The following is a 112,525-nucleotide window of genomic DNA, read 5'->3' as shown; positions in this document are numbered from 1 at the left end:
AACCTGCTCCGAACCATCCAGGACTGGCGGCTCGGGCGAGAAGACGCGCAACACGAACAGGGTGACAAACCCGCTCAGAAATCCCGCCAACAGGTTCGGCACCAATTTAGCCGCGGGAAAAAGATAGATTTCCGCGCGCGCCCCCAGAAGGAGTACCAGGACGAGTTCCGTACTGGTCCTGGCAACGGCGGCGACAAGCCCGAGCAGGCAGTAGCCAAGCGCCCAGACAGGCAACCGGCGCACTAGCGGATATGCAAGGTCGATCACGAGGCCCGGCGCGATGTGTTTCAGGACCTCGAGCACGCCAAACCTCCCGTCTCCCTGCAGAAAGCCGATCACGCCCATAATGGCGCCTGCGGCGGTGGCCCCCCAGCGCGAATGGGTGAGGCGCGCCGCAAGTACGTACAGGGGGAACAGGAGAAGAGCCTTGTGCCCCGAAGCAAAGGGTAGACCCGGGAGGATTTTGAGCATCTTGAAGGATGCCATGCAGAGCGCAATGCCGCTCACGACGGCGACGTCATGAGCGAGTCTGGCCTCGAGCTTGGACCCGACTCCTTCGTCGGATTGCCCGGCCGCAAGCTCCATATTCGCCTTTATCGATTGCACGAAGCTGCCAACATCGCCGCGCAACAAGCGCTTGAGCGCCGTGAAGGTCCCCGGCCGCGCGCCAGCTTCACGTTGGCGGCGCCCGCTTCGCCCATCAGCGCCGCTCAGCAGCGAGAGCGTCCGGTCGAGCGAGTGGACGAACAACCCCGGCAGGCGCAACTGTTGCAGCCCGTGCACCAGATCGTCTCCCCTCCCCGTCAGCCGAACCATAGTCGAGGCGAGCAAGACGGTCAGAATCTGCAGGCACATGACCGCGGCGCGATCGAGACCGGTCACGTTGAAGGGAACCAACCATCCGAAGCGTGGAACTTGCCAGTGCAGCGCGAGGTCCTCTGCGGGATGCTCCGGCGGAAGCAGCGTGTAACAGCCGATCAGGAACAGGAACAACCATTTGAGCCTCCACGCCGGGCGCACGATCTCACTAATGGAGATGCGACAAATGAGCAGCGTGAGTACCTGAAGGGCGAGCAAGGCCGGGACAATAGCCCAGCGGAGAGGATGCGTTGCGGACAGCGCCGGCAGCACGAACGTGACCACAGTCACGACGAGCAGATAAATGACCTTCAGCACTGCCGCCCTGCTGCTTTGGTCGTTCCGCGAGGAAGCCACGTCGCTGCTCCAACGCTAGTTCGTTCCGCCTATCGGCCGCCCGTTCCGGTGTACTTAGTTTCGGCCGCCGCGCTCTGCCACACCATGGCACATGTTCAGCACCGGCTGACTGCCGAAGGATCATCGATCGCGCCCTCCGAGACGATGCCCTTCGGCGTCGAACACAAGAGGCGCAGGCCAAAGCCGATGGTGCAAGCCGTCCAGCAGAAGATAGATCACCGGGGTCGTGTACAGCGTGAGAACCTGTGACACGAGCAAGCCGCCGATAATGGTGATGCCGAGGGGCCGACGCAGTTCCGCGCCGGGGCCGGTCGCGAGCGCAAGCGGCACGGCGCCGAGCATCGCCGCCATCGTGGTCATGAGGATCGGCCGGAACCGTTCGAGGCAAGCCTCGAAGATGGCGCGCTCCGGGGGAAGCCCGCGCCGGCGCTCTGCTTCAAGAGCGAAATCCACCATCATGATGCCGTTCTTCTTCACGATCCCAATGAGCAGGATAATACCGATAAAGGCAATGACGGTCAGCTCGGCACCGAAGATTCGCAATGCCAGCAATGCTCCGAGCCCTGCAGAAGGCAGCGTCGAGATGATCGTGATCGGATGAGCAAGACTTTCGTACAGGACGCCGAGCACAATGTAGACGGCGATCAGAGCCGCCACGAGCAGGACCGGCTGAGCGCCGACCGTTCGTGCGAAAGCCTTGACGTCACCCGCCACCTCCGAATGGATCGTACCAGGCAAATGCAAGTCTGCGACCGCGCGCTGGATGCGCGCATTGGCCTCCTCCAGTCCTATGTTCGAAGCGAGATTGTAGCTGATGGTGACGGACGGGAATTGTCCCTGGTGATTGACGACAAGCGGTGCGAGGGTTTTCTCGAAACGCGCGACCGCCGAGAGCGGCACCTCGTTCGACGAAATACCGGAGATGACGCCTGTCGCTGCATTGGTCGCCTGCGCTATTGCGATTGCGCCGGCGCACCCACTGTCGCCGGAAGCGCTGCCGCTCGCCTTGACAAAGACCTGGCTCAGGCTGGAGGGATCGCGCTGAAACCGCGGGTCGATCTCCAGGATCACCCGATACTGGTTACGCGCGCCGTAAATGGTTGAGACCTGCGCCTGAGCAAACGCGTCACCGAGCGCGTTATCGATATCTTGCACATTGACGCAAAGCCGAGCGGCTGCTTGCCGGTCAATGACAAGATTGGCCTGCAACCCGCCTTGCTCACGATCGCTCGCCACGTCAATCAATCCGGGAATCTTCCGAACTTGCTCGAGTATCTTTGGAGTCCAGCGAGTCAGCTCCTCGATATCCGAGCTCCACAGCGTGAACTGATATTGAGATTTGCTTAAACGAGCACCAACCCGCAAATCCTGGGTCGGCACCAGGAACACCCGCAACCCGGTGACGCGGGCCAGTTCTCCGCGCAAGCGGTCCGCGATGCGAGCGATGCTGAGCTTGCGCTCCGAGAGCGGTTTGAGGCTGATGAAGAGTCGTCCCTGGTTGATTGACGGATTGAATGTCGAGGTGCCGATCGAAGACCCCACGCTCGCAACCGCGGGATCCGCCTTGACGATCGCGGCGGCGCGCTGCTGGAGACCCGACATAGCCTTGAACGAGATATCGGATGAGGCCTGCGTCGCTCCGATCAGGAGCCCGGTATCGTCTTGCGGGAAATAACCTTTCGGCCCTTTGATATAGAGCGAGACGGTCAACGTTACCGTAAGCAGCATAACGAGCAACGTGAGCGCCCGGTGGCGCAACACCGCGCTAAGAGTCCGGCCATAGGCGCGGATGAGCGCGTCGAGGACAGAATCCGCCACACGATCAAGACGAGTCGAATCGGCACTCGGAGGCGCACGGATGAAATGCGCACAGACCATGGGAGTGACCGAGAGAGATACGGCCATTGATACCACGATGGCGAAAGCGAGCGTTACCGAGAATTCACGAAACAGCCGCCCAACGATTCCTCCCATGAATAGCAGCGGGATAAACGCTGCAATAAGCGACACGCTGATCGATACTACTGTAAAGCCGATCTGTCGGGCGCCTTCGAGCGTCGCGCGCAGCGGCGAGCGTCCTGCTTCGAGGTTGCGAAACACGTTCTCGATCATCACGATCGCGTCGTCCACCACGAATCCGACGGAGACCGCCAACGCCATTAGCGACAAATTGTCTATGGAATATCCCGCGACCCACATCAGTGCGCAGGTGCCTGCGAGCGAAAGCGGCACGGTTATGCCGGCTGCAACGGTAGGGGCGCCCCGGCGCAGGAACAGGAAAACGACCAGCACAACCAGCATGATCGTCGCGACCAGCGTCAGCTGCATGTCGTGCACGCTCGCACGAATTGTCTTGGTGCGATCCGACAAGACCGAGATTTGCAGATCGGCAGGGATCCAGCCTTTGAGCTCGCCGAGAACCTGATGAATGTGGTCGATGGTCTCGATGACATTGGCTCCCGCTTGCTTCGTGATGATCAGGAGCACTGAAGGCTGACCATTGAACCAGGCCGCGGAAAGCGTGTTGCGCACCCCGGACTCGATCGATGCTATGGCCGAGAGCCGAACCACCGATCCGCTCGCGGTACGTACGATGACCGGATCATAGTCGGCGGGCTTAAACAGCTGATCGTTGGTGGCGATAGTCTGCAGCTGCTGCCGACCATCGAACATGCCAATCGGGCCCGCCGCATTGGATTTGACAATTGCAGCACGCACATCGTCCATCCCGAGCCCCATCGAGGCGATCGCGGCGGGATCGACCCGCACCCGAACGGCGGGCTGCTCGGCGCCATTTACAGTGACCTCCGCGACCCCCTGGACCTGCGCGATGCGCTGCGCGATGACCGAGTCGGCGATATCGTAAATTGCGCTTGGGGCAATGGTATTCGATGTGAGCGCAAGTATCAGGATTGGCGCCGCCGCGGGATTGCTCTTCTTGAAATAGGGCACGGTGGGCAAATCGGTCGGCAGATCGCTCGCTGCGGCATTGATGGCGGCCTGCACATCACGAGCCGCACCGTCGATGCTACGATTGAGGTCGAACTGCACCGTGATACTGGTCGAGCCGAGCGAGCTGATTGAGGTGATTTCCGTTACACCCGCGATCTCAGCCAGCCGCCGCTCGAGCGGTGCGGCCACACTTGCAGCCATGGTGTTGGGATCGGCGCCCGGACGGTTGGCGCCAACGCGGATGGTCGGGAACTCGATGTTCGGCAAGCTCGCGACCGGCAAGAATCTGTAAGCGACCGCGCCGACCAGAAACAACCCTATCGCGAGCAACGCCGTCCCGATTGGCCTGCGAATAAATGGATAGGAAAAGTTCATCGTCTTCGTCGTCTCAATGGGTGTGCCATTTTACGCCCCGACGTTCCGTCACTCCGTGGCGCGCTGGATGATCTCCGGCTTGGAATCTTTCGACACCCGACTCGGCGCGAGCATTCGCACGACCTGCGCGCGTATCCGCTCCATATAAAGGTAGATCACCGGTGTGGTGTAGAGCGTGAGCAACTGGCTCAGCAGCAAGCCGCCGATGATGGTGACGCCGAGCGGGACGCGTAGCTCGGAGCCGGTACCGTTCTCGAGCGCCAGCGGCAGCGCGCCGAACAACGCGGCAAGCGTCGTCATCATGATCGGCCGGAAGCGCAGCATCGAAGCCTTGACGATGGCATCCCGCGGGGAGAGCCTGTCCTTGCGTTGCGCCTCCAGCGCAAAATCGATCATGATGATCGCGTTCTTCTTCACGATGCCCATCAGCAGAATGATGCCGATCAGCGCCACGACCGAGAGGTCCTGGCGGGTGAGCATGAGCGCAAGCAAAGCTCCGACGCCGGCGGATGGCAGGGTCGAGAGAATTGTGAGGGGATGGATGAAGCTCTCGTAGAGAACACCAAGCACGATGTAGATCGTCACCGCGGCCGCGAGAATCAGCCAAGGCTCGCCGGCGAGGGAGTGGCTGAACTCGGCAGCAGCGCCCGAATAGGCGCCGATGATCGTGCCCGGCATGCGGAGGTCGCGTTCGGCGCGGGCGATCGCAGAGACCGCGCCACTGAGCGAGGCATCAGGCGCCAGATCGAAGCTGATCGTGACCGCCGGGAATTGCGCCTGATGGCTGATGGTGAGCGGCGCGACGGTACGCTGTATACCTGTGAAGGCAGTGATCGGAACCTGCGCTCCGTTTGCGGAGGGCACGAACAGCTTCGAGAGCGAACTCGGATCCTGCTGGTACTGTGGCATCGCTTCCAGGATCACCCGGTACTGGTTGGATTGCCCATAGATTGTCGAGATCTGCCGCTGCGCGAAGGCGTCACTAAGTGTGTCGTTGATCACCTGCATCGAGATACCGAGCCGCCCAGCCTGTTCCCGATCCACGTCGATGAAAGTGCGCAAGCCGCCTTCCTGCGCCTCGGAGGCGACCCCGCGCAGCGCCGGCTCTGCGCGCAGCCGGTCGGCAAGCTTGACAGACCAGTCCGACACCGCCTGCGCGTCGGTGCCGGAGAGCGTGTATTGATATTGGGCTCTGCTCGTGCGCGTACTGATCTGGATGTCCTGGACCGGCCGGAAATACACGACCATGCCGGGAATCGACGCGACCGCACTCTTCAGACGCTCGACGATATCCGCGACCGCGGTAGCACGGCGCTCGTCACGGGTTTTGAGTGTGATGGCGAGGTGGCCAGCGTTCGGCGTCGGATTGAGCGTGCTGACACCAATTACCGACACAACGCCCGTCACGTCGGGATCCCGGCGGATCGCGGCGACGACGTCCCCCTGCAACCGCCGCATCTCGGCAAACGATACGTCGGAGCCAGCCTCCGTGACAGCCGTGATCAGGCCGGTGTCCTGCAGCGGCAAAAATCCCTTCGGCACGATGACATAAAGAAAGATCGTCACCGCCAGCGTAAATAGCGTCGTCACCAGCGTCAGCCCCTGATGGCGCAGCACCCATTCGAGCGTAGTCCGATACACTTCAACGCTCCACGCGATCGCGCGGTTAAAGCCTCGCGTGAGTGGCCGCTCCGGCCCGTCCTGCGCACGTTGCAGCAGGCGGCTGCACATCATCGGGGTCAGCGTCAGGGAGATGATGGCAGAGATGACCACCGCAATGGTCAAGGTCAGGGCAAATTCGCGGAACATGCGGCCGACGAGCCCGGTCATGAACAGCAGCGGAATGAACACCGCAACCAGCGACAACGTCAGCGAAATCACGGTGAAGCCAATCTCGCGCGCGCCGTTCAGGGCAGCGTGGAGCGGCGTCTCGCCCTTCTCCATATGGCGCACCAGGTTCTCGATCATGACGATGGCATCGTCGATGACAAAGCCCGTGCCGATCGTGAGTGCCATCAGCGAAAGATTGTCCAGGCTGAAGCCGCAGAACCACATGACGCCGAACGTGGCGATCAGCGACAGCGGCAGAGCAACCCCCGCGACGAAGGTTGCGCGGATCGTGCGCAAAAAGATGAGCACCACGAGCACGACGAGCGCCACGGCGATCACGAGGGTGAACTGCACGTCGCGTATCGAGGCGCGGATCGTGGTGGTGCGGTCGCTCACCACCTTGAGAACGGCGCCGGCCGGCATCGCGCGCTGCAGCTTCGGCAACTCGGCCTGCACGCGCTGGACGGTCTCGATCACGTTGGCGCCGGGCTGGCGCTGCACGTCGACGATGACCGCCGGCGTGCCGTCGTACCAGCCGCCCACCTTGGTGTCCTCCAGGCCGTCGAGCACGTTTGCGACATCGGTCAGCAGTACTGGCGCGCCGTTGCGATAGGTCACCACAACGGAGCGGTAGGCGTCGGCGACGGCAATCTGATCGTTCGCTGCAATGGTATAGGACTGGTGGGCGCCGTCGAAGGAGCCCTTCGGCCCCGCGACGTTGGCGTTGCTGATTGCAAACCGCAGGTCCTCGAGGCCGATACCGTAAGCGGCAAGCCGCGCCAGATCCGCCTGGATGCGCACCGCAGGCCGAATGCCGCCTTCGACCGAAACACGGCCGACCCCGGTGACTTCGCTCAACCGCTGCGCCAGGAGCGTGTCGGCGATGTCACTCAATTGCCGCAGGGAGATCGTATCCGAGGTCAGCGCGAGGGTGATGATCGGAACGTCGGCCGGATTCACCTTGGAGTAGGTCGGCGGATAGGGCAGGTTGCGCGGCAGCGTCGATCCCGCGGCATTGATCGCGGATTGTACGTCCTGAGCGGCGGCATCGATGTCGCGGCTGAGCTCGAACTGCAAGGTGATCTGACTGAGGCCATAGGAACTCGACGAGGTCATCCCGGTGAGCGCGGGGATCTGTCCGAGCTGCCGTTCCAGCGGCGCGGTTACCAATGACGCCGTGGTATCAGGATTGGCGCCGGGAAGCTTCGTTGTGACCTGAATAGTGGGAAAGTCGACCTGCGGCAGCGCGGAGACAGGTAGCTGCCAATAGCCGAGCACGCCGCCGAGCAACACTGCGGCGCCGAGGAGCAAGGTCGCGATCGGGCGGCGGATGAAGGGTTCCGAGACACTTAGGATACTCATTGGGCTCTGCCCTGCGTCGCTTCAGACTTCCCATCGCCCCGACGTCTGTGCTCGCCTCGTCCGCCGCCCTGACCCTGCCCCCCTTGGGATGAGGCTGTCCCCGACGGCTCGCGGCCTTCGCCTTGGACCGAGACCCGACGGCCTTCCGCAAGCTGCGCGAAGCCGGTTGTCACCACGCGGTCGGACAGCTCAAGCCCGCTGGCGATTACAGCCTGATTCTCGTCCTGCTGCTTGACCACGACCGGACGCACCGTGACTGTGTGGTCCGGCTTGAGCTGATAAACGAAGGTGCCGTTCGGACCATGCTGCACCGCGGGTGTCGGGACCACCAGGGCCTGCCGCAAGGTGTCGATCAGCAGCCGAACATTCACGAATTGGCCCGGCCATAACTGAAGGTCCGCGTTGGGGAACTCGGCTTTCAGCTGCACGGTTCCGGTCGTCTGATCGACCTGATTGTTGATGACCCGCAGCTTGCCGCGATCGAGCGCCTTTTTTTTGTCGGATTCGGTAGCCTCGACTGACAAAGGCCCTGCAGCAAACGCCTTGTTGATCTGCGGCAACAGCTGCTGTGGCAGGATGAACAGAACGGCGATCGGCTGGATCTGCGTGAGGACGACGATGCCGGCCGGATCCGACGCGTGCACAATATTGCCCTGGTCGACCAGCCTTATTCCGACCCGCCCGTCGATCGGCGCGGTGATGGTGCAATAATCAAGGAGGGCGCGCGCATTGTCGATCGCGCCTTGATCAAGGCGCACCTGGGCTTCGAACTGCGCGACCAGGGCACGCTGGGTATCGACTTGCTGGTGCGTCACCGCGTTCGTTTTGACCAGATTGGTGTAGCGCTCGAGATCGAGCCTGGCATTTGTGAGCTGCGCCTCGTCGACCGCCTTCTTGGCAACTACCTGATCAAGCTGCGCCTGGTAGGTGGTGGGATCGATGCGGGCCAGGACGTCGCCACGCTTAACGTCGTCGCCCTCGCGGAAATTGACGCTGATCAGCTTGCCATCGACCTGGCTGCGCACGGTCACCAGGTTGAGTGCGCGCGTGGTGCCAACCCCATCGAGGTAGACCGGGACGTCGGCGATGGCGGGCTCCGCGACCAGAACGGGTACCGCGCCCTGAGGAGCAACAAGTCGACGCCCCCTGCCTCCCACGCCACCCCCGCCCCCGCCACCTCCCCCGCCCCCGCCGCCACCTCCCCCACCGCCGCCCGTCTGCTGCGGCTGTTCGGGCGCAATGATCACGACAGCTACGCCGACGACGAGCGCGCCAACGATCACCATCGCGAGAAGGCGGCCAAGGAAGGTTCGCAACTGTCATTCACTCCGAGCCCCCCCGCAGCGTGTATTAACTCATAAACCAGCGCCTCGTTGCGAGGACGCCGGAACCACTGGCTGAGGTCCTTCCGAGCCATCGCCCAGCCCTCTTGAATGGCGCCTTGTGCTGCGCGAGCAAGTGCTCTTGGACGCGCAACCCTGACTTATGTGTCAGAAACCGACCCATTAGTGGTTCGAGTAATTCGTCATCTCCTCGGTCTATTGGAACGTGTCGTCATACCATTCGTTCGCCTGTCGGAGGGGTGTGCGGAAAAGGAGACGCTCTATGTGGAAAAATTTGCTCGCCGTGACCGCCGCCGCAGGATTGTGCGTCGCGGTCGCCGGCCATGCCGACGCGCAGCACTTTGGCATGATGGGTGCTGGACACGGTGCGCACACTGGCTTCACCGCTCCTAGCCGAACGCATCCGGCAGCCATGCGCGGACCCATGATGGCGAGAGCACACATGCGCGGTCCTGCGTTCAGGCCGTCCGGCTGGAGCCATGGTCGAAAGGTCGGTTGGCGCTGCCGTGTCGGGACTCGAGGATGTAGCCCGCCCGGTTTGCGCTGATACAGTAACCGTGCTGTAGCCGCTTACGTTATCAAATGAGTTGAAGGGCTCCGACCAATCGGAGCCGAAGAGTACCATTTTGCTGTGCATGCTTATCCGAATTTGCGGATACACAGGCGCTCCGAACACAACAGTAGGGTGATTCGTAGAGACCGAGGCGCCTCGATCGATCCAGCCGGTGCTAGTGTGAACCTCAGCACTGCTTGGCCGAAACACAGCTTCGGTTCGGCATCATCGACGCATTCGGAGAGACGATGCGTGATCGGCCGATCAAGCTCAGGGATCGCTTCACCGCAATAGACCAGCGCAGGGTCTGGTCAATTGCAAGCAAAGTCAACTGAAATATTCTCCTTGCAACAGAGCTGTGAGCGGGTGGCCATCGCCGCCGACTCGATCAACTGCGCCTCCTTCCCTCCCTATGGTAATAAATGTAGACAGTCCGGTAGGGCACGTCGCGAAGCCAAAGGCGATCAGACTATCGATCCTGCACATCGATCGGCGGCCTAACCGCCCGATGTGCGAGTTGCTCGCGTCGGGCCGTATTGCAAAAACGGAACGCTTCTTTCTCGAATATCCTTGATGCATTCATCGTAGTCGGAGAACGAGATGCGGATCATCGGCACAAACGGCAGTATCCAGTCCGCTTTCCGGCTGAGAAGGCAACCGACGCCGAGGGTTCGTAGAGCTGTTCGCGCGATGCGCGGATGCGGCAGGCTTCGCAGGGCCTCCACGCTGCTTGCACTCGCGCTTACCCCCGGTTTGTCGGGCTGCATTCTGGGATCGGAACGGCCCGATTTGAATCTCGATATGTCCGCAACCTATCGCGCAGCACCCAAGGGCGACGCCGACGCCGCCGTCCCGGCTGTCGACTGGTGGCGCGGCTTTGGATCCGGCGAACTCACCTCGCTGATGGAGGCAGCCCAGCTCAATAACCTCGATATAGCGGTGGCGGTCGCTCAGATCGTGCAGGCCGATGCCCAGGTGGGAATGGCGGGCGCGCCGTTGCTGCCGTCGCTGAGTGGGGCGGCAAGCGCCGAGCGCGCGCATTTCGGCCCGATAAGCAGCGTCGCCCGCAGCCTCGGCGGCGGCATCAGTGCCACTGGCGACCCAGCTAGCGGTGTTCAAAGCGCTGGCAGCGCAGGTAGCGGCCTGACTTTCTCGCTGTTCAGCACAAGTCTCACCGCGAGCTACATGCTCGACTTCTGGGGCAAGAACCGCGCTGCGCTCTATGCTGCGGAGGAAAATGCGACCGCCTCAAGGTACAACCGCGAAGTCGTCACGCTGACGGCGATCGTCACCGTCGCCAATACGTATTTCCAGGTCTTGACCGCCCAGGACCAGCTTCGCGTGACGCGCCAAAATTTGGCTGCGGCCGAACGAATTCTTTCCGTGATCAAGGACCGATTCGCTAGCGGAACGGCATCCCAGCTTGATCTTTCGCAACAGGAGGCGCTGGTTGCCACCCAGCGCGCCGCAATCCCCCCACTTGAGGTCACTCTAGGACAGAACAAGGCCGCGCTCGCGGTTCTGGTTGGACGCGCGCCAGCAAATCTTTCGGTGCATGGCGGCTCGACTAGCCGCATTAAAGTGCCGCGAGTTACACCGGGGTTGCCATCCGAATTGCTCTATCAGAGGCCGGACATCCGCCAGGCCGAGGCGCGGCTTGCCGCGTCCAACTTCAGCGTCGAGGAAGCGCGTGCGGCGTTCTTTCCGCAGATCCAGTTAACAGGCACGACCGGATTCCGGAGCACCGCGCTGGCGTCGCTGTTCACACCCGGTGCTTGGTTCTACACCCTGACGGCCAACCTTACTCAGCCAATCTTTGACGGGTTCTTGCTAGAGAGCCAGTTGAAGCAAGCGAAGGGCGTGCAGCTGGAGAATCTCCAAGCCTATCGCAAAGCCGTACTGTCGGCCTTTTCCGATGTCGAGAAGGCCCTCATCGCGTTGCAGAAGTTCACGCTTCAGGAGCGACTGCAGGGACAAGTTGTCGCGAGTTCGCGGAAGGCATTCGAAGTCGCCGAGTCGCAGCTGCGTGGAGGAACGGCCAACCTCATTACCGTGCTACAGGCCGAGCAGACGCTTTTTAGCGCCGAAAACACATTGGTGCAGGTTCGGCTCTCGAAGCTGTCGGCCGCGAGCAGCCTCTTCCAGGCGCTCGGCGGTGGATGGACGCCAAGCGGAACGCTGGCGTCGCTGCAATGAGTCGGAATCGTCTGGCAGCGCTGGCTTCGATAGCCTTGATGCGAGTGGCCCACAGGAGGTTTCATGAGAAAGCGCACGTTGCACGTGATGGCATTGCTGGCCTTCGCGCCCACAGCGGTTCCTGCAACGGCACAGCAGCCAGAAATTGCAGTGCCGAACATGATTTCGCTTCGACTTGGGATGAACGCTGACGAAACTGCGGAAGCGCTCGGCGTGCGCTCGACGCAAACACCATCGGCCTGGCCGGAAGACGTGAGGGTGCAATTTTGCTGCGCTGTGGGTTGCCCCCATCAGGCGACTCGATCCGTCACCCAAAGCTCCTCATAGTTGCGGAACTTCGCAAGCGTCCCGTCGTATCGGGTTGGCTCGATCACCGGCAAAACGTGCCTCAACAGCGCGTTGATCGGTTCGGACGTGTGCCGAACATATAGGTCGATCGGATCGAGTAAGTGCCTGAGGTGCAGTTTTGGATCATAGTTCAGCCCGCCGCTCCGAAAGCATTTGTACCCGTTGGCAATCGCCCAGATGACCAAGTCGCGAAACACATAGTGATAGAGGTGTAGATCGAGCGCGACATCGTAGTCGAGCCCTATGTACTCCACATAGATCGCGTCACCATGCACTATGCACGTTGCAAATGCGACGATCCGCTCGCTCTGGCGCCAGAGGAAGAATCGGACCTTGTCCCCCATCCGCCGCCCAAGGTCGCAGAAATATTGCTCCGTGAGCCTTTCGAAGTGCAGCTTCGAACGCGCATATACCTGGAGATACAGTGGATAAATCTGCGCGATCACGGGAGTCACGTCGTTGACGACGCTCATTTCGAGCGGGGCGGCCCGCGCCGCCGCCGCAAACTTCTTGCGCAGCTTCTTGCGCGTCGCGCTGTTGAGCGCGCTCCTCATATAATCGTCGAAGCTTGCGTAATCGATGCAAAGCCTGGTCATAGGCATGCTGGGGATGCGGGTGAATCCGTGGTCAACCAGACATTCGAGAACCGATCGATACCGCGCCGGAAACTCCTTGAACACGACCAGACCTGCTCCGAGGCTACGCGCATGTCCTGTGATCGTTGAAGCCAGGAGCTCCGCGCGGGTGCGATGGCGAGCCTCGTCGCCATCAAGATGGCCTTCACCAGCTACGCACCCCACCATCAGCGTGCGCGCTCGCATCAGGCGCGGCCATAGGTCGCGGATAGCGTCGATTAGCAGGCCAAAGCGCGGGCTCGCTCCGACCAGCAAATCCAGGTCCAGCAGGAAAAAGGGCTGTACGGCACAAACGCGGCCAACCTCGTCCTTTATAGCGAAATACCGGTAGTCGAACTCAGGATGAAGCGTATCCTCGACCAGTTCGTAATATCGATGATCCTTTCGCTCGTTCGCGAACGCGACCTGCCAGCGCGTACAATGCTGCAAATCGTTGCGTGCGATGACTTCGAGACACCATGCAAATTGCTTCGGCTCGTGTCCCGATACGTCGACGACTCGGCTTGTCGAGTGCGCTGTCCTTGCTTCCGACACGGTCTTACGTTCGCCATGATCTGCGCCCGCAAGGCCGCAGCTTATCACGATGCTGCAAACCCCAAAGCTGACTTATCCGTTAGAAACTAACTCATTCGTAATTTGCGATTTAATGTTGGAGCGGCAGTGCTGGAGTGTCTTGGCGCCAGTGATCCGGGCTTGCCTTACGCATACCTTGTGGCGCGCGGGAGCACCCCGCGATCCATCATGAGCGCTGGTCAGCGTGCCATTTCAAGGAGTGGACACTTGGCAGCAGTAATTGGAGTGACGGGACTCGCGTTTGAGGCGAGGCTTGCTACGGACTTCCATACGCACGCCATTTGTAGCGGCGATGGCAGCACCCTCGCAAGCTCTCTCGCGTCTGCAATATCCGGGGATTGCTGCGGGCTGATTAGCTTTGGCGTCGCAGGCGGCCTTTCGCCCAGCCTCGCCGCAGGAACATGCATTGTAGCATCCAGGATTATCGCAGAGACCGTCGAACTCACAACTGACCGAAACTGGTCGCAAGCCTTGCTTCGACTTATCCCCGAAGCAGTTCACGGCCCTATTGCTGGCGTTACAACTATCGCGGCGCATCCGGAGGCAAAGCGATCGCTGCATATCAGTACAGGCGCGCTGGCTGTCGATAATGAATCTCATGTGGTGGCGAGCATCGCTGCAGCGCGCTATCTCCCGATGGCCGCCGTCCGCGTCATCATGGATCCGGCCACCCGCCGGATCCCTACTGCCGCCTTGGCTACGGTGCGTGCAAACGGGACGATTGATCTCGCCGCACTGATCCGCGCGATCATGAGACAGCCTGGTGAATTACCGATGCTGCTTCGGACCGCCCTGGACGCATTGGCCGGATTCGATGCGTTGCTTCGCTGCCGTCAATTGCTTGGCCCTGGCTTCGGGCTCCCCTCTTTGCAAGCATGTGGGCCAGAGCCAAGCTCGAGCATCGAGTTCCCCATTCATGGCTTGGATGAGCGCTATCTGGAGCGTTCATGATGGACAACGTCGCAAAGCCTGTTTGCCACAGCGGGTGCGTGATCGCCGCTCGTTGACGTTTGCCACCTCGACGAGCAGATGGTTAGGGCGCTCAGTGTCATTGAAGATGATGTCGGGCTCTGTCGTGGCCTGGGCCAAAATCCTTGCGATCGCGAATTCAATTGTTATCGGCCAAGAGTGCAAAGTCCATGTGGAAGGTCGTATGATCGCCTTCTGGTCGCCTGTTCGGATGGAGAGGGTAAGCCGTTCTCTACAGGCCTTGACCGTAGACAACATCGATCCAGCAGCCGAACGCGATGACTGGACGCCTTACAGACAAAGCGACCGCTGGCTTGGCAATCCCGCGATCGGCGAGGACGGCTTGGCCGACAGCACGCGAGACACGCGCACCGGACTGATCGAGTCGCTGATCGAAGACAATGGCGAGTGACCATTTGCGGCGCTGACCCGCAAGGTGCGCGAGGAACTGAGGGCGCGGACGCCGGTTCAGGCCGGCAACCTGTTGTCGGCGCTGCGCCACACGATCCGCTGGATGATCGAGGAGGAGCGCCTCGACCCGGAGGACGATCCGACCATCGGGCTCAAGAGCGGTAAGGCGAAAGCCTCGCACGAGAGCGGCGGTTGGGTGCCATGGAGCGAGGAGCACATGGCGAAGTACCGCGCACGCTGGCCGCTCGGCACCGAGGCGCGGCTGATGTTTGACATCCTGCACTACACCTTCCTGCGCCTAGGCGATGCGGACCGCTTCGGGCCGTCGCATCTGAAACGAATCCTGAAGCAGATGGCGATCGAGATCGCGACCGAGAAGAGCAAGGGCTCGACGAAGGTTTCGATTCCGATCCACCCTGATTTTGCCAAGTCGCTCGCCGCAGCCCGCGATGCCGGCATCTTGGGGACTCGCGAGGTGTTCACCGGCAGGTCAAGGGCGAGGTGCTGCCGATGGCCAAGAAGGCCTGGGCGGCGAAATTCAAGAAGTACGCTCGCCTTGCCGGGATCAACGAGCCCGAGATGAACTGCCATGGCGTGCGGAAGGCGCGCCGAGGACGTGGCCTATGCGGGCGCAACGATCCCGCACATGATGGCGATGTTCAGTTGGAAGGACGAGAAGATGCCATTGATCTCCATCGCGAAGGCCGACAGCGAGCGGCTTGGATTCGACGGCATGAACAAGCTGATCGCCTACGATCAAATGCAGAACATCGTCGATCTGACGATGCCGGAAGACGAGGACAGAATAGTAACTTTTGAGAGTAACCGGCGGAAAAAATCCTGAGATTTCAACGCCAAATGTGGAGGTGGTGCGCTCGGAGGGACTCGAACCCCCACGGTGTTACCCACTGCCACCTCAAGGCAGCGCGTCTACCAATTCCGCCACGAGCGCTTTGGGATGCCGGATGGAACCCCTAGGGCGCCGCCGGATCGACGGCGCCATGTAACAAATCACGGATGCAGGGACAAGGCAGTTCGTGAATGAATTAACTACCGAACATCGGGTGATTTCGGCAGCATCTGCTTGACCTCGACCGCAATCCGGTTGCGGTCGACCAGAACGACGCCGCTGGCGACCGGAAGGTTGTTGGCGAGGATCTTGACCTCGTCGGCCTCGGTGGCGTCCAGTTCGATGATGGCGCCGCGGGATAGCCGCATCACCTGGTGGATGGGCATGGTCGTCGTGCCAAGGACCACCATGAGGTCTACGCTGACTTTATCAAGGGTGGCCACTTCTGAACCGCCGAACTGGAACTAAATTGTGGGTTCACCTGACCACGTTAGGGTTAGCCAATGGTTAACGACCGCCAAGGCCTTGATTTGACGACCTTTGCCCTGCCCTCGGGCAACGGCGCGGTCGAATGGCGGATTTCGGACGCCCCGGTGCCCTACCCCGATTCCCTCAGCGCCATGGACGCCCGGGTGGCCGCCATAGCCGGGCGGACCGCATCGGAGTTGGTGTGGCTGTTGGAGCACCCGCCACTCTATACCTCCGGGACCAGCGGCAAGGCTGGCGACCTGCTCGACCCGCGGTTTCCAACCTTCCAGAGCGGCCGCGGCGGCCAGGTGACCTATCACGGCCCTGGCCAGCGGGTCGCCTACGTGATGCTCGACCTGAAGCGGCGCCGGCCCGACGTGCGCGCCTATGTCGCCTCGCTGGAGGAATGGATCATCCGCACGCTCGCCGCCTTCAACGTCCGCGGAGAGCGCCGTGAGGACCGCGTCGGCGTCTGGGTCCGCCGCCCGGACAAGGGGCCGGGACACGAGGACAAGATCGCCGCGATCGGCGTCCGGTTGCGCCGCTGGGTCTCCTTCCACGGCATCGCGATCAACGTCGAGCCCGATCTCTCCCACTTCCGGGCGATCGTGCCGTGCGGCGTGGTCGATCCGCGCTACGGCGTCACCTCGCTGGTCGACCTCGGGCTGCCTGTGACCCTGGCCGATGTCGACGTCGCGCTCCGGCAGGCCTTCGCCGAGGTGTTCGGCGACACCGAGGCGCGCCTGCCGGACGCGACGGCCTAGAAACTAGGCCACCTTCTGCGGCGCGACCTCGAGCTTGCCGGCGATGTAGCGCCGCTCCTGGGTCAGGCCGCCGAAGCCGTAGGCGTCGCCCTTCACCTCGTCGACATGGGCGTAGCTCTCGGTGTGGAGCGGGCCAAGCAATTCGCCCATCCGCTTGAACAGAGCTGCGAGATAGGCCGCCTTCTCGTCCTTGGTGTTGGTGCCTTCGGTGACGTGGATGTCGAGCCAGTAGCTCGCGAGCCCCTGCTCGGCGAGCGACCTGCCGCCGGCGAACCAGTCGGCGGCATCGGCCGATTTGACGATGATCGCGGTGACCTTGGGATCCTTGTGCAGAATCTTGGCGGTGAGCTCCGACACGGCTGCGGCAATGTCGGACTTCAGGGTCGGCGTTGCGCGGGAGGTGGCATAGGTGACGGTGATGAGAGGCATAGGTCGGTCTCCTTGAATTCCGTTGGCGCGCGTAAATCGCGCGTGCTTGAGCTAGACCTTCCCGCATCATCTTGGTATCTTATCTGTACCAGTATCAGTGATAACGATTATTGATGGTTACCCTCGACATCGACACCGTGCGAGCCTTCCTCCTCGTCGCCGAGCTGCAAGGCTTCACCCGCGCCGCCGAGGCGCTCGGCACCACGCAGGCCGCGATCAGCATGAAATTGCAGCGGCTCGAAGCCGTGCTCGGCAAGCGGCTGGTCGAGCGCTCGCCGCGCGCGGTGCGGCTGACCGCCGACGGCTCGGCCTTCCTGCCTCACGCCCGCGCGCTGATCGAAGCGCATGACCGCGCGCTGTCGGGCGAGAGGCCGGCGCGGCAGCAGCTCACGCTCGGAATCAGCGATCACGCCGCCGGCCCCGAGTTGGTGCCGCTGCTGGAACGGCTGCATGCCATGGCCTCGCAACTCGCCCTTGCCGTGACCATCGGCTTCTCGCGCACCATGCTCGACGCCTACGACGCCGGCGAGTTCGACGCGGTGATCGTGCGCCAGGAAGGCAGCCGGCGCGGGGGCGAAAAGCTGGCCGACGACGAGTTCGGCTGGTTCGCGACCAAGCGCTTCGTATGGCCGCTTGGCGATGCCCTGCCGCTCGCGACATTGGCACCGCCCTGCGGCGTCCGTGCCCTCGCCGTTCGCGCGCTCGACAAGGCTGGCATCGACTGGACCGAACGCTTCGTCGGCGGCGGCGTCACCGCAGTCACGGCCGCCGCCCTCGCGGGCCTTGCTGTGGCACCGCTCGCCCGGCGTATCGCGCCGGCGAGCCTGATCGATGTCGGGCCCGCACACAAATTGCCGCGGCTCGGCGCGTCAAAAGTGATGCTGCATTCCAAAGTCAGCGATCCCGCCAAGCTGGCGGCGCTGCGGACGTTGGCGGCGACATTCCGGAGCGTTGCCGCCGCGGCGTGACGTGACACTCACAGGATCGCCTCGAACGCGCTGCGCACGGGCAAGCACGCGCGATGCGGCAGGTCCCTGACACAGGCGATGCACTCGGGAGTGCTGTTGTCGCAGGTAGCAAGTTTTCCTTTGTGGCCGCCGGCGGTCCTCGTCCAAGCTGATCCGGTTGGGCAAATTATTTTAGGCCGCGCGCCGGGCTATCGGTCTGAGCCCGGTCCACGGTCGCAAAGGAGATTGCGCCATGCCCGGTGCCTTACAATGTCGGCAGCACCGAAAACCGCTCCCCTGCCCGGCGCAGGTTCAGAAGGTCGGAATTACCGGTCTCGGCCTGCACGGCACCGACCCGTGCCGAGACCGGCCCGCGGCTGCATACCGCAATCATGTCGGCAACGATATTCTCGGGCCCGGAAAATACCGCCTCGACGCTGCCGTCGCGGCGATTGCGAACCCAGCCTTCGAGGCCGCGCGAGACCGCATGCTCCTCGACCCACGCGCGGTAGCCGACGCCCTGCACGCGGCCGCTGATGGTGACGTGGCGGATTACGCCGCTCACGTCTTCAGACCCAGGAATTCGGCGCTGCGCGCCTTGGTCTCCGCCTCGCGCATCGCACGGCCGGTGAGTCCGGACGAGGCGATGCCCTTGAGATTTTTCGGCGAAGTACCTTCGCGCAACGCCTTCAGCGTCTCGTAGACGGCCTGGGTCGCGGCCGCGAACGGCGCGTGGCTCTGCAGCGCAATCCTGACGCGCTGGCCTGCCAGATAATCCAGCGCCGTCATCTCCTCCGGCGCGCCGCCGAGCACGATCGGCAGCTTTGTTGCAGCCGAGAGCGCCTCCAGCTCACCACGCGACTTGATGCCGGTGAAGAACAGCCCATCGACGCCGGCCGCCTCATAAGCTTTCGCGCGCGCGATTGCGTCGTCGAGATGGGTGATCGAGACGGCGCCGGTACGGCCCAGAATGACCAGCGACGGGTCGCCGCGGCCATCGAGCGCGGCCTTCATCTTGCCGACGCCCTCCTCCAGCGAGATCAACTGCGTCTTGGCCTGGCCGAACGCCTGCGGCAGCAGCGTATCCTCGATGGTGAGACCCGCGGCGCCGGCCGCCTCGAGCTCCTGCACGGTGCGGCGGACGTTGAGCGCATTGCCATAGCCATGGTCGGCATCGACGAGAAACGGCAGAGTTGAGGCGCGCGACATCCGCCGCACCTGCTCGGCAAGCTCGGTCAGCGTGATCAGCGCGATGTCGGGGTCGCCAAGCACGGCAAGCGAGGCCACCGAGCCGCCGAACATGCCGAGCTCGAAGCCAAGGTCCTCCGCGATCCGGATCGAAGTCGCGTCGTAGACCGACCCGGGTCGGATGCAGGTTGATCCGGACAGGATTGACCGCAGTGCTTCGCGGCGTTTGCGGAAGGCCATGTGTTCCTCTCCATCCTCGTCATTGCGAGCGGCTCGCGACAAAATTGCAAAGCAAATTTGCGCTGAAGCGACGAAGCAATCCATTCTTGCTTACGGGGAGAGATGGATTGCTTCGCTGCGCTTGCAATGACGATGCGGTTGCTCTCGCTATGCAAACTCCAGGATCAACGCGTCGACCGCCAACGTGGCCCCAGCGGCGGCGTGGATTTTCTTCACCGTGCCGTCGCGCTCGGCGCGCAGCACGTTCTGCATCTTCATGGCTTCGACCACGGCCAGCGTCTCGCCGACCTTGACCTCCTGCCCCTCGGCCACCGCGATCGACACTACGAGACCGGGCATCGGGCACAGCAGCTTCTTGCCGGTGTCGGCCGCCGAGGTCACCGGCATCAGCCGCGCGGACGTCGCCTCGGTTTCGGTGAAGACATAGACCGGCACCTCGTAGCCCTGATGTGCCAGGCGGAAGCCGTTGCTGATCGCACGCACCTGCATGGCGACGAAGTTGCCGTCGATCGTGCCCTGCCAGACCGGCTCGCCCGGGACCCAGCTCGAGACGAGGTTGTGCGGATTGCCGGGGAGCCCGTCGGCGCCGATGAAGCGCACCGCAATTCCATCGGCCTCGCGCGCGACATCGAGCGCGATCTCGGCGCGATCGAGCCAAACCGCGCGGCGGCGCTCCCGCTGCACCACGCGGCCGCCCATCTGGCCGGAAATCTGCCGCTTGCGTTCGCCTAGCACATGGTCGATCGCGGCGCCGACCGCGGCCAGCCGCCGTGCGATCTCGCCCTCCGGGGGATGGGCGGAAAATCCCTTCGGGAATTCTTCCGAAATAAAGCCGGTCGAGAGCCGCCCCTCGCGCCAGCGCGGGTGATTCATCAAGGCCGACAGGAACGGAATATTGTGCCTGATGCCGTCGATATAGAACGCATCGAGCGCGGTCGCCTGTGCCTCGATCGCGGCCGCGCGCGACGGCGCGTGAGTGACGAGCTTGGCGATCATCGGATCGTAGTGGATCGAGATCTCGCCGCCCTCCTGCACGCCGGTGTCGTTGCGGATCGTGACGTCGTCATGGCTTGCTTCGGCGGGCGGACGGTATTTCACCAGGCGCCCGATCGACGGCAGGAAGTTGCGGAACGGATCCTCGGCATAGACGCGCGATTCCACCGCCCAGCCGGTCAAGGTGACGTCCTTCTGCGCGATCGCCAGCTTCTCGCCCGCGGCAACGCGGATCATCTGCTCGACGAGGTCGATGCCGGTGACCAGTTCAGTCACGGGATGCTCGACCTGCAGGCGGGTGTTCATCTCGAGGAAGTAGAAGCTCTTGTCCTGGCCGGCGACGAATTCCACGGTGCCCGCGGAATCGTAGTGCACGGCCTTGGCCAGCGCGACCGCCTGCTCGCCCATCTTGCGGCGGGTCGTTTCATCCAGCAGCGGCGACGGCGCCTCCTCGATGACCTTCTGGTTGCGGCGCTGGATCGAGCATTCGCGCTCGCCGAGATAGATCACGTTGCCATGCTTGTCGCCGAGCACCTGGATTTCGATGTGGCGCGGATCGACGATGAATTTCTCGATGAAGACGCGGTCGTCGCCGAACGACGATTTGGCTTCCGCTTTCGCAAGGTTGAAGCCCTCGGCGACTTCCTTCTTCGAATGCGCGATGCGCATGCCCTTGCCGCCGCCGCCGGCGGAGGCCTTTATCATAACGGGGTAGCCGATCTCTTCGGCGATCTGCACCGCGTGCTTGTCGTCCTCGATGACGCCGAGATGGCCCGGCACGGTGGAGACCTTGGCCTTGGCGGCGGCCTTCTTCGATTCGATCTTGTCGCCCATCGCGGCGATGGCGCAGGGGTTCGGACCGATGAAGACGATGCCCGCCGCCTCCAGCGCGCGCGGAAACGCCTCGCGCTCGGACAGGAAGCCGTAGCCGGGATGCACGGCCTCGGCGCCGGTCTTGCGGCAGGCATCGACGATCTTGTCGATCAAAAGGTAACTCTCGGCCGCGGGCGGCGGGCCAATCAGCACGGCCTCGTCAGCCATCTCGACATGCAGCGCGTCGCGGTCCGCCTCGGAATAGACGGCGACCGTCTCAATCCCCATACGGCGCGCAGTCTTGATGACCCGGCAGGCGATCTCGCCGCGGTTGGCGATCAGAATTCGTTTGAACATGCTCTTCTTGGGCTTCGACTTGGATTGTTCGATTTGGATTGTTCGACTTGGCAGGATCCTCCCCGCGCAATCTGGCACGGGCGATTGAGCGTCACCAGTCCGTGGTACAGCAAAACGCCCGGGAGGCAACGGTCTAATCGCGGCCCTGCCTTGCCTCCGGCGGTAGCCGGAGGGGTATTTCAGCCCGAATAAGTCTTGAAGCGGCCGCGCGAATAGGCTTGCGCGACCGCTTTCATCAGCTCGCAGACCTCGCTCTCCAGGAATTCATTGGCGACGATCAGCGCGCGGATGGTCGAACGCATGTCCCCGCCGCAAGCCGCAATGGCCTGATCGACAGCCGCCTCCAGCCCGTCATCGTCGTCGGATTGGGGCTTTGCGGAAATCATGGGAGCTGTCCGGATCAGTTGATGAAGCAATGTTCCTATTTTGTTCCAAGCAAGTCAATCCATCGATTGGGCGAGCACGCCGCTAGCCGGAATATTTTTCCGCAGAATGGTCATCAGAATCAGGGTGGCGGCGAGCTCGAAAGGTGCCCCAAGGATCAGATCGGCCGTGAGCCCCCGCATGTTCACCCTCAACGCGCTTGGTTGGATCACGCCAGCCTGTGCTAGAAGTCGGCCGCCCCGCCCAACACCCGAAGTGAAGAAAATGCGGTTTCGAGTCCCCTTTGTCGCGACGTTGCTCCTGACATCTTTGCCCATCGATCCCAGCCTCGCCGTCACCGCAATCGTCAAGGACGCCGGCGCGGTCCAGCTCGGCAATACGGTCTACCGGCTCGACGGCATCGATGCGCCGGCGATCGACCAGCTCTGCACCGATGAGCATGCCGACGTCTGGACCTGCGGAATCGAGGCGCGCGACCAGCTCGCCAAGCTGATCGGGGACAAGCCAATTCACTGCGACGATATCGGTGTTGACCCCACCGCCAAAAAGCGGCGCCTCGGCGTCTGCAAGGTCGAGGGCGACCCGACCAGCCTGAGCCAGTTGCTGGTCGAGCGAGGGTATGCCCTGAACGTCGAGGCGTCGGCCAGCGGTCGCTTCCAGCCCGATGAAGGCGCGGCCAAGGACAGTCGTGTCGGGCTTTGGCGAGGCTGCTTCGTCGCGCCGCACGATTTTCGCCGCGGCAGGAAGGACGGCCCGCTGCTCGGCGCCGCCTGCCCGGCCGACCGCGAGCAGCAGATCCGCGACGCACTCTTCCCCAGCGATCCCCCAATGCCGGCAAGCTGCAATATCAAGGGCAAATACGCAGTGCGCGCCCGCGTCACCGGCGACATCGGCATCTACCATTTGCAGGCCTGCCGCAGTTACCCCGGCTTAACCAATCCGGATCGCTGGTTCTGCTCCGAAGAGGATGCGCAGGCAGCCGGCTTCCGCCGGGCCTATAATTGCCGTCCCCCCAGCAAGGGGAAGTGACATCTCGCCAAATCACGCTGGCAAAGCCGCCTCGTCCTGTGTGAGACTGCGCGAAGAGGTTGCCGGCGCGAATGACCCCTTCCGATCCCTTCGATGTGTTCCCCGAGGCCGCGGCCGCGGAACGGCTGCGGCAGCATCTCGAGGAGATCGCGCGCGAACGCGACCGCGCCCATCGCGAGCTGCAGGAACGCGAGGCCGAGCTCGCCAGGATCCAGCGCATCGCGCGGGTCGGCGGGCTCGAGATCGATTTCCGCGACGGCGTCCGGAACCGCCGCTCACCCGAATATCTGCTGGTTCACGGGCTGTCGGCCGACGAGGCCCATGAGACCTACGAGAACTGGGTCGCGCGCATTCACCCCGAGGACCGCGAGCGCACGATCAAGCACCTCTTCAGTGTGCTCAAGGACGGCGGCGCAGACTATACGGCCGAATACCGGATCATCCGCCCCAATGACGGCGAGAGCCGCTGGATCCGCGTCGTTGCCAAGATCGAACGCGACCGCCACGGCCGCGCGCTGCGTCTGGTCGGCGCCGATCTCGACGTCACCGATCAGATGCTGGCGCAGGAGACCCTGCGCGAGAGCGAGGAGCGCTTTCGCCTGATCGCGGACAGCGCCCCGGTCCCGATCTGGGTGACCAAGCTCGACCGCACACGCTCCTTCGCCAACCAGGCCTATCTCGATTTCCTCGGTCTGCCTTTCGAGGAGGCGATCGTCTTCGACTGGCGGAAGGCGCTGCATCCGGACGACCTGCCCCGCATCCTGCAGGAGCAGATCACCGGCGAGCTCTCGCTCAAGCCGTTCGTGCTCGAGGCACGCTACCGCAACGCCGCGGGCGACTGGCGCTGGCTGCGCTCGGAGTCGCAACCGCGCTGGGACCCGAACGGCAAGCATATCGGCTTCATCGGCGTCGCCCACGACATCACCGCCGCCAAGCAGGCCGAGATCGAGCTGCGCAAGCTTAACGAGTCGCTGGAGCGGCGGATTTCCGAACGCACTGCGCAGCTCGAGTCCAACGAGGCGCAGATGCGCGCGATCTTCGAGACCAGCCATCAATACCAGGCGCTGCTCAATCAGAACGGCGAGCTTCTCTATGCGAACAAGACCGCATTGGCCGGCATCCGCGCCGAGGCCGCCGATGTCGTCGGCAAGCCGTTCTGGGATACGCCGTGGTTCAGCACGACCGAGGGCGCGTCCGAGGCGATCAAGAGCATCTTCGCCACGGTGATGCGCGGCGAGGACGTCAAGTCCGAAATGCTGCTGCGGCTGCCGATCGGCGACCGCTATTTCGATTTCGAGGTGCGGCCGCTGCACGACCGGCACGGCACCGTCGTCGGCGCGGTGCCGGAGGCGGTCGACATCACCGAGCGCCGCCGTGGCGAGGAGGCCCTGCGGCAGTCGCAGAAGATGGAAGCCGTCGGCCAGCTCACCGGCGGCGTCGCGCACGACTTCAACAACCTCCTGACCATCATCCGCTCCGCCACCGACTTCCTGCGCCGCCGCGAGCTTCCGGAGGAGCGCCGCCGCCGCTACATCGATGCGATCTCCGAGACGGTGGAGCGGGCCTCCAAGCTGACCGCCCAATTGCTGGCCTTTGCACGCCGGCAGCCGCTCAATCCGGAAGTGTTCAATGTCGGCGCGCAGGTCGACAGCGTGACGCAGTTGATCCGCCCGCTGGTCGGTGCGCGGATCCACATCGAGGTCAGGATCGACGATGCCGATTGCTACGCTATCGCCGATATCGGCCAGTTCGAGACCGCGCTGATCAACCTGGCGGTCAACGGCCGCGATGCGATGAATGGCGAGGGCCAATTGACGATCGCGGTCAGGAAGGTTCAGACCATCCCTGCCCTGCGCGCCCAGGCCTCGCGCAGCGGCGACTTCGTCGCGGTCTCGATCCACGATACCGGCACCGGCATCTCGCCGGAAAATCTCGACGCGATCTTCGAACCGTTCTTCACGACCAAGGAAGTCGGCAAGGGAACGGGCCTCGGCTTGAGCCAGGCCTTCGGCTTCGTCAAGCAATCCGACGGCGACATCGAGGTCACGAGCACGCTCGGACAGGGCGCGACCTTCACCATCTATTTGCCGCAGGCCATGCGGCCCGCCGACGCCAAGATCGCGGCGGCCGCCGGCAGTGAACAGGCCTCGATCGGCCGCGGCTATCGCGTCCTCCTCGTGGAAGACAATGACGATGTCGGCCGCTTCTCTACCGAGCTGCTCGAGGATCTCGGCTATTCGGTCAAGCGCGCCGCCAACGCCAACGCGGCGCTGGCGATCCTGTCGGAGAACGAGTTCTCGGCCGACCTCGTGTTCTCCGACGTGATCATGCCGGGCATGAATGGTGTCGAACTCGCCGGCACCATCCGCGAACGTTTTCCCGGCCTGCCCGTGGTGCTGACCAGCGGCTACAGCAACGTGCTCGCCGAGAATGCCCACAGCGGCTTCGAGCTGATCCAGAAGCCCTATTCGGTCGAAGCGCTGTCGCGCACGCTCAGGAAGGCGATCGCCGAGCAACGGGCGACCGTCTCCAAGCCGTGAGTGCCAAGACCGGAGTGCTCTGCGCGTCGACCGCAGCTACTCGATCACCACATGCGCGACGCCGAGCTGCAGGATGCCGAGCGCTTTCGCCGCCGTGGTCGAGACATCGATGATCCGGCCGCGCACGAATGGACCGCGATCATTGACGCGGCATCGGATCGTTCGCCCTCGATAGGATACCGTGATCATGCTGCCGAATGGCCTGCTGCGATGCGCGCAGGTCATCTCGCCACGCCTGCCGATGCCGCCATAGTAAGACGCAAGGCCACTCTCTGCGTTCGCCATGCAGTTGGCAAACAGCAGCATGGCCGCGGACGTTGCTGCGGTTTTCATTGGTTGCCTGCCCTTCGAGACCCGCGAGAGAACGCGGTGCCGGCAGAACGGCACCCTACAAATATGGCTGTTACACGGCGGTTACGCCGCATTCTCGACACCGTCGGCCGCCAGCAGCGTCCGGACATCCAGCGCAGGAATCGGCCTGCTGAACAGATAACCCTGCATCTGGGTGCAGCCGAGCATCTGCACTGTGTCGCGCTGCTGATCGGTCTCGACGCCCTCGGCCGTCGTGATGATGTTGCGGTCGGCAGCGATCGAGACCACCGCGCGGATGATCGAGGCCGAGCCGGTGTTGCGCGTCACTTCCTTGACGAAGCTGCGGTCGATCTTGATCTTGTCGAACGGGAAGCGCTGCAGATATTGCAGCGACGAGTAGCCGGTCCCGAAATCGTCGAGCGCGATGTGGACGCCGAGCGCCCGCAGCTCGCCGAGCGTGACAAGCGCCGCATCGTCGTCGGCGATCAGCACCGCCTCGGTGATCTCGAGCTCGAGCCGCCGCGGATCAAGCCCGCTCTCGGCGAGCGCACTGGCAACTTTCAGCGCCAACGTCTCCGACCGGAACTGAACCGGCGAAACGTTGACGGCGACGCGCACATGCGCCGGCCAGCCGGCGGCCTCGATGCAGGCGGTGCGCAGCACCCACTGCCCGATCTCCTCGATCAGCCCGGTCTCCTCGGCAACCGGCACGAACTCGGCCGGCGAGATCATGCCGCGCACCGGGTGCCGCCAGCGCAACAGCGCCTCGCAGCCGGTCACCTCGTCGCTGCGCAGGTCGACCAGCGGCTGGTAGTGAAGCTCGAAGCCGCCATCGCCCAACGCCGTTCGCAGGTCGGCCTCGAGCTCGCGGCGCAGATTGGCCTGCCGCTCCATCGCCGGATCGAAGAAACGGAAAGTCCTGCGGCCGGCCGCCTTGGCGGCGTACATTGCGAGATCGGCGCATTTGAGCAGCCCGAACAGGTCGGTGCCGTGGCGCGGCGCGATCGCAATCCCGATGCTGGCATCGCTCGACAGCCGATGGCCATGACAGATGAACGGCGTGCGCAACGCTTGATAGATCCGCGCAACCAGACGGCTGACATCGTCGTCCGAGGCAATGTCGTGCTGGACCACGGCGAACTCGTCGCCGCCGAGACGCGCGATGAAGTCGTTGGGCCCGACCGACTGGCCCAGCTTATCCGCAACGCCCCTCAAGAATTCGTCGCCGATCAGGTGCCCCAGCGTGTCGTTGATGCGCTTGAATTCGTCGATATCGATATAGTGGATCGCGAATTCACCCGCGTCGGGCTTAAGCAGCAACTCTTCCGCATGGCGCTGGAACAGCGTCCGGTTCGGCAGATTGGTCAGGGCGTCGTAATGCGCGAGATACTCGATCTGCGCCTGCGCGCGCCGCCCCTCGGTGACGTCCTCGAGCGTGGCGCACCAGCCGCCGTCAGGCGAACGCTTGTAGATCAGGCGGATGTTGCGGCCGTCCGGCGTCGCGATCACCATGTCCTGGACGCTGTCGTTCTCCGGATTGGTGAAGCGAGCGCAATATTCGTCGACATCGCCGACGAACGAACCGGTCGCCTGCCGGTGCAGGATCAGGTCGCGCAGCGGGCATCCCGGCTTGGCGACATCGGGCGACACGCCGAACATGTCGATGTACTGCTGATTGCAGATCACCAGCCGTGCCGATGCGTCGAACAGCAAGAGGCCCTGCGTCATGGTGTTGATGGCGGTGTCGAGATGCTGGCTCTGCTCGGACAGCCTGCGCTGCGCCGCATCGTGCTGGCGCTGCAGCTGTCGCACGATCAGGAAGATCGTGACGACGACGATGACCACCGCAAGCACTGCGGCGAAGAACTGCAGCTTGGTCTGCGCGCGCCAGTTTTCCAACGCGCTGGACACCTTGGACGTGGCGACGATCAGGATCGGAAAATGCGACAGTGATCGGACGGCGCCGACCTTCTCTTCGCCCATCGAGCCGACGAAACGGCCCGAGGTGTTGCCGTGCAGCCGCAGAACCCTGCGGAACAACCGCTGGCTCATGAGGTTCTGACCGACGACGCTGGCGTCCTGGGGATAGCGCGCGATGATCGTGCCGTCCCAGTCAATCATCGAGATCACGGTGTCGCCGTTCAGGGCCAACGACGCGACGAAATCCTCGAAATGACTGGGTTCGATGCCACGGCTGGCAAAGCCGATGATCTCGCCGTTGCGTCCCGTGATCTTGCGCGCGAAGATCGTGGTCCAGTTTCCCGTCACCTTGCTCATCACGGGTTCAACGATAACATCGGGCGTTGGCTTGCCCGAGGTGAACTCCTGGAAGTAGCGCCGGTCCGAAATATTGATATCAGGCACCGGCCACGTCTCGGACGAGTTGATCAGCCATCCCTTTGCGTTGAAGAGATTGAGGCCGCCGACATGCGGCAACGTCGCCAGTCGCGTGCGCAGCATTTCGTGCACGCTCAACTGCGACATGGTCTTTTCGAACTGATCGGCGGTGTCGATCCGGCCGGCCTGCAAGTAGTTCACGATGTCATCGTGGACGTGCTGGAGATCGTTGAGCTGCTGGTCGAAATGCCGCGACAGCAGGAGCGCGGTGTTGTTGAGCTCCCGTTCGGAAACCTCGAGTGCGCGTTCGCGGAATTGCAGCGCGAGATAGCCGGTGCCAAGCGTGATCGCGAGCACCAGCAGCGCGGCGCTCAGCACGAGCCACTGAATGGCGCCAAGCCTCGCGGCGCGCCGCATCCCTTCTATCGACAGCCACCGGTGTTCCGGCGTCGCGTCGTTCGCTGAACGAATTGGCATTTTCCTGTCCCTGCGCGCGCCCTTCTACGGGAACACAACCCAAGGGGCGGTTAGGAAAATCAGTTATCGGACGGTTAAGTTGCTGACGCATCCATGGGCGGGTCCAGCCGTCCGACACGACTGTCAGGAAGCTTCCTAGTCAGCTGTCGCATCGGCCTCCTTCAGGCTGCACTCGATCAGCGCTCCCTCGATGGTGAATTTCGAGAACGGCGAAAGCGGCGTCGCGACCTTGAGCGCCGCGAAGAACTGCGAATCGCCCGGGCTTTTCAGCAAGAACCTGATATGGCTGGCCGACAGCGCATCGCGCGACAGCCAGACGACGCCGGAGAATAGCGTCACAAGCATCTGCGCGTAATCGCTGACATCGGCAACGCCGAGATCGTAGATCGGAGAGACGTTGACGAAGCGCACGCTCAAGGCCGGCGTCGGATATTTGCTCATCAGCAAACGCCTGACCTGGCAGAGCGCGTGGACGCGTTGGCTGTCGGCGAGATAATACAAACCCTGGCAGTCGGCTTCCTTGGCCGTCAGGGCGTCGAACATGGTGATGCCGCCGAAGCTCGCAAAATCCTCGCCGACGCCTTCAGCGTCCTTCTTCCATTGTGCCCTGATATGACGCCAGGACCGCTCGGGATCCTTGATTGGCAGAAGCCGCATGGTAAACCGGCGGTTAGCGCGGAGGCCGTGATCGCAGCGATATTATGTCGCAGCTCTTAAGCCTTTCCTTACGGTGGCCGCCGCGAAGCCCGCTCGATACTCGCTCGGCGAGTCCCGGCAGCGCCCCTCTCTCGCCTCACATGTCCTGCGACGTGGCGACTGCCAGTCGGTGCCAGTCACCACAGACGATGGGCTTCACCGTGGCGCGGAACGTCCGCATCCCAGCGAGATGGCTATTTCATCCCGGGCATGTTCAGATATCGACATGATCATGACCGGGACTTTTGCTGTTCAATGGATGCACTGACGCTCTTCGGATTGTTCGCCGTCACCATGATGCTCGTCTGTTATGCGGCCGAAGATCGCAGCCCCTGGTTCATCCTGGCTTTCGCGGTTTCTTGCGCGCTCGGTTCGGCTTACGGATTTCTGCAGGGTGCATGGCCGTTTGGTCTCGTCGAAGCCGTCTGGGCCGTCGTCGCCGCGCGGCGATGGTTCACGCGTCGCAGTTCGGGCATCGCGTAACGTTATAGTATTCGCCGCAACTCCAGCGTCAGCTTGAACTTGAATGCCTGCAGTCGCGGCGCTAACTAGGGCACATGAGCGCTTCGCCCGCCACGATTCAGTCTTCCTCTCGCGCAGCAAGATCGCGCCGTTGGCGCAGCGTGCTTGCAGGACTGATTTCGCTGGCGCTGGTGTTGTCCTTCTTCCATGGCTGGACGTCCGATGGCGACGATGATGCAGGGTCTGGTATCTCCATCGCGCAGTCCATCAACGACAACGGCGGCAAGGCGCCGTCGCATCCGGCGGCGCTCCATGGCGATCACTGCCTGACACACGTTGCCTCCATGGCTCCGCAGGAGACCGTGTTCCCCATCGAGTATGCGCCGCATACCTATGGCGACGTCAGCTTGCAGCTGCCGGCCTCGGCCGATCGTCTCTCTCCGTTCAAACCACCCCGCGCCTGATCCGGTCGGCATGACCGCCCGCATCTCGCTGCCGTCAAGCAGCGGGTATGCGTCCGCACACATCGATGTTGCGACAGCGCACAGCCCTCGGGATGCGCTGCGGAGAGGCGTAGATGAAACGGATCGTACTATTTTTCGCCGGTGTCGCCGCCGGCATCGGCCTGGTTATCATGGCGGCCGAGTGGATCGGCTGGCCGATCTCGCTCCCCGCCGCGAGGCAGGAGACCGCGGGCGCGAACTCGCCGAAGGCCGAGGCCAAGCATCAGCCCCCGGGACACATTGAGCTGAGCGAAGACCAGCTTCGCGAAGCCGGGATCACGCTCGCGCGGGCGGACGGCGGCGTGCTGAAACGCCATTTCCTCGCGCCGGGATCGCTGATCCCCGGCGCCGACCATATCGGCCGCGTTTCGGTGCGCGTGCTGGCGACGGTTACGGAACTGCGCAAGCGCATCGGCGACAGCGTCGAAAAGGGCGAGATTGTCGCGGCGATCGAGAGCCGCGAGGTCGCCGACGCCAAGAGCGAATACCTTGCGGCAAGGCTGACCAACGATCTGCAGCAGACCCTCTATGCCCGGCAGAGGACGCTGGTCGAGAGCCGTACCGTGTCGGAGAACGAATTCCTACGCACGCGGCTGACCGCGAACGACGCCCAGATCAAGCTCGACGGCGCGCGGCAGAAATTGTTCGCGCTGGGCCTGTCGGACAGCGAAATCGCTGACCTGCCCAACCAGCCCCAGGAAAGCCTGCGAACGCAGTTCCTGCGCGCACCGATCAGCGGCCGGGTGTCCGAGCGACGCGTCGATCTCGGCGGATTGATCGGGCGCGAGGGCCAGGAGAGCGAGCTCTTCGTCATCGTCAACCTCGACGACGTCTGGGTCGACCTCGCGGTGTCCCCCGAAGACATCGGCGCCGTCCGCGAGGGTGTTACGGTCAAGATCCGCGCCATCGGCACCGAGGACGAAGCCAACGCGGACGTCATCTTCGTCAGCCCCCTGCTCGACCGCGAGACCCGCAACGCGCGCGTGATCGCGACCATGCCCAACAGGGATCATCGCTGGAAGCCCGGCACCTTCGTCACCGCGGAAGTGCCAATCGCCGGAGCGCCGTCGACCGTGATCGTCTCCAAGAAGTCGATCCAGACCATCAAGGGGACGCCGACCGTCTTCGTGCGCGAGGCCGACGGTTTCGAGGCCAGGTCCGTGCGCACCGGCCGCGAGGATGACGACGATATCGAGATCGTGGCCGGTCTCGCCGCCGGCGAGATCATCGCGATGGAGAACACCTTTACGCTCAAGGCCGAGCTCGAGAAGGACGACGCGGAGCACGATCATGATTGAGCGCATCATCGCCCTTGCGATCCAGCGCCGCTGGGTCGTCGTAACGCTCGCCGCCATCCTGACGCTGCTCGGCGGCGTCGCATTGACGAAGCTGCCGATCGACGCAGTGCCTGACATCACCAACAAGCAGGTGCAGATCAACACCACAGCGCCCGCTCTGTCGCCGGCGGAAATCGAGAAGCAGATCACATTCCCGATCGAGACCGCGCTTGCGGGTGCGCCGGGACTGGAGAGCACGCGGTCGCTGTCGCGCAACGGCTTCTCGCAAATCACCGCTGTATTCAGCGAGGCGACCGACATCTACTTCGCCCGCCAGCAGGTCGGCGAGCGCCTCACCGAGGTCCGTGCGCGCCTGCCGCAGGGCATCGAGCCGCGGATCGGTCCGACCTCGACCGGCCTCGGCGAAATCTACATGTGGACCGTCCACTTCTCCGGGCAGCCGGTGCAGACCGACGGGACGCCGGGCCTGCAAAGCGATGGCCGCTACCTCACCAGCGATGGCCAGTATCTGCGAAGCGAGGTCGAGAAGGACGCCTATCTGCGTACGGTGCAGGATTGGATCATCAAGCCGCAGATCAAGATGGTGCCGGGGGTCGCCGGCGTCGATTCGATCGGCGGGTATCTCAAGCAGTACCAGGTCCATCCCGACGCGGCGAAGCTGATCGCGCTCGGCCTCACCTTTGCCGACGTCGCCAAGGCGATCGAAGGCAACAATGTCAGCCGCGGCGCCCGCTATATCGAGCGCAACGGCGAAGGTTTTGTGGTGCGCTCCGGCGGACGCCTCGAGAACATCGAGGAGCTCAGTGCGGTCGTCGTCACCACCCGCGGCGGCGTCCCGGTTCGGATTCGCGACATCGCGAGCCTGTCGATCGGCGGCGAGACCCGCACCGGCAGCGCCAGCGAGAACGGCCGCGAGGTCGTGATCGGCACGGCGCTGATGCTGATCGGGGCCAACAGCCGCACGGTGTCGGCTGCGGTCGACGCGCGGCTGCGTGCCATCGCGCCGTCCCTGCCCGCGGGCATCGAGGTCAAACCGGTGCTCGATCGCACCCAGCTTGTCGATGCGACCATCGGCACCGTGGCCCGCAACCTCACCGAAGGCGCGTTGCTGGTGATCGCGGTGCTGTTCGTGCTGCTCGGCAATTTCCGCGCTGCGCTGATCACCGCCCTGGTGATCCCGATCGCCATGCTGATGACCGCCATAGGCATGTGGCAGGGCCGCATCAGCGCCAACCTGATGAGCCTCGGTGCGCTCGATTTCGGCCTGATCGTCGATGGGGCCGTCATCATCACCGAGAACAGCCTGCGACACCTCGCCGAGAAGCAGCAGGCGCTCGGCCGCGTGCTGACGCGCGATGAGCGCCTGGCGACAGTGAGCGCCTCCGCCGTGGAGATGGTGCAGCCGAGCCTCTACGGCCAGGCCATCATCCTGCTGGTCTATGTGCCTCTGCTCACCTTCACCGGCGTCGAAGGCAAGATGTTCGAGCCGATGGCGCTCACCGTGATCCTCGCGCTTGCCGCGGCTTTCGTGCTGTCGCTCACGCTCGTTCCCGCGTTGATCGCGATCGCCATCACCGGCCGCGTGCAGGAGAAGGAAAACCGTCTCGTCGCGGCGTTGAAGAGCTGGTACAGCCCGCTGCTGCGGCGCGCGGTCGCTGCGCCCGCGCCGGTCATTGCGGTTGCAGTCGTGCTGTTCGCGGCCGCCCTGCTCGGGTTCTCGCGCCTCGGCCAGGAGTTCATCCCCTCGCTCGACGAGAAGAACATCGCCATGCACGCGCTGCGGATTCCGAGCACGGCGCTGTCGCAGTCGCAGGCAATGCAACTATCCGTCGAGAAGACCGTCAGCCGCTTTCCGCAAGTGGCATACGTCTTCTCCAAGACCGGCACGGCGGAAGTGGCGAGCGACCCGATGCCGCCGAACGCGTCCGACACCTTCATCATCCTGAAGCCGCGCCAGCGGTGGCCTGATCCCTCGATGACGAAGGAGCGGCTGATCGAGGAGATCTCCGCAGCCGTCGGCCGGTTACCGGGCAATGTCTATGAATTCACCCAGCCGATCCAGATGCGCTTCAACGAACTGCTCGCCGGCGTTCGCGGCGACATCGCAGTGAAGGTGTTCGGCGACGAGTTCGGGCCGATGCAGAAGGCGGCCAACGAGGTTGCCGCGGCACTGCGCACCGTGCGAGGTGCGACCGATGTCAAGGTCGAACAGGCGGGCGGCCTTCCGGTGCTCGAGATCAAGGTCGACAAGGCGGCGATCGCCCGGCGTGGGCTGAGCGCATCCGCCGTGCAGGACGTGATCGGCGCCGCGGTTGGCGGCCAGGATGCCGGCGTCGTCTACGAGGGAGACCGCAGCTTCGATATCGTGGTTCGGCTGCCGGAAAGCGTGCGCTCCGATCTCGAAGCGCTAGGCAACCTGCCGGTCGCGTTGCCGCAGGCGACGCCGAATACACCGGTGCAGAGCCTGCCGCTCAACCGCGTCGCGCGCTTCTCCTTCACTGAGGGCCCGAACCAGATCAGCCGCGAGAACGGCAAGCGCCGCATCGTGGTGACGGCCAATGTCCGCGGTCGCGACCTCGGCTCGGTGGTCGAGGAGACGCAGGCCAAGGTGACGCAATCGGTGAAGCTGCTGCCCGGCTATTGGATGACCTGGGGCGGCCAGTCGGAAAATCTGGCCGCGGCGCGCCAGCGCCTCGCCATCGTTGTGCCGGCCTGCTTTGCGATGATCTTCCTGTTGCTGCTGGCGGCCATGGGGTCGGCGCGCGATGCGCTCTTGGTGTTCAGCGCTGTGCCGCTCGCGCTGACCGGCGGCATCGCCGCGCTGTGGCTCCGCGGCATGCCGTTCTCGATCTCGGCCGCGGTCGGCTTCATCGCGCTGTCCGGCGTTGCGGTGCTGAACGGGCTCGTGATGCTGAGCTTCGTCAGGCAATCGCGCGAGCGCGGCGTGCCAATGGGGACAGCGATCGAGCAAGGCGCCCTCACCCGTTTCCGCCCCGTCGTGATGACGGCGCTGGTCGCGTCGCTCGGTTTCGTCCCGATGGCCTTTGCCACCGGCACCGGCGCGGAGGTGCAGAAACCGCTCGCCACCATCGTGATCGGCGGCCTGGTCAGCGCGACCCTGCTGACGCTCGCCGTGCTGCCCGCGCTCTATGCGCGGTACGGTCATGCCGGCAACGTTGCGCGCAAAGAGAGGACGGCCGCCCAGTCTGCGGAATGACGGCTTGTTGACCGCCGTTTCGCGGGCCAGACTTGCACTGTTGTCCTGCTGCGAACGGCCTGTAACAATTCTGTCATATCGCAAAATTAAACGGGGGCAGCGGCGATCTGCCGCTGCCTGCTCTTCATGGGGGAACGAAAAAAATGCGCCGCGCCATCACACTGTTGTCCGCCAGCATGATCGCCTTGTCAGCGGGCGCCGCCTCGGCGCAGAACGCGAAGCCCCACAACCTCATCCTGTTCGTTCCGGACGGCCTGCGCGGCGGCATCGTGACACGGCAGACCGCGCCGGCAATGGCCGACATCCGCGACAAGGGCGTCAGCTTCAAGAATTCGCATTCACTGTTCCCGACCTTCACCATGGCGAACAGCTCGGCGCTCTCGACCGGCCACTATCTCGGCGACACCGGCACCTTCTCCAACACGATCTTTACCGGCTACAGCTCGGCGCCGGCCGGCGATACCGTGGTCCCCTTCATCGAGAACGATGCGGTGCTCGCCGACATCGACGATCACTTCAACGGCGACTATCTCAACGAAGAGACGCTGCTGAAGCTGGCCCGCGGCCATGGCTTCAGCACTGCGGCGATCGGCAAGGTCGGCCCCACCCTGCTGTTCGACCACACCGACCGCGGCAAGAACACCATCGTGGTTGACGACTCCACCGGCGGCAAGACCGGCGTGCCGCTCTCCGACGAGATGAAGGAGGCGCTGACCAAGGCTGGCCTCCCGCTCACCACACCCGGCCGCGGCGACAACGCCAAGGCCGGCGACGCCAAGACGCCGGGCACCACGGTCGCCAATGTGGCGCAGCAGGCCTACATGGCCGACGTCGCGACCAAGGTTGTGCTGCCGATGTTCAAGGCGCGCAACAAGCCGTTCGTGCTGGTGTTCTGGTCGCGCGACCCGGACGGCAGCCAGCACAACACCGGCGACAGCCTCAACACCATCACCCCCGGCATCAACGGCCCGACCTCGATGGCCGGCATCAAGAATGCCGACAACAACCTGGCGCAGCTCCGCAAGGCGCTCGACGAGCTCGGCCTTGCCGCCACCACCAACATCATCGTCTCCTCCGACCACGGCTTCTCGACGATCTCGAAGGAGAGCAAGACCAGCCCGTCGGCCAAGATATCCTATGGCGACACGCCGAAGGATTTCCTGCCCATGGGCTTCCTGGCGATCGATCTCGCCAAGGCGCTGGACCTGCCGCTCTACGACCCCAACAACAAGAACGCCCAAGTCGCCGACACCGCCCATCCGAAGGCCGGCAACGGCGTGCTCGGCAAGGACCCGACCAAGCCCGACGTCGTGATCGCGACCAATGGCGGTTCGGACCTGATCTATCTGCCGAACCGCGACAAGAAGCTCGCCGGCCGCGTCGTCAAGGCGCTGCTCGAGCAGGACTATGTCAGCGGCCTCTTCGTCGATGACAAGCTCGGCCGCTTTCCCGGCACGCTGCCGATGTCGGCGCTCAACCTGAAGGGCAAGGCGACGACGCCGAACCCGTCGATCGTGGTCAACTTCCGCTCCTGGTCGAGCGGCTGCGAGATCACGACCAACTGCTCGGTGCAGATCGCCGACACCGTGCTGCGCCAGGGCCAGGGCATGCACGGCAGCTTCAGCCGCGGCGATACCTTCAACTTCACCGCGGCAATCGGCCCCGACTTCAAGTCGGGCTACGTCGACCCGCTTCCGGTCAGCAACGCCGACGTCGGCATGACCGCAGCCAAGCTGCTCGATCTGCGCACCCCGAACAATGGCGGGCTGATCGGCCGTGTCATGTCGGAGGCGCTGCCGAACGGCATTGTGCCGAAGATGGCCGGTGGCACCGTCACCTCGAAGCCCGCCGCCAATGGCCTGCGCACCGTGCTGAAATTCCAGCGCGTGCTCTCGACCCGCTATTTCGACGTCGCGGGATTCCCGGGGCGGACGCTCGGGCTCGAGGCCGAGGACGGCAAACAGAAAACGGCGGGGAAGTAGTCCCCCGCCGCTCTCACGACAATCCGTCGTTCGGGATGATGGCTTACATCATCCCGATATCGAACACGTTGGGCAGCTGCGCCGCGAGCGGCAGGGCAGCCGCGCCGACCAGCGTCGCAACCATGGCAGCCAGCGCGCGACCGGCGCGGCGCTTGCCGCGCATCTGGGTCGCGATCCACTCCAGCACCTTGGTGTCGATCTTGGTCGCCTGCGCCGGCGCCCAGCCCTCGATCCTGGTATCGGGCGACAGCGCCACCGTGCGCGGCGGAACCGGCAGGCCGGACTCCGAGGCGGCATGATGGGCAATCGCCTTGGCGAGCAGGTCGTCGAAGCGGCCGTTATCGCTGCGCTCGGCGGCGGCCTCGTTGATCTCGAGCAGCGCCTCGATCTCGGCCCGGCTGACGGGCTGGTGCTTGACGGCAGCCGCCGTCAGGATGCGCGCGCACCAGGCAGCGTCATCGGCATCGAGCGACCGGGAGAAATGGATACGGCCCTTGGTGGTGGGGCCCTCGCCGGTGATCACGCCGTCGCGCACGATGGTCAGCGCGTGGGCGGCGGTCTTACGGCACGACGGTTGCAACGCACCGCTGAGAGGCTCAGCGGTCTTGGTACTAGGGGCAGACATTGTGGGGGCTTTCAATTCCTATCTCAGGTCAGCATTTTCATGCGGGCGTAAACGAGTGGTTAATGATTCGGAACTTGCGTTCCGAGATTTTTAGATGGTTGCTATTTGGTCGCTGTGAAGCCTGTCGTGGTTCGGTCGCATAACAACCGGGGCCCGGCGTGATGGCGGCGATAAGCGGCATTATCTGGGCGCTCCCAAGCTTTCACTGTCGCAGTTGATATTTCGCCGCAGGCGCAGGGATCAAAAGAACGTGCTAGGAGTTCCGGCCTGAAAAGAAGAATCTCACCTTTTTCATTAACCGGTTCACTTAAGTCCTGGCGACTCCTATACTCACCAGGACACTCCGAACACGAATTCAACAGCAACTTCAAAGACATGAGGTAAAATCATGGCACTTCAGATCGGCGCTGTCGCCCCCGACTTCGAAGCTCAGACCACCGAAGGCAAGATCAAGTTCCACGACTGGATCGGAAACAGCTGGGCGCTGCTGTTCTCCCACCCGAAGGACTTCACTCCCGTCTGCACCACCGAGCTCGGCGCGCTCGCCAAGCTGAAGCCGGAGTTCGACAAGCGCGGCGTCAAGCTGATGGGCCTGTCGGTCGACCCGGTCGACCGTCACGCCAAATGGGCCGAGGATATCAAGGAAACCCAGGGCGCCGCACCGAACTATCCGATGATCGGCGACACCGATTTCAACGTGTCGAAGCTCTACGACATGCTGCCGGCCTCGACCTCCGGCGATCCCCTCACCCGCACGCCGGCCGACAACCAGACCGTGCGCAACGTGTTCGTGATCGGGCCGGACAAGAAGATCAAGCTGGTGATGGTCTATCCGATGACCACGGGCCGGAATTTCCAGGAGATCCTGCGCTCGATCGACTCGCTGCAGCTGACCGCCAAGCACCGCATCTCTACCCCCTCCGATTGGAAGCAGGGCGAGGACGTGATCATCTCGGGCTCGGTCAGCGACGACGAGGCCAAGACGATCTATCCGCAGGGCTGGAAGGCGCCGAAGCCGTATATCCGGATCGTGCCGCAGCCGAAGTAACCGCCTGCGAGGACGTGCCTCGCGCGTTGTCGCAAGGGTCATTCGGGTCTGGTGCGCGGGCACCAGGCCGCCGCAGACACGCAACGCGCATCCGGCAATCTCGAGATTCTCGGATGCGCAAGTGCGCGCCGTCGTTCGATGCTCCGCATCGCCCCGGAATGACAAGGAATTGGTCTCGGCACCAGCCGGACCGCAATTGTTCGTGACAAGGGCTGCGCCTACGGGCGGCGGTTGACCAGCAACACCGCCGCGGCGCAGGCGGCCATGCCTGATATCGCGACAGGATCGAGCCGCTCGCCGAACAGCACATAGGCCATCAACGCGGTCACCGCCGGCACCAGATAGAACAGGCTCGCGACCGAGGTCGCGGCATGGTGGCGGATCAGCCAGTACAACAGCCCGATCGAGCCGATCGACAGCGCGAACACCAGCCAGGCCAGCGCCAGCACGAATTCGGCGGTCCAGTGCACGACATTGGACTCGAACAGCAAGGCGCCGATGCCGAAGAAGATCGTCACCGCGATGTACTGCACGAGATTGCCGGCCCGCCAGTCGATCCGGTTGCAGTAGCGCCGCTGATAGAGCGTGCCGAGCGTAATGCTGATCAGCGAGACGATCGAGGCGAGCCAGCCCCACCCCGCCTCGCCTGTCATCGGCCGGTCGTGCAGGATCAGGGCGACGCCGGCAAGGCCGAGCACGAGCCCGCCCCATTGCAGCGGCATGACGCGCTCCCCTAACCAACGGTTGGCGATCGTCGAGGTCAGGATCGGCTGCAGGCCCGGGATCAGCGCGGAGAGGCCGGCCGGAATCGAATGCGCGATCGCAATCGCCGTGCCGCCGAGATAGAAGCCGTGCACCAGGATGCCGGCGACCGCGCTGTGAAACATGCCGGCCCGGTCCGGCCATCTCGGCCGCACGATCGCGGCGATGACAGTCATCACCACCACCACGAACGCCATCCGGATCGCAAGATAGGTCAGCGGCTCCGCATTGTTGATGACGTATTTGGTGCCGATGAATCCGGTGCTCCACAGCACGACAAAGATCGCCGGCGCCAGACGAGCGGCAGTTTCCTCGTAGCTCTTGTTCATTGCCGGCTGTCATTGCCTGAAGATGAGGCAATCGGCAATCGCGAAATTTGCGACCATGCTGCGCGGACCGGCGGCCGAGCTCAAATAGTGCGTTAGGAATGGTCTGCGGCCAATCTCATCACCGTCATTACGAGGAGCGATAGCGACGAAGCAATCCATCGCTCCGCTAGTAGTCAGATGGATTGCTTCGCTTCGCTCGCAATGACGGTGTCTGGCATTTGGTCGCAACTTGGCGATCTCGCGGCACGATCCGCCCGAGGTTTTCACTTCGTTCCGCCCTTTCTCGATCAGAGGGCGCAGGGAAAGCCGGGTGCCGATCGCACCCATGGGTCCCGAGCAAATGGAAAGCTCGGGAGGTAGGACCACAGGTGAAACCGGAAAACACTCCGGCTTTCCCTGCGCGATGGTTTACGGCTTATACGTGCTCGCCCCGGCGAGACTGGGCTTTGTTGTCACCGTCTTCGCAAAGATGCGTTCCGCATCTTGCGAGGAGACACCTGCCACTAGGGCGTCAGGCCTGCACGACTTCGCCGTCCGCCTCATGCGTGCTCGTCAGTCGCGCAGTCGGCGTCCACCGCATCCCAACCCAACACTCGTGACGATCGCGAAGCGCCCCTCAGGCGGGTGAGACGGGCGCATCATAGACTGAACTTCATTTCTGTAAAACAGAAATATTTCTCACCCAAGGGCTGGACATTTGCCGGGATGCGTGAAGCGAAAATTGAGAAATTGAGTTGCCCGTCGGGTCCAACACGGCCAGCCCTTCCGCTCTGCGCCCAGCCGGCACCGATCATCGGCATAACCGGCCCGCTAAACGGCCCTGGTTCGAATTTCCAACCTGCACTTGGCAATGAGCGTGGGACTGATAGCTGGGACTCCTGTCCGCCGTTCGTCGCGACCGTTTTGGAATTCGCGCCAACCCGCCGATGATTCCGAGCTCAGCGATGTCCGCTCTGCCCCGACGAGCCGACGTGCCGATGATTGAAGGGACCTTCAGCTATGGGCCAAGAGCCGACGTTCTAGTGAAATAACTGCGCGGCATCGGTAGGTGTCGGCCATGGATCAGAGCGGGACTACTGGCTCATTCTGGTAGCCCGGCAAGGCGCAGTGGCGTAACCAGTGCGTCGAGATCTTTCTGGTGGCGATAGGGTAATCCCTGCGCCCAGCGACTGGCGGTCAGATTGGGGTGATTGTCCAGTATCTTCCTTATCATGACGCGCGCCTCGTCCTCGCTGCCAAGATTCCAGAGCGCCGCCACAAGAATCGTTTGCGCGGTCAGCCAGCGTGGCTTCTTGACCAAGACACGGGAGGCAATGTCTCGTGCGGCGACAAGATCACCGAGGTGAAACCGCGCCCGCGCCTCGTCGATCCTCGATTCATTGCGGCTAAGTGGGCTGAGCCGCTGCGCCTGCTCTTCATACTGGGCGGCTCTTCGGAAATCGCCAGCATAGCCGTGAAACATAGCTGCCATATGAAAGGCGCCCGCGCTGTTGGGGCAGAGGGCAATCGCCTTCTCCCCGGCAGCCGCGGCTTCGTCGTGGCGGCGTTGAAACAGGCGGGCATAACCTATGGTCATATAGGCCTGAGAGCTGTTTGGGTCGGCGGCCAGATCCTTGGCCGCGCATTCCAGTGCCGCTTCGTAGGTTGTCGTCTCGTCCTTTTCCCAGCCAAAGCGAGCCTGGTCGGTCAGTGTCATGCCCAACAGACTAAGCGCCGGCGCAAAGACAGGGTTGATCGCCAAGGCCCGTTCGAACTCGCTGCGCGCTTGTGCGTGAGTGTGCTTGGCAAAGTTGACATAGAGGAGTCGCCCTTTGTTGAAGTGCTCATATACCAGCGGGCTGCCGGAGCGTTTGCGCCACACCCGCACGTCCTCGCCAAGCGTCAACCGAACTTCGAGCGCGGCGACAATGTCCTGCGTAATCCTGTCCTGAAGCTCGAACACGTCGTTGAGGTCGCCTTCGAAACGGTCGGCCCACACGTGGCTGCCATTCAGGCTGTCGATCAATTGTGCGGACAATCTCACGCGATTGCCGGCCTTGCGCACGCTCCCCTCCAGCACATACCGAACGCCGAGCAGCCGCCCGATTTCGCGAATGTCCCGCGCCTGTCCCTTGAACACGAAACTCGAATTCCGTGCGATGACCAGCAATTCCTGGATTTTCGACAATGTGGTCAGCACATCCTCGGCGATGCCGTCGGCAAAATACTCCTGCTCGGGGTCGCCGCTCATGTTCTCGAACGGCAGTACGGCGATGGAAGGCTTGTCCGGGAGTGGAGGAGCTGCACTTAGCTTATCATTGAGCGCGCTATGCGCTCCCGCGCGTACAGCAAAAGCGCGGACCGGCTTGGAGATGTTCTTGAGCTGCTGTTCGCCCCGGTCTTCAAAGTCAACGTCCAGCTTACCTTCGACCTCGGTGTACACTTTCTCGGAAATCAGGATGCCGCCTGGATCGGCGCCCCCCTCTAGCCGGACCGCAATGTTGATCCCGTCGCCAAAAAGGTCACCGTCAGTCCCGACTATAATCTCCCCGAGATTGAGCCCAATGCGTAGCTTAAGGGAGCTTCGGCCTGACGCGATGCTTTCCTGTATCTCCACCGCGCATCGCACCGCAGCCGACGGACTTACGAACTCGGCCAACGCGCCGTCACCCGTGGTCTTGATCAGTCGCCCGTCGTGGCGGGAGAGGCTGGGCTCAATTACTTCGCGCTTGAGCCGCTCGAACTCGGCGTATGTCGCTTCCTCAGCGCGTTGCATCAACGCAGAGTAACCGACCACGTCGGCAGCCAAGATCGCCGCTAGTCGCCTTTGAACCCGCTGCTCGGTCACAGCCCCTCCGAACGACTAGACAAACCACGCCGCTGGGACGAGGAGGAGCCTAGCACTTTGTTGCGGACATGTGAGCGGCAATCGCGGGAGGGCCCCGTTTGCCCCAAGCGGCATTTGCCGGGCCTATGGCAGGGCTTGCGTTCGGGGCCGCGAACAACATCGTGCATCAGCCGGGGCGCTGAGGGTTCAAACGACGTTAATGACCGCTTTGGGTCAAAAGCGTTGCCCTCTTCAATGGACGGCTGCTGGTCAATTTCCGCTATGCCTCGTTAGCGACCGAGATTGCGCGGCGCCGCAATATGTCGCGAAGGGCCACAAACGGACTCATGCACCGCAGCAAAAAGTCTAGCTATTCGATCACCTCGTCGGCTCAGCAATTCCAGCCGTTTTCCCGCCAATTCGGGAGACATGAAGCGGACTTCGCATTAGGGCCAGAAGCGGGCATTGCGCTACCTAAATTTGATTAGACGGTCGCCGTGCGGGAGAGGCAGCAACTACGGAATGGACCAGAGAGGCCCAAGGGCGACTGCCGCCGCGTCCAAATCGGGGCTCACGTTGCGCGCTTGAAAATGGTCGTTGCTGCCCCACCGGCCGACGCGTGCTGTTCTCTAAAGACCAACTCATCGCCAATAGTGACAAAGGAGCGCTTATTGTGCTTGCCCTCCCAGTTTGGAAATGTCGAGCGGTCGATCTGAAGTGTGAGGCTCTTGTCCGCCTCGTCGACGACGTAGCTGCCGAAATGAGCGATGCTTCCTGCTACAACCGCCTTGTTTTCATCCGCCGTACCGTTGGACCGGCTACCCGACGCAAAGTGGGGTAGGCCGGCTGCAATTAAGATCATCGAATAGCGCCCGTTCGCATCGAGCACCAATAAACCTTTTGCATTTGGGCCATAGGAGTCGAACTTTTTGCCGTCCCGTTCAGCTACGACCGAAACAAGCGTCCAGGTGCCCACCAGGTCCTTCGCATCATGGCTAAAAGGGGCAAGCTCGGGCTTAACCATGACTTATCCTCCTCTTCTGCTTACCCAAAACTGATAGCAGGGTTCGCAGCCCGACCATTCAAGTCCCGGGGGCTCGCTATAATAGTGTGAGAGATTTACTTCGGCGGCTTCTTGAAACGAACGATCATAGTCGCGCATCACTCAAACCCCAAGTCCGATAAGGGTCACCAGCGATAATGCTCTGATTGAGCGTAAGATTTCCGCTTGGTCGTCAGAAACTGACATCCACGCCTCATGAGTGCACGTCCTGCTGCTTGCTGATGCCAACGCTCGGGGTTGATTTCGATTTCTCGGGGGTCGCGCGCCGGGCCATGGACCTCGGCGCGACCGCAGATCAAATCCCCTACATCATGGCGACCACGCTCAACATGGCCGCCGAGAATACCCGGTCGTATCTGATCGAGACGACGTGGCCGTCGTCAGTGACCGTCCGCAATCGTTCGTTCATGAATGCCGCGCTGACGACCAAGGGATCGCGCGCGACGAAGGGCGATCTGACGGTCGAGATTTACGACAAGCTCGGTCGTGCGAACCTGTCCCTGCATGCCAAGGGCGGCACCCGGTGCGCCAAGGGCGGCAGCCTCGCGATCCCGTCGTCGGTCAACGTGCAGCGGACGAGCGGCGGCGCGGTGCGGAAGCCGCAGCAGCCAAAGAACCTGCGGAACAGTTTCAAGCGCGGGCGCTTCATCTTCCAGCGCCAGGGCAAGTCGACCCGCAAGACAAAGGGCCGCATCAAGCTGATGTATTCGCTGCGGCCATCGGTGCCGATCCGGCCCGACGTGCCGTTCTACAAGGACTTTGCCGAGGTGATGCGGCAGGAGATGTCGCTCAACCTCGCGCTCGTGGTCATCCGCGCCATGTCCACGCGGCGCCGCTAACAGGGAGAGAGCCATGGCCGGGAAGCACGAGGATGACGACAGGCGCAGTCGCGACAAGGCGCCGGCGGACAAGTCCGAACAGCAGCAGCCCCAGCCGGAAGATCCCCCGCCGGGCGTGCCGCCTTACAAGGACTGATCCGTGCTGATCCAGCGCGTTGCGCGAGACAGGTCGGTCAACCGGCTCGATCCCGCATACCTCGCGCAATGGCGCGCCTACTATCGCAACATCGTCGAGCGTTATGTCGCTGGCACGCTGTCGTGGACGGATGCCCACAATGCGCTGATGTCCCTCGGCTTCCGCGACCATGCCCTCAAGGTCGAACTGCTCGAACTCGACAAGGCTCGCGCCCGGCGCCCATGATCGTGATCGACGCACCCCACTTCTATGCAGCCGTGGTCTTCGATCGGACCCGGCTAGTGATACGGACGGCGCCCATCCTTCGCTACATGATCGGCTGGGACCGGGTGCGCGTGCTGGCCTATGCGAGAGCGCGCGGATGGCGCGCCATCGAGCGGGACTAGAGCGCTTACTAAATCTTCCTGATGTCCGGTTCGCCCCGACAGCGACTGCCTTTGTGCAACCGCAGCAAATGTCGCGATGGGGCCAGATGCTGACATTCGCATGGAGCGTCGCAGCGGGACTTGACCGGCACGGCGAGGTAGCTGCAGACGGGAAGATGTCCCTACGTCTGCCGCCGCCTTAAGGCGGCGGGCTACCGCCTACGGCCCTCGATCGATGCCGCCGAGTTCGCTGGCCAGACGAGACGGCGCTACTGCTGCTTCTCCCAGAACGACAACAACCCTTGCGACGTGGCACCGCCGATCACGCAGGGAACGCCGACAGCGACTTCTCCGAGCGCAGCAGCGGACACACAGCCGAGGGCAAGCGCGCCCACCCCAACCTGTCCCCAGAAATCGAGGTTGCGGCGGGCATCCGATCCCTTCGTCTTTAGTTCCTCGACTGCTGCGACGGCATCGCGTCGCAAGGCGCTGAGCTGAACGGTGTCGGCGGCCCGAATGACCTCGGTCAGCGGACCCTTCATCGCTTCAGGTTGCTGCGCCAGTTCGCCACGCAGGAATTCGCGCAAGGCGTTGTCGCGCACGGCATAGCTTGCAAGGGTGTAGCGCGCCATGCTGCCCACCGTCAGCTTGTCGATGGTGTCGCGGCTTTTCGACCACGGCAGCATTTGAACGATTGTCATGATCGGCACGTGAGAGCCCGTCGCGAAATAGTAGCCCCAGAGCGTATCCAGCAGATCCTGGCTCGTCGCGAAGGTCAATTTGGTGTCAAGCTTCTTGTCTTCCTTCTTGAACGGATTGCGGCTGAAGGCGCTGCGTAGCTTGTCGAGCATGCCCGGCTTCGACTCTTCCAGGGGAATTTCCGCCAGCGTCGGTAGCGTACCGTTGAGATAGCTGTCGATCATGACCCGCCGTTCCGGCATTTTCGGCGCGATCCGCCGCAGCAGGTTGCGCCAGTCAGGCAGCCCCGAATAGGCAATGGCGCGAACGATGACCCACTCGTCTTCCGGCGGCACGGGGATCAAGCTGTTCACCAGCTGCTCGGCTTTCGGCGGATTCGACCCGATCGCCCCGGCGATGAAGCCGATATAGATCCCCGCGTTTTCGGGCTCTTTGAACGTCTGCGAATGAAAGAGGACGCGAACGGCGGCCGGCACGTGCGCATAGTCCGGCTTGGCGCGATAGTTGTAGATCCACTGTTGCACCACACCGAGCGAGGCGCGCGGATCGATCTGGGAAGCGACTGCGGCGCGAGCCGGACCAATCAGAGCAACCAGTGTGAAGATGAGAGCTGCATAACGCATGTGATGCTCCTTCGCGCTCGCGACGGCGTGCATCGCGAGAGCTTCCAGCCCTTTGGCTAAGCGGCATTTGAAGCGGCCATACGACGAATCTTAGGACGGCAGGTCGGGGGCGCGTCGAAATTGTGGCAGCGTTCACCTTTGGCCTGCAACTGGCCTCGCCTCTGACATTCTTTTGCCCGGCGCCGGAAATTCGATGTCGCCCGTGAGATATCAGGCAGGAGTGACGGGGATATCCAATCGGCGAGACCGGCGGTGCAGTGCGGCGGCGCTGCTTGTCGTCGTGCTCGCGCTGTCTGTCTCGCGGGCGCTGGCTGCCGATCCCGCGACCAGGATCACCGTAGAGGGCAACCGGCGCATCGAGAGCGCAACGGTGCGTTCCTATTTCCATCCCGCGGCCGACGGCCACTACGACGCGGCCGCACTCGACGCCGCGTTGAAGGGGCTGATCGGTACGGGACTGTTCGACCAGGTCAGGATTGATCGCACCGGCGATGGCATCGTCGTGCGTCTGACCGAAGCCAGGCTGCTTGGCCGCGTTGCGTTCGAGGGCAACAAAAAAATCAAGGATCAAGATCTTGCCGCCGCCGTCCAATCGAAGCCTGGTGGTCCATTCCAACGCGCCACGGTGCAGGCCGATGTCGGCCGCGTCATGGAGGTTTATCGGCACATTGGCCGCGAGGAGGTCCAAGTGGTGCCGGAGACGATCGAGCGCGGCAACGACACCGTCGATCTCGTCTTTACCATCACCGAGGGCAAGAAAGCGACGGTACGGCAGATCAATTTCGTCGGCAATCACGCGTTCAGCCGGCGTCAGTTGGCCGCCGTCATCAACACGTCCGCGACGAATGTGCTGAGCTTCCTCACCCATACGGACATCTACGACCCCGACCGGGTTGCGCAGGACCGCGCGCAGCTTCGGCGCTATTACCGCAACCATGGCTATGCCGACGCCGGCGTCACCGACGCGCGCGCCGAATATGATTCGGCCAGCCAGGGTTTTGCGGTGACTTTCGTCATCGACGAAGGCGAGCCCTATCGACTCGGCAGCATCGGTCTCGAGTCGCACGTGTCCGGGATTGATCCCGAGCGGCTGCGTGCCCGGATTTCGGCACGTTCGGGCGTGCCCTTCGACAATAGCCTCCTCGACAAGAGCTCCGAGGCGCTGGCGTTAGAGATGGAAAAGCTTGGCTTTCCCTTTGCACACGTAACCCTTCGCACAAATCGCAACGCGGAGGCGCGGCGGATCGACGTGACCTTCGTGATCAAGGAGGGACCGCGCAGCTACATCGAGCGGATCGCGATCCACGGCAACACAAGGACGCGCGACTATGTGATCCGCCGCGAATTCGATCTCGCGGAAGGTGATGCGTACAACCAAACGCTGGTCGATCGCGCCGAACGGCGATTGAAGAGCCTGAACTATTTCAAGGACGTCAAGATCACGACCCGGCCGGGCTCGGCAAACGATCGCGTGGTGCTCGACGTCGAAACCGTCGACCAGCCGACCGGCGATTTCTTCGTGTCCGGCGGATACTCAACGACCGACGGATGGCTCGGCGAGGTCAAGCTGGGCGATCGCAATTTTCTTGGCACTGGCGCAGCGGTGCAGGCGCGCGTCGGCTACGGCCAGTATTCGCGCGGTGTCGATCTTTCGGTGTCCGAACCGGATATCTTCGACAGCCGCGCCACGGCGGGCGCCGAACTGTTCGGCAGGCAGACCTTTGCCAGCACTTATCAGTCCTACGGGACCGATACCTATGGCGCCAATTTCACGCTCGCGACGCCGATGGCGGAAGAGACCAGCGTGCAGTGGCGCTATTCGATGTCCAACCAGAGTGTCACGCTCGCACCGACTTCGTCAGGCACGACAGTGTCGCTGCCGATCCAGCAGGCCGCTGCGGCCGGGCCTGCCTTGGTATCGGGTATCGGCAGCACGACCACCTACAGCACCCTCGACAACACCAAGAGCCCGACCAGCGGCGTCAACTCGCAACTCAGGCAGGACCTCGCCGGCCTCGGCGGCGACGTCCGTTTCCTTCGGACGACGGGGGATGTGCGCCACTACCAATCTCTCGGCGGCGACCTGGTCGGCCTGGTTCGCGCGCAAGGCGGCTATATAACCGGCTGGGGCGGTCAACAGGCGCCGCTGATCAACAGCTTCTTCGGCGGCCCCGGCATGGTGCGCGGCTTCGCGCCCAACGGCTTCGGCCCGCGCGACCTGACCAGCGGCAGCACGATGGACAATGTCGGCGGCAGCCTGTATTGGGCAACCACGGCCGAACTGCAGAGCGGGATTCCCGGCCTGCCCAACGAATACGGTTTGAAGGGCTCGGCCTTCGTCGATGCCGGAAGCGTGTTTCGTTACACGGGACCCACAACCTTCGGAGGCCAGACGGTTAATGTGGCCAACAGCAACATCCTGCGTTCGTCCGTCGGCGTCGGCCTGACCTGGGCTTCGCCCTTCGGTGCGCTCGCCATCAACTACGCTTTGCCCATCACAAAGGCGGCCTATGATGTGACGCAGCCGTTCAATTTTACCGCCTCGCCGTTCTGACCGGCGAGATGCAGCGCCATAGCGACTTGATTGAGGTTATCCCGCAGCTCGACGTCGCTATCAGTATGCGACGGTGCCGATGCTTGATGTTCTCGAAGTTGGCCGCCTTCACGCGAAGGGCGAACTGCGATCTAAGTTGAACGCCTCACAGCCCAGGGCGCGATCGGGTCGTCTAAGGGGCATTTGCGTCAACTGGATCATGCCGTGGGGACGTCCGGTCCCCCTAGAAGCAGGCGCCAAAGCAAGCGTCGAGGTGGACGCTATGGGCCAATAGGCAAACTCATCAAGCGTCTGATGGCAACAGAGCGTCATCCTCGCTGAGGCTCTTACGGTCGTTGCCACATATGCAATTTGGGGCTCGCTGGCGACATGGATGTTGCATGGACATATGCTTCTCCTTCCTCCGCTCCTGCTTTCGATTCTTATAGGCATTTCGGCGCCGGTAGTAACCAACCAGCAGCGAGTTAGCCTGGACGCGAAGCGAAGTTGAGAAGCGCGCGTCGAGTCCGGCGCCGCCCGCTCCTCCGCTCTGAGCACAGCCGGCACTGATCATCGGCATACCGCCCGCCAAACGGCCCCGGTTCGAATTTCCAACCTGCACTTGGCAATGAGCGTGGGACCCGCGCCAAATCATGCGAAAGCTCCATGCCAGGAACCGGACAGAAATCGCCATACTGGCGAACGAGCTGCTCCAAATCGGTAGGGAACTGCGCGAAGACGCCGAGCCGCCCCGATCTACTGGCGACGCACGATGTAGGAATCGAATGTCTCGCGCCATCGGACGATGTCCCGGACCTGATGAGCTGCGGCTGGATCGGCAAAGAGCGACGAGCCCAGCAGATTAGGGGCATCCCAGCCGGGCGGAGCGGCCGCTTCATCGCCGTAGAGCTCGGACGCTATACTCGCAGCATCCATGCACCCTGCGAGGAACTGCTCGTCATGGGTCGCACTGAGCAGCATGATCTCTTCGCCTATTCGATAGTCGAGCCCGGTAATCTTGCGCCAGGCTTCCGTCTGAATCTGGCGCATCGCGGCCCCCTCGATGGGGCGCGTCTGCCGCTCCGCCGCCAAGGTGATCAGCATGCCCAAGAGCCCGATCATATAAGGTTCAAGCCAAACCGAGTCGGGAATGCCGTCCAGACGGCCTCTGCTTGCTTCAACCAATGGCCGGATCGTCGTGACCGCGGCATTGCGCACACGGAGCACGTCGATCATTGTAAAAAGCCACCTCAGCATTCTGGCTTCCGGCGTTGCCATCGGGCCATCAGCGCTAGCAAACGAGCGTAGCACGGTGGAGTCAAACTGCGCTAGGATGCCAACGTTAGTCGACTTGGCAAGGGATTGCGAGTCGTCGGGACGTCACGCGGGGTCCAGGTCAATGACTGCGAGCAAGCTACCTCCCAAACCGGATTTCAGCGCGCTTGAGGCGACCGCGCCGGAGTCAGCCGGCCATAGAACGACGGTCCTCGCGCTCATTGGCAATCTCATCTTCAATTGGTCGAACAATGAGAGCCTGTTCATTTACGTCCTGATGCTCCTGCTCAGCACGGATGAAGCGTCGGCTGCGTTAGTGTTCGCCACATTGAACACGACGCGCGCCCGTCTCGATTTGATTCAACGGCTGGCCAAGATCAAGATTAGAGATCAAGCTCTTGGTAGAGAGTTGAACAAGCTTATCGACCGCTTCAACGATACGACGCAAGTTCGTAACGAGCTCACGCATTGCATGTATGCGGTCGACGAGAGCGGCGAAATCGTCAAGACCCAGTCCATGCGCGTGGTCCAAACGCGCGCAAGCCTCGCGTTTGGAGAAACGCGGCCGGTCGATGAGGCTCGTCTGAAGGAGCTCTCTGAGACGGTCCGCGCGATGATCCGCATCAACCGAGATGTCTGGGAATTTCTGCCGAAGCTCGAGGCTCACCTGCAGCAATGACGGCATGAGCGATACCTCAAAGGTAGTAGCCTCCCCGTCGAAGCTTACCTCCTTCGGAGAAGAACTCCACCCCTCGGGCCACGCCCACTACTCCGGAAAGGCATTTGAAGATCTCCAGGTCTTCGACGATGCTGCCTGTGCGGACATCAGGCGATGTCCGCAGTCGGGAGAACCGGCTCAACGCAAAGCAGTATCGAAAGACGTGAGGGGTCGCAGACGCAGAAGATCAGCGGCCGCAAACGTTGACGATACTCCAAACCCAAACAGGAGTATCTCATGTCCAAGAAACAGGGCCAGCTTCAGGGTCAAGCTCAGGGCCAGCTGAACTTGCAGGGTCAGGGTCAGGGCCAGTTGAATCTGCAGGGCCAGGGTCAAGGTCAGGGCCAAGGTCAAGGTCAGGGCCAGCACGAGACGCAGACCGCCTCGCAGGCGCTTTACAACTCCAGCGACAATTCCAGCGACAACGACAACGCGAATGGCAACTGGAATGGCAACGGCAACTGGAACGGCAACGGCAACCTGAATGCCAACGGCAACTTCGACCACAACGACAATGACGTCCACAACAAGGTCGACAACGCGGTCAATAACAACGTCGAGAACCATGTCGATTCCAACGTCGACGTCAACGTCAAGGTCGACCTCGATCTGCATGCAACCGGCCTGAGCTCGCCGGTGATCGATATGCACGACATGGGCAACTTCAGCGATTCGCTGATCATGCCGCAGGTCGTGAACCAGACGCTGAACGGTGACGGCAACCAGTTCAACATCGATCAGGTGAACAACCTGGTGAACAATGGGCAGGTTGACAACGCCAATGTCACCTTCACCGGTGCCGAGACCGAGCACGGCGACGGGTTCAGCATGGATGCCAAGGCTCTTGGCGGCGATTCCAATCTCGACCACAGCCATGTCGGCGACGTCGCCGGCACGTCTGCCAGCGGCATCACCTCTCATGCCGACGCCGCCCTGACGCAGTCTGCCTTCACACAGACGATCACGCTGGGCGCCAACATCCAGTTCAACAGCCTGACGATGCAAGTGGCAGGGTCCGACCTGCACGACTCGCACGACACAGGCCTGCATCATTGATCATCTCCTCGGCCCGCGCGGATTCGACCCGCGCGGGCCGCTCCATTTTGGCAGCAATTCATATTGCGACGCTTGAGCTCGCAGAGACTCGATCTGTGAGTGGAGATCGACAATGATTCCGGGCGGCTTGACGGAAGCAATCTCTTATTTTGCCGGTTACCTTCATCTCTTCGATGACATCGCGCGCGATCGCCCGCAACTTGACGGGGGTCCCGGCGCGCGCGCCGCCGACGCGGACGATCCGCCACGCCCGCCCCAGAATAGTGACCCACTGAGCTTCGACGATCTTCAGACGGCCGCCGTGGCACCTCCAGGAAACCTGCCGGACGATATCGACCAATTCCACCGTGCGCCGCAGTCACATCTGCCAAAAATGAGCTGGCCTCACGGAGACGTCCCCGACGAACCGGATCGGCCCCTCCCGCCGTCGCCGCCATTCTTCGGCGGTGGTGGAGGCGGCGGCGGTGGCGGTGCCAGCTTCGAAGTTAAGGTTGTGTATCACCCCGGTGGCGAGCAAAGCGAGATCGAGATCCATCAGGTCAACGCGCTTTTCAATGACGGCAATGCCCTGATCGGGACCACCTATCCCCCGATCATGAACCACCTCATCCAGGTTTCGGATCAACTGCTTGGTACGATGATCCACCAGGTCAGTGATGCCGTTCCGGAGCCCTGGAAGCTTCCGCACGACACGTCCGCGATCGTTTCGTCACTCGGCGCGGTCGACCAAGACTGGAACAACAGCCATGGTGGTTCAGACAATCCCCCGTCCGTGAAGGACGGGTACCAGTTGAACGGGCAGCCCGACGCAACGGAGCCGGATCCGCTTCATCAGAATCTGTCATCGCCTTTCGACAACAAGCCCGCGGACACCGGCCATAGCCTCGGACAATGGGCCGATGTCGGCGACAATCACCTGACCAATGCCGCGCAGATCGTTGATATGGGAAGCGCCTGCAAGACAATGATCGTGCTGGGAAACCAGTACACCACGAATGCGATCTTCCAGGTCAACGCCTGCGCAAACAACGATCATGCCGAAACGAGCGGGAGTTCGGGAGCACCCAGCTCCGTCAATTTCACGCCCGACGAGACGACGAATGCGGCCGGGTTTGTCCAGCACGCATCGGTTTATGCCGGATCTCCGGGAGCGCCGAGCGCCACGTGGGACATCGATGTCGTCCATGGAAATTACTACCAGGTCCACACGCTGACGCAGATCAACTACCTCTCCAACAACGATGCCGTCGAGCAGAAGAGCTCGGATACGCACTACGACGTTGTGGCTGGCGAGAACCAGCTGATGAATCTGGCTCAGCTCACGAATGGTGACTTCAAGTACGACATGATCATCGTGGGCGGATCGTACCACTCCGCCAACATGATCTATCAGTACAATATCCTGGTGAATAACGACATCATCCACTCCGTGCATAGCGCGGGTGGCGCCGGCGGACTGGGTGGACAGTCGATCAGCCTCGGAGGAAACCAGCTCATCAATGCGGCGACGATCGACGCATACGGAGGTCAGGATTTCAATCCGCTCAATGGCGGCCTTCAGCAGATCGTCAACGAGATCGAAAATGGCCAGACCGGCATGGATCCGTCGCTGGCATCTCTGATTCACGGTTACGGCGGAACGCTTCACGTCTTGTACGTGACTGGTGATTATTACGATGTCAACGCAATCTGGCAAACCAACCTTCTACAGAACAGCAACTACGTTCTGCAGGACATGTCGTCGCCCACGCCAGGAAATCCACTCATAGGCGATGGCACAGCGGAGCAGTCGGTCATCGCAGGTCACGATCTGACGCTCAACCTGGCGTCGATCGTCTGCGCGGAGCCCGATCAAACCTTTGTGGCTGGGCATGTCTACTCCGACTCCGTGCTGATCCAGGCCAACATTCTCCCCCAGGGCGCAAGCTCCGGTGGAAACGGTGGTCACTGGAACGATCCTCAAGCGCTTGCTCCGGAGATCGTCGCATTCCTCAACGACACGAAAATCGTGGATGCGACTCCGCATCCCGTCGTTCACGTGACGACCACGGTAACTCACGATGATCCGATGTCACACATGATGCACTAGCAAATGAGCGGAAGCGGAAGGGCGGTGTGATGGACAAATGGGGCATAGGAAGTTCATCGGACACCGCGCGGACCGGCGAGAACGCGCGAGCGCCCAACGTCTTGAGGTTCGATCCGAGAGCCGCCCGCCATGATGCTGTCGCCGCTCCTGACGAACTGGGTGAGGTCCGGACCTCAAACCGTGCAGACATAGCGGATTCCGGCCCGGCAGTCAGTCAGCTGGCCGAGAGAAGGCATCCGCAGGTGCACTCGAAAGACCCGCAGGCGAGTCCTCCGGTGACGAAGGGGGGAGAATCGGGCGCGGCGGTCAATGCTGCGGGGGAAGAACGCAAAGTATCAAATTCAGGCGGATCGAACGGCGGCGGAACGAGGAGCGGCGGAGGCGGTGGCGGCGGATCGTCGCCATTGCAGAAAGCCACGGGAGGCGACGAATACCGGGAAACTCTTTCCAAGGGACTCGCGTCGATCAAGCGAAATTTTCTGACGATTGGAATCTTCTCATTTGTCGTCAACCTGCTGGCGCTGTCGATTCCGATCTATCTCTTCAACATGTCCGATCGCGTTCTGACCAGCCGGAGCATCGACACCCTGATCATGCTCACGACAATCGTTATATTTGCGATCGCAGCACATGTGCTCATGGACATGATGCGTCGTTTCATTCTCATGCGGGTTGCCGTTGATACCGAGGCGCGGCTTGGCGGTCCTGTGCTCAGTGCGGCGGCGAAGGCGGCACAGAGCGGCTCAAGCCGCGAATTCCAGACACTTGCCGACCTGCAGCAGCTTCGGTCCTTCATGACCGGACCGGTCTTGCTGACAATGTTCGATGCGCCGATTGCGCCCATCTATTTGATCGTGGTGTTCCTCATTCACCCGCAGCTTGGATTGATCGTCACCGTAGCCGGTCTTGGCCTGACCGGGCTCGCCTTGCTGAACCAGCATGTCACCGCCGATCCATTTACCCGGGCGAGTGCCTTCGTCACCCGCGCCAACCTTCAGGCCGAAGCCATGGCGCGCAACGCGCAGGTCATAAACGCCATGGGCATGATTCCGGAGGGCGTTCGAGTATGGGGCCAAGAGACGGTGGAGTCCCTCAAGGCGCAGGTGATCGCTCAGGATCGCAACATCCTCATGACCGGCCTCTCCAAATTCCTGAGGTTGGGGACGCAGATCTCAATCCTCGGTTGGGGCGCGGTTCTCGCGCTCGAGGCGCACCTCACCGGTGGCATGATCATTGCCGCCTCCATTGTGTCCAGCCGCGCGCTTGCTCCGCTTGAAGGCACGATCGAGGGATGGCGGAGCTACGTTCACGCACGGTCCGCCTATCAGCGCATCAAGACGCTTCTGCAAAATACCCCGCTCAATCTGCGTCGGCTGCGGTTGCCGAGACCGGAAGGGCGTCTCAGCGTCGAGCGCATTCTCTACGTCCCGCCGCCCACGAAGAAGGTGATCCTGAACGGCGTGAGCTTTCAGCTCGATCCCGGCGAATCCCTCGCGATTGTCGGTCCGTCCGGCACCGGCAAGACCATGCTCGCTAGGATGCTCGTCGGCTCCATCATCCCCACCGCCGGTAACGTAAGGCTCGACCTGATGGATCTGCGCAACTGGGATCCTCGCCAGTTCGGGGAATGCGTCGGCTATCTGCCGCAGGACGTTCAGCTCTTTCCGGCGTCTATCAAAGCCAATATCGCGCGCATGCGGGAGGACGCACGCGACGCGGACATTTTCGATGCTGCGGAAACCGCTGATGTGCACGAGATGATTGCTGAGTTTCCTCAAGGATACGAAACCGTCATCGGCATGGATGGCAGCCCCCTGTCGGGAGGCCAGCGGCAGCGGATCGGACTGGCTCGCGCGTTCTACGGTAGCCCGCGCCTCGTCGTGCTGGACGAACCGAATGCCAATCTCGATACAAGTGGAGAATTGGCGCTGGCCAAGGCGCTGATGCGGGCCAAGCAAAAAGGCACGACCATCGTGGCGGTCACGCAGCGCCCGGCGCTGCTGCAGAGCGTCGACAAGATCATGATCCTGCAGAATGGATCAGTACAGGCGTTCGGAGCGCGAGATGAAATGATCCATCTCCTCTCCGGCCGCAAGCCGCCGAGCGGCGGCGGGCCATCTCCGGGCGGCGCGCCGATCCTCGATGCGTGAAACGCGTACAGTTTATCCAGGGGCCTATCCATGAAGTTCCTCATTGAGGCAGTCAGGCGAAGACGGGTCCAGGAACGGCCATCCTGGGATGCGGATCTTCCGCGTTCTACGAAGGCAGCCACGCTCGGCGGGATCCTGATCATCGCGTCCACCGTCATGGGCTTTGGCGTGTGGGGCAGCACGGCCCCGATCGCCGGTGCGGTGGTTGCCTCAGGCGTGTTCGTCGCGACAGGTGAAAACAAGACGATCCAACATCTTGAGGGAGGCGTCATCCGGAAGATTGCCGTGCGGGAAGGAAACGTTGTCCAGGCCGGCCAGACATTGATGGAGCTGGATCCCACAACGCCTAAGGCTGAACTGCGACGGCTGCAGATCCGACAGAGCCGCCTGATTGCAGAGGACACTCGCTTGCAGGCCGAAATCCACGAGCAGGACGCGGTCAGCTTTCCACACGACTTGACCGAAAAAGCGAGCGATCCGGAAATCCTGGAGATTCTGAATACTCAACGAATGACGCTTGTTGCCCGCCGCAACAATTTGAAGAGCGATATTGCCGCAGTCGAGGCGAGCATCAAGGCGATCGAAGAGCGCATCGAAGGTTCGAAAGTGCAACTCGACAGTGTCAAGCGTCAGATGCACCTCCTCGATGAGGACATCGAGACGAAACAGTATCTTCTCCAATCCGGTCTGGTGAAGAAGCCGGATCTCCTGCTGTTGCAACGGACCAAAGTGAACCTCGAAGGTGAAGTTGGGCGAATCATGGCCGACATTGGTGACGCCAAGGAACGCATCGCCCGTTCCCAGGAGCAAATCACCGGATTACGAAGGGACGCGGTGAAGAAGGCGGTCGATCAGTTGCGCGACGTCCGTGGCGAGCTTGCAGACGTCAACGAGCGGGTTCTTAGTGCCCAGGCGGTGCTCGATCGAGTGAACATAGTAGCTCCGGTTGAAGGTATCGTGGTCAAGATGCGGTATCACACCGAAGGAGGAGTCGTGGAACCTGGCAAGCCGATCATGGAGATCCTGCCGCTCAACGCTGAACTCATCATCGAGGCGCGCGTGAGGCCGCAGGATATCGATAGCGTGAGGCGAGGTCAGCATGCGATGGTACGGCTCACCGCGCTCAGCCAGCGCGTCACGCCGATGATCAGCGGCGATGTTATCTATCTGTCGGCGGATTCCTTGCCGGATGAGCACAAATCCATGCAAGTGGGTCCTACGGACGTCTACGTTGTGAGGGTCCGCTTGAATGCGGCAGAAGCTGCGAAGCTGCCGAATTTCCGCCCGACGCCCGGAATGCCGGCTGAGGTCTTCATCAAGACCACGGAGCGGACTTTCCTTCAGTACATCGCAAAGCCGCTTGAAGACAGCATGACACGGGCATTCCGGGAGCGGTAAGCCGCTCGAAACCTCAACTGGAGTAGCTGACGCCGTGCCATTCACGACGATTTGTCTTCAACGAAGCTATGCAGGTTTAGGCGGTGCGGCATCCTGCTCTCGCGGATAGTCTCGAATGCAATCGCGCGGCCCTCGGCCGCGACGAGTCGGATGCCAGCATATCGGCGATTGATCGCCGCTGATGTTGGCGCCCAACAAACCAGGCACAACAGACAGCCGGCAAGAAGAACAATGGATCAAGTGACGTTGGTCGTCGCGCGTGCGATCGAGAGCGGCGCGGCGACGACGAAGGGTATTGTCGACGCGACCGGATTATCCCGGCTCAAGGTCGAGCGTGCGTTGAACGCACTGGAGAAGCAGAAGCTGGTCTTCCGCGAGAGTCAGGGCTGCTGGGCCCTCGGCATACCGGTGACACCGACCGTCCGGGAGTGCGGATCCTGCACCCTCTGCTGCAAGGTGCTTGAAGTGACCGATATCGGCAAACCGGTCAACCAGTCCTGCGAGCACATCATGGCCGGCGGAGGATGCGATATCTATGCACAGCGTCCCCGGCAGTGCCGGTCGTTCAGTTGTGCCTGGCTGCAGGGTCATCTCGATGACGACTGGTTTCCCGAAAAATCAGGCATTGTGCCGCATTTCGGCCTGGACGCACTCAACGTGCAGGTCGATCTCGATTGTCCCGACCGGTGGCAAGAGGAGCCGTATTTCAGCAAGCTCTGCGAATTGTCCCTCGACGGAATCAGGGTAGGCGGAAGCCGCCGCTATGCCACGCTCGTCATCGTAGGTTCCGACAGATTTCTCCTGCTCGGGCGAACCGTCGTTCCCGATCCGACGCTGTTCGGCACGGCCTTCGTGCCCACCTCGCATGATACCTTCCGCTACTGGAGGGCCAGGTCGCTCGAGCATTTGCAGCGGTTGAACGATCGCGTCATCGAGATTCAGCGCATCCAGCAAGAGCTCGGCTATTGCGCCATCCCCGATGACGACGACCCTCACCCGCCCTATCGGCCCACCCTCCTCCGGCTGACGAAAAACCTGCACGCCGCGTCCTAGAGACGATCGCGCCTGAACGTAGCGCGATCGTGCAAACCCGATACGAGCAGAGAGCGCGACGGGATATCGATGTCAGTCGCGGGCGTTGGAACGCCTCCACGAGACAAGCGTTTTCGTGATGTTGCATGGGACCTGCGACACCTCCTTTGATCGGTGTTCAAGCTCGGGAAGAAACAGGGTGCCCTACGCACTGTTCGATCGCGATCGCCAAATCGACCAGGCCTTTCCGACAGAAAAGGAAGCCTGGGAACATGCGTTGATATCCGGGCTCGTCCTTGATGTCCCGGTCGCGGACGATGCAGCCGGTCAGGTGCTTCCGGCCGGCTATCAAATGAGGTTCGTGTCAGGCGACGGCGAGCTGATTGATCCGCCGAAACGGAATTCGTGATCCCTGCGACCGCAACGGGTTCAGCGATGGCTCGCGGGAGACCGTGCCGCGCGAGCGATCAAAGCCAGCCAATAACCGAGGATGACGGCATGGTCGACACTGGCAAGATCTTCCGTGTTCGCTGCATCGACAACACGTTGCAGCGAAACACGCTCACCGTGGGACATATCTATGAGGTGACCAAAGTCCACGAGCGAGATGACTATTACGAGTTGGGCAGCCTGGGCCGCTTCAGCCGCTCCAGATTCGAGATCGTACGTTCGGCGCCGGCGAACGATGACGAGGATCCCCCGCCTGCCGACAAGAGATAGACGGGAGGCAGCCCTCCCGAGAGGCGACAAATCCACAATGCCGACAAGCGGAAACGGCAGGCCGCACACAGGCTAGACGCGTGGCGTTCTGGATCGTGGGCCGAGCGCCGGGCGTGGGTTCACCGGCCAGACCCGCAACACGAGGTCCTGTTAGTCAGCGGCGCGCGACGATCACTCCAAGCAGGAAGGCGATGCCTAGCGCCTGAACCGGCGCCGTGCGCGTGACGTCGCGCAGCCGCCGCAGCGGGTCCGGCTACGACCGGTTGGTGCCACAAGCCGCCCCATCCAGATCGGCCTTGTGCTCGTCGGACATTGCGCGGATCGCCCGCGAGGCTCGCGCGATCCGCGCGTCGTCGCCTTCCGTGTTCGCTTCCGCCCTGCCTTCCATGGATGCGCCTCTACCCGCCACTCAGATGATGGGCGGCAGCGAACAAGACCAACCCGCACAGCACCAGGGCCGAAGCGGCACCGGCGGCGCTGCGCGCAAGTTCTGCTTTCGAAAGATTGGTTCGTGTCGACATCTCAGCACTCCATTCGTGCGGGCATGGCCGCACGCGGAACGCCGGCCTAGCCCATTGGCATTGGGTCATCTGACATCATGAAGACAAAACGGATTGGCCTGGGCTCGGTTCCAAGCGGCATGCCCCGTGGCGACTGTACGGATCGCTTTTGGAACCTGTGCGTTGATGGTTCTGGCCAGAGGCTTGAGGTGCGGGTCGAGCGGCCCGCGGAACGCTAATCAGGCAATCGGAGACGCAATGCTGATCCGCAGGGGGCGGCTTCAACCGACGATCTGGGCGGTCGTCGTTCTGCTTGCGACGGTGACGGCCGCCGCCGCCGAGGGCGGTCAGGCGAGCCGCGCGTCGGAATTCACTTTCCTGGTTCAGGTCGCGCTGCTGATCGCGGTCGGGCGCGGCCTCGGCGAATTGATGCAGCGGATCGGCCAGCCCTCCGTCATCGGCGAGCTGCTGGGGGGCCTGCTGCTCGGCCCGTCCCTGTTGGGCTGGGTGTGGCCGTCGGCGCAGGCTGCGATCTTTCCGTCATCCGGCGAGCAAAAGGCGCTGATCGACGGCGTCGCACAGTTCGGTATCCTGCTCTTGTTGCTGCTGACCGGAATGGAGACCGACCTCAAGCTGGTGCGCAAGGTCGGCCGCGCCGCGATGACGATCTCGATCGCGGGCATCGCGGTGCCGTTCGTCTGCGGCTTTGCGCTCGGCCAGGTGCTGCCGCAGAGCCTGCTGCCGCATCCCGAGGCACGGCTGATCGCCTCGCTGTTCCTCGGCACGGCGCTCTCGATCTCATCGGTGAAGATCGTCGCCGTCGTGGTGCGCGAGATGAACTTCATGCGGCGCAATGTCGGCCAGATCATCGTCGCCTCCGCGATCATCGACGACACGATCGGCTGGATCATCATCGCCATCATCTTCAGCCTGGCCTCGCGCGGCAGTCTCGATCTGCTGTCGGTCTCGAAGGCGCTGTTCGGCACCCTCGCCTTCCTCGCGGTCAGCTTCACGATCGGCCGGCGGCTGGTGTTCCGGTTGATCCGCTGGGCCAACGACAATCTGGCGAGCTCGGCCGCGGTGATCACCGTCATCCTGCTGCTGATGAGCGTGATGGCGATGATCACGCATCTGATCGGCGTCCACACCGTGCTCGGCGCCTTTGTCGCCGGCGTGCTGGTCGGGGAATCCCCGATCCTGACCCGGCAGATCGACGAGCGGCTGCGCGGACTGATCTCGAGCCTGTTCATGCCGGTCTTCTTCGGGCTTGCGGGGCTGAGCGCCGATCTGACCGTGCTGAAGGATCCGTCGCTGCTGCTGCTGACCGGAGCGCTGGTGCTGATCGCGAGCATCGGCAAGTTCGGCGGCGCCTTTGTCGGCGGCGCGCTCGGCGGCCTGACGCGGAAGGAATCCTATGCGCTGGCAAGCGGCATGAACGCGCGGGGTTCGACCGAAGTGATCATCGCAACCATCGGACTCCAGGTGGGCGTGCTCAGCCAGACCATGTTCTCGATGATCGTGACCATGGCGATCCTGACCACGATGGCGATGCCGCCGACGCTGCGCGACGCGCTGGCAAGGCTTCCGCTCGGCAAGGAGGAGAAGGAACGGCTGGAGCGCGAGGAGTATGAGCAGCGGGGCTTTGTCGCCAATCTCGAGCGGCTGCTGCTCGCGGTCGACGAAAGCATCAACGCCAAGTTCGCGGCGCATCTCGCAGGCCTCCTCGCCGGCGGACGCGGCCTGCCGATCACGGTGCTGCATGTCGGGGGGCGCGCCAGGCGGGAGAAGAAGCGCAACGAGAAGGAAAGCCCGGAGACAGCGGTCATCAACGCGGCCAAGGCGAGCGCCGAGGCCGAACCTGACGGCGGCGGCGATGTCGACGTCCTCACCCGCGCGCCGGAGAAGATCGCGGCAGAGGCGATCGCCGAGGAGGCCAAGAAGGGTTTCGATCTGCTCGTGGTCGGCATGGACAAAGTCGCCAGCGGCGACGGCGGGTTCGACAAGCGGATCGACGATCTGACGTCCGGCTTCGACGGTCCGCTCGCGATCGCGGCTGCGAAGGGCGTCCACCGGAAGGAGCCGACCGCCAACGCCCGCAGGATCCTGGTTCCGGTCTCCGGCAGCAATGTCTCGCGCCGCGGCGCCGACGTGGCGATCGCGCTGGCTCGGCTCGGCACGGAGCCCTTACAGGTCGTCTATGTCTCGACCACGCGCGACAAGGGTGCGCGCCGGACCGGCGCCAGCATGTCGCTGGCTCGCGAGGAAGCGATCCTGAAGGACATCGCGGCGACCGCCGCGCGCTACGATGTCCGGGTGGCCACGACCTTGCGCGCCAACACGGCGCCCGAAGTGGCGATCCTGCAGCAGATCGTGGCTGTCGGCGCCGATCTCGTCGTCATCGGTGTCGACCGCATCCGGGGCGACAGCCTCGATTTCGGCAGCGTCGCCGCAGCCGTGCTCGCCAAATCCAAGGCGTCGGTGTTGCTGGTGTCGGATGGCGAGGTCAGGCCGAAGGACTGAGGCGCTCTGGCGCCCTACCAGTCGTCCGGGCAGGGATCGACGATCTTCCAGAGTTCGGGCCCGTTCTTGATCTTCTTCATCTCGGTGGTGAGCCCGCCGTTGCGGCGGATCCAGTCCTTCACCGAGCTGGGGTAGTAGGACATCAGGTCCGAGGTGCCCTCGAGACTGGTGACCTTGATGCCGAAGGTGAAGGCCTTGTCGTAATAGGCCTGGTGGAAGCCGAGGCTCGCCCGCGGCGTGACGCAGATCTTGTTCATCGGCACGATGCCGAACACCAGCGTACAGGCCGAGTTGCAGATGCCGTCGATGATGACGCGCTCGCCGCGGTCGCGGATGCGCTTGTACTTGGCCTTGTACTCCTCAACATAGCCGCCATGGTCACGCGTGATGTGCAAATCGGCCCGCGCAGGCGCGGCGGCCAGGACGAGAAACAGCACGGCAGGGGGCGTGATGCGCATCGAATGTTCGAAACCGAAGTGCCCAAAGAATATCGGCGGATGATCGGCCGGGGGGCCGGACCTGACCGCAAGACTCTGGCCGGACTGTGTTGGCAATCCGTTAAGCATGCGCAAAAAGGCGAAATTTGGCGCGCTGTGACTGATTTCCCGCAGCTTTTCGCCCGATTCCGGGTTAAAAAGATGATGGATCGGCCGAAAATGCCGATTCCAGCGCGATGTCAGGAGGCCGCCAATGACCAGACTGAAGCTTTTCGCCGCCACGGCCTTCGCCGTCCTCGCCGTTGCCCCGGCGGTCGCGGCGGACCTGTCGGTTTACCCGCACCACCGGCATCACCATTACCGGCACCACGTCCATCGCGGCCTGCCCTACCACATCAGCTACCTGCACAATTACGGCCCCGGCCCGACGCCCGGCAGCTTCGCCTATTACGACGGCCCCACCAGCAACAAATGCTATCAGAGCGCGGCGGCCTATATCGGCCAGGACCACCGCCGGCATCCCTGCGAGTGAAATCCGTCCCCTTCACGCGAACCTGTCGCCAGGTCGCCCAAAAACGCGGTCAGCGGCCGCTGGCCGTTTCGGCTCAAGTCTGCTAAGCGACCTCTGGCCAACGCGCTCGTAGCTCAGCTGGATAGAGCATCGGATTTCGATTCCGAGGGTCGGGAGTTCGAATCTCTCCGAGCGCGCCACCCGGTACGGGTCCGTTCCGGACACATCGGCTACGGTTTATTCCGGAGACACGGGTACAGCTTTAGGTCCGAACGTTGTCGATCGGTCCGAGCCTCGTTCACCTGTTCGATTTGGACGTTCTGACAGCACTATGGAGCGCGAGCGGCTTCGTCTTCCAGAGCCATTCGCCTACACTCGATGCTGATAACGGACGCCCTCCGCACGAGCGCGTCCGTCATGTCATCCTTGCTGAGTCGCTGCACCGTCTCAGGCGCAACACAAGACGAGAATGCTAGAAGTTTGGCTCGATGTTGTGCTGGGCGCAAATGAGCCTGGCCTTCATGCTCGTCACATAGGGATCTTTGCTGATCTGGCAAAGCCTGGACGCACCATGGCTCTCCTTGGTGACGACCGGAGAGCCTCCCTTGAGCAAGGACTCCATTGGGAAGCGGTAAAGATCACCGGTGCCGCGCTCAACATAAGCGCCCGGTTCGCTGAGGTCTTCCCAATCAATTTCCAGGAGTTTGACGCGATGGGCCGACTCAATTGAGTTTTCTTGCTTGGCCATAGCAGAACCCTCCATGTTCGAGTGTTCCTGCCCCCCAGCGGGCCTCAGCGCCCGTCTGGTCCCGCGAGGCTACCTCAACGACGCAAAAAGAGAAGCGGAGAAATAAGGAAATGGTAAGTTCCTCCCGCTGCCGTGCGTGCCGCCAAAGGCAACGCAACGCAAGATTGGCCGCCGCGTCAGGCTGCAAGCGCCGCGGGAGGCGGGCCCACGAGGCGCAGTGCAAAATCGCAGGCCGTCGCAGTATCGCGGATTGGGCCGCATGGCGGGCTGCTCCGTCATCGCGCTACTGCGAATGAATAGTGTCCATCTTCATCGGCCGTGGCGCGCCAACATCGTCAGTTCCCAGTCAGCGCGCGTCTCGTCGAATTTCAGGATGTACAACGCCCCGTCGCGGCCTCGGACTTTGACGTAGCGGTAGTCCGGCCCGTACCATTGATCGAGCGCTTCGACGACGTCGATCCGACGGTTATCGAAATGAAGCGCCCGCAGCATCGGTGTGCCGTCGTCATCAGGATGGATCTCGACTTGAACGCGCATGATTTGCGCTCCAATGAGGGTGGCGCTGGATGCCGCGGCAAGCAGCGAACCGGGTCAGCGCTGCGACGGTCGAGTCGACCTCGCATTGGCTTGCATGGGGGCGCGCGCATAGCGCTCCGGGATAACGATCGAGGGATCGGCTGGGTCCAGCGCGTCGTGTGTGACCACCGTGCCCACCAGTGCGGTCGTCGCAAGATCGAACTCGGTCTTCCGCGGGGAGGCAAGCGAGGCCTGCACGCGCATGCGGTAGAATACGTAGGCCGCAAGCAGCGCCTGGACTATCGCGGTAAACAGGAATAGCGCGCGCGGTCCTTCGGCGGACATGAAGGTGGCGGCAATGAGAGGCCCGACCACCGAACCGAGGCCGTTGGTGAGCAGGATTGTAGCGGCGATCGGTACGACATCACTCGCGGGGGTCTTGTCATAGGCGTGGGCAGCGGCAAGCGAATAGCCGGGCAGCGCAAGCGCACCGAAGAGAATGCCGAACAGCAGCAGCGTCGTTCCAGACGCGGAGATCAGCCACGAGGCGACGCCCGCGGCGGCGGCTCCGATCAAGAGAACAAGCAGCACCCGGCGGCGATCGACGCGGTCGGACAGATGGCCCACCGGCCACTGGACGATCGCTCCTGCCAGCACCGCCGTACTCATGAACAACGCCGCCTGATTGATGCTGAGGCCGCTGCCGGCGGCCGATAGCGGCGCAAGCCCCCAGAATGCACCGTTGGCAGCGCCAATCATGAAACTTGCGACAAGCGCGACCGGCGCCGCGCGATAGAGCTGTTCGACGCGAAAGCTGACGATGGTAAGCGGTGCTGGTTGCGCTGCGCGGGTCAGTGCCACCGGAACAATAGCCAAGGAGGAAAGCATGGCGGCCACCATGAAGTTCCCGGCCTCGGTGATCGGATAGAGCGTCACCAAAGCCTGACCAAGTGTGATGGCGCCATAATTGACCACCACATAAGCCGACAGCACGAGCCCGCGAGTCTCGTTGGAGGCGCGATCGTTGAGCCAGCTCTCGACCACCAGGTAGAGACCGGCGAGGCAGAGGCCGGTTACGCCGCGGAACGCAATCCAGGCCGCGACCACCGGCACGAGTGCGTAGCCAAGCGCCACGGCGGCCGCCACCGCCACCATTGCTGTAAAGGCGCGAATGTGTCCTGCGCGCAGGATCAGATAAGGCGCGAGCAGACAGCCGCTGACGAAGCCGACATAATAGGCAGAACTGATGACGCCGAGTGCAAGATCGTCAAAACCTTCCGCGCTGCCGCGCAACGGCAGCAAGGTGAATTGCAGGCCACTACCTGCCAGCAGGAACGCGAGCCCCAGGAGCAACGACACGATCGGGCGCAAGGTCTTCGGCATCCAGATCGACCCAACAGTCATCGGAGTCCAGATTCATTGAATCCACAATGTGTTGACAAGACAGATGGACGGCAAAAGTTGCGTACCAATTCAGAGACGTTTCCGGCGGGATCGCTCTCGGACTCTTAGTCTCGAAGGCTAAAGTCGCGCGTTCGAATCGTGATTGACGTCGCCCGGAGCGGCTGCGCCGTGTCAAAGATCTTCACCGACATTCCTATTGGAGCGCATCTCCGGATAAGGAGTCATGGTGGAATGGCGAAGCAGTAGTGCCCATCTTCATCGGCCGTGGGCGCCATTTCAATGCAAAACGTCAGTACAAAATCGGGCACTCCAACACCTGCCGTTTTTGCGCTTGCCCAGCGACGAGCGTGCGCAGGAACAAGTTTTTCGAGCCCATGATGCGAACTTCTTTCGCATCGACTTCCACGCGCTGGGCGAGCCCGCGGAGGTGGTCGCGACGGTAACCGCCCGCCTCGGTCCGCATGCGTGGCCTGCCAGGCCCTGGAACGCCCGCATGCTTGCGTTCCAAGGTCCGGCCAGCAATTTGCCCTCCCCAGCGTCTATCCTCACTAGATCAGAGATCTGACGGCTTAGCTCGGGCACGCGGCTATCGACGGTCTGCATCCCTTCCGGGGCCGATATGCAGCACCTTGCCGTCACGAAGATTGTACGCGGCAAATTCAAACTCCAGGGCCATCGCCTGTGACGAGATACCGGCTATCTCGCCCACCGTCATAATCACCGCGATCAGTGCTCTCACCATCGTCACAGTCGTCACGCGCGGGTCGGTTACGGGGTGCTCGCGCAGGATGAGCTTGATCAGCTTGCGAGCGAGGTCAGTGACTTCTTTATTGGTTGGCTCTGTCATCGCTGTCGTCTCCTTTTTCTTTTTGAAACGAGCCGCGCCTTGGCAGGAACGATGCCAAGACACCACTTCGAGCGCTAGCGCGCAGGCTCTCAAATTCCACTGACGTGGGGTGAACGCTTGCCGAGCCTGCGTCGCGATCATGAGGCGCTGGCAAGCGCGATTCCCCGGCGATGACGGCCGACACACTTGCGAGGCCAGTGTCTGAGGGCGTGCGCCACCCGTCACCACCGAGGGATGTTCAGCCTGAGACTGATTTGCTGGAACAGCAACACGCGTGAGTGTTTTGGTTGTGTATCAATTATGATGCAATCGCGGCAATGGAACCGATCGCGTTGACACAATCTGCACTTTCAAAAACCGCTGGTTGTAATTTCACGGCTGTTGGCGCTGGTATGCCGATCGCTCGGTTCCCGGCCGAAATGCCAAGGCTTGGATCACTGCGATCCTCAAGGATGGCGCCGCGCCAGGTTCAAGTTCAAAGCCTTGTCCAGATTGCTGGCCTTTTGCAGCGCGGCTGCGCTCGGCAAGAGGGCCGACGCGAGGTCGGCCTCGGTGAAATCGGCGCCTGCGAGATTGGTGTTGGACAAGTCGGCTCCCGCAAGGTCGGCATGGTTGAGATTGCAATTCGTCAGATTGGCGTTCTGCAGCTGGGCGAATTCGAGATCGACGCGCGAGAGATTGGCGCCGCTCAGGTCCGCATTTGTGAGATCGGCGGATTTGAGCACGCCGCGCATCAGGCCCATCGATTGGTTGCGCATATCAGCGCTCAAATCGGCGCCGGTGAGCTTGGCCCCGATCAAGCTGGCACCGGAAAAATCCGCGGTGATGCGGGTGCCGTTCAAATCGGCGCTGTCAAGCTTCGCGCGTTGCATCTGCGTGCCGAGCAGTGATGCGTGGACAAGGGACGCCCCGGTCAAGTCCGCGTCGATCAGCCAGGCCTGGTTGAGGATGGCACGATCGAAGCGTGCGCCTTTCAGGCTGGTCCGGTTGAGCTTGACGAGGCGAAGATTGCTGCCGGAAAAGTCGAGCCCTGAGAGATCGAGGTGAGACAGCCGCTTTCCTTGCAAATCCGCAGAGCGCTGGCCCGCGGGGTCCTGCGGCGCCGCCTTGAGAAGCGCCTCGACCTCGGCGCGCGTCATCTCCGCTGTCGACATTTCGGGGCTGTTGAGGTCGACGTTGCTCAGCATGCCCTGCGACGTGGCGTCCATGGGATCGAGCAGCAGCGCCGTCATCGACACAAGGGCAAATGCGAAACGAAACAGCATCGCCGTCCCTCCGCTTTCCGATAATCCGGCATTGTCGCCTGCATTTCGCTTGGTCACAGCGTCAGCTTGGCTGGTCGCGGTGGGCCGCCAGATTAGAGTATGAAACCGGATCATGCTCCTGGCAATGCCGTGACCACCCCATCGAGAATCTTCATTCGCCGCGGCGCGCCAGCTCCGTCAGGACCAGCGGACGAAACCAGTTTCCTGGGCCCGCGAAGTCAGCCTGAAACAAATCCGGCGCAGCTTACCCGCATTGCACCAAACGGATTGGGATCATGTGGGACTTCATCAACGCAATGTATCGGGAATATTGTCTGGCTCGCCTGCAGGAGATGCGGAAACTCGAGCACGTCATCTGATCGGGCCGGTATGAAGAACGACCATCCTTTGCGCGGCGCCATCCTCGCGGCCCTGGCGATCGCAGCGGTGGTGGGGGCGACGATTGGCCCCGCGCCGGCGCACAAGACGGTTTTGAATCGTCAGGCGATAGCTCAGCGCCAGGCGGCCGAGGTGATCAGCCCGACCCTCATGTCCTTCGCCACGTAGACGCAGGCGCCGTCGGCGAGCACGCGGCCGTCGGCAATTCCGAGCACCAGCCGGCCACGCCTGACCTGGCGCATGTCGACCTCGTAGCGAACATGCCTGACGTCGGGCGTGATGTGCCCCCTGAACTTTACCTCGCCGACGCCCAGCGCCCGGCCCCTGCCTGGCGAGCCCGACCATCCCAGCCAATAGCCGATCATCTGCCACATCGCGTCCAGCCCGAGGCATCCCGGCATTACCGGGTCATTGGCAAAGTGACAATCGAAGAACCAGAGGCTCGGCGAGATGTCCAATTCGCCGACGATGCGGCCCTTGCCGAATTCGCCGCCGTCGACGCTGATCTCGGTGATGCGGTCCATCATCAGCATCGGTGGTGCCGGCAACTGCGCGTTGCCCGGGCCGAAATAGCCGCCTTCGCTCGATCTGAAAAGATCTTCCTTGCTGTAGGACGATTGCGGTGCGTGAAAGTCGTGCGGGTTGGGCAAAACGAGACCTTTCGTGATGTTGCCGGCTGAACGTCAGGCGCTCCTGCTCCGGGCGTCCGTCTCCACGGGCAGGCGCAGCGCCGCGGCGATGAAGACCCAGATGTCGTTGGTCAGTTTGTCCGGATCGGGTCGCGGCTCGCGCATCAGGCTGCCGACCAGTGCCTGGCGAATGCCGCCGATCATCAGCGCGATGGTGAGCTGCGGATCGATGTCGCCGGGCACGATGCCGTCGCGCTGCGCCGCCTCGAGCATGAGCGCGCCCGCCGCGAGCTGCTTGGCGGTGAAGGCGGTCTCGACATCCACCACTTCAGGCGCGCGGCTCAGCGTCCCGATGACGAGAGGGGCAAACGGGTGCGCGTAATGAAACGCGATATAGGAACGGATCCGCGCCCGCTCCCGCGCCGCCCAGCTTTCCGTAGGCAGCCTCGCGCCGCTGAACACCGCCCCATCGAGGCGGTTGTAGAAGTCTTCGACAACGGCTGCGATCAAACCGGCCTTCGATCCGAAGTGATGATAGGCAAGCCCGACCGAAACGCGCGCCCGCGTCGCGACGGCCTGCATCTCCAGGTGCCCATGGCCCCGAATGAGTTCCTCTTGAGCCGCGCCGATCAGCCTCTCTCGCGTCCCCATACCGGTCACGGCCTTGCCTGATCTTCGCTATTGAATTGAATTCAATTCAGCGCAATCTCCAAGAAATGTCAAGGACGAGGGTCACGCCCGGGCGGCCATGCCCTGCAGAAGCGCGAGGGCCTCGTCGGCCCGATGCGTAGAACGCCGACACCGCATTCACGCTGATGTCGCCATCCACAAGGCGAGCCGAGACCACGGCCAGAAACCCGACCCCGTCAAGCGAGGAATGGACGGTCAAGGTCAAGAGGTGCGAGGCGAACTGGTAGCGCAGCCCGGCGCGTTCGGCCTCCTCTCGCCGGATCACCAAAGTGGTTGCTTCCTGTTCGCGAAATGTCAGCAGCGGCCTGATGCCGACGGGTACGTCTTCGTCGGCAGCAATCGTGCAAAACACGAAAATGCCATCCTGCAGTTCGGGCTTCATGCCCCGCAGCAACGTATCCAGATTGCGTTCGCCGGCCACCGCGCATCCTCTTCGAGAGATGCGGCTTATTCTACCCGCGGGTGATGCCGGCGCCACAATGACGACAGAGGCGGCATTGCGCCGGCGTGGTCCGTTCCGGCGCCCTGCGTTTCTGGACTGTTTTCAGTTGCTCGGGATCTTGCGGCGGACCGCCTCCACGCCGCCGTCGGTGACGCGGTACTTTCGTCCCATCGCGTTCTCCGGGACGATCCATCCCTTCTCGATCATCCCCGCGATGGTGCTCGGGCCGACGCCGGCGGGAAACGGACGACGATTCCGGATCGCGTCGATCGCCACGCGTTCGAGATGCGTCGCGACATGCGACGGGCGCGCCCGGTAGGCTTTCGCGACGATGAGGACAGATAGAACTTCCGCGCGGCGGCGCACGGCTGAGGGGCTGCGAGTCAGCTCGTTGCTGATCTCAAGGGCATTCCTGCCCGCCTTGGCGAGTTCCCTGAGCTTTTCGTCCTCATCGGAGGTCCAGCGCCGCACGCTCCCCATTTGCCCCTCTTCGCCTGGATACGCCGCATCTGCAACCGATGCATACGCAAGCGAAGCTGATTTGCCATGTGACTTTCGCCACGTCTTGATGTGACGATCGGCACTGTCTGCAATGGAGACCTCGGGCGTCGACCTGACGACGGGCCGCAGCATCGGCCCGCGAACGGCGCGCTCAAGCAACCGATCGCGGCGCCATGTGATGCGGTGCTCAGTGCTTGCTGGGCTCGAGAGTGATCAGCACGCCGGTCGGCTCCGGCTCGTGCGGCCGGAGACTCGTGAGCTCCGGATCGCTCCATTCGGCGAGGCTTACGACTTCACCGGTCTGCCCCTGCATATCGGGCGCTTCGGCAGGTTCGAGAACCTTGAGGCCACTCCTGTCGACGAAGAACGTGTGATCGCCGAACACGCTGTTCAGTTGCGCGACGGCCGGGTGATCCTCGGGAAGCACCTGGGCGTCGAGTTGCGTCATCGTTTGTTTCACTTGTGCGGAACTCAGCTTCATGTGCTGCTCCTCTTTTCGTGGCTTCGGCCTGGCTGGTTTTTCCCCTTTTTGCCCTCTTCCTCAGGGGTCACGGAGTTACGAACCGATCCCGCATCGAAATGTTCCCGCGCGCGACGCAATGACCACGTCTAACCACAGGTTCCTCGAAACCTAAGCCGCTGTTAATTTCCGAAGGTCACGTGACGGCAACGCGCGCTAGGTCGCCAATGGCGACGCTTCTGCTTGCGCGGGCCCCTTCTCCGCCGGTCGCAGATGAATGAGGGCATCAAGCACCAGGACGAGGACAGAACGACGCTCGTCGTCGACCAGTTCCGTCCTGAAGATCACGACGGCGTCGCGCCGCTCCGGCCTGATGGTGATCTTCTGGATCTGCGATTGGCCGGTCAGTGTGGTTCCCGGACGAACCGGACGAGGCAACCGAATCTCAAGGCTTCGTCCGACGATGCCGGCAACTTTCGTCCAGATCGCCTCGACGACGAGACGTTGATAGATCGCGATGGTGTTGAAGCCGCTTGCGATCAGGCCGCCGAACGGGCCGGCAGCGGCCGCGACGGGGTCGGCGTGGATCGGCACGGGGTCATACTTCCGGGCGAAATCCAGTATCTCCGCCTCATCGATCGTGTAGGCGCCGAGCTGAAATGTCTGGCCCTCGATGAGATCTTCCGCGTACAGCATTGCGCGCCTCCTCGTTTCGGCTGCGACGATAGACCAATGCCGACGGCTTTCCATTACCCCGCAGGTCATGGATCGCCGTCGCACGCGCCGATCGACCTCGCGAAAAGACCCGCGACGTGGATCGCACGTCCCACCTGGCGCCAACGCTATTGCAACCGCGCCGCCCTTGCCTTCGCGGCCTTGACGGTATTCTCCATCAGGCAGGCGATCGTCATCGGTCCGACGCCGCGCGGCACCGGCGTGATCGCGCCGGCGACCTGCACCGCTTCATCGAAGGTCACGTCGCCGCGCACCTCATAGCCGCCCTCCGGCTTTTCCACGCGGGTGGTGCCGACATCGATCACGATGGCTTGCGGCTTGATCCAGTCGCCTCGGACCAGCCCTGCCTTCCCCACCGCGCTCACCAGGACGTCGGCCTGGCGGCAGATGTTGCTGATCCCGCGGGTGTGGATATGCGTCTGCGTCACGGTCGCGTGCTCCTGCAGCAGCAGCGCGGCCATCGGCTTGCCGACGATGTTGGAGCTCCCGATCACCACGGCATGGCAGCCGGTGAGATCGCTTTGGATCGACTTGATCAGGCGCAGGCAGCCGAGCGGCGTGCACGGCACCAGCGCGTCGTCACCGTGGAACAGACGGCCCGCATTCAGGGCGTGCAGGCCGTCGACATCCTTGGAGGGATCGACCGCGGCCATGACGCGCAAGGTGTCGATATGCGCCGGCAGCGGCAGTTGGACAAGGATACCGTCGATATCGTCGCGCGCGTTGAGGGTTTCGATCCGGGCGAGCAGATCGGCCTCGCCGGCGTCGTGCGGCAGGAATTCGACCTCGCCGCGCAAGCCAAGCCGCTCGGCCATCCTGATCTTGCTTTGGACGTAGATATGGCTGGCCGGGTCGTCGCCGACCAGGACCACGGCGAGCCCCGGCACGCGGGGCAGCCGCTCAAGTTCGCCTGCAATGCTGTCGATGACAATCCGGGCATGCGCGTGCCCATCGAGAATGTTCGCCGTCATGGCACCTCCGTTTCGAAGCGGTGCCCAGGCGCGCGGCGTTCAGCCTCTGCGCTCCCCGATGGTCATCCATCCAAGCGCCAGTCGCGCAGATGGCCGGCTTATAGTCGGCTGCTCCGGAGAAGGCAATGGCGGCAAGCCTTCGGAGACCGCGGCGCCACGCCGAAGGCGGCCCCGCCCGGCTCGCGCGCAGAGGGGCGCAGCCAGACCGGCCCCTCTTCCCGGTGGAAGCCATAGCGGGAGCTCAAGTCGGGGGTAGGATTTGGGCGGAACTTGCGATAGTCACGGCACACCCGGCTTTTCCGATCCCGGGCGCCTTCCTCTGGTCACCACGCCATTTCGGACATTTTCAACATGAGACATATCATCCTCGCGCTGGCGCTCCTGTACCCGGCTGCCGCGCTCGCCCAGGGTACCACCGCGCCGCCGGCCGATGAGGCCAAGCCAGCCGCCTCGCAGCCGCCGATGGTCGGCGACAAGCCGCTGGTCCAGATCGGCAAGAAGCACGCCGCCAAGAGGGGCGAGAAGGCCGCTCCCGGCAAGCCGCAATCGGTCGCGGTGAAGCTGCAGGCCTGCCAGGACATCGACGACGGTACCAAGGACCGGCTGAACTGCTACGACGAGATCTTCAAGCCGCAGCCGAAGCCGAAAGCTGCTCCCGCCAAGGGCGTCAACGAGTGCCGCTTCCTGAAGGAAGAGGACGAACGTCTGGCCTGCTACAACGGCTTCGCCGACAAGATTCCACGCCTGCCGCGCTAATTCCATTCGCCGCCGCAGGCGGCGAGTGGGCGGAGCGCGATTGCGAGCTTGATGAACGGCCGTCGACCGGCGGCGCGGCTCAGGTTCCGGTTATGCCGGCCGGCGCGCTACCAAGTGCCGAAGCTGCCAAAGAAACCGCGCGGCTGCTGCTGGGCCATCCGGAACGGCTGGAACATGCCCGGCTGGGCCATTCGGGCCTGCTGGAACTGGCTCGGCGCGCGGGCCCTGGCGATCCGGCGCTTTTTCGGCGCGTGCGGCTGGGCCTGCGCGTGCTGCTCCAACGGCTTGGCCTCCGCCGCCGGCTGGCCCTTGGCATCGTTCTTGGCTTGCGCGGGCACGAACTGGGCAAAGGTATCACGAACGCGCGAACCGGCCGACCCTGGAATCGCGTGCGGAGTGGCTGCGGCGACCGCATTCACCTGCGGCGGAACGATGGTCGGCAGGCTGGTGTCATACACCACCCGCTCCGGCAATTTCTGGGTCGACCTGATGCGGACCATGCTCTTGTCGAAGCCCGGCGACGACAAGCCGTTGCTTGCGGCAATGTCATCCTGCGGCACGAGCGCGTTGACGACGAATAGCAGCGCGAGCAGAACTCCGCCGACAAACAGGAAGTAACGCGCCACTGGCATCTTGATAGCTCCCCCCGCGCAACGCGCGCGGTTCAACTCGCCTTGCCACGACGACATCCGTCATCGCGCACCGAACTCATCGTTTGCGCATGATCACTCGGAAAACGGCCATCCGCGCTGCCGGGTCATGGTCCAAACGGGCAAGCTAATAGTTAGTTCCTTACTGTCCCTGATGGTTCACCCGGGGCAGTCACTTTTTCGGCATGAGGATCTAGAGGCGGCTCGCGGTTACGACCGAACACTTCGCCTTGCTTGCATTAATATTTATGAACCCGATCAACATGTGGGAATAGGTCTTCCGGCTCTTCATGGCGATGGTGCCGGGAATGACGCGCGTGCGCTCGGTCAGGGGGCTACCGTCGCGGCGGATGAAGGCGCAGGCGATCTCGACATCCTTCACCGCGAAATCGTTGGCATTGCGCAGCGTCAGGGTGACGAGCGCCTTCGAGCCAAGCCCCCCACGGCGGAAGGACTGCGATGCGATCCGCAGCCCGTCGAGGGGTGACTTTTGGGCTGCAGGCTCCGACGGCTTGGCTTCTTGCGTTGTCTGCGGGGGCGTGGCGACCCCGACCGTCGCAGACTCACCCGGTGGCGCGGTCGCGACCGATCGAGAAGGGATCGCAGCCGCCTGAGCTGACTGCGCCTCGCTTGTCTGCGCCGCGGTCTGTGCGTTTTGTGTCGTGACCACGATTGCGGATGACGAGGCCCCTCCGTCGTCTCCAGCGTCGCTCGGCTCCGGGAGCATTAACCATGCGGCGATCCCGGCAACGACAATCACCGAAAGCGCCAGGCTTGCGCAAATACCAGTTGTACCGAAATGATCAGCGCCCGCATTCCGAAACGACGCCAGGCCGATCCGCATCGTCGTGCCCTCACCCCGCTGGCCACGCCAGACAACGCCCTCCCCCACAGCCTCAGAGGCTGCCGCGGAAGGGCGCCACTGCCGAGACAATCGCCGATATCCGAAATGGTTTCATTCCGGGACGGCGATATTGCGGCAGGCATCGCGCCGGGATGGAATTGCCTTCGGCCGGTCGCTAGATTTGCGCCGCCTCAGAAACAACGCCCGCAGCACAAGCGGCGCAAGAACAAGCAAGGAGATCGCAATGCCGACCGTGACCTGGGACCACATCCACCTGCGCAGCCCGGATCCCGAGGCGACCGCCATTTGGCTTCGCGACATCCTCGGCGGCGAGATTATCCGCGGACCGGGCCGTATCGACGTCCAGCTCGGCGGCGCCAAGGTATTCATCGCGGAGGTGGCTCCGGGAGACGGCGTCAACGCTCCGCCGGTGACGCCGTATCAGGGGCTCGATCATTTCGGCTTGACGGTGAAGGACATCGACGCAGTCGCCGCCGAGATCAAGGCCAAGGGCGTCGAATTCACGAAGGAGCCGACCACGATCCGTCCCGGCGTGCGCATCTGCTTCATCCGCGGCCCGCAGGGCATCTCGATCGAGCTGCTCGAGCGCGACAAGAAATACGTGTGAGCCGGCCGCCGCGCTCGCAAAACCGGGGCGACCTTTCCTACCCCGTCACCCTTGAGGAGCGCGAAGCGCGTCTCGAAGGGTCGACGGCCACCCGCGGGCCACGCACCTTCGAGGCTCGCTGCGCTCGCGCCTCAGGACGACGTGATGATAGGGGCCAACGAATGCCCTCTTGTTGGTTACGTCATGCTGCCGGGCATGAAGCAGCGGATCGTGATACCCATGTAACTCCGGATCGGCCAGACCATGGCGCGGCCGGCGCGGTTGGGCTCGGTGATCACGGCGTCGTCCGGCACGTCGATCCATTGGCCATCGAGACGAACGCGGTAATGTCCGTCCTTGGTCTCCCAATCGACGTCGCTGACGGCGGTGCCATCGGCATCCGAACAGCACGGACCCTTCCCGCTGCGCAAGCCATCAAACCATTGCTTGAGCGGCGAATTGGCGTAGCGGCCATCGGGATCGCGCGCCTGTGCGAGATGCGCAGTGGCTACCGACAGGAGCGCCACAAGGCCAAGGCACCGTAACGTCGCGACATGGCCCGCGCGATAACGGGCCGAAATTCCTTGGACCTTGCCTGGGCGCGCCAAGGGGCCGCCAGCCTCAATACAGTCTGTCATGTGTTTCTTGCTCCAGCACTACCGGCCAGTGCAACCAGAGCTATGCATTTCGCGGGCCAGTTCGATCGCGCGCACGGTCCGCTGTCATGGCGCTGTCACACCGGCTGGCAGGAACCGAGGGTTCGCGCCAACTCAGGCCACCCCGGAATTAACCTGCCGCGTTGCACGAGGTTGCGCGCTTTGGCATAAAAAACAACCGGCTTCCGTGGGCGCGGTGGCCGGCCAAGCGGGACGTCATGAAGAACGGGCTGTATTCAATCCACGTCACCCTGCTCGATGGCCGCGTCGGCAAAGGCAGCGGTGTGATTCTTTTCCGCGACGGCCAGATTTTCGGCGGTGACGCCTATCTCTATTACACCGGCACCTACACGGTGAAGGACGACGTGTTCAAGGGCGAGGTCTTGGTGCAGCGCCACACCACGCCGCGTGACACCGACAACCCGCTGTTCGGAGGCCCTGCCCCGGTCGGCATCGGCGTTTCCGGCACCTTCACGGACACGCGCGCGACCATGAACGGGACCGCACTGGTCGGCAAGGCGAGCTTGATCTTCAGCGCGACGCTGCACAAGCTCACGGATATCAACTAGCCGCATAGCCGCGCAAAGCACCATCCCCGTCATTGCCGAGGAGCTCGCGACAAAATTGCAAAGCAATTTTGCGCTGAAGCGACGAAGCAATCCATGACGGAGTTTGCTGCGCCCACTGCGCAATGGATTGCTTCGCTTCGCTCGCCCCCGCGCAACGGCTTTGCCGTTGTCGCTGGAGGAGCGCGCTCTTGCGCGCGTCTCGAAGGATGCACGGCCCGGCTGGTGGCCGTCGATCCTTCGAGACGCGCTGCGCGCTCAGGATGACGGAGCCAGAGCGAGCGCGCGGCTGGCCATCGCGTGTCGCGCCTACTCCGCCGCCAGCTCCAGCGGCGCGACGCGGGGCAGAATGATCTGGATGCGCGTGCCCTGGCCCGGTTCTGAATCGAGGTGGAGCCGTCCGCCAAGGCGCGTGGTGACGATGCTGTAGACGATGTGCAGGCCAAGCCCGGTACCGCCCTGATCGCGCCGGGTCGTGAAGAACGGGTCGAAGGCGCGGCGGCGCACGTCGAGGCTCATGCCGCAGCCATTGTCGGCGAAGATCACCTCGACATGGTCCTTGCCCAATGCGCGCACCTGGATATCGACGTCTCCGGCCCTGCCGTCCGGAAACGCATGCGCGACCGAGTTGAGGAACAGGTTGGTCAGCACCTGGCCGTACGGTCCGGGATAGGAGTTCATGATCAGGCTCGGCTCGCAATCGACGTTGAGCGTCAGATTGTGCTTGCGTAGGCCGGGCCGCAGGCTCATCACCACCTGCTCGGTGAGATCGCCGAGATCGAACGTTCGCTGGTCCGAATAGTTGCGATCGGCCGCGACCTGCTTGAACGACTGGATCAGCTCCGCGGCGCGATTGAGATTGGCGACGAGCTGCGACGACGCATCGCGGGCCGTGCCCAGGAACTCGTTGAGGCTGGAGCGGCGCAGATCGCCACGCTCGACCTGGCCCGCGAAATTCGCGGTCTTGCGTTCGAGCGCGGACGCCACCGTCAGGCTGATGCCGACGGGGTTGTTGACCTCATGCGCGACGCCGGCCACCAGCCGCCCGAGCGCGGCGAGCTTCTCGGCCTCGATCAGCGAGTTCTGGGTCTCGCGCAGATTGCGCAACGCGGCTTCGGCGGAATCCTTCGCCTTGCGCATCTCCTGCTCGGAGCGCTTGCGTTCGCCGATGTCGAGCGCGACCGTGACGATGTTCTCGATCTCGCCCTGCGTGCCCAGGATCGGCAACTTGTTGACCAGCCATTGCCGCATGTTGCCGGCGGCATCCTTGTATTCCTCCTCGTAGAAGCCGAGCTCGCGGCGCGCGGACAGCACGCGCTTGTCGTTCTCGTCGGTCTTGGCGCCGCCGTAGCGCGACATCAGCTCGGTGGTGGTCTGGCCGATCGCATCCTGCGGCTCGATGCCGAAGATGCCCGCCATGTAGCGGTTCATCAGCACGTAGCGCAGATTGCGGTCCTTCACGTTGATGACGGCGGGCACCGTGTCGATGACCATCTGGAGCAGGCGGCGGCCTTCGGCGATCGCGTCCTCGGCGCGCTTCTGGTCGGTGATGTCGCGCACCGTCCCCTCGTAGCGGATCACCTCGCCCTCATCGTTGCGCACCGCGGTGGCCGAGTCGGACAGCCACAGCACGGTGCCGTCGCGCGAGCGCACCTGGTACTCGTAGTCGCGCACCATGCCGTCGCGATGCATCAGCTGCTGATATCGCGCGCGGGCCGCCCGATCCACATAGACGGCAGAGGCGATGTCGTCGATGCCGTTGATCAGGTCCTGCGGCGTGGCGTAGCCCATCATCCGGGCCAGCGCCGGGTTGGCGTTGAGCAGCGTGCCGCCCGGCGTGGTCACATAGATGCCGTCGACGGAGGACTCGAACAGCTTGCGGTAGCTCTCCTCGGCGAGCCGCTGCTCGGCAAGGGCGCGCAACGCGGCCTCGCGTGCACCGTCGGCGTCGACAAGCGTCTGGCGGAACACCTCGGCGGCGCGCGCGATATCGCCGATCTCGTTGTCGAGATCCGCGCCCGGGATAAACGCGCTCTTCTCGCCGCCTGCGACCCTGCGGATCGACCCGGCGATCCTGGCGAGCGGCCGGACGGTACGGCGAACCACCAGCACCGCCGCGAACAGGCCGATCAAAACGCCCGCCGTGCCGAGCACGATGCTCTGCCATTTCGCTTCCGCCAGCGTGCGCGCGAAATCCCGCGACAGCACGTGCCCGCGCCGCGTGCTGAGCTCGCGCAACAGCTCGGTGACGCGCTGGATCAGCCGCCCCTCTTCGCCGAGCACCTCCCTGTCGATGTCGGCGATCTGGCCCTCGCGCACCGAGATCGCGATGATCGCCTCGGCATATTTGTCGACGGCCGTCCGCAGCGCCGGATCGGCAATGATCATCGCGCGCATGCTCTGCGCGCCCTGCTCGGCCGCGGACGTATTATGCGCAAGCAGCGCAGTGCCGATGCGACTCTGGATTTGCGACAGCGCGGTCGCCATCGCCGGATCGGAGCTCGCGGCGATCGCCTTGTCGAAGGCGTCACGCAGCGGGGGCAGCGCGGCGACCAGTTCGGCGCGGCTGCTGAGCAGCGCCGAGATACGCTCGATGCCACTGCGATAGGTCGCAAGCCGCTGGGTGACGCCGTCGATCATGTCCTGCTGTTCGGGAGCGAGCTCGATGCGGGTCTTCTTCAGGATCTCGCTCAGCGATTGCGCCGCCTCCGCGACCTGCACCGACTGGCTGCCCGGTTCGGTGACGAAGTCCCGCGCAGCCAGCCGCAGCTCGTTCATGCGCCGGTCGATATCCTCGGCGATGTCGCCGACGCTTTGCAGCCGCTGCAGTTCGGCAAAGGTCGCGTCGATATGGCGGATCGCGACCACACTCGCGGTCGATGTGATGATGATCACAGCAAGGACCAGCAGGAAGCTGCCGAACGTGAGCTGCCCGATCGAGAGGGAAAACGCTCGCGGCGCTTGCGAATTCGGCGGCAGTTCTGCGGTCATGTTATCGAGGCCGGGGGATCCAGTCGGCCGCAATATACGGGAAATTGCGGGCGTTTGGGAACATGCCGACGCGGATCAGCAAGCCGCCAGCGAGGCGAAGGTGATTTGCGTCACGCTGGTGAAGCACTTTGCCCCAATCCGGGACCCGCACGGCGGCGCCGGCTTCCAGCAGTAGTGACAGCGCTCTGAGGCCGCTGCGATCTTCCGCGCCGGGATCGTTATCGCGGCGACACCGATTACGACGGGGGAGCCCTACCCCGCCGCGCCGACCTCGAACACCTCGCCGTCATAGCCCGCTTCCCTGGGGATGCGGAGCTGGCGGCCGGTTGCGGTCTTGGTCATCACGGGCATCACCGTGACGATCGACATGCCCTCCGCATCGGCGAGCGCGGCTTGCACGCTCGCCTGCTTGCCGAGCCGGATCAGGTTGCGGGTGGTCGGGAACGGCAGTTTGAAGCGGCCGGTCTCGCCGCCCTCCAGCGCCTCGCGCGGCGACACCCAAATCGAATCGGTGGATTCCTTGCCGTCGTGCGCGCCGAGCTGCTCCGGAGGCGCCGCGGCGAGGAAGAACCAGGTGTCGAAGCGTTTCGGCATGCCCTCCGGCGTGATCCAGTGCGCGTAGGGCACGAGCTCGTCGAGCGCCAGCACTATGCCGTTGTCGGCCAGGATCGTCTGGAAGGTGATCTTGCCCTCGTTCAGATCGGCGCGATGGGCGTGCGCGATCTGGCTCGCCCGCTTCGCATCGACCAGGTCCTTCGAGCCTTTCGGCCGCGCCAGCAGGATGCCGCTTTCCTCGAAAGTCTCGCGGATCCCGGCGATGCGGAAGCCGAGCGCGTCGGGATCGAGCCCTTCCCCGCCCGAATAGAGCGCGGGATTCGCCGCGATCTCCTTGTCGTTCTTGTCGACGCTGCCGCCCGGAAACACCAGCGCACCCGAGTTGAATTCGATCTGGTGATGGCGGACCATCATGAAGATTTCAATCCCGTCGCGGCTGTTGCCGCTGACGTCGCGCGACGACATGCCGTCGCGCAGCAGCAGCACGGTCGACGCAAGGCGCGGGGCAACGATCTCGGTCATAAAGGGGCTAGCCTGCTGCGCTGGATTGGGGTTGCAGGTTGGCGCGGCGGTCGACGCGGGCCACGCGGGAGAGCAGATAGTCGACTTCCGCCCTCGCCTGCGGCGTGATGACCGCACCCGGCTTGCGCTGGGCGCTGGAGGAGATGATACCGCGCTTCTGCAGCACATATTTGCGCACCGTGAGGCCGACGCCCGGCTGCTGCTCGTAGCGGATCAGCGGCAGATGCGCGTCGAACAGGTCGTGCGCGGCATCGCGCTTGCCGGCCTTGGAGAGCTTGACGACATCGATCAGAAGCTCCGGGAAAGCGTAGCCGGTCATCGCGCCGTCGGCGCCGCGCTCCATCTCGAAATCGAGGAACAGGCCGCCATTGCCGACCAGGATGGACAGCGGCCGCAGCGAGCCGTCCTTCTGGAAGTTGCGCAGCGTCGAGATCTTCTCCAGGCCCGGCCAATCCTCGTGCTTGAGCATCACGCAGGACGGGCTGTCCATCACGATCTTGCGGATCACGGCGGGCGTGAACACGACGGTCAGCGTCAGCGGATAGTCCTGCAGCACCCAGGGAATGTCCGGGCCGATCGCGTCCTGCGCCTGCTTGAAATAGGTGATGATCTGGTCGTCGGTGCGCAGGCTCGGCGGCGGCGCGATCATGACGCCGGCAGCGCCCGCGTCCATCGAGGCCTGCGCCAGCGACCGCATCGAGGCGAAGCCTGGCGCGGAGACGCCGACGATCACCTGCAGCTTCTTCGCGCGCTTGACGAAGCGCAGCGCGACCTGCTGGGCCTCGGCGGCGTCGAGCTTCGGCGCCTCGCCCAGGATGCCGAGCACCGTGACGCCGTCGCAGCCGACCTCGGTGTAGAAGTCGGTCAACCGGTCGATCGAGGTCTCGTCGATGCGGCCGTCGTCATGGAACGGGGTCGGCGCGATCGCAAAGGTTCCTGCGGCCTGGGCGGTGAGCTTGGTCATGGGTGGGTCTATCCTCTCGTCCGTCATTCCGGGGTGATGCGTTAGCATCGAACCCGGAATCTCGAAGTTCCACAATGCGCAATTGCGCATTGGGGTTCGTCCTTCGGACGCCCCGGAACGACAGGTAGCATCAGAACCGCCGCGCGCCCATCTTGATCTGCTCCTCGGAGAAGAAGATCTCCTTGGCGTGGGTGACGATGTCCTCGGCCTTCCAGCCGGTAAATGGCGGCTTCCAGCCCTCCATTTCCATCATCCGCATCTCGCGGACGCCGCGCGGGCCCGAGACGCCGAGCACCTTGCCGGTCTGGTCGCCCGACAAGTCGCTGACCATGTACAGCACCGCCGGCGCGATGCCGTCCGGACCGAGCGCCGCACCGGGGTTCTCCTTGTAGCGGGGCAAGTCTGCGGTCATACGGGTCAGGGCGCCCGGCGCCAGCGTCCAGATCCGGATGTTGTACTTGCGGCCCTCGATCGCCAGCACGTTGGAGAGGCCCCAGATGCCGCCCTTGGCCGCGCCGTAATTGGTCTGGCCGAAATTGCCGATCAGGCCCGAGGTGGACGACGTGTTGACGATGACGCCGCCGCCATTGTCGCGCATCCATTTGAACACCGGCTGGGTGCAGCAGAAGGTGCCCTTCAGATGCACCTTCATCACCTTGTCCCAGTTCGCTTCCTTCGCCTTGTGGAAGGTCTCGTCGAGCAGGATGCCGGCATTGTTGACCAGGATGTCGGCGCGGCCGAAATTCTTGATGGCGTCGTCGAACACCGACTGGCCGCCGGCCATGGTTGAAATGTCGGCGCCGTTGGCGACCGCGCGGCCGCCCTCGGCCTTGATCGCGTCAACCACCTTTTGCGCCATCGACTTGTCGGAGCCCGAGCCGTCGCGCGGGCCCCCGAGATCGTTGACCACCACCGCCGCGCCCTCGCGCGCGAACAGCTTTGCGTAGGCTTCACCAAGTCCGCCGCCGGCGCCCGTGATCAGCGCCACCTTGCCGTCGAGTAATCCCATCGTTTCTTCTCCCTCAAATTGCCGTCATTCCGGGGCGCGCGCAGCGCGAACTATGGTGCGCAATTGCGCACCTGAGAATCCCGAGATTCCGGGTCTGGTCCTTCGGACCATCCCGGAATGACGGAGTGCTAAGCCAGCACCGTCTTGCCGTTCCTGATCACGGTGACGCCGCGCGACTTCACCTTGGCCTCGAACGAGACCACGTTGCCGTCCTTCCACAGCTCCATGGTGACGGTCTCGCCGGGGAATACCGGCGAGGAGAACCGCGCCACGTGCTGCTTGAAGGCGGACGGATCGTAGTCGGCATAGGTCTGCAGCACGCCCCGGCAGGTGATGCCGTAGGTGCACATGCCGTGCAGGATCGGCCGCGGGAAGCCGGCCTTCTTGGCGAATTCGGGATCGGAGTGCAGCGGATTGCGGTCGCCGCACAGACGATAGATCAACGCCTGGTCCGGCCGCGTCGTGATGTCGACGACCTTGTCGGGCGCACGCTCCGGCACCTTGTGCGGCTCGGGCTGGCCGTCCGACGGCCCGCCAAAGCCCCCGTCGCCGCGGGCGAAACGCGACGCGACCAGCGTGGCAAGCTTCTCGCCCTTCTCGTCCTTCAGCACGGTCTGGTGGCGGATCACCGCGCCCTTGTCCTTGCCCTTGTCGAACACGTCGAGGACGGTCGAGTCGGCGATGATGTGGGCCGCTGTCGCGAACGGCTTGTGGAAGGTGATATCGCGCTCGCCGTCGACCACCATCACGCGGTTGAGGTTCATCTCGCCGGGCCCGGCGCCCCATGCGGCCACCGATGCGAAGGTCGGCACCACCTTGAGCGGACGCGGCGTCAGCGTGCCCTCGTTGACGAAGGCGAGCTCCTGCTCGTCCATCGGATCGGCCCCTAAGCCGATGCCGTAGGCATAGAGCATCACGTCGCGGTCAGTGTAGCTGTATTTCTGGCCCAGATTTTTCAGGGCCATCAGCTGTTCGTACACGATCGGCATAGTTGCTTTCTCCCCGAACTTCTTTCCGACGGTGCTCGTTGAAGCGCCCTCTCCCCTTGCGGGAGAGGGCCACACCGGCGCAAGTCACAAACTCGCTTGGGAGAGGGGTTGCTTCCACAGAGAGAGTGTATCCGCTGAAAGAACCCCTCTTCCGGCAGCCTGCGGCTGCCACCTTCCCCCGCAAGGGGGGAAGGTACTTCTTAGGCCGGCGTGAAGAACGGCAGCGGCGCACCGTCGGTCGGCTTCCACACCACCTTCACCTTCTGGCCGATCTTCACTTTCTCCAGATCGCAATCGACGATGTTGGTCTGCAGCGACGGCCCTTCCTTCAGCGTCACATAGGCGATCGCATAGGGACCGGTCGGCGACTTCCGCATCAGGCTGTAGGTGTAGACCGTCGCCTCACCGCTCGCCTCTTCCCACACCGTCTTGTCGGAGAAGCAGAACGGGCAGATCGCACGCGGGAAGTAATGCGCTTCGCCGCAAGTGTTGCAGCGCTTGATCATGAACTTGCCCGCCTTTGCCGCCTCCCAGAACGGCGCGGTCTCCGGGTTAGTCACCGGGGCATTATACTTCTTGGCTTCAGACATCACGCACGCTCCAGAATGCAGGTTGAGGCGGCGTGGCGAACGCCGAGCAGACCGCCGGTGCCGTGGGCAATCGCTAGGTCGCAGTTCTTCACCTGCACCTTCGGATGCGCTTCGCCACGCAGCTGACGGACAGCCTCGAGGATCTTGGTCATGCCGCCGCGGTTGACGGGGTGGTTGCTGCAGAGGCCGCCGCCATCGGTGTTGAACGGCAGCTTGCCGACGCCCGAGATCAGATTGCCGTCGGCGACGAACTTGCCGCCTTCGCCCTTCTTGCAGAAGCCGAGATCTTCGAGCTGCATCAGCACCGTGATGGTGAAGCTGTCGTAGATCGAGGCGTATTTGATGTCCTTCGGCGTCACGCCCGCCTCTTCGAAGGCGCGCGGGCCCGACCACACGCCGGCGGAGTACGTCAGATCGAGATCCTTGCCGCCGCGCGGACCCTTCATCGCCTCGCCATGGCCGATCAGCCGCACCAGCGGCTTCTTCAGGCTCTTGGCGATCTCGGGCGTGGTGACGATCATCGCGCCGCCGCCGTCGGTGACGACGCAGCAATCCATCCGGTGCAGCGGGTCGGAGATCATCGGCGAGTTCAAGACGTCCTCGACCGTCACGACCTCCTTCAGCATCGCATGCGGGTTGTATTGCGCATGATGCGAGGCCGCGACCTTGATCCAGGCGAGTTGCTCGGAGGTAGTGCCGTAGTCGTGCATGTGGCGCATGGCACACATGCCGTACGCATTGTGCGTGGTAGCCCCATAGGCGGACTCAAAATCGAGCTCGGCGCCGGCGGCGCGCGGCGGCATCGGGCCGGTGCGCGGCTTGCCCGCCAGCGTGACCAGCGCGACCGAGCACTTGCCGGCGGCGATCGCCTCGGCGGCGTGGCCGAGATGGATCAGATAGGAACAGCCACCGGTCTCGGTGGAATCGACATGGCGAAGCTTTTTCGTATTGAGGCCGAGGTAGTCGACCATGGGCCACAGGCCGCCCGGCGCATCGCCGGCAAGAAAATAGCCGTCGATATCGTCCTTTGTGAGCCCCGCGTCCTCGAGCGCGCCCTTGGCGACCTCGGCGTGAAGCTGTGCAGTTGATTTGTCGGGTGCGTGCCGGGTGGGATGTTCGTAGATCCCGGCAATGTAGGCTTTGCCCTTGATGGTCAAATCGTTCTCCGCTGGCGTTTCTTAACCGTCAGCGGTTTTCTGAACTGCCCGCGCGACCTTGGCAAGCGCGGAAATATTCCGTCAGGCGAGACTACATCCACGAGCTCACAAACCGTAGGGTGGATTGGCCGAAGACGTAACCCACCACCGCAAGCAGCGATGAATGAATGGTGGGTTACGCTGAGCTAACCCACCCTACGCAAGGTGCTCTACTCCGCCGCCATCTGCCGCGGCGCCGACGGCGGGTTGGCGAGGTCGGCGGCGAGTTGCGCGTAGCGAACCTTTGCCTCCGCGATCGCCTTCTCCTTCACCGGGCCGTAGCCTCGGATGCGATCGGGCAGCGACAGCAGTTCAACCGCGATGTCGTGATTGAGCGGCGATAGCAGGCTGAGCACGGTTGCGACATCCTTCTCGTAGCCCGTGATCAGATCGCGCTCCAGCTTGCGGTCGGCGTTGTAGCCGAAGATGTCGAGCGGCGTGCCGCGCAGGAAGCGGAATTTCGCCAGCACCTTGAAAACGGACATCATCCAGGCGCCGAACGCACGCTTCTTCGGCCGGCCTTGCGCATCAAGACCACCGCCGAGGATCGGCGGCGCGAGATTGAAGCTGAACTTGAACTCGCCTTCGAACTGGTCGCGCAGCTGCTTCTCGAAATGGCCGTCGGTGAACAGACGGGCGACTTCGTACTCGTCCTTGTACGCAAGCAGCTTGGCGTAGTTGATTGCGACCGCGCGCGGCAGCGCCTCGCCAAAGCCGCCCTTGGTCGCGGCCTCACGGACCTGGTCGACCAGCTTGCGGTAACGCTTCGCCAGGCGCGAGCTCTGGTAGTCGGTCAACAGCGTCATGCGGTGGGTGACGATCTCATCGAGCGACATCGCGTCCAGTGTCTTCGGCGGAACGACGTCGTCCTGATCCTTCAGCATCGCGGCCAGACGCGCCGGATCGGCGGCGGCGAGCCGCCCCAGTTCGAACGCCTGCGTGTTCATCTTGATCGAGACGCCGTTGACCTCGATCGCCTTCTCGATCGCCGCGGCCGACAGCGGCAGCAAGCCGCGCTGATAGGCGAAGCCCAGCATCATGATGTTGGTGGCGATGCTGTCGCCGAGCAGCGCCTCGGCCGGCTTGGTGAAGTCGAAGAAGGTGGAGTCCTTGCGCAGCTCGGTCTCCAGCACGCTGTTGACCTTGCGGGTCTGGAAATTGAAGTCGCGGTTCAAGATGAAATCCGCGGTCGGGATCACGTGGCTATTGATGATGCCGACGGTACGGCTCGCATCGCACAGCGTGATGGTGTCCTTCGAGGCCGCCACCACTTCGTCAGCGGCCAGCACGAGATCGGCCTTACCGGTCACGATGCGCGAGCAGGTCACGTCAGCAGTGTGCTCGGAGAGCCGGACGTGGCTCAGCACCGCCCCGCCCTTCTGCGCGAGGCCGGACATGTCGAGGATCATGCTGGCCTTGCCCTCGATGTGAGCGGCCATGCCGAGCAGCGCGCCGATCGTCAGCACGCCGGTGCCGCCGACGCCGCCGACCGCGATGTTGTACGGCCGGTCCAGTGCGGGCTTCGACGCCGGTTCAGGCAGATCGCCGATCGTACCGAGATCGGGCGGCGCGCGCCGCCTGAGCTTGCCGCCGTCGACCGTGACGAAGGACGGGCAAAAGCCCTTCACGCAGGAGTAATCCTTGTTGCAGGTCGACTGGTTGATGGTGCGCTTGCGCCCAAGCTCGGTCTCCAGCGGCTCGACCGAGATGCAGTTCGACTGCACCGAACAATCGCCGCAGCCTTCGCAGACCGCCGGATTGATCAGCACGCGGCGCGGCGGATCCTCCATCAGGCCGCGCTTGCGGCGGCGGCGCTTCTCGGCCGCGCAGGTCTGCACGAACACGATCGCCGACGTGCCCTTGTACTCGCGGCACATCTTCATGACGTTTTCGAGCTCGTCGCGATGGTACAGCTTGACGCCGGGCGCGATCGTATCGGCCGGATAGGCATCGGGATTTTCCGAGACCAGATAGATCTCGCGGATGCCTTCGGCGTGGAGCTGGAAGGTGATCTGCTGCGGCGACAGATCGCCGTCGTGGCGCTGGCCGCCGGTCATCGCGACGGCATCGTTGTAGAGGATCTTATAGGTGATGTTGGCCTTGGAGGCGATCGCCTGGCGGATCGCAAGAATGCCTGAATGAAAATAGGTACCGTCGCCGAGATTGGCGAAGATATGGTTTTCGTTGGTGAACGGCGCGATGCCGACCCACGGCACGCCCTCGCCGCCCATATGGGTGAAGGTCTCGGTGGAGCGGTTCATCCAAAGCGCCATGAAATGGCAGCCGATGCCGGCGAGCGCGCGGCTGCCTTCCGGCACCTTGGTCGAGGTGTTGTGCGGGCAGCCCGAGCAGAAGTACGGCACGCGGGTGACCGGGGATGTCGCCTGCATCTGCGTCGACTGGCGGCCGTTGAACCAGTCGGCCTTGGCGCGCAGCATCTCGGCGATTTCAGGATTGAGATTAAGTCGAAGAAGTCGCTCAGTGAGCGAGCTCGCCAATGAGGCGACGCTTAGCTCGGCGGCGAAGGTGAGGAAGCGCTTGTCGTGATCGTCCATCTTGCCGACGATGCGCGGGCGGACGTCGTCGCGCCAGTTGAACAGCTCCTGCTTGACCTGGTTCTCGACGATCTCGCGACGTTCCTCGACGATGAAGATCTCTTCGAGGCCGACCGCGAAGTTACGCACGCCTTCCGGCTCCAGCGGCCAGGGCATGCCGATCTTGTAAAGGCGGATGCCGATCTTGGCGGCGATGTCAGGCGTGATGCCGAGCTCGCGCAGCGCCTGGCGAATGTCCTCGTAGCTCTTGCCCGAGGCCATGATGCCGTAGCGCGCGTTCGGCGAATCCATGGTGACGCGGTTGACCTTGTTGGCGCGGGCAAAGGCGATCGCGGCAAAGCCCTTGTAGTCCTGCAGCCGACGGTCCTGCTCGAAACGGTCGTCCGGCCAGCGGATGTTCAAGCCGCCCGGCGGCAGCTCGAAATCGGTCGGAATCACGAACGGCGTCATCTCGTCGGTGAGGTCGATCTCAGCCGTGGTCTCGACCGTCTCGGTGATCACCTTCATGCCGACCCAGCAGCCGGAGTAACGCGACATCGCGATACCCAGCAGGCCCATCTCGATCATCTCATGGATGCTGGAGGGGTAGAGGTAGGGCATCAGCGCGGAGATGAAGGCGTGGTCGGACTGATGCGGGACGGTGGAGGACTTTGCGCCGTGGTCGTCGCCGGCAAGGCAGAGCACCCCGCCATGCTTGGCCGAGCCGGCGGCATTGCCGTGTCGGAACACGTCGCCACAGCGATCGACGCCGGGGCCCTTGCCGTACCAGATGCCGATGGCTCCGTCATACTTGGCACCCGGCGAAAGCCCGAGCTGCTGCGAGCCCCAGATTGCGGTGGCAGCTAAGTCCTCGTTCACGCCAGGCTGGAACTTGATGTTGTATTGCTCGAGGTGCTTGCGGGCGGCGAACAGCTGCTGGTCGTAGCCGCCGAGGGGAGACCCGCGATAGCCGGAAATGAAACCTGCCGTGTTGAGGCCGGCGGCGCGATCGCGCCTGATCTGCGCCATGGGCAGGCGGACCAGCGCCTGGATGCCTGTCAGGAAGACGTGGCCAGTGTCTTGGGTGTATTTCTGGTCGAGACTGATAGGCCCTTGGTTGATTCCCATTTAGCCCTCTTTTCGTTGGTCGCGACGACCGGTTTTTAGCTAGTCATCCGAGCTGGTTAGAACCAGTCTATGTCGGATTTTTCGCAGCGCGCAGCACAATTCTGAGCAAGGAAGCCCGGCATTCAAAAATCGCAATTTCGTGCCGGGAATATCCGAGCGCCGTTTCGGTTTCTGTCGCAAGGCGGGCCTGCGGCGAAATGGCGTAACGCGGCTTGTGGACCGGACGGTGCAAGGATGGGGCGGCGACGTCGAGCGACGGGTGCGATTCTGGTGGCCGTGCTGTTGTGCGGTGCATTCGCGGCGCGCGAATGTGCGGCCGAGCCATCCGACGACATGGCTGCCCGCGGCAAGGCGCTGACGATCGCCGGCGATTGCGCGAGCTGCCATACCGCCGACCCGGCAAAGCCCTTTGCCGGCGGCAAGCGGATCGACACGCCCTTCGGCGCCGTGTTCTCGCCGAACCTGACGCCCGACCGCGATACCGGCATCGGAGCCTGGAGCGACGACGACTTCCTGCGTGCGCTGCGCACCGGCGTCGCACCGGACGGCACGCATTATTACCCCGCCTTCCCCTACCCCTATTTCACTAGGCTGATCCGCGACGACATCCTCGCGATCCGCGCCTATCTCGCGACGCTTCCGTCTGTCGCCAACAAGGCGCCGCCGCCTGAGCTGCGCTGGCCGCTCAACTACCGCGTGTTGATGCGGCCCTGGGATTACCTGTTCTTCACGTCTGGCATCATCCAGCCGGACCAGGGCAAGAGCGCTGAATGGAATCGCGGGCGCTATCTCGTCGAGGGCCTCGCCCATTGCGGCGCCTGCCACACGCCGAAGAACGTCTTCGGCGCCGACCGGCGCGACCACGCGTTCGGCGGCAGCATGGTCCAGGGCATGTTCGCGCCAAGGCTCGATGGGGCCGATCGCAGCGGGCTGAAGTCCTGGAGCGTCGACGACATCGTCGAATATCTGCAGAGCGGCCGCAACGGGCGCAGCCATGCCGGCCAGCCGATGTCGGAGGTGGTCGTCAACTCGACTTCGAAGATGAGCGACGCCGATGTGCACGCGATCGCGGTCTACCTGAAGAGCCTGCCTGCCGGCGCGCCGGAGCCCGAGGTCCCCCCGCCCTCGCCGGCGCAAATGAGCGACGGCGAGCAGATCTACCGCGGCGCCTGCGTCTCCTGCCACGAACTCGATGGTTCGGGCTCACCGCGGATCTACCCGCCGCTGCCCGGCAACGCCAATCTGCAATCGGCAAATCCTGCGAGCACGCTGCGCATCATCCTAGATGGCGCGCAGACCGTGACCACGCCGCGAGCGCCGAACGCCGGCTCGATGCCATCCTATCCGAAGCTGACGGACCAGCAGATCGCGGATGTCTCGACCTACATCCGCAATTCCTGGGGTAATGCGGCGCCAGCCGTGACGGCGGACGAGGTCGCGAAGGCGCGGCAGGTGAAGTAGCGTTCACCGCTCCTCGCCATTGAACACGAATTTCGGCATCTCCCATTTGTAGCGGATCGCCAGCAGGCGCAGCGTGAGGCCAAGCGCGAATGTCAGCAGGGTCCAGAGCTGGTCGTTCAGCTCCAGGCCGAACGCGGTCGCGTAGAACAGGCCGGTGACGACAGAGACGCTGGCGTAGAGCTCGCTGCGAAACAACAGCGGCACCTCGTTGCAGAGGATGTCGCGCAGCACGCCGCCGGCACAGCCCGTGATCATGCCCGAGACGATCACGATCGGCAGCGAGGCGTCGACCTGCCACGCCACGTCGCAACCGGCCATTGTGAAGACCACGAGCCCGATCGCATCGAGCACGAGGAATGCGAGGTTGAGCCGGTGCACCAGCCGCGCCAGCAGGATGGTGACGAGCGCCGCAACCGCCGCGATCCCAAAATAGATCGGATGCGCGACCCAGAGCAGCGGGTAATGGCCGAGCAGCACGTCACGGATGGTGCCGCCGCCAAGCGCGGTGATCGCGCCGAGCATGCAAACGCCGGCCCAATCCATGCTGCGCTTGCCGGCGGCGAGCGCCGCCGTCATCGACTGCGCCGCGACCGCGATGAACGAGAGCACATGCAGCACCGAATCGGTGGGCGGCAAGGTCCACATCGGGAAGAAACCTCATGAAACAGGCGTCAGGAACCGGGAATCGGCGGTTCCGTCATGAACAGGTTGCAACATTGACGCGGAACATCCTCAAGCGCCAGCCATTGTCCCGTGCGTTGAGTTTTTGGGGTGCTAACGGAGGAACAATTAATGACCTACGATCCCAACGATCCGCGTCGCGCCAACCCGACCGATGAGGAACTCCACCGCCAGGCGCGCTTCAACAGTTTGGATAACGAGCTGCAGCCGGATCCGGAACTCGGAGAAGGTCCGGTCAGCGGCACCAAGATCGCGATGTTCGCAGTCGCGGTCGCGGTGGTGCTGGGCGCGCTGTTCTATGGACTGAACAACACATCGGTGAACCAGGCAGGCACGACGCCGCCCGCGCAGACCGCGCAACAGAACCAGGCCAACCCGGCCGCGGCGCCTCCGGGCATGCGTGACGTGACGCCGAAGCCGAACAGCCAGCCCGGCATGACCACAGGTGCGGCGCCGGCGCAGCCTGCAGCCCCGCCGTCTGGCGCCAATCCGTCTGACATGAACAAGTCCGACACGAGCAAGCCCGCTGCGCCGCCGGCCGGTAATGCGAAATAACGACTGAGGCGTCGAACGAACTCCCGGCAGCGGGCCCCATCGGTCCGCTGCCTTTTTACACCTGATTACTTGAACATCTTGTTCAGCTCGCCGCCGGGATAGCCGTTGGCGAACTCAGTGAAGGTGCCCTTCTCGGCCATCTCCTTTGCTGCCTTCATCACGCCGGCCCAGGCCATCCGCGCCAGCGAGCCTCCGACGCTGACCCGGCGCACACCGAGATCGCCGGCTTCCTGCAACGACAGGCCCGGCGCGCCGATCAGGAGATTGACCGGCTTCGGCGCCACCGCCTTCACGACGGCCGCAATCTCGTCCTTGGTCTTGATGCCCGGCGCATAGAGAACGTCGGCCCCGGCGGCCGAATAGGCCTGCAAGCGCTCGATCACCAGCTTGAGGTCCGGCTGGCCCCACAGGAACGCCTCGCAGCGCCCGGTGAGCAGGACGCCGCTGTTGTCGGCATCGATCGCCTTGCGCGCCGCCTTGATGCGCTCCACCGCGAGCTCAAAGTCGAACAACGGCTTGGTTGCGTCTCCCGTGGAGTCCTCGATCGACAGCCCGGCGACGCCGGTCTTCACGCCACGCGCGACGTTGACCGCGACCTTGTCGGGCTCGACGGCAAAGCCGCCCTCATAGTCCGCATTGACGGGAATATCGACAGCCGCGCACACCGCGGTCAGATGGTTGCAGACGTCATCGACGGTGACGCGGTTGTCGGCCTTGCCGATGGTCCAGGCAAAGCCGGCACTGGTCGAGGCCAGCGCCTTGAAGCCGAGATGCTGCAATGCCTTGGCGCTGCCGACATCGAACGGATTCGGAATGATGAAGCATCCGCTCTCATGCAGCTTCTTGAAGGCGGCGCGTTTGTCAGCAGTTGTCAGCATGGTATTCTCCCTGAGCCTGGTTGGCCGCGCAGAGATAGGCACGCGCGCTTCTGCGTGCCAGAGCTTCGGTTCTGGTTGAGCGAATATCGAAGCTCTCGATGTGTTGTAGTGCATCGTCTTCGCAAACCGCACGCACCTCGCCTGACGGCGCTCTAGCGTGCCTCGTGGACCGCGCGGCTGTCCTTCGGCGCCTGCTCGCGCTCGTTCATGCCGTAGTCCCTGATCACGCTGGCGACGCGCAGGCGATAATTCTCGAAGATGCGGGCGCGGCCCTTGGCCTGGGTCCGGCGATGCTCGACCGTGTTGCGCCAAGCCTTGACCGCGGCCTCGTCGCGGAAGAACGACAGCGACACGAACTTGCCCTTCTCGGTGATGCTCTCGAACCGCTCCACCGAGATGAAGCCGTCGATCTCCTGCAGGATCGGCTTAAGTTCGGCGGCCAGGTCGAAATATTGCTGCCGGTGCTCGGGCTTCGGCCAGACTTCAAAGATCACGGCGATCATGGGTGGCTCCGCTGTTATTGTGATGGGCGCACTATAGCGCGACCTTCCGCAGAAAGGTCCGCTCCTCCGCCAGGATGAACCTGTTTTCTTCCGCGAAGTTGAAGTTCGCCACCCCCTCCTTGTCGGTGCGCAGCCGCGCCCGATAGGCCTCATAGGCGGCGAGATTCTCGAACGAGATCAGCGCGAATGCGATGTTGTTGGTGCCCTCGTGCGGCATCCAGTAGCCGATCAGATCGCCACCGCAGCGCGGGATGATCGAGAGCCAGTTCCGCGAATACTCCTCGAACATCGCCCGCTTGAACGGATCGAGCTGGTAGCGGATGAAGACGGTGACGGTCATGTGATGGCCTCCTGATGTTCCCGATCATTGCGAGGACACTAGCCGCTTGCCCGACGTCGATGCTTCGGCTAACATCGAACTATGAAGGCAGGACCCGACATCTCGAGGATCGCCGCCCTCGTCGGCGATCCCGCGCGCTGCAACATGCTCACCGCGCTGATGACCGGCCGCGCGTTGACCGCGAGCGAGCTTGCGCAGGAGGCCGGCATCACGCCGCAGACGGCGAGTTCGCATCTGGCGAAGCTCGAGGCCGGCGGGCTGATCGAGCCGGAAAAGCAGGGCCGTCACCGCTACTACCGCCTCACCGACCCTGACGTCGCCGATGTGCTTGAAGGCCTGCAGGGCATCGCGGCCCGCGCCGGCCACATGCGCGTGCGCACCGGGCCGAAGGATCCGGCGCTGCGCCGCGCGCGCATCTGCTACGACCATCTCGCGGGCGATCTCGGCGTGCAGATGCTCGACAGCATGAAGCGGCAGAAGCTGATCCGTCAGACCAAGCAGGCGATCGAACTCACCAGCGAGGGCAAGCGCTTCATGGCCGAGGAGCTGCAGATCGACGCCGACGCGCTGACGCATCCGCGCCGTCCCGTGTGCAAGGCCTGCCTCGACTGGAGCGAGCGGCGGCATCATCTCGCGGGCACCCTGGGCGCAGCCATGATGGACCGTTTCACCGAACTGAAATGGGCCGCGCGCGATGCCACGCCGGGCAGCCGCGTGGTCAATTTTTCGCGAAACGGCGAAAAGCGATTTGCAGCGCTGTTCGGGGCGGGCGAATAACGGCGCGCGTTCGATCCAGCGCCAGGCTGGCCTGCACGAACGCGTGACATCGCTTTCCGGAGCCTTTAATGAACCGTCGTTCCTTCGCTGCGGCGCTGTTCGGCGCCCTGCTCGCTTTGCCCCTTGCGCACGCCTCCGCCGCCGAGCGCGAACCCTATGGCATCGGGCTCGAAGGCTTCCCCTATCCCTACCCCGTCCACATGCTGCCGCTGGTCAATGACGGCGAGCAGCTGCGGATGGCCTATATGGACGTCGCACCCGCGCAGCCGAACGGACGCGCCGTGGTGCTGCTGCACGGCCGCAACTTCCCCTCGAGCTACTGGGCGCCCGTCATCAAGACGCTGACCGATGCCGGCTATCGCGTCGTGGTGCCGGACCAGGTCGGCTTCGGCAAATCGTCGAAGCCGCAGGGCGATCTGCATTTCGACAATCTCGCGCGCAACACGATTGCGCTGCTCAGTCATCTGCAGATCCCGAAGGCCGACGTCGTCGCGCATTCGATGGGTGGCATGGTGGCGGTGCGCATCGCCCGCGCCTATCCCGATCGCGTCAATCATCTGGTGCTGACCGCGCCGATCGGACTGGAAGACTACCGCCTCTATCTGCCGCCGACGCCGACCGAGAAGCTTCTCGAGCACGAGGACAAGCTGACCGCGGACGGCTATCGCAAGCGGCTCGAGACCAATTATGCGCTGAAGCTGCCGCCGGACCAGGTGACGCCATTCATCGACGCGCGCTTCAACATCAAGGGCAGCGCCGAATATCCGCGCTGGCTGCACGCCTTTGTCGCCTCCGCCCAGATGATCTATCGCGAGCCCGTCGTGCACGAGATCCCGCTTGTTTCGCAGCCGACGCTGTTCATCATGGGCGCCGACGATCACAACGCACCGGGCCGGCCGAACGCACCGGAAGCGCTGCGGCCGAAGATGGGACACAACGCCGATCTCGCCAAGGAGCTGGCGGCGAAGATGCAAAACGCGCGCGCCGAGGTTATTCCGAACACCGGACATCTGGTGTTCCTCGAAGCGCCCGCGAAGTATGACGAATTGTTGCTGGGTTTCCTTGCGGCGCACTGACGCAGCCTCAAGCTGCAATGTTCATGTCGCATTCAGCCCGAGACGTTATGGTCGGCGACAGTGGGCATGGCTTCTGCAATGATCCGGCCGGGCGAATCGGGAGTGAATGCTTGTTGCGGTGCCGCAGCGCGGCCCACATGGAAGGAGAAGACATGAAATACCTTTTTGCAGCAGCAATTTTGGTCACGACCGCGTTCGCCGGAATGAGCGCCGCTGAAGCCGCAGGCGGTTGCGGCCCGGGCTGGCATCGCGGTCCCTATGGCGGCTGCGTCAGGAACCGCGGCCCCGTCGTGGTCGCTCCGGGCCCAGTCGTTGTTCGGCCGCCAGTTGTGGTGGCGCCGCGCGGGCGCATTTGCCCACGGGGCTTCGCCTGGCGCTACGGCCGCTGCCGCCCGATCTGACCGCGGCACGATACGATCAACAAGACCCCGCCTCGTGCGGGGTTTTTCTTTTGCGATGCTTGTCTTTCGACCGCAGCATCACGTCACACAACCATCATGTCGCCATCGCCTCTTCGGCGAGCAGCAACAGATCGCGCGTGCGCGTCACGTCCGGCCAGTCGCGATTGAAATCGGCGACCAGCCGCTTCATGTGATCGCTGTTGACCGCGCGCTCGAGCGCCGCCTGGTCGGCGAACTGATACGTCGCCTGATGCAGCGACGGATCGCTCAGGCTCCAGCATCGCCACGCGCGCTGCGCGCCGAACGATTTCATCGCGTCAGGCAGATGCTCGCGCGAGTACCACGCATCGAAGGCTGGTCGCCTGGCGGCATCGGTGACGGTGGCGCGGACGACGAAATAGGCAGCAGGCATTGGGCTCCTCCGCAATTTGTTCTCGTAGGGCGGGTTGTGCGAAGCCGTGACCCGCCGCGTAACGTTCCTAATATGGCGGGTTACGCTGACGCTGACCCGTCATGTCCGATCTGACCGTTCCGTGCGCGGCGCAACAGGATTAGCATCCTTGCTTCCCGCCAGACGGGACCCAGGAAAATCTCAGGGAGGCCGCCATGAAGCAAGGACACCCGGTCAAGGATGCCAGCCATCTCTACGAAGTCGAGCGCCGCGCCCAGCACGCCGCTCGTCCCGGCTTTCGCATCACTGAGTTGCAACTCTCGCCGACGCAGAAGGTGCCGTGGCACAGCCACAGCAATATCTCCGACACGTTCTACATTCTGGAAGGCCAGATGCGGCTGTTCCTGCAGGAGCCCAAGGAGGAAGTGAATTTGAAGCCCGGCGAGGTCTATGCCGTCAGGCCGACCCGCCCTCACCTCGTGACCAATGCCGGCACCACGTCGCTCACCTTCCTGATCCTGCAAGGCGTCGGCGAATACGATTACGTGCCGCTGGCGACGAGCTAGGTTCGCGCGCTGCATCCCCATCGTCATTGCGAGGAGCGACCGCGACGACTTGTCCGCCGAAGCCTCGGCGAAGGCGGAAGCAATCCATCGCTTCGCCCCGCCGTCATACCCCGCGCATGCGGGGTATCCAGTACGCTGCGGCCTCTCGGATCAATCACTGCTGCCTCTGGAATACTGGATCGCCCGCTTTCGCGGGCGATGACAGTCGTTGAGATATGACTTCGCGTTCTCGCGACATGATTTGTCCGAGCTTTGCTTCTTCGTTTCGCCCTTTTCGATCAGAGGGCGCAGGGAAAGCCGGGCGCCGATCGCACCCATGGGTCCCGTGCAAATGGAAAGCACGGGAGGTAGGACCACAGGTGTAACCGGAACAATCCCGGCTTTCCCTGCGCGATGGCTTTACGGCTTATACGTGCTCGCCCCGGCGAGACTGGGCTTGGTTGTCACCGTCTTCGCAAAGATGCGTTCCGCATCTTGCGAGGAGACACCTGCCACTAGGGCGTCAGGCCTGCACGATTTCGCCGTCCGCCTCATGCGCACTCGTCAGTCGCGCACTCCGCGGCCACCGCATCCCACACCGCGTTCGTGACGATCGCGATCCGCCCCTCATCGGGTGAGACGCGCGGAGTCCTAATGCTGAGTTGCCCGACGACGGAAGCGGAATTTTGCCCGTCGGGTTGATTTGTCGCAGGCGATCCCGCGCTTCGCCCATCGACACGCCCCTGGTCAATCCGTCCAGCGCGGCACCATGGCCGTCATACTTTGTTCAAAGACCGGATGGACAATCCAACCAAAAGAAGAAGGCGGGCTGGGTCGACTTGCGTGGATCAAGCAACCAGAGGAGACAACCATGGCAACACAGGTAAAGCCGGTTCCCGAGGGATTCCACACCGTCACGCCCTACCTCGTCGTCGATGGCGCGGACAAAATCATCAGCTTCATGAAAGAGGCGTTCGGAGCCCAACCGGTATTCGAGCCGATGATGCGCCCCGATGGCAAGATCATGCATGCGGAGTTCAAGATAGGAAACTCCATCGTGATGATTGCAGACTCCTCGGAGCGTGCACAGGCTACGTCCACCATGCTGTATCTCTACGTGCCCAACGTCGATGCGGTCTATCAGATGGCGCTCAAGGCCGGCGCCACGTCGTTGATGGAACCCGCGGACCAGTTCTATGGGGACCGCAGCGGCGGCGTGAAGGACCCGGCCGGCAACCACTGGCACATCGGCACGCACATCGAGGACGTTCCTCCGGCCGAACTCAAGAAGCGCGCAGCAAACTTCATGAAGCAGCAACACAAGGCGGCCTAGGCGAAGGCGTGGGCGGTCGCAGGGGTGGATATTATCAGCCGCGTAGCCCGCATGAGCGGAGCGATATGCGGGTGAGTGGTGCTGCGCTGATCGAGCGCCCCCCGGATGTCGCTGCGCTCATCCGGGCTACGCTTCCGCGCAAGTCCGCACATCACATCAGCTTCAGCGGCGCATCGTGAACCACGCGCAGATCGATGCCGCCGATCAGGCGCGCACGGCGTGCCTCGGCTGAGCTGATCGCGCCTTCCGTCTGTCGCAACGTGCTGACATTCGATCCAAGCGACACGATGCCGCCGAGCACCAGCGCAATCGATCCGAGTGCGGCGGCCGGGCTGTCGCCAAGCAGCCCCAGTAGCGCGACGACCAGCAACACGAACCCGCCCGCGATCGCCACTTTCGAACCCAAAATGATCCGCCGGCATCGTTCGGCGATCTCGGCAAGATCCTCGATCCGCTCTTCGAGCTCTGAAATCTCGTCGGTCGGTTCGTCTTCGGTGGTCATGTTCAAGCTCGTAGGGCGGCTTAGGCGAAGCCGTAAGCCGCCGCAGTTCGCTTGGAGCGAAGGTTGGTGGGTTACGCTTCGCTAACCCACCACGACAGCTCACAACGGCAAATTGTCGTGCTTCTTCGCCGGAATCTCCACCTTCTTGTCCTTCAGCATCGATAGCGCGCGGGCGATCCGGCGGCGGGTCGAATGCGGCATGATCACGTCGTCGATGTAGCCGCGCTCGGCGGCGATGAAGGGGGACAGGAATCGGTCTTCGTATTCCTTGGTTCGCGCCGCGATCTTGTCGGGGTCGCCGATATCGGAGCGGAAGATGATCTCCACCGCGCCCTTGGCGCCCATCACCGCGATCTGGGCGGTCGGCCAGGCGTAGTTCATGTCGGCGCCTATTTCCTTGGACGCCATGACGTCGAACGCGCCGCCATAGGCCTTGCGGGTGATGATGGTGACCAGCGGCACCGTGCACTGCGAATAGGCGAACAAGAGCTTCGCGCCGTGCTTGATCAGGCCGCCATATTCTTGGCTCGTGCCCGGCAGGAAGCCCGGCACGTCCACGAAGGTGACGATCGGGATGTTGAAGGCATCGCAGAACCGCACGAAGCGCGCGGCCTTGCGCGATGCGTCGCTGTCGAGCACGCCGGCCAGCACCATCGGCTGGTTGGCGACGAAGCCGACGGTGCGCCCCGCGATGCGGCCGAAGCCGGTGACGATGTTCTTGGCGAAGGCCTCCGAGATCTCGAAGAAATCGCCCTCGTCGACGACCTTCAGGATCAGCTCCTTCATGTCGTAGGGCTTGTTCGGATTGTCGGGGATCAGCGTGTCGAGCGACTCGTCGATGCGCTCGATGGAGTCGAAGCTCGGCCATTCCGGCACGCCGTCGGAGTTGTTCGACGGCAGGAAGTCGATCAGCCGGCGCATCTGCAACAGCGCATCGACATCGTTCTCGAACGCGCCGTCGGCGATCGAGGAGCGCGTGGCGTGCACCGAGGCACCGCCGAGCTCCTCCGCGGTCACCACTTCGTTGGTGACGGTCTTCACCACGTCCGGGCCGGTGACGAACATGTAGCTTGTGTTCTTCACCATGAAGATGAAGTCGGTCATCGCTGGCGAATAGACGTCGCCGCCGGCGCACGGCCCCATGATGACCGAGATCTGCGGGATCACGCCCGAGGCGACGACGTTGCGGCGGAACACATAGGAATAGCCCGCGAGCGCGGCGACGCCCTCCTGGATGCGCGCGCCGCCGGCGTCATAGAGGCCGATGATCGGCGCTCTCGCCTTCATCGCCATGTCCTGCAGCTTGGTGATCTTCAGCGCATGGGTTTCGGACAGCGAGCCGCCGAACACGGTGAAGTCCTTGGCGAAGACGAAGGTCTTGCGCCCGTTGACCGTGCCCCAGCCGGTGACGACGCCATCGCCGGGGATCTTGGTCTTCTCCATGCCGAACTCGATCGAGCGGTGCTCGACGAACATGTCGAATTCCTCGAACGAGCCCTTGTCCAGCAAAAGCTCGATACGCTCGCGCGCGGTCAGCTTGCCGCGGGCGTGCTGCGCCTCGATGCGCTTCTCACCGCCGCCAAGCTTGGCGCCGGCGCGCCGTTCTTCGAGGGTATCGAGGATATCTTTCATCTGCTTCCGCCCGTATTAGCTACTGGACCACCGTTTGCGGGATGGTGCCGACGTATTGTCTTGATGCGAACCGGTTCCCACTTCGCCCGGAGACGCTTTAGCACGGCATTTTCCTAACCGGAAACCACCTTGTGGGCGGCCTGGGGCGCAAAAACGGTAGGATTTTCCGATATCTGGGGAGATGGCGATGACCGAACCAACCGCGGCCGAGACCGGCGCACCGACCGGCGGGGTCCGCACCCTGCTCCGGCTGGAGGGCCTGGTGCTGTTCCTGGGCATGACCGTGCTCTATGCGCAATGGGAGGGGTCGTGGCTGGTCTACATGCTGCTCTTCCTGGTGCCGGACTTGAGCTTCGCCGCCTACCTCGCCGGCCCCCGCGTCGGCGCCATCGTCTACAACGCCGCCCATGCCTATCTGGCGCCGGTGGCGCTGATGACGCTCGGCTTCGCCAGCGCCGAGCCGCTGGTGCTCTCGATTGCGATGATCTGGCTCGCCCATATCGGGATCGACCGTGCGCTCGGCTACGGGCTGAAATATTCCAGGGGCTTCGGCTTCACCCATCTCGGACGGATCGGGAAGGACAAATTGACAGGCTGATGGACGCTTGGTGTAGTCGCGCCAAGAGCGACGCGAACCGCAGACTCTCCGGGGGCATCCGATGCTGACAGACTGGCGCCTGGCCGCGACCGCCATCCTCTTTTGCTGAGCTGTCCTGTTCACCTGCATCGAGACCAGCGCGCAGCAGATCCCGAAGGAGATCGCCGCGCGCACCGAGATCTACGGCATCCCCTCTCTGACAATCTCCGACCAGCAATTCCTGACAGGCGACAGCAACGGCAAGCAGGTCACGGTCGGCGGCGAATTGCGGATCGCGCAAGGCGCCGGCCGGCTGCCGGTGGTGGTGCTGATGCACGGCTCGAGCGGCGTCGGCAGCGGGATGGACGCCTGGGTGCGCCAGTTCAACGGCATGGGAATCTCGACCTTCGTGATCGACGGCTTCTCCGGCCGCGGCCTGACTGCGACCGGGCCGAACCAGGCACTGCTCGGCCGGCTCAATCTGATCGTCGACATCTACCGTTCGCTGGAGATCCTGGCGAAGCATCCGCGGGTCGATCCCGACAGAATCGCGCTGATGGGATTTTCGCGCGGCGGACAGGCGGCGCTCTATGCGAGCCTCGACCGCTTCAACAAGCTATGGAACAAGTCCGGCGTGCAGTTCGCCGCCTATATCCCGTTCTATCCGGATTGCTCGACGAGCTACGCAACCGACACCGAGGTCGCGGCGCGTCCGATCCGGATCTTCCACGGCACGCCCGACGATTACAATCCGGTGGCGAGCTGCAAGGCCTATGTCGCGCGCCTGAAGGAGGCCAAGCGCGACGTGGTACTGACCGAGTATCCGGATTCCGCGCACGGCTTCGATTCCGGCCTGATCGGCAACAACACGGTGGTGGAAGCAACCACCTCGCAGACCGTGCGCCACTGCACCATCAAGGAAGGCAAAGGCGGCCTGCTGATGAACGCAGCGACCCAGGCGCCGTTCAGCTACAAGGATTCCTGTGTCGAGCTCGGCCCGCATGTCGGCGGCAATCCGACCACCGCGATCGAGGCGCGCAACGCGGTGAGCGATTTCCTGCGGACGCTGTTCGGGCTGGGGTAGCCGCGAGAGCGAATTGGTAGCCACAAAAGGCGGTGAGCTCCCTCTCCCGCTTGCGGGGGAGGGTTGGGGTGGGGGAATCTCCACGACGAAGGTTCTTGGTAATGGAAAGAGCCCCCACCCGCATCTTCGATGCAATGCGACCTAAGAGCGAGCTTCGCTCGTCTCGACCCCGCAAGCGGGAGAGGTAAGCAAGTCACGCGAACCGGCGCGCGAAGACGACGCAGGCGACGACGAGCGCGGTGGCCGCGATCATCGTCCACGGCACCTGCTCGTGCAGCAGCAAGCCGGCCAGCGCGAGGCCGAAGAACGGCTGCAGCAACTGCAACTGGCCGACGCTGCCGATGCCGCCGAGCGCGAGCCCGCGATACCAGAACACGAAGCCGACCAGCATGCTGAAGACCGAGACATAGGCGAGCCCGAGCCAGGCAGGGACGCCGATGCCCTGCCAGCTCGCCGGCAGCGTGGCGATCGTCAGCACGAGCACCGGCGGCACTGAGAGCACCAGCGCCCACGAGATCACCTGCCAGCCGCCGAGCCGGCGCGACAGCGTTGCGCCTTCGGCGTAACCGAGACCGCAGACGATGATGGCGGCGACCATCAGCAGATCGCCGGTCAGCGAGGCCGCTCCGCCGTTCGAGATCGCAAACGCCGCGACCGTGGCGCTGCCGAGAGAGGAAAACAGCCAGAATAGCGGCTTCGGCCGCTCGCCGCCGCGCAGCACGCCGAAGATCGCAGTCGACAGCGGCAACAGGCCGATGAAGACGATCGAATGCGCCGAGGTGATGTGCTGAAGCGCGAGCGCCGTCAGCAGCGGAAAGCCGAGCACGACGCCGAGCGCGGTGATCGCGAGCGACACCAGATCCTCACGCTTCGGCCACGGCTGCCGCAACACGGCCAGCAGCGCAGCTCCCAGCACCGCCGCGATGAGGGCGCGCGCCGCGGTCAGGAACAGTGGCGAAAATCCGGCGACAGCGACGCGCGTCGCCGGTAGCGAGCCGCTGAAGATGACCACGCCCAGAAGGCCGCTGCCCCAGCCGTCGAGCGATGCCCTGCTGATCGCCTCGCCCGACGCCACTCTCGAATCGGTCATCACACCTCGCTTTCCGAGCGAGGGTAGCCGCCGCGGACTGGCCAAGGCAGCTACAGATCAGTACAATACTGCCGAACTGTATGGGTGAAGGTAGGCATACACTTGCAGCGGCCCTCCGACCACAGCAAGGCGACGCGGACCGCAGACGTGATGAACGCGATCCGTGCGAGGGTGGCGAGCCGGGCGCTGGTCGCCGACGACCGGCTGCCGTCGATCAGGAGCTTCGCGGCGAGCATGGGCGTGTCGCCTTCCACTGTGGTCGAAGCCTATGACCGGCTGGTGGCCGAGGGCCTGATCCGGGCCAGGCCCGGCTCCGGCTTCTACGTCTCGGCCACCGCGCTGCCGCCGCTGGCGCTGGCCAAGGACCAGCCGCAGCGCGACCGCGCCGTCGATCCGTTCTGGGTGTCGCGGCAGTCGCTTGATAGCGATGGCGCCACGCTGAAGCCGGGCTGCGGCTGGCTGCCGGCCGACTGGATGCCGACCGAGGCGCTGCGCCGCGCCTTGCGCGGCCTGGCGCGGGCCGAAGACGCCGCGCTCTCGGACTATGGCGCCACGCGCGGCTCGCTCACGCTGCGCCGGATCCTGATGGCGCGCTTCGCCGACGAGGGACTGGAGCTGCCGCCCGAGCAATTGCTGCTGACCGCCTCCGGCACGCAGGCGATCGATTTGATCTGCCGCTTCCTGCTGCGCCCGGGCGACACCGTGCTGGTCGACGATCCCTGCTACTTCAATTTCCGTGCCCTGCTCCGCGCGCATCAGGTGAAAATCGTCAGCGTGCCCTACACCGCCGCAGGCCCCGATGTCGCGCGCTTCGAGACGGTTCTGGAGGCCGAGCGGCCGCGCCTCTATGTCACCAATTCGGCGCTGCATAATCCGACCGGCGCGACGCTGTCGCCGCAGACCGCGCACCGGCTGTTGAACGCCGCCGCGACATACGACCTGACGATCGTAGAGGACGACATCTTCGCCGATTTCGAGCCCGAACCCTCGGCGCGGCTGGCTGCGCTGGACGGGCTCAACCGCGTGATCCGGATCGGCAGCTTCTCCAAGACGCTGTCGGCCTCGGTGCGCTGCGGCTACATCGCTGCGCGGCCGGACTGGATCGAGGACCTCGTCGACCTCCAGGTCGCCACCGGGTTCGGCGGCCCGAGCGCGGTGGCAACCGAGATCATCGCGAGCGTGCTCGCCAGCGGCTTCTATCGCAAGCATGTCGAGGAGCTGCGGCGACGCCTGGCGCGCGCCCGCCGCGACGTCGGCGACAGACTGCAGCGCCTCGGCATTGTGCCATGGCTGATGCCGCGCGGCGGCTTCTATCTCTGGTGTCGCCTGCCCGCAGGCTGCGACTCAGCCGACGTGGCGCGCGCGGCGCTGGCCGACAACGTCGTGCTCGCGCCGGGCAATGTATTCAGCGCCTCGCAATCGGCCGCCGGCTTCATGCGCTTCAACGTCGCGCAATGCCGCGACCCGAAGGTGATGGCGGCGCTGCAGCGGGTGATCCGGCACTAGTGGGCCGACGCAGTTCGCTTCATGGTCGGTCGTGGAACCGGCCGGCTTCATGCATGTGCGTGGCAAGAACCTTTGGAACCCTGCTGCGTTGATGGGCATCAACCGCTAGAGGAGGCCAAGATGTCTCGATCCACACTCGCGAGGAGCAGCCTCGTGCTGCTGTCGCTCGGCCTGTTCGCTCCGCCTTTGCCGGCCGCGCCCGCCTCGCCTTTCCTCGCCATGGCCGGCTCATGGTCAGGCGGCGGCACCCTGACCACGTCGGACGGAATGCAGGAACGGCTGCGCTGCCGGGCGAGATACGATGTCGCCGGGACCGGCGCCGAACTCAGCCTGTCGCTCAGATGTGCGAGCCCGAGCTACAATTTCGATCTGGCCAGCAACGTTGAATATCGCGGCGGCGCCATCTCCGGTGCATGGACGGAAGCGAGCCGGAATGCATCCGGAACGATTTCCGGACGAGCGATCGGCGATCACGTCGAAGCCGCCGCGCGCGGTAACAATTTCTCTGCCAATTTGTCGCTGACGACGCGCGGCGGTCGGCAATCCGTATCGATCCGACCGGACCCGAGCAGCAATGTGAGAGCGGTTTCGCTCTCGCTCACGCGGCGCTAGCGCCAAGCCCGCGCACTTCGGAACGTGATGACGTTGTTCGGAACGTCATCACGTCCCCGCTACCACCCCTCTCTCGCGGGCCTTTGAACGGGTCTTGCTTGCCTGGTGGCACGGTCTCCTCCGCCACCGCGAACATGATGGCAGGTCAGCCTGTCAGATCGCGACGATATCGGTGAGGCATTGCTGCGTCACCGACATCCGCGCGTCGATTTGCGCCTGCGTCTTGCAGTCCATGTTCATCGCGAACACGGTCACCATGTCGCCCTTCTCGACCCAACCGACCAGCCAGCCGAGCGAGCCGTGCGCCTTGTCAGTCAAGCCGGTCTTGGCGCGGATGACGGCGTCGCCGACCTTGGTCACCGGCAGGATGTCGCGCACCAGCTCCTGGCTGCGCTTGGACACCGGCAGCACGCCGCGGCGCAGCCGGTCGAGGAAATCGACCTGCTGGATCGGATCGATCCGCAAGTTTCCCGACACCCAGAACTGATCGATGCCGCCGCCGATGTCGCGATTGCCGTAGTCGAGCATGTCGACATACGTCTTCATCCGCTCCTCGCCGATCCGGCGCGCGATCTCCTGATAGACCGGGAATGCCGACACCGCGATCGCCGAACGCAGCGTGTGATCCCTGTTCCAGGCTTCGATGCTGCGCGTCACGCCGTCCCACTTGAACACGTCCTTGTCGGGGTCCTGCACCACGCCGGTCTCGAGCGCGATCATCGAGTTCGGGATCTTGAAGGTCGAGGCCGGCAGCTTGCCCTCGCCCGAGCGAACCTTGTCGCTCGCGATGATCAGGTAGTCGTCGACCTTGTAGCCGACGAAGGTGCCCACGGTGCCGAGATCGAAGAATCGCCTTGCGAGATCCTCACGAAACTCGCTGCGCTGGTAGGACACGTTGGCGAAGCTGCGGGACGGCAAAATGCTCGCTGTGGCGAACAGACCGAGCGCATGGCGGCGATTGATCACGGCGGGTCCTGGACTGGTTCTTGAGCCAGACAACGATGGTTGATGCCATCGTGGTGAAAGGATGGCAACAAGGCTCTCCCTTGACGCGCCTTCGTCACGCGAACCAGGTTCTCCTTTCGCTCGACGACACTGTTGCTAGCGCACCCGGCCCGACAGGCGCAGCACGAAGATCAGGACCTCGGCGACCGCCTTGTAGAGTTCCTCCGGGATTTCATCGCCGAGCTCGACATTGGAGAGCGCGCCGGCCAGCACCTCGTTCTCCTCAATCGGGATGTCGTGGGCCTTGGCGACCTCGATGATCCTGGCGCCGATCGCGCCTTTGCCCTTGGCGACGACGCGGGGCGCGCCGGAGCGATCGTAGTGCAGGGCGACCGCGAGCTGGGACTTGGTCTCGCTCATAGCGCGCGGTCCAGGAAATGCCCGGCGCGCGCGGGCGTTGCTTGCGGCGGCGCGCCGTCGCGGATCTCGATCTCGCCGGGCGTGAGCTCGGATCTGGCGAGTGCCTGGCTCAACTCGGTGGCGCCGGCGCGCAACTGTGCGGCGGTTAGCGGCCGCTCTGCCCACATCCGCACCGATGTGGTGTCGCCGCTCAGCGAGACCAGCGCGTGCACCGGCCCCGCCGGCTCGATGTCGAGTGTGAAGCGCGCCCGCCAGGCCCGCTTGGTCGCCTCAATGGCCTCGCCGCCGCCGTCACGGGAAATCTCGAATTGCGCCATCGCCGTGCCCTGAGCGGTAAGGAACGGGATCTCGAAATTCCAGCGTGGCGTCATCGCGTCGATCTGCGGGCGCAGGGCGTCGCCGCCATCCGGCAGCGAGGCGACCTGCAGCAGTGTCTGCCGCGCCAGCGCGGCATCGGTGTTTTCCATGAGGCGATGCGCGACGGTCGACAGCGGCGCATCCGGCGCGATCGACGGCTCTGCCATGGCCTGCGCGACCGGAAGCGCGCCGCGAAACGGCGGCGGCGGCGTGTTGGTGCGCGCAACGTCGCCGGTCGGCATGTCCTGCGGTCCGGCGCCGTGCCGCACTGGGCCGTCAAGTTCGTGCAAGGCTTCCTGAAGCAGGTTGAGCGCGCCGCCCGGCGACGGTCCGCCGTCGAGCGCATCGGCCAGCGCGCCGACAAGGCTCGCGCCGCCAGACGTGAGATCCTCCGCGACCGGCACGCGCGCCTGCGGCAGCAGGATCTCGATGACCTCGAGATCGGGCATGGCCGGTGGCGCAAGGCCCGGTGCTGTGCCGAGGTTCGGCAGCGTCGGCTCCTGAGGCAACGGCGCCGATGCCGGACGCGCAGCATCGGCAGTCCCGAGCGACGCGTGCAGCGTCTGGCGCAGCACGATCAGCGCGGCCTTCAGGTCAGGCACGGTGCCGGCCGGCGGCGCAGCGCCCGAGGCCAGCGAGGCCTCGAACAGCACGCCGGATTTCTGGAATGCGGCCTTGACGGCATCGCCGCTGAGATCGTCGTCAAGGTTGGTCTGCTGTGCCAACACCTGTGCGACGGCGGCCTGCAGCTTCGGCGGCAGATTGGCCGACGCGATCGCGGCAAGATTGGCAAACAGCGGCCCCTGGCTGCCCTGTGCGGTTGCGGCGCTCTGCATGGCTGCGGTGACGGCAACACGCTCGAGCGGCGTCAGCACAGGCTGCGACGCGGTCGTATTCAAAGGGGAAGCGTCGCCGACGCCGGCCATCGCCGCCGGCGACAGCTTCACCGCATCGCCCGGTGTGCCGGTCGCGCCCCCACCCGACCCCACCAGTTGCAGGCGGACGCCATCCTGGGTGTTCAAGACCGCAAGCTGCAGGTTCTGGCCCTGCTGCAACGGGACTTCGGTCTGGACGTCGATCGCGAGACTCGCAATCGCAATCCGCACCAGATCGGCGGACAGTATCTTCAACACCTCCGCGTTGACCACACTGCCCGCCTGCAGGGTGAGATCCGGCGCAATGCTCCCCGCCTGGGGCGCGAGCACCGGCAGCACGGGATTGATGGTGATTGCCATATGGGGGTCTCGGCCGGCCGGTAAGATCGTGCGGCAGGCTAGCCGAGCGTCCTAAACCCCTCGTTAACCGACGGGCGACGCCAGGGCCCGGAGAATGCCGGCCGCGGCCTTGAAATCGACCAGCCGGGCGGCGCGGCGCGCGGCGACCTCCTCGTCGACGCCCCACTTCTCGATGTTCCAGTCTTCATCGACATGGGCGGCGGCCCAGACCTGGTCCTCGTCACGAAAGCCATGCGCCAGCGCCAGCGCAAGCAGCGCCGAGCCGGTCAGCGTCGTCACGACGTGAACGGCGGCGACCGACCATGGATCCGCCGGAAAGGCAGCCCGCGCCGCCGCGATCGCGGCCTCGGGCTGGCCGACATGCATGATCCCCTCGGCGAGGATGAAATGGGCTCCGAGCGTGTCGGCGGCCCAGAACAGCACCGGGTCCCAATGCGCAGCTTCACGCGCCACCAGCGCCTCGGGATGGCCGGCCCGATAGAACAGCATGTCGCTGCCGAGAAACTTCGCGGCGTCCTCGGACACCTCATCGACGCGATCGATCACTCCCTCGACGACGCTGTTGGCAAAGCGCGTCAACGGCATGGTCAGGGGGTCGATGGTCTCGCCTTGCGCATTCCACTCCGCCGCGATCGTGTCGGCGATCGCCCGCGACGGCACAACGATCGGCTTGCCCGAGGGCGAGCGGATCGACCGGTCGTCGAGCGTGACTGAAAATCCGCCGTCGGCCTCCGCGACACCGGCGCTCTTGTAGAAGCGCTTGCGCTGGGGGGCGCGGGTTTGACGCCGCACCGCCTCCTGCGGATCGATCGGAGATTGTCCTGCAACTTCGTCGAAGAGTTCGCGCATCGCGCCGGCCGGCTTTCGTTCCGAGGGATTTGCCCGCAAGATATGTCAGGGACACCGGCAAATAAAGCTGATGGGACTCGCCAAAATCCTCGCACCTCCAAAATCCTCGCACCTCTTGGCCTCGTCGCGGCCAGTCTGCGAGCGGTCCCGGCTGACGCCGGGTTCCGCTCACTGGAATCGCTGATCCGAAAATTGGAACAAGGGTCTCCGTCGCGAATTTGCTCCGGATGCCCCGCTATTTCTTCGATTATCGCGACGCGACCGGCGTCATCCGGGATGACGTCGGAGAAGACCTGCCCGGCGTCGATGTGGCGCGGGAGCTGGCCTTGGTCGCTCTTGGCGATGCCGCTCGCGATTTCACTCGACAGGGCCGCGAAGATCGCCTGACGATTGAGATCAGGGATGGCGAGCATGTCGTCGCTGGTGCAACCGTAACGGTCGCCACCAGCTGGTGGAGTTGACGGCTGTTCGGGCGTCACGCCAGTCTTCGATGATAACTGGAGCGTCACCATTGGATTGAATGACATCGGGATCGCGCTCTTGTCGACACTCGAGCATATGCACCAAAAGTTAGTGGCCCGCTTGCACGCCGGCGTTGGCATTTCAGATCAGGACCGTGCCGCACTGGAATCCCTTCCTCACACGATCAGAACATTGAACGATCGCGAATGCCTGCTCAAGGAAGGGGATGCGGCGGTTCGCTGCGCTGTCCTGATGAACGGCTTTCTGTATCGTCGGAAGATCATTGGCGATCGCGGTCAGATTCTGTCGCTGCACGTCCCGGGCGACATGCCCGATTTGATGACGTTGTATCTGCCGGTGATGGATCATGACCTCTGCAGTGCGGGACCGAGCACTGTCGGCATGGTGACGCATGCGTCGCTGAGAGCCCTGCTCGACAAGTCCCCGACCCTCATGCATGCGTTTTGGCGCGAGACCTTGATCGACGCGGCGATTTTCCGCCAATGGGTCGGAAGCCTCGGCTCGCGCGATGCAATCCAACGGATCGGCCACCTCTTCTGCGAGATCGCGACGCGACTTGAGTTCGTCGGATTGCTCAATGAGAACAGCTTTTCATTTCCGCTGATACAGGCAGAGCTTGCCGCCGCCTGCGGACTCTCGACCGTGCACACCAACCGCACCCTGCAGGCGCTCAGGCAGCGCAAGCTGCTGGAGTGGCAGGGACACACCGTCGTGCTTCCACGGCGCAGCGAGCTTGAAGCTCTGGCGGAATTCAATCCCGACTATTTGCAGCCAAGGGCGGTATCTACATGACGGCAGCTTCGACACGCTCTTGATCGAGAATTCGTGTTCGAGATATTGCCGGTGCCAGACGCGCCCCCGGTCTCGGCCACGCAGATTCCGAACAACTCGCTCGGCACTCTGGCGAGCGTCGGATACATCTGCGAATTGTTCCCTTCGCTGTTCGACTTGAAGCGCTTTGCAGGGCTTTGTCGCGAACACTTTGCGACAAATGTATCGGGACGCGTTGCGCGTCCCAAAGTTCCGCTGCCGCGGTGGGATGCGCCGCTCAATCGAAGCGCCTGCCTTGTTCCATCGCGCCGCAAAGTAAGCGCGATTGTCCCAATCGTCAGAGCGCAATTCAATCAAAGAGAAAGTCATCAGCAAAGGATTTCCACCGTGGGTGCGCGAGTGTACGATTGCAGCCTGCGAATGCGAGCCTGTCGCTCGTCCAAGCAACTGGCTCGTGGTAGCCGCATCACTCAAAGAGTGAGGTTGATCATGGAAGCGCACGCGAGTGACGAGCAGCTTCTGCTGCTAAAGAAGCTTGGCGGGCTTGTCGCAATCATTCTTGGCTGCTTGCTGACGGCTGTCGGCGCGACATTCGAGTCCGCCGGGACATTTGTCATAGGACTCCTGCTCCTTGTGCTCGGAGCCATCCTGCTCACACTCAAGATCGTAAGACGAAATCAGGACAGTCCGCTCGGATAAGCCGCCGTTTCCGCATGTTCGGATTGCCGTGAGTCCCGGCGTCGCAGGCTCGCGGTATCGCAGCCCGATTGTTCGGCGATGACGTCGCGCTGACGCGGTCACGAGAGGTTCGCCAACAGCCGCAGCCGATACTTCTCGCGGTGCTCCTGCAAGGCCTGCTCATCAGCCCACGCTCTAATCGCGATTGGCGCAGGATCTCGCATAGGCGGCACGACCGGCCTGGCTCAGGCCGCCGCCGGAGGCAGCCTCGTCCATGCATCGGCTCATACGGTCCCCAAACGATGCGCGCCCCCTGGTGCTGACGCTCGGCCGGGTGGGCAGAGCGTCCATTTTGGGGATTGCCGGCACCTCGATCTTGGGCGGCGGTGGAGGCCTGGGCGGTGGCGGATTGTAGATCGAGCCACCCGGTGGAATGGTCTGCGCAAACGCGCCCGTCGCCCCCACCATGCAGATCGCCGTACAAATCATGATCAACAAGCGTTTCATGACCAAGATGTCGTCCTTCTGCGGCAACGCTTCAAGTCATGGGTCGTATGCTCTGCTCTCACGGTTTCTGATAAATCACATGACCGGCGCGGATGGTGTAGCTCACTTTCGCGAGATTGCGGACGTCGTTCAGGGGGTCGCCGTCGAGCACCACGACATCGGCGTCGAAACCCTGTTCCACCCGTCCCTTCTTCGCAGCCTTGAAATATCGCGCCGGATTTGACGTCAGCGACGCCAGGATCTGGCGCTCCGACAGCGCGCGGTGCATCAGCTCATATTCCTGCGTGGTGTCATAAAGCTTGGTGAAGCCGACATCGGTGCCGAACAGAACCGCGCCACCATTCTCGGAGAACTGCTCGAGCTGATTGACGGTTGCGGCGAGCAGGCGATTTGTCACGGCGGGATCGAGGACGACGGTGGTAAACAGCGACAGAGTCGGAATCAGTGCGATGCCCTGCGCCTTGAAATGCGCCAGCTGCTCCGCTGTATAGCTGCTTTCACTCGGGACGGTATGCGCGAGCACGTCGACGCCGGCCGCAATCACCGTCTCGACGCCGATCCTGTTCTGCGGATGGGCAAACACCGGCTTGCCCTGCGCATGCGCCACGTCGACGGCGGCCTTGGCAACGGCCGGGTCCATGTTCACGACGGGCTTGTTTCCCTTGTACACACCGGTGAACAGTTTCACGCCGTCAAGATTGAGGTTCATGTAGGTGCGCGCCAGTTGCGACGCGTCGTCCGGCGTGGACGCCTCGGGTAGCTGCATCTCTGCCGGCAGATAGGCGGGATGGCCATCCTTCGGGAAGATGCTGCCGGCGAGCAGGATGTTGGGGCCCGCGACTTCGTTCGCGGCGATACGCCGGCGCAGCGCCAGCGTGTCCCTGGGATCCGAGCCGAGATCCCACACCGTC

The 112,525-nt window shown here is 63.4% G+C and carries 107 protein-coding genes, 2 tRNA genes and 1 riboswitch (2 of these 110 running past the window's edge); of the genes, 48 read left to right on the top strand and 61 right to left on the bottom strand.

The features are described 5' to 3' along the window. From MTX23_RS15245 to MTX23_RS15230, 4 genes are all read right to left on the bottom strand, one after another. A protein-coding gene (locus MTX23_RS15245; protein WP_280977485.1) for a hypothetical protein crosses the window boundary here: on the bottom strand, positions 1–1,176 show its 5' portion. 72 nt of this gene lie to the left of the window's left edge; 1,176 of the gene's 1,248 nt are visible here — the first part of the coding sequence; its start codon is at positions 1,174–1,176; its stop codon lies off the left edge, out of view. 159 nt (positions 1,177–1,335) lie between these two features. Further along, complete coding sequence (locus MTX23_RS15240) at positions 1,336–4,542, bottom strand: efflux RND transporter permease subunit (RefSeq protein WP_280977483.1); 3,207 nt, start codon at positions 4,540–4,542, stop codon at positions 1,336–1,338. Positions 4,543–4,590: 48 nt separating this feature from the next. Then, complete coding sequence (locus MTX23_RS15235; protein ID WP_280977482.1) at positions 4,591–7,734, bottom strand: efflux RND transporter permease subunit; 3,144 nt, start codon at positions 7,732–7,734, stop codon at positions 4,591–4,593. Beyond that, the gene (locus MTX23_RS15230) at positions 7,731–9,020 is read right to left on the bottom strand and encodes an efflux RND transporter periplasmic adaptor subunit (protein ID WP_280978086.1); all 1,290 of its coding nucleotides are present in this window, start codon (positions 9,018–9,020) and stop codon (positions 7,731–7,733) included. The genes MTX23_RS15235 and MTX23_RS15230 overlap by 4 nt, the downstream gene beginning before the upstream one ends. A 1,210-nt stretch (positions 9,021–10,230) precedes the next feature. Here MTX23_RS15230 and MTX23_RS15225 point away from each other — a divergent pair. Further along, entirely contained in the window at positions 10,231–11,826 is a 1,596-nt protein-coding gene (locus MTX23_RS15225; protein ID WP_348637557.1) for an efflux transporter outer membrane subunit, read from the top strand. 290 nt (positions 11,827–12,116) lie between these two features. Here MTX23_RS15225 and MTX23_RS15220 read toward each other — a convergent pair whose 3' ends face one another. Continuing rightward, positions 12,117–13,343, bottom strand: a complete 1,227-nt coding sequence (locus MTX23_RS15220; protein WP_280977481.1) for a GNAT family N-acetyltransferase — start codon at positions 13,341–13,343, stop codon at positions 12,117–12,119. Between the two features lie 246 nt (positions 13,344–13,589). On the opposite strand from MTX23_RS15220, the gene MTX23_RS15215 reads away from it, so the two are divergent. The 4 genes from MTX23_RS15215 to MTX23_RS15200 all read left to right on the top strand — a co-directional run bounded on the left by MTX23_RS15215 (position 13,590) and on the right by MTX23_RS15200 (position 15,606). Beyond that, the gene (locus MTX23_RS15215) at positions 13,590–14,333 is read left to right on the top strand and encodes an adenosylhopane nucleosidase (protein WP_280977480.1); all 744 of its coding nucleotides are present in this window, start codon (positions 13,590–13,592) and stop codon (positions 14,331–14,333) included. Between the two features lie 100 nt (positions 14,334–14,433). Next, positions 14,434–14,763: a hypothetical protein gene (locus MTX23_RS15210; RefSeq protein ID WP_280977479.1), complete on the top strand. Its 330-nt coding sequence runs from the start codon at positions 14,434–14,436 to the stop codon at positions 14,761–14,763. A gap of 24 nt (positions 14,764–14,787) precedes the next feature. Further along, positions 14,788–15,345, top strand: coding sequence for a hypothetical protein (locus MTX23_RS15205; RefSeq protein ID WP_280977478.1), 558 nt, complete (start codon positions 14,788–14,790; stop codon positions 15,343–15,345). A 6-nt stretch (positions 15,346–15,351) separates the two neighbouring features. Next, positions 15,352–15,606 (top strand): hypothetical protein, encoded by a 255-nt coding sequence (locus MTX23_RS15200; RefSeq protein WP_280977477.1) that lies wholly within the window; start codon positions 15,352–15,354, stop codon positions 15,604–15,606. A 23-nt stretch (positions 15,607–15,629) separates the two neighbouring features. Here MTX23_RS15200 and MTX23_RS15195 read toward each other — a convergent pair. Beyond that, positions 15,630–15,714, bottom strand: a tRNA-Leu gene (locus MTX23_RS15195). Positions 15,715–15,812: 98 nt separating this feature from the next. Beyond that, positions 15,813–16,055 carry a FliM/FliN family flagellar motor switch protein gene (locus MTX23_RS15190; protein ID WP_066505938.1) on the bottom strand — a complete coding sequence of 81 codons (243 nt, stop codon included), beginning with the start codon at positions 16,053–16,055 and terminating at the stop codon, positions 15,813–15,815. A gap of 60 nt (positions 16,056–16,115) precedes the next feature. Here MTX23_RS15190 and lipB point away from each other — a divergent pair, with 60 nt between their 5' ends. Next, entirely contained in the window at positions 16,116–16,844 is a 729-nt protein-coding gene (gene lipB / locus MTX23_RS15185) for a lipoyl(octanoyl) transferase LipB (RefSeq protein WP_280977476.1), read from the top strand. Positions 16,845–16,847: 3 nt separating this feature from the next. On the opposite strand, the gene MTX23_RS15180 is transcribed toward lipB, so the two are convergent. After that, complete coding sequence (locus tag MTX23_RS15180; protein ID WP_280977475.1) at positions 16,848–17,273, bottom strand: 4-oxalocrotonate tautomerase family protein; 426 nt, start codon at positions 17,271–17,273, stop codon at positions 16,848–16,850. A gap of 110 nt (positions 17,274–17,383) precedes the next feature. Between MTX23_RS15180 and MTX23_RS15175 the strand changes: the two genes are divergently transcribed. Continuing rightward, positions 17,384–18,241, top strand: a complete 858-nt coding sequence (locus tag MTX23_RS15175) for a LysR family transcriptional regulator (RefSeq protein WP_280977474.1) — start codon at positions 17,384–17,386, stop codon at positions 18,239–18,241. Positions 18,242–18,485: 244 nt separating this feature from the next. Here MTX23_RS15175 and MTX23_RS15170 read toward each other — a convergent pair whose 3' ends face one another. The 5 genes from MTX23_RS15170 to MTX23_RS15150 form a co-directional block, all read right to left on the bottom strand. Beyond that, on the bottom strand, positions 18,486–18,785 hold the full coding sequence (locus tag MTX23_RS15170) for an acylphosphatase (RefSeq protein WP_280977473.1): 300 nt from the start codon (positions 18,783–18,785) through the stop codon (positions 18,486–18,488). Further along, positions 18,782–19,648, bottom strand: coding sequence for an isocitrate lyase/PEP mutase family protein (locus MTX23_RS15165; protein WP_280977472.1), 867 nt, complete (start codon positions 19,646–19,648; stop codon positions 18,782–18,784). The genes MTX23_RS15170 and MTX23_RS15165 overlap by 4 nt, the downstream gene beginning before the upstream one ends. A gap of 147 nt (positions 19,649–19,795) precedes the next feature. Beyond that, positions 19,796–21,811 carry an acetyl/propionyl/methylcrotonyl-CoA carboxylase subunit alpha gene (locus tag MTX23_RS15160; RefSeq protein WP_280977471.1) on the bottom strand — a complete coding sequence of 672 codons (2,016 nt, stop codon included), beginning with the start codon at positions 21,809–21,811 and terminating at the stop codon, positions 19,796–19,798. 179 nt (positions 21,812–21,990) lie between these two features. Next, complete coding sequence (locus MTX23_RS15155) at positions 21,991–22,197, bottom strand: hypothetical protein (protein WP_280977470.1); 207 nt, start codon at positions 22,195–22,197, stop codon at positions 21,991–21,993. Between the two features lie 54 nt (positions 22,198–22,251). After that, positions 22,252–22,377 (bottom strand): hypothetical protein, encoded by a 126-nt coding sequence (locus MTX23_RS15150; RefSeq protein WP_280977469.1) that lies wholly within the window; start codon positions 22,375–22,377, stop codon positions 22,252–22,254. Between the two features lie 82 nt (positions 22,378–22,459). Between MTX23_RS15150 and MTX23_RS15145 the strand changes: the two genes are divergently transcribed. Then, positions 22,460–23,224, top strand: coding sequence for a thermonuclease family protein (locus tag MTX23_RS15145; protein WP_280977468.1), 765 nt, complete (start codon positions 22,460–22,462; stop codon positions 23,222–23,224). Between the two features lie 71 nt (positions 23,225–23,295). Next, positions 23,296–25,764 carry a PAS domain S-box protein gene (locus MTX23_RS15140; RefSeq protein WP_280977467.1) on the top strand — a complete coding sequence of 823 codons (2,469 nt, stop codon included), beginning with the start codon at positions 23,296–23,298 and terminating at the stop codon, positions 25,762–25,764. Positions 25,765–25,800: 36 nt separating this feature from the next. Here MTX23_RS15140 and MTX23_RS15135 read toward each other — a convergent pair whose 3' ends face one another. The 3 genes from MTX23_RS15135 to MTX23_RS15125 all read right to left on the bottom strand — a co-directional run bounded on the left by MTX23_RS15135 (position 25,801) and on the right by MTX23_RS15125 (position 29,547). Further along, on the bottom strand, positions 25,801–26,097 hold the full coding sequence (locus MTX23_RS15135; RefSeq protein ID WP_280977466.1) for a septal ring lytic transglycosylase RlpA family protein: 297 nt from the start codon (positions 26,095–26,097) through the stop codon (positions 25,801–25,803). A gap of 81 nt (positions 26,098–26,178) precedes the next feature. Next, positions 26,179–28,890 carry an EAL domain-containing protein gene (locus MTX23_RS15130; RefSeq protein WP_280977465.1) on the bottom strand — a complete coding sequence of 904 codons (2,712 nt, stop codon included), beginning with the start codon at positions 28,888–28,890 and terminating at the stop codon, positions 26,179–26,181. Positions 28,891–29,025: 135 nt separating this feature from the next. Further along, on the bottom strand, positions 29,026–29,547 hold the full coding sequence (locus MTX23_RS15125; RefSeq protein ID WP_280977464.1) for a hypothetical protein: 522 nt from the start codon (positions 29,545–29,547) through the stop codon (positions 29,026–29,028). A gap of 294 nt (positions 29,548–29,841) precedes the next feature. On the opposite strand from MTX23_RS15125, the gene MTX23_RS15120 reads away from it, so the two are divergent. The 5 genes from MTX23_RS15120 (at position 29,842) to MTX23_RS15100 (ending at position 37,048) form a co-directional block, all read left to right on the top strand. Beyond that, on the top strand, positions 29,842–30,069 hold the full coding sequence (locus tag MTX23_RS15120) for a hypothetical protein (RefSeq protein ID WP_280977463.1): 228 nt from the start codon (positions 29,842–29,844) through the stop codon (positions 30,067–30,069). A gap of 140 nt (positions 30,070–30,209) precedes the next feature. Then, positions 30,210–30,512 (top strand): hypothetical protein, encoded by a 303-nt coding sequence (locus tag MTX23_RS15115; RefSeq protein WP_280977462.1) that lies wholly within the window; start codon positions 30,210–30,212, stop codon positions 30,510–30,512. Positions 30,513–30,625: 113 nt separating this feature from the next. Further along, a complete protein-coding gene (locus MTX23_RS15110) occupies positions 30,626–31,849 on the top strand; it encodes an efflux RND transporter periplasmic adaptor subunit (protein ID WP_280977460.1) in 1,224 nt (407 codons plus the stop codon). Beyond that, positions 31,842–35,066 (top strand): CusA/CzcA family heavy metal efflux RND transporter, encoded by a 3,225-nt coding sequence (locus MTX23_RS15105; RefSeq protein WP_280977459.1) that lies wholly within the window; start codon positions 31,842–31,844, stop codon positions 35,064–35,066. The genes MTX23_RS15110 and MTX23_RS15105 overlap by 8 nt, the downstream gene beginning before the upstream one ends. 143 nt (positions 35,067–35,209) lie before the next feature. Further along, positions 35,210–37,048, top strand: coding sequence for an alkaline phosphatase family protein (locus MTX23_RS15100; RefSeq protein ID WP_280977458.1), 1,839 nt, complete (start codon positions 35,210–35,212; stop codon positions 37,046–37,048). A gap of 43 nt (positions 37,049–37,091) precedes the next feature. On the opposite strand, the gene MTX23_RS15095 is transcribed toward MTX23_RS15100, so the two are convergent. Further along, the gene (locus tag MTX23_RS15095) at positions 37,092–37,673 is read right to left on the bottom strand and encodes a hypothetical protein (RefSeq protein ID WP_280977457.1); all 582 of its coding nucleotides are present in this window, start codon (positions 37,671–37,673) and stop codon (positions 37,092–37,094) included. A 388-nt stretch (positions 37,674–38,061) separates the two neighbouring features. Between MTX23_RS15095 and MTX23_RS15090 the strand changes: the two genes are divergently transcribed. Further along, complete coding sequence (locus tag MTX23_RS15090; RefSeq protein WP_280977456.1) at positions 38,062–38,721, top strand: peroxiredoxin; 660 nt, start codon at positions 38,062–38,064, stop codon at positions 38,719–38,721. Positions 38,722–38,939: 218 nt separating this feature from the next. Here the strand turns inward: MTX23_RS15090 and MTX23_RS15085 are convergent, their stop codons facing one another. The 3 genes from MTX23_RS15085 to MTX23_RS15075 form a co-directional block, all read right to left on the bottom strand. After that, complete coding sequence (locus MTX23_RS15085) at positions 38,940–39,812, bottom strand: DMT family transporter (protein WP_280977455.1); 873 nt, start codon at positions 39,810–39,812, stop codon at positions 38,940–38,942. 1,081 nt (positions 39,813–40,893) lie between these two features. Continuing rightward, on the bottom strand, positions 40,894–42,639 hold the full coding sequence (locus tag MTX23_RS15080; protein WP_280977454.1) for an adenylate/guanylate cyclase domain-containing protein: 1,746 nt from the start codon (positions 42,637–42,639) through the stop codon (positions 40,894–40,896). A gap of 550 nt (positions 42,640–43,189) precedes the next feature. Then, positions 43,190–43,642 carry a lipocalin-like domain-containing protein gene (locus tag MTX23_RS15075; RefSeq protein ID WP_280977453.1) on the bottom strand — a complete coding sequence of 151 codons (453 nt, stop codon included), beginning with the start codon at positions 43,640–43,642 and terminating at the stop codon, positions 43,190–43,192. Positions 43,643–43,896: 254 nt separating this feature from the next. Between MTX23_RS15075 and MTX23_RS15070 the strand changes: the two genes are divergently transcribed. Genes MTX23_RS15070 through MTX23_RS15055 form a run of 4 tightly spaced genes read left to right on the top strand, consistent with a single transcriptional unit; the run spans position 43,897 to position 45,042 of the window. Continuing rightward, the gene (locus MTX23_RS15070) at positions 43,897–44,520 is read left to right on the top strand and encodes a hypothetical protein (RefSeq protein ID WP_280977452.1); all 624 of its coding nucleotides are present in this window, start codon (positions 43,897–43,899) and stop codon (positions 44,518–44,520) included. 13 nt (positions 44,521–44,533) lie between these two features. Then, positions 44,534–44,656 (top strand): hypothetical protein, encoded by a 123-nt coding sequence (locus tag MTX23_RS15065; protein WP_280977451.1) that lies wholly within the window; start codon positions 44,534–44,536, stop codon positions 44,654–44,656. Positions 44,657–44,659: 3 nt separating this feature from the next. Beyond that, positions 44,660–44,881, top strand: a complete 222-nt coding sequence (locus tag MTX23_RS15060; RefSeq protein WP_280977450.1) for a hypothetical protein — start codon at positions 44,660–44,662, stop codon at positions 44,879–44,881. Next, positions 44,878–45,042: a hypothetical protein gene (locus tag MTX23_RS15055; protein WP_280977449.1), complete on the top strand. Its 165-nt coding sequence runs from the start codon at positions 44,878–44,880 to the stop codon at positions 45,040–45,042. The genes MTX23_RS15060 and MTX23_RS15055 overlap by 4 nt, the downstream gene beginning before the upstream one ends. Before the next feature lie 248 nt (positions 45,043–45,290). Here the strand turns inward: MTX23_RS15055 and MTX23_RS15050 are convergent, their stop codons facing one another. Further along, a complete protein-coding gene (locus tag MTX23_RS15050) occupies positions 45,291–46,376 on the bottom strand; it encodes a hypothetical protein (RefSeq protein WP_280977448.1) in 1,086 nt (361 codons plus the stop codon). 160 nt (positions 46,377–46,536) lie between these two features. Here MTX23_RS15050 and bamA point away from each other — a divergent pair, with 160 nt between their 5' ends. After that, the gene (gene bamA, locus MTX23_RS15045; RefSeq protein ID WP_280977447.1) at positions 46,537–48,897 is read left to right on the top strand and encodes an outer membrane protein assembly factor BamA; all 2,361 of its coding nucleotides are present in this window, start codon (positions 46,537–46,539) and stop codon (positions 48,895–48,897) included. 735 nt (positions 48,898–49,632) lie between these two features. Here bamA and MTX23_RS15040 read toward each other — a convergent pair. Next, the gene (locus MTX23_RS15040) at positions 49,633–50,112 is read right to left on the bottom strand and encodes a hypothetical protein (protein ID WP_280977446.1); all 480 of its coding nucleotides are present in this window, start codon (positions 50,110–50,112) and stop codon (positions 49,633–49,635) included. Between the two features lie 163 nt (positions 50,113–50,275). Here MTX23_RS15040 and MTX23_RS15035 point away from each other — a divergent pair, with 163 nt between their 5' ends. The 9 genes from MTX23_RS15035 (at position 50,276) to MTX23_RS14995 (ending at position 62,334) form a co-directional block, all read left to right on the top strand. Continuing rightward, positions 50,276–50,830, top strand: a complete 555-nt coding sequence (locus tag MTX23_RS15035) for a hypothetical protein (RefSeq protein WP_280977444.1) — start codon at positions 50,276–50,278, stop codon at positions 50,828–50,830. 276 nt (positions 50,831–51,106) lie between these two features. Next, positions 51,107–51,925 carry a hypothetical protein gene (locus MTX23_RS15030; RefSeq protein WP_280977442.1) on the top strand — a complete coding sequence of 273 codons (819 nt, stop codon included), beginning with the start codon at positions 51,107–51,109 and terminating at the stop codon, positions 51,923–51,925. A 112-nt stretch (positions 51,926–52,037) separates the two neighbouring features. Beyond that, positions 52,038–54,014 (top strand): hypothetical protein, encoded by a 1,977-nt coding sequence (locus MTX23_RS15025; protein ID WP_280977440.1) that lies wholly within the window; start codon positions 52,038–52,040, stop codon positions 54,012–54,014. A gap of 29 nt (positions 54,015–54,043) precedes the next feature. Beyond that, positions 54,044–56,164 (top strand): type I secretion system permease/ATPase, encoded by a 2,121-nt coding sequence (locus MTX23_RS15020; protein WP_280977438.1) that lies wholly within the window; start codon positions 54,044–54,046, stop codon positions 56,162–56,164. A 30-nt stretch (positions 56,165–56,194) separates the two neighbouring features. After that, positions 56,195–57,562 carry an HlyD family type I secretion periplasmic adaptor subunit gene (locus MTX23_RS15015; protein ID WP_280977437.1) on the top strand — a complete coding sequence of 456 codons (1,368 nt, stop codon included), beginning with the start codon at positions 56,195–56,197 and terminating at the stop codon, positions 57,560–57,562. A 231-nt stretch (positions 57,563–57,793) separates the two neighbouring features. Then, entirely contained in the window at positions 57,794–58,615 is an 822-nt protein-coding gene (locus MTX23_RS15010; protein WP_280977436.1) for a YkgJ family cysteine cluster protein, read from the top strand. A gap of 178 nt (positions 58,616–58,793) precedes the next feature. After that, on the top strand, positions 58,794–59,003 hold the full coding sequence (locus MTX23_RS15005) for a hypothetical protein (protein WP_280977435.1): 210 nt from the start codon (positions 58,794–58,796) through the stop codon (positions 59,001–59,003). A gap of 89 nt (positions 59,004–59,092) precedes the next feature. Next, positions 59,093–59,314, top strand: a complete 222-nt coding sequence (locus MTX23_RS15000) for a hypothetical protein (RefSeq protein WP_280977433.1) — start codon at positions 59,093–59,095, stop codon at positions 59,312–59,314. Positions 59,315–60,072: 758 nt separating this feature from the next. Further along, on the top strand, positions 60,073–62,334 hold the full coding sequence (locus MTX23_RS14995) for a cation:proton antiporter (RefSeq protein WP_280977431.1): 2,262 nt from the start codon (positions 60,073–60,075) through the stop codon (positions 62,332–62,334). A gap of 14 nt (positions 62,335–62,348) precedes the next feature. Here the strand turns inward: MTX23_RS14995 and MTX23_RS14990 are convergent, their stop codons facing one another. Beyond that, positions 62,349–62,792 carry a hypothetical protein gene (locus MTX23_RS14990; RefSeq protein ID WP_280977430.1) on the bottom strand — a complete coding sequence of 148 codons (444 nt, stop codon included), beginning with the start codon at positions 62,790–62,792 and terminating at the stop codon, positions 62,349–62,351. Positions 62,793–63,024: 232 nt separating this feature from the next. On the opposite strand from MTX23_RS14990, the gene MTX23_RS14985 reads away from it, so the two are divergent. Further along, positions 63,025–63,303, top strand: coding sequence for a hypothetical protein (locus tag MTX23_RS14985; RefSeq protein ID WP_280977429.1), 279 nt, complete (start codon positions 63,025–63,027; stop codon positions 63,301–63,303). Positions 63,304–63,405: 102 nt separating this feature from the next. Beyond that, a tRNA-Arg gene (locus tag MTX23_RS14980) sits at positions 63,406–63,482 on the top strand. A 272-nt stretch (positions 63,483–63,754) separates the two neighbouring features. On the opposite strand, the gene MTX23_RS14975 is transcribed toward MTX23_RS14980, so the two are convergent. The 13 genes from MTX23_RS14975 to MTX23_RS14915 form a co-directional block, all read right to left on the bottom strand. Further along, complete coding sequence (locus MTX23_RS14975; RefSeq protein ID WP_063701733.1) at positions 63,755–64,030, bottom strand: hypothetical protein; 276 nt, start codon at positions 64,028–64,030, stop codon at positions 63,755–63,757. Positions 64,031–64,339: 309 nt separating this feature from the next. Next, positions 64,340–64,567 carry a hypothetical protein gene (locus MTX23_RS14970; RefSeq protein ID WP_280977428.1) on the bottom strand — a complete coding sequence of 76 codons (228 nt, stop codon included), beginning with the start codon at positions 64,565–64,567 and terminating at the stop codon, positions 64,340–64,342. 54 nt (positions 64,568–64,621) lie between these two features. Continuing rightward, the gene (locus MTX23_RS14965) at positions 64,622–65,950 is read right to left on the bottom strand and encodes an MFS transporter (RefSeq protein ID WP_280990757.1); all 1,329 of its coding nucleotides are present in this window, start codon (positions 65,948–65,950) and stop codon (positions 64,622–64,624) included. Positions 65,951–66,239: 289 nt separating this feature from the next. Then, positions 66,240–66,413 carry a hypothetical protein gene (locus MTX23_RS14960; protein ID WP_280977426.1) on the bottom strand — a complete coding sequence of 58 codons (174 nt, stop codon included), beginning with the start codon at positions 66,411–66,413 and terminating at the stop codon, positions 66,240–66,242. A gap of 123 nt (positions 66,414–66,536) precedes the next feature. Next, positions 66,537–66,938, bottom strand: a complete 402-nt coding sequence (locus MTX23_RS14955) for a hypothetical protein (RefSeq protein ID WP_280977424.1) — start codon at positions 66,936–66,938, stop codon at positions 66,537–66,539. 305 nt (positions 66,939–67,243) lie between these two features. Further along, entirely contained in the window at positions 67,244–68,062 is an 819-nt protein-coding gene (locus MTX23_RS14950) for a pentapeptide repeat-containing protein (RefSeq protein ID WP_280977423.1), read from the bottom strand. A 491-nt stretch (positions 68,063–68,553) separates the two neighbouring features. Then, positions 68,554–69,090: a bifunctional 3-hydroxydecanoyl-ACP dehydratase/trans-2-decenoyl-ACP isomerase gene (gene fabA, locus MTX23_RS14945; protein ID WP_280977422.1), complete on the bottom strand. Its 537-nt coding sequence runs from the start codon at positions 69,088–69,090 to the stop codon at positions 68,554–68,556. A 33-nt stretch (positions 69,091–69,123) separates the two neighbouring features. Further along, positions 69,124–69,651 (bottom strand): TetR/AcrR family transcriptional regulator, encoded by a 528-nt coding sequence (locus MTX23_RS14940; protein ID WP_280977421.1) that lies wholly within the window; start codon positions 69,649–69,651, stop codon positions 69,124–69,126. 115 nt (positions 69,652–69,766) lie between these two features. Beyond that, positions 69,767–70,180 (bottom strand): ACT domain-containing protein, encoded by a 414-nt coding sequence (locus MTX23_RS14935; RefSeq protein ID WP_348637556.1) that lies wholly within the window; start codon positions 70,178–70,180, stop codon positions 69,767–69,769. A 123-nt stretch (positions 70,181–70,303) separates the two neighbouring features. Further along, positions 70,304–70,834: a hypothetical protein gene (locus tag MTX23_RS14930; protein WP_280977420.1), complete on the bottom strand. Its 531-nt coding sequence runs from the start codon at positions 70,832–70,834 to the stop codon at positions 70,304–70,306. 55 nt (positions 70,835–70,889) lie between these two features. Beyond that, positions 70,890–71,183: a hypothetical protein gene (locus tag MTX23_RS14925; RefSeq protein ID WP_280977419.1), complete on the bottom strand. Its 294-nt coding sequence runs from the start codon at positions 71,181–71,183 to the stop codon at positions 70,890–70,892. Positions 71,184–71,378: 195 nt separating this feature from the next. Then, positions 71,379–71,858, bottom strand: coding sequence for a MaoC/PaaZ C-terminal domain-containing protein (locus MTX23_RS14920; RefSeq protein ID WP_280977418.1), 480 nt, complete (start codon positions 71,856–71,858; stop codon positions 71,379–71,381). A gap of 146 nt (positions 71,859–72,004) precedes the next feature. Beyond that, complete coding sequence (locus tag MTX23_RS14915; protein WP_280977416.1) at positions 72,005–72,868, bottom strand: tetrahydrofolate dehydrogenase/cyclohydrolase catalytic domain-containing protein; 864 nt, start codon at positions 72,866–72,868, stop codon at positions 72,005–72,007. Positions 72,869–72,883: 15 nt separating this feature from the next. Then, positions 72,884–72,963: riboswitch (ZMP/ZTP riboswitch) on the bottom strand. Between the two features lie 256 nt (positions 72,964–73,219). Here MTX23_RS14915 and MTX23_RS14910 point away from each other — a divergent pair. Next, positions 73,220–73,624 (top strand): hypothetical protein, encoded by a 405-nt coding sequence (locus MTX23_RS14910; RefSeq protein WP_280977415.1) that lies wholly within the window; start codon positions 73,220–73,222, stop codon positions 73,622–73,624. A 107-nt stretch (positions 73,625–73,731) separates the two neighbouring features. Here MTX23_RS14910 and MTX23_RS14905 read toward each other — a convergent pair whose 3' ends face one another. Beyond that, on the bottom strand, positions 73,732–74,256 hold the full coding sequence (locus MTX23_RS14905) for a hypothetical protein (protein WP_280990756.1): 525 nt from the start codon (positions 74,254–74,256) through the stop codon (positions 73,732–73,734). Positions 74,257–74,467: 211 nt separating this feature from the next. Further along, on the bottom strand, positions 74,468–75,118 hold the full coding sequence (locus tag MTX23_RS14900) for a hypothetical protein (RefSeq protein WP_280977413.1): 651 nt from the start codon (positions 75,116–75,118) through the stop codon (positions 74,468–74,470). 244 nt (positions 75,119–75,362) lie between these two features. On the opposite strand from MTX23_RS14900, the gene MTX23_RS14895 reads away from it, so the two are divergent. After that, positions 75,363–75,746, top strand: a complete 384-nt coding sequence (locus MTX23_RS14895) for a VOC family protein (RefSeq protein WP_280977412.1) — start codon at positions 75,363–75,365, stop codon at positions 75,744–75,746. A gap of 176 nt (positions 75,747–75,922) precedes the next feature. Here the strand turns inward: MTX23_RS14895 and MTX23_RS14890 are convergent, their stop codons facing one another. Further along, positions 75,923–76,363: a hypothetical protein gene (locus MTX23_RS14890; RefSeq protein WP_280977411.1), complete on the bottom strand. Its 441-nt coding sequence runs from the start codon at positions 76,361–76,363 to the stop codon at positions 75,923–75,925. 236 nt (positions 76,364–76,599) lie between these two features. On the opposite strand from MTX23_RS14890, the gene MTX23_RS14885 reads away from it, so the two are divergent. Continuing rightward, on the top strand, positions 76,600–76,950 hold the full coding sequence (locus tag MTX23_RS14885; protein WP_280977410.1) for a GrlR family regulatory protein: 351 nt from the start codon (positions 76,600–76,602) through the stop codon (positions 76,948–76,950). A gap of 306 nt (positions 76,951–77,256) precedes the next feature. Here MTX23_RS14885 and MTX23_RS14880 read toward each other — a convergent pair whose 3' ends face one another. From MTX23_RS14880 to MTX23_RS14845, 8 genes are all read right to left on the bottom strand, one after another. Beyond that, positions 77,257–79,938, bottom strand: a complete 2,682-nt coding sequence (locus tag MTX23_RS14880) for a PAS domain S-box protein (RefSeq protein ID WP_280977409.1) — start codon at positions 79,936–79,938, stop codon at positions 77,257–77,259. Positions 79,939–80,190: 252 nt separating this feature from the next. Next, the gene (locus MTX23_RS14875) at positions 80,191–81,015 is read right to left on the bottom strand and encodes an NUDIX hydrolase (protein WP_280977408.1); all 825 of its coding nucleotides are present in this window, start codon (positions 81,013–81,015) and stop codon (positions 80,191–80,193) included. A 7-nt stretch (positions 81,016–81,022) separates the two neighbouring features. Beyond that, entirely contained in the window at positions 81,023–81,979 is a 957-nt protein-coding gene (locus MTX23_RS14870) for a dihydrodipicolinate synthase family protein (protein WP_280977407.1), read from the bottom strand. 130 nt (positions 81,980–82,109) lie between these two features. Continuing rightward, positions 82,110–82,988, bottom strand: a complete 879-nt coding sequence (locus MTX23_RS14865; RefSeq protein WP_280977406.1) for an SDR family oxidoreductase — start codon at positions 82,986–82,988, stop codon at positions 82,110–82,112. A gap of 128 nt (positions 82,989–83,116) precedes the next feature. Continuing rightward, positions 83,117–83,977: a MaoC family dehydratase gene (locus MTX23_RS14860; RefSeq protein ID WP_280977405.1), complete on the bottom strand. Its 861-nt coding sequence runs from the start codon at positions 83,975–83,977 to the stop codon at positions 83,117–83,119. Between the two features lie 200 nt (positions 83,978–84,177). Beyond that, positions 84,178–84,567 (bottom strand): Zn-ribbon domain-containing OB-fold protein, encoded by a 390-nt coding sequence (locus MTX23_RS14855; RefSeq protein WP_280977404.1) that lies wholly within the window; start codon positions 84,565–84,567, stop codon positions 84,178–84,180. After that, positions 84,567–85,724 (bottom strand): thiolase domain-containing protein, encoded by a 1,158-nt coding sequence (locus MTX23_RS14850; protein WP_280977403.1) that lies wholly within the window; start codon positions 85,722–85,724, stop codon positions 84,567–84,569. Before MTX23_RS14850 ends, MTX23_RS14855 begins: the two co-directional genes overlap by 1 nt. Before the next feature lie 209 nt (positions 85,725–85,933). Further along, positions 85,934–89,425, bottom strand: a complete 3,492-nt coding sequence (locus MTX23_RS14845; RefSeq protein ID WP_280977402.1) for an indolepyruvate ferredoxin oxidoreductase family protein — start codon at positions 89,423–89,425, stop codon at positions 85,934–85,936. A gap of 234 nt (positions 89,426–89,659) precedes the next feature. On the opposite strand from MTX23_RS14845, the gene MTX23_RS14840 reads away from it, so the two are divergent. Beyond that, complete coding sequence (locus MTX23_RS14840; protein WP_280977401.1) at positions 89,660–90,886, top strand: cytochrome c; 1,227 nt, start codon at positions 89,660–89,662, stop codon at positions 90,884–90,886. A 3-nt stretch (positions 90,887–90,889) separates the two neighbouring features. Here the strand turns inward: MTX23_RS14840 and MTX23_RS14835 are convergent, their stop codons facing one another. Beyond that, positions 90,890–91,531, bottom strand: coding sequence for a trimeric intracellular cation channel family protein (locus MTX23_RS14835; RefSeq protein WP_280977400.1), 642 nt, complete (start codon positions 91,529–91,531; stop codon positions 90,890–90,892). Between the two features lie 147 nt (positions 91,532–91,678). Here MTX23_RS14835 and MTX23_RS14830 point away from each other — a divergent pair, with 147 nt between their 5' ends. Further along, positions 91,679–92,122: a hypothetical protein gene (locus MTX23_RS14830; protein WP_280977399.1), complete on the top strand. Its 444-nt coding sequence runs from the start codon at positions 91,679–91,681 to the stop codon at positions 92,120–92,122. Between the two features lie 65 nt (positions 92,123–92,187). On the opposite strand, the gene MTX23_RS14825 is transcribed toward MTX23_RS14830, so the two are convergent. The 3 genes from MTX23_RS14825 to MTX23_RS14815 form a co-directional block, all read right to left on the bottom strand. Then, on the bottom strand, positions 92,188–93,000 hold the full coding sequence (locus tag MTX23_RS14825; protein WP_280977398.1) for an isocitrate lyase/phosphoenolpyruvate mutase family protein: 813 nt from the start codon (positions 92,998–93,000) through the stop codon (positions 92,188–92,190). Between the two features lie 152 nt (positions 93,001–93,152). Continuing rightward, complete coding sequence (locus MTX23_RS14820) at positions 93,153–93,503, bottom strand: antibiotic biosynthesis monooxygenase (RefSeq protein WP_280977397.1); 351 nt, start codon at positions 93,501–93,503, stop codon at positions 93,153–93,155. 31 nt (positions 93,504–93,534) lie between these two features. Continuing rightward, positions 93,535–93,843 (bottom strand): NIPSNAP family protein, encoded by a 309-nt coding sequence (locus MTX23_RS14815; protein ID WP_280977396.1) that lies wholly within the window; start codon positions 93,841–93,843, stop codon positions 93,535–93,537. 81 nt (positions 93,844–93,924) lie between these two features. Here MTX23_RS14815 and MTX23_RS14810 point away from each other — a divergent pair, with 81 nt between their 5' ends. The 3 genes from MTX23_RS14810 to MTX23_RS14800 all read left to right on the top strand — a co-directional run bounded on the left by MTX23_RS14810 (position 93,925) and on the right by MTX23_RS14800 (position 96,097). After that, positions 93,925–94,620, top strand: coding sequence for a metalloregulator ArsR/SmtB family transcription factor (locus MTX23_RS14810; protein WP_280977395.1), 696 nt, complete (start codon positions 93,925–93,927; stop codon positions 94,618–94,620). A 68-nt stretch (positions 94,621–94,688) separates the two neighbouring features. Beyond that, positions 94,689–95,696, top strand: coding sequence for an alpha/beta hydrolase (locus MTX23_RS14805; protein ID WP_280977394.1), 1,008 nt, complete (start codon positions 94,689–94,691; stop codon positions 95,694–95,696). Between the two features lie 152 nt (positions 95,697–95,848). Next, positions 95,849–96,097 carry a hypothetical protein gene (locus MTX23_RS14800; protein ID WP_280977393.1) on the top strand — a complete coding sequence of 83 codons (249 nt, stop codon included), beginning with the start codon at positions 95,849–95,851 and terminating at the stop codon, positions 96,095–96,097. Between the two features lie 94 nt (positions 96,098–96,191). Here the strand turns inward: MTX23_RS14800 and MTX23_RS14795 are convergent, their stop codons facing one another. Further along, complete coding sequence (locus tag MTX23_RS14795; protein ID WP_280977392.1) at positions 96,192–96,509, bottom strand: hypothetical protein; 318 nt, start codon at positions 96,507–96,509, stop codon at positions 96,192–96,194. A gap of 194 nt (positions 96,510–96,703) precedes the next feature. On the opposite strand from MTX23_RS14795, the gene MTX23_RS14790 reads away from it, so the two are divergent. Together MTX23_RS14790 and MTX23_RS14785 are read left to right on the top strand one after the other, a co-directional pair. Then, positions 96,704–97,054 carry a cupin domain-containing protein gene (locus tag MTX23_RS14790; protein ID WP_280977391.1) on the top strand — a complete coding sequence of 117 codons (351 nt, stop codon included), beginning with the start codon at positions 96,704–96,706 and terminating at the stop codon, positions 97,052–97,054. A gap of 748 nt (positions 97,055–97,802) precedes the next feature. Further along, entirely contained in the window at positions 97,803–98,366 is a 564-nt protein-coding gene (locus MTX23_RS14785) for a VOC family protein (protein ID WP_280977390.1), read from the top strand. Positions 98,367–98,517: 151 nt separating this feature from the next. Here MTX23_RS14785 and MTX23_RS14780 read toward each other — a convergent pair whose 3' ends face one another. Next, positions 98,518–98,868 (bottom strand): hypothetical protein, encoded by a 351-nt coding sequence (locus tag MTX23_RS14780; protein ID WP_280977389.1) that lies wholly within the window; start codon positions 98,866–98,868, stop codon positions 98,518–98,520. Positions 98,869–98,967: 99 nt separating this feature from the next. Continuing rightward, positions 98,968–100,500: an acyl-CoA carboxylase subunit beta gene (locus MTX23_RS14775; RefSeq protein WP_280977388.1), complete on the bottom strand. Its 1,533-nt coding sequence runs from the start codon at positions 100,498–100,500 to the stop codon at positions 98,968–98,970. Between the two features lie 187 nt (positions 100,501–100,687). Here MTX23_RS14775 and MTX23_RS14770 point away from each other — a divergent pair, with 187 nt between their 5' ends. Together MTX23_RS14770 and MTX23_RS14765 are read left to right on the top strand one after the other, a co-directional pair. Then, positions 100,688–101,098, top strand: coding sequence for a DUF4260 domain-containing protein (locus tag MTX23_RS14770; protein WP_280977387.1), 411 nt, complete (start codon positions 100,688–100,690; stop codon positions 101,096–101,098). 115 nt (positions 101,099–101,213) lie between these two features. Continuing rightward, positions 101,214–102,161, top strand: coding sequence for a dienelactone hydrolase family protein (locus tag MTX23_RS14765; RefSeq protein WP_280978083.1), 948 nt, complete (start codon positions 101,214–101,216; stop codon positions 102,159–102,161). 193 nt (positions 102,162–102,354) lie between these two features. Here the strand turns inward: MTX23_RS14765 and MTX23_RS14760 are convergent, their stop codons facing one another. Further along, positions 102,355–103,251, bottom strand: a complete 897-nt coding sequence (locus MTX23_RS14760) for a DMT family transporter (RefSeq protein WP_280977386.1) — start codon at positions 103,249–103,251, stop codon at positions 102,355–102,357. A gap of 150 nt (positions 103,252–103,401) precedes the next feature. Here MTX23_RS14760 and MTX23_RS14755 point away from each other — a divergent pair, with 150 nt between their 5' ends. Then, positions 103,402–104,757 (top strand): PLP-dependent aminotransferase family protein, encoded by a 1,356-nt coding sequence (locus MTX23_RS14755; protein WP_280978082.1) that lies wholly within the window; start codon positions 103,402–103,404, stop codon positions 104,755–104,757. A gap of 153 nt (positions 104,758–104,910) precedes the next feature. Then, positions 104,911–105,369 (top strand): hypothetical protein, encoded by a 459-nt coding sequence (locus tag MTX23_RS14750; RefSeq protein WP_348637555.1) that lies wholly within the window; start codon positions 104,911–104,913, stop codon positions 105,367–105,369. Between the two features lie 153 nt (positions 105,370–105,522). Here MTX23_RS14750 and blaOXA read toward each other — a convergent pair whose 3' ends face one another. From blaOXA to MTX23_RS14730, 4 genes are all read right to left on the bottom strand, one after another. Further along, complete coding sequence (gene blaOXA / locus MTX23_RS14745; protein ID WP_280977384.1) at positions 105,523–106,335, bottom strand: class D beta-lactamase; 813 nt, start codon at positions 106,333–106,335, stop codon at positions 105,523–105,525. A 135-nt stretch (positions 106,336–106,470) separates the two neighbouring features. Then, positions 106,471–106,734 (bottom strand): EscU/YscU/HrcU family type III secretion system export apparatus switch protein, encoded by a 264-nt coding sequence (locus tag MTX23_RS14740; RefSeq protein ID WP_280977383.1) that lies wholly within the window; start codon positions 106,732–106,734, stop codon positions 106,471–106,473. Next, entirely contained in the window at positions 106,731–108,326 is a 1,596-nt protein-coding gene (locus MTX23_RS14735; protein ID WP_280977382.1) for a flagellar hook-length control protein FliK, read from the bottom strand. The genes MTX23_RS14740 and MTX23_RS14735 overlap by 4 nt, the downstream gene beginning before the upstream one ends. Before the next feature lie 63 nt (positions 108,327–108,389). Continuing rightward, positions 108,390–109,175: an ATP12 family protein gene (locus tag MTX23_RS14730; RefSeq protein WP_280977381.1), complete on the bottom strand. Its 786-nt coding sequence runs from the start codon at positions 109,173–109,175 to the stop codon at positions 108,390–108,392. A 227-nt stretch (positions 109,176–109,402) separates the two neighbouring features. Between MTX23_RS14730 and MTX23_RS14725 the strand changes: the two genes are divergently transcribed. The 3 genes from MTX23_RS14725 (at position 109,403) to MTX23_RS14715 (ending at position 111,128) form a co-directional block, all read left to right on the top strand. Beyond that, positions 109,403–109,636 (top strand): hypothetical protein, encoded by a 234-nt coding sequence (locus MTX23_RS14725; protein ID WP_280977380.1) that lies wholly within the window; start codon positions 109,403–109,405, stop codon positions 109,634–109,636. A 79-nt stretch (positions 109,637–109,715) separates the two neighbouring features. After that, on the top strand, positions 109,716–110,450 hold the full coding sequence (locus MTX23_RS14720) for a Crp/Fnr family transcriptional regulator (protein WP_280977378.1): 735 nt from the start codon (positions 109,716–109,718) through the stop codon (positions 110,448–110,450). A gap of 33 nt (positions 110,451–110,483) precedes the next feature. Further along, entirely contained in the window at positions 110,484–111,128 is a 645-nt protein-coding gene (locus tag MTX23_RS14715) for a hypothetical protein (RefSeq protein WP_280977377.1), read from the top strand. A 174-nt stretch (positions 111,129–111,302) separates the two neighbouring features. On the opposite strand, the gene MTX23_RS14710 is transcribed toward MTX23_RS14715, so the two are convergent. Together MTX23_RS14710 and MTX23_RS14705 are read right to left on the bottom strand one after the other, a co-directional pair. Then, positions 111,303–111,614 (bottom strand): hypothetical protein, encoded by a 312-nt coding sequence (locus MTX23_RS14710; protein WP_280977376.1) that lies wholly within the window; start codon positions 111,612–111,614, stop codon positions 111,303–111,305. Between the two features lie 58 nt (positions 111,615–111,672). Further along, positions 111,673–112,525, bottom strand: the 3' portion of a protein-coding gene (locus MTX23_RS14705; RefSeq protein WP_280977375.1) for an amidohydrolase family protein. Its footprint extends 368 nt past the window's final position; the window shows 853 of its 1,221 coding nt (coding positions 369–1,221); its start codon lies beyond the right edge, outside the window; its stop codon occupies positions 111,673–111,675.

Origin of the sequence: Bradyrhizobium sp. ISRA436 (genome assembly GCF_029910015.1) — a bacterium.
In the GTDB taxonomy this organism is placed as follows: Bacteria; Pseudomonadota; Alphaproteobacteria; order Rhizobiales; family Xanthobacteraceae; genus Bradyrhizobium.
The sequence above is the reverse complement of the archived record's forward strand: the minus strand, read 5'-3'. Positions and strand labels throughout refer to the sequence as shown.

What these genes read in the sequence shown, in the direction of transcription:
- MTX23_RS15240 (WP_280977483.1), bottom strand. Translation starts at nt 4,542, where the DNA reads ATGAACTTTTCCTATCCATTTATTCGCAGGCCAATCGGGACGGCGTTG.
- MTX23_RS15235 (WP_280977482.1), bottom strand. Translation starts at nt 7,734, where the DNA reads ATGAGTATCCTAAGTGTCTCGGAACCCTTCATCCGCCGCCCGATCGCG.
- MTX23_RS15230 (WP_280978086.1), bottom strand. Translation starts at nt 9,020, where the DNA reads ATGGTGATCGTTGGCGCGCTCGTCGTCGGCGTAGCTGTCGTGATCATT.
- MTX23_RS15225 (WP_348637557.1), top strand. Translation starts at nt 10,231, where the DNA reads ATGCGGATCATCGGCACAAACGGCAGTATCCAGTCCGCTTTCCGGCTG.
- MTX23_RS15200 (WP_280977477.1), top strand. Translation starts at nt 15,352, where the DNA reads ATGGCGTGCGGAAGGCGCGCCGAGGACGTGGCCTATGCGGGCGCAACG.
- lipB (WP_280977476.1), top strand. Translation starts at nt 16,116, where the DNA reads ATGGTTAACGACCGCCAAGGCCTTGATTTGACGACCTTTGCCCTGCCC.
- MTX23_RS15180 (WP_280977475.1), bottom strand. Translation starts at nt 17,273, where the DNA reads ATGCCTCTCATCACCGTCACCTATGCCACCTCCCGCGCAACGCCGACC.
- MTX23_RS15165 (WP_280977472.1), bottom strand. Translation starts at nt 19,648, where the DNA reads ATGGCCTTCCGCAAACGCCGCGAAGCACTGCGGTCAATCCTGTCCGGA.
- MTX23_RS15160 (WP_280977471.1), bottom strand. Translation starts at nt 21,811, where the DNA reads ATGTTCAAACGAATTCTGATCGCCAACCGCGGCGAGATCGCCTGCCGG.
- MTX23_RS15155 (WP_280977470.1), bottom strand. Translation starts at nt 22,197, where the DNA reads ATGATTTCCGCAAAGCCCCAATCCGACGACGATGACGGGCTGGAGGCG.
- MTX23_RS15150 (WP_280977469.1), bottom strand. Translation starts at nt 22,377, where the DNA reads ATGCGGGGGCTCACGGCCGATCTGATCCTTGGGGCACCTTTCGAGCTC.
- MTX23_RS15145 (WP_280977468.1), top strand. Translation starts at nt 22,460, where the DNA reads ATGCGGTTTCGAGTCCCCTTTGTCGCGACGTTGCTCCTGACATCTTTG.
- MTX23_RS15140 (WP_280977467.1), top strand. Translation starts at nt 23,296, where the DNA reads ATGACCCCTTCCGATCCCTTCGATGTGTTCCCCGAGGCCGCGGCCGCG.
- MTX23_RS15135 (WP_280977466.1), bottom strand. Translation starts at nt 26,097, where the DNA reads ATGAAAACCGCAGCAACGTCCGCGGCCATGCTGCTGTTTGCCAACTGC.
- MTX23_RS15130 (WP_280977465.1), bottom strand. Translation starts at nt 28,890, where the DNA reads ATGCCAATTCGTTCAGCGAACGACGCGACGCCGGAACACCGGTGGCTG.
- MTX23_RS15125 (WP_280977464.1), bottom strand. Translation starts at nt 29,547, where the DNA reads ATGCGGCTTCTGCCAATCAAGGATCCCGAGCGGTCCTGGCGTCATATC.
- MTX23_RS15120 (WP_280977463.1), top strand. Translation starts at nt 29,842, where the DNA reads ATGGATGCACTGACGCTCTTCGGATTGTTCGCCGTCACCATGATGCTC.
- MTX23_RS15110 (WP_280977460.1), top strand. Translation starts at nt 30,626, where the DNA reads ATGAAACGGATCGTACTATTTTTCGCCGGTGTCGCCGCCGGCATCGGC.
- MTX23_RS15105 (WP_280977459.1), top strand. Translation starts at nt 31,842, where the DNA reads ATGATTGAGCGCATCATCGCCCTTGCGATCCAGCGCCGCTGGGTCGTC.
- MTX23_RS15100 (WP_280977458.1), top strand. Translation starts at nt 35,210, where the DNA reads ATGCGCCGCGCCATCACACTGTTGTCCGCCAGCATGATCGCCTTGTCA.
- MTX23_RS15095 (WP_280977457.1), bottom strand. Translation starts at nt 37,673, where the DNA reads ATGTCTGCCCCTAGTACCAAGACCGCTGAGCCTCTCAGCGGTGCGTTG.
- MTX23_RS15090 (WP_280977456.1), top strand. Translation starts at nt 38,062, where the DNA reads ATGGCACTTCAGATCGGCGCTGTCGCCCCCGACTTCGAAGCTCAGACC.
- MTX23_RS15085 (WP_280977455.1), bottom strand. Translation starts at nt 39,812, where the DNA reads ATGAACAAGAGCTACGAGGAAACTGCCGCTCGTCTGGCGCCGGCGATC.
- MTX23_RS15075 (WP_280977453.1), bottom strand. Translation starts at nt 43,642, where the DNA reads ATGGTTAAGCCCGAGCTTGCCCCTTTTAGCCATGATGCGAAGGACCTG.
- MTX23_RS15065 (WP_280977451.1), top strand. Translation starts at nt 44,534, where the DNA reads ATGGCCGGGAAGCACGAGGATGACGACAGGCGCAGTCGCGACAAGGCG.
- MTX23_RS15055 (WP_280977449.1), top strand. Translation starts at nt 44,878, where the DNA reads ATGATCGTGATCGACGCACCCCACTTCTATGCAGCCGTGGTCTTCGAT.
- MTX23_RS15050 (WP_280977448.1), bottom strand. Translation starts at nt 46,376, where the DNA reads ATGCACGCCGTCGCGAGCGCGAAGGAGCATCACATGCGTTATGCAGCT.
- bamA (WP_280977447.1), top strand. Translation starts at nt 46,537, where the DNA reads ATGTCGCCCGTGAGATATCAGGCAGGAGTGACGGGGATATCCAATCGG.
- MTX23_RS15040 (WP_280977446.1), bottom strand. Translation starts at nt 50,112, where the DNA reads ATGATCGACGTGCTCCGTGTGCGCAATGCCGCGGTCACGACGATCCGG.
- MTX23_RS15035 (WP_280977444.1), top strand. Translation starts at nt 50,276, where the DNA reads ATGACTGCGAGCAAGCTACCTCCCAAACCGGATTTCAGCGCGCTTGAG.
- MTX23_RS15030 (WP_280977442.1), top strand. Translation starts at nt 51,107, where the DNA reads ATGTCCAAGAAACAGGGCCAGCTTCAGGGTCAAGCTCAGGGCCAGCTG.
- MTX23_RS15025 (WP_280977440.1), top strand. Translation starts at nt 52,038, where the DNA reads ATGATTCCGGGCGGCTTGACGGAAGCAATCTCTTATTTTGCCGGTTAC.
- MTX23_RS15020 (WP_280977438.1), top strand. Translation starts at nt 54,044, where the DNA reads ATGGACAAATGGGGCATAGGAAGTTCATCGGACACCGCGCGGACCGGC.
- MTX23_RS15015 (WP_280977437.1), top strand. Translation starts at nt 56,195, where the DNA reads ATGAAGTTCCTCATTGAGGCAGTCAGGCGAAGACGGGTCCAGGAACGG.
- MTX23_RS15010 (WP_280977436.1), top strand. Translation starts at nt 57,794, where the DNA reads ATGGATCAAGTGACGTTGGTCGTCGCGCGTGCGATCGAGAGCGGCGCG.
- MTX23_RS15000 (WP_280977433.1), top strand. Translation starts at nt 59,093, where the DNA reads ATGGTCGACACTGGCAAGATCTTCCGTGTTCGCTGCATCGACAACACG.
- MTX23_RS14995 (WP_280977431.1), top strand. Translation starts at nt 60,073, where the DNA reads ATGCTGATCCGCAGGGGGCGGCTTCAACCGACGATCTGGGCGGTCGTC.
- MTX23_RS14990 (WP_280977430.1), bottom strand. Translation starts at nt 62,792, where the DNA reads ATGCGCATCACGCCCCCTGCCGTGCTGTTTCTCGTCCTGGCCGCCGCG.
- MTX23_RS14985 (WP_280977429.1), top strand. Translation starts at nt 63,025, where the DNA reads ATGACCAGACTGAAGCTTTTCGCCGCCACGGCCTTCGCCGTCCTCGCC.
- MTX23_RS14975 (WP_063701733.1), bottom strand. Translation starts at nt 64,030, where the DNA reads ATGGCCAAGCAAGAAAACTCAATTGAGTCGGCCCATCGCGTCAAACTC.
- MTX23_RS14970 (WP_280977428.1), bottom strand. Translation starts at nt 64,567, where the DNA reads ATGCGCGTTCAAGTCGAGATCCATCCTGATGACGACGGCACACCGATG.
- MTX23_RS14965 (WP_280990757.1), bottom strand. Translation starts at nt 65,950, where the DNA reads ATGACTGTTGGGTCGATCTGGATGCCGAAGACCTTGCGCCCGATCGTG.
- MTX23_RS14960 (WP_280977426.1), bottom strand. Translation starts at nt 66,413, where the DNA reads ATGCGGACCGAGGCGGGCGGTTACCGTCGCGACCACCTCCGCGGGCTC.
- MTX23_RS14955 (WP_280977424.1), bottom strand. Translation starts at nt 66,938, where the DNA reads ATGATCGCGACGCAGGCTCGGCAAGCGTTCACCCCACGTCAGTGGAAT.
- MTX23_RS14950 (WP_280977423.1), bottom strand. Translation starts at nt 68,062, where the DNA reads ATGCTGTTTCGTTTCGCATTTGCCCTTGTGTCGATGACGGCGCTGCTG.
- MTX23_RS14940 (WP_280977421.1), bottom strand. Translation starts at nt 69,651, where the DNA reads ATGCAGGCCGTCGCGACGCGGGCGCGCGTTTCGGTCGGGCTTGCCTAT.
- MTX23_RS14930 (WP_280977420.1), bottom strand. Translation starts at nt 70,834, where the DNA reads ATGCTGCGGCCCGTCGTCAGGTCGACGCCCGAGGTCTCCATTGCAGAC.
- MTX23_RS14925 (WP_280977419.1), bottom strand. Translation starts at nt 71,183, where the DNA reads ATGAAGCTGAGTTCCGCACAAGTGAAACAAACGATGACGCAACTCGAC.
- MTX23_RS14920 (WP_280977418.1), bottom strand. Translation starts at nt 71,858, where the DNA reads ATGCTGTACGCGGAAGATCTCATCGAGGGCCAGACATTTCAGCTCGGC.
- MTX23_RS14915 (WP_280977416.1), bottom strand. Translation starts at nt 72,868, where the DNA reads ATGACGGCGAACATTCTCGATGGGCACGCGCATGCCCGGATTGTCATC.
- MTX23_RS14910 (WP_280977415.1), top strand. Translation starts at nt 73,220, where the DNA reads ATGAGACATATCATCCTCGCGCTGGCGCTCCTGTACCCGGCTGCCGCG.
- MTX23_RS14905 (WP_280990756.1), bottom strand. Translation starts at nt 74,256, where the DNA reads ATGCCAGTGGCGCGTTACTTCCTGTTTGTCGGCGGAGTTCTGCTCGCG.
- MTX23_RS14900 (WP_280977413.1), bottom strand. Translation starts at nt 75,118, where the DNA reads ATGCGGATCGGCCTGGCGTCGTTTCGGAATGCGGGCGCTGATCATTTC.
- MTX23_RS14895 (WP_280977412.1), top strand. Translation starts at nt 75,363, where the DNA reads ATGCCGACCGTGACCTGGGACCACATCCACCTGCGCAGCCCGGATCCC.
- MTX23_RS14890 (WP_280977411.1), bottom strand. Translation starts at nt 76,363, where the DNA reads ATGACAGACTGTATTGAGGCTGGCGGCCCCTTGGCGCGCCCAGGCAAG.
- MTX23_RS14885 (WP_280977410.1), top strand. Translation starts at nt 76,600, where the DNA reads ATGAAGAACGGGCTGTATTCAATCCACGTCACCCTGCTCGATGGCCGC.
- MTX23_RS14880 (WP_280977409.1), bottom strand. Translation starts at nt 79,938, where the DNA reads ATGACCGCAGAACTGCCGCCGAATTCGCAAGCGCCGCGAGCGTTTTCC.
- MTX23_RS14875 (WP_280977408.1), bottom strand. Translation starts at nt 81,015, where the DNA reads ATGACCGAGATCGTTGCCCCGCGCCTTGCGTCGACCGTGCTGCTGCTG.
- MTX23_RS14870 (WP_280977407.1), bottom strand. Translation starts at nt 81,979, where the DNA reads ATGACCAAGCTCACCGCCCAGGCCGCAGGAACCTTTGCGATCGCGCCG.
- MTX23_RS14865 (WP_280977406.1), bottom strand. Translation starts at nt 82,988, where the DNA reads ATGGGATTACTCGACGGCAAGGTGGCGCTGATCACGGGCGCCGGCGGC.
- MTX23_RS14860 (WP_280977405.1), bottom strand. Translation starts at nt 83,977, where the DNA reads ATGCCGATCGTGTACGAACAGCTGATGGCCCTGAAAAATCTGGGCCAG.
- MTX23_RS14855 (WP_280977404.1), bottom strand. Translation starts at nt 84,567, where the DNA reads ATGTCTGAAGCCAAGAAGTATAATGCCCCGGTGACTAACCCGGAGACC.
- MTX23_RS14845 (WP_280977402.1), bottom strand. Translation starts at nt 89,425, where the DNA reads ATGGGAATCAACCAAGGGCCTATCAGTCTCGACCAGAAATACACCCAA.
- MTX23_RS14840 (WP_280977401.1), top strand. Translation starts at nt 89,660, where the DNA reads ATGGGGCGGCGACGTCGAGCGACGGGTGCGATTCTGGTGGCCGTGCTG.
- MTX23_RS14835 (WP_280977400.1), bottom strand. Translation starts at nt 91,531, where the DNA reads ATGTGGACCTTGCCGCCCACCGATTCGGTGCTGCATGTGCTCTCGTTC.
- MTX23_RS14830 (WP_280977399.1), top strand. Translation starts at nt 91,679, where the DNA reads ATGACCTACGATCCCAACGATCCGCGTCGCGCCAACCCGACCGATGAG.
- MTX23_RS14825 (WP_280977398.1), bottom strand. Translation starts at nt 93,000, where the DNA reads ATGCTGACAACTGCTGACAAACGCGCCGCCTTCAAGAAGCTGCATGAG.
- MTX23_RS14820 (WP_280977397.1), bottom strand. Translation starts at nt 93,503, where the DNA reads ATGATCGCCGTGATCTTTGAAGTCTGGCCGAAGCCCGAGCACCGGCAG.
- MTX23_RS14815 (WP_280977396.1), bottom strand. Translation starts at nt 93,843, where the DNA reads ATGACCGTCACCGTCTTCATCCGCTACCAGCTCGATCCGTTCAAGCGG.
- MTX23_RS14810 (WP_280977395.1), top strand. Translation starts at nt 93,925, where the DNA reads ATGAAGGCAGGACCCGACATCTCGAGGATCGCCGCCCTCGTCGGCGAT.
- MTX23_RS14805 (WP_280977394.1), top strand. Translation starts at nt 94,689, where the DNA reads ATGAACCGTCGTTCCTTCGCTGCGGCGCTGTTCGGCGCCCTGCTCGCT.
- MTX23_RS14800 (WP_280977393.1), top strand. Translation starts at nt 95,849, where the DNA reads ATGAAATACCTTTTTGCAGCAGCAATTTTGGTCACGACCGCGTTCGCC.
- MTX23_RS14795 (WP_280977392.1), bottom strand. Translation starts at nt 96,509, where the DNA reads ATGCCTGCTGCCTATTTCGTCGTCCGCGCCACCGTCACCGATGCCGCC.
- MTX23_RS14790 (WP_280977391.1), top strand. Translation starts at nt 96,704, where the DNA reads ATGAAGCAAGGACACCCGGTCAAGGATGCCAGCCATCTCTACGAAGTC.
- MTX23_RS14785 (WP_280977390.1), top strand. Translation starts at nt 97,803, where the DNA reads ATGGCCGTCATACTTTGTTCAAAGACCGGATGGACAATCCAACCAAAA.
- MTX23_RS14780 (WP_280977389.1), bottom strand. Translation starts at nt 98,868, where the DNA reads ATGACCACCGAAGACGAACCGACCGACGAGATTTCAGAGCTCGAAGAG.
- MTX23_RS14775 (WP_280977388.1), bottom strand. Translation starts at nt 100,500, where the DNA reads ATGAAAGATATCCTCGATACCCTCGAAGAACGGCGCGCCGGCGCCAAG.
- MTX23_RS14770 (WP_280977387.1), top strand. Translation starts at nt 100,688, where the DNA reads ATGACCGAACCAACCGCGGCCGAGACCGGCGCACCGACCGGCGGGGTC.
- MTX23_RS14760 (WP_280977386.1), bottom strand. Translation starts at nt 103,251, where the DNA reads ATGACCGATTCGAGAGTGGCGTCGGGCGAGGCGATCAGCAGGGCATCG.
- MTX23_RS14755 (WP_280978082.1), top strand. Translation starts at nt 103,402, where the DNA reads ATGAACGCGATCCGTGCGAGGGTGGCGAGCCGGGCGCTGGTCGCCGAC.
- MTX23_RS14740 (WP_280977383.1), bottom strand. Translation starts at nt 106,734, where the DNA reads ATGAGCGAGACCAAGTCCCAGCTCGCGGTCGCCCTGCACTACGATCGC.
- MTX23_RS14735 (WP_280977382.1), bottom strand. Translation starts at nt 108,326, where the DNA reads ATGGCAATCACCATCAATCCCGTGCTGCCGGTGCTCGCGCCCCAGGCG.
- MTX23_RS14730 (WP_280977381.1), bottom strand. Translation starts at nt 109,175, where the DNA reads ATGCGCGAACTCTTCGACGAAGTTGCAGGACAATCTCCGATCGATCCG.
- MTX23_RS14725 (WP_280977380.1), top strand. Translation starts at nt 109,403, where the DNA reads ATGCCCCGCTATTTCTTCGATTATCGCGACGCGACCGGCGTCATCCGG.
- MTX23_RS14710 (WP_280977376.1), bottom strand. Translation starts at nt 111,614, where the DNA reads ATGAAACGCTTGTTGATCATGATTTGTACGGCGATCTGCATGGTGGGG.